General features: G+C 53.6%; 111 protein-coding genes and 1 pseudogene (2 of these 112 running past the window's edge). 71 read left to right on the forward strand and 41 right to left on the reverse strand.

Annotation, left to right across the window (positions count from 1 at the left end):
• The 4 genes in view from F7R27_RS12360 to arsC are tightly spaced (at most 56 nt apart) and all read right to left on the reverse strand, a layout consistent with a single transcriptional unit that may run on beyond the window.
• Positions 1-552, reverse strand: the 5' portion of a protein-coding gene (locus F7R27_RS12360; protein ID WP_151704581.1) for a nucleoid-associated protein. Its footprint begins 441 nt before the window's first position; the window shows 552 of its 993 coding nt (coding positions 1-552); the start codon lies at positions 550-552; its stop codon lies off the left edge, out of view.
• Positions 553-608: 56 nt separating this feature from the next.
• The gene (locus F7R27_RS12365) at positions 609-992 is read right to left on the reverse strand and encodes a DUF2069 domain-containing protein (RefSeq protein ID WP_151704582.1); all 384 of its coding nucleotides are present in this window, start codon (positions 990-992) and stop codon (positions 609-611) included.
• A complete protein-coding gene (wrbA, locus tag F7R27_RS12370; protein WP_151704583.1) occupies positions 989-1,594 on the reverse strand; it encodes an NAD(P)H:quinone oxidoreductase in 606 nt (201 codons plus the stop codon). Before wrbA ends, F7R27_RS12365 begins: the two co-directional genes overlap by 4 nt.
• The gene (gene arsC / locus F7R27_RS12375) at positions 1,591-1,935 is read right to left on the reverse strand and encodes an arsenate reductase (glutaredoxin) (protein WP_151704584.1); all 345 of its coding nucleotides are present in this window, start codon (positions 1,933-1,935) and stop codon (positions 1,591-1,593) included. The genes wrbA and arsC overlap by 4 nt, the downstream gene beginning before the upstream one ends.
• A 129-nt stretch (positions 1,936-2,064) precedes the next feature.
• On the opposite strand from arsC, the gene F7R27_RS12380 reads away from it, so the two are divergent.
• From F7R27_RS12380 to F7R27_RS12395, 4 genes are all read left to right on the forward strand, one after another.
• A complete protein-coding gene (locus F7R27_RS12380; RefSeq protein WP_240776362.1) occupies positions 2,065-3,489 on the forward strand; it encodes a YihY family inner membrane protein in 1,425 nt (474 codons plus the stop codon).
• Positions 3,490-3,540: 51 nt separating this feature from the next.
• Positions 3,541-5,220, forward strand: a complete 1,680-nt coding sequence (locus F7R27_RS12385; protein ID WP_151704585.1) for a formate--tetrahydrofolate ligase — start codon at positions 3,541-3,543, stop codon at positions 5,218-5,220.
• A gap of 119 nt (positions 5,221-5,339) precedes the next feature.
• Complete coding sequence (locus tag F7R27_RS12390; RefSeq protein ID WP_151704586.1) at positions 5,340-5,627, forward strand: acylphosphatase; 288 nt, start codon at positions 5,340-5,342, stop codon at positions 5,625-5,627.
• 37 nt (positions 5,628-5,664) lie between these two features.
• Complete coding sequence (locus F7R27_RS12395) at positions 5,665-6,585, forward strand: universal stress protein (RefSeq protein ID WP_151704587.1); 921 nt, start codon at positions 5,665-5,667, stop codon at positions 6,583-6,585.
• Between the two features lie 35 nt (positions 6,586-6,620).
• Here F7R27_RS12395 and xthA read toward each other — a convergent pair whose 3' ends face one another.
• On the reverse strand, positions 6,621-7,436 hold the full coding sequence (gene xthA, locus F7R27_RS12400; protein ID WP_151704588.1) for an exodeoxyribonuclease III: 816 nt from the start codon (positions 7,434-7,436) through the stop codon (positions 6,621-6,623).
• 362 nt (positions 7,437-7,798) lie between these two features.
• On the opposite strand from xthA, the gene F7R27_RS12405 reads away from it, so the two are divergent.
• The 5 genes from F7R27_RS12405 (at position 7,799) to F7R27_RS12435 (ending at position 12,483) form a co-directional block, all read left to right on the forward strand.
• Positions 7,799-8,401, forward strand: a complete 603-nt coding sequence (locus tag F7R27_RS12405) for a DJ-1/PfpI family protein (protein WP_151704589.1) — start codon at positions 7,799-7,801, stop codon at positions 8,399-8,401.
• A gap of 128 nt (positions 8,402-8,529) precedes the next feature.
• Positions 8,530-8,949, forward strand: coding sequence for a GNAT family acetyltransferase (locus F7R27_RS12410; RefSeq protein ID WP_151704590.1), 420 nt, complete (start codon positions 8,530-8,532; stop codon positions 8,947-8,949).
• A 72-nt stretch (positions 8,950-9,021) separates the two neighbouring features.
• Positions 9,022-10,002, forward strand: coding sequence for an NAD(P)-dependent alcohol dehydrogenase (locus F7R27_RS12415; protein ID WP_151704591.1), 981 nt, complete (start codon positions 9,022-9,024; stop codon positions 10,000-10,002).
• A gap of 13 nt (positions 10,003-10,015) precedes the next feature.
• Positions 10,016-11,023, forward strand: coding sequence for a serine hydrolase domain-containing protein (locus F7R27_RS12420; protein ID WP_151704592.1), 1,008 nt, complete (start codon positions 10,016-10,018; stop codon positions 11,021-11,023).
• Positions 11,024-11,826: 803 nt separating this feature from the next.
• A complete protein-coding gene (locus F7R27_RS12435; RefSeq protein WP_151704593.1) occupies positions 11,827-12,483 on the forward strand; it encodes a YiaD family glycine zipper/OmpA-like lipoprotein in 657 nt (218 codons plus the stop codon).
• Positions 12,484-12,587: 104 nt separating this feature from the next.
• Here F7R27_RS12435 and F7R27_RS12440 read toward each other — a convergent pair whose 3' ends face one another.
• Both F7R27_RS12440 and F7R27_RS12445 read right to left on the reverse strand, forming a co-directional pair.
• Entirely contained in the window at positions 12,588-16,424 is a 3,837-nt protein-coding gene (locus F7R27_RS12440) for a response regulator (protein ID WP_151704594.1), read from the reverse strand.
• Positions 16,421-17,404, reverse strand: coding sequence for a diguanylate cyclase (locus F7R27_RS12445; RefSeq protein WP_240776363.1), 984 nt, complete (start codon positions 17,402-17,404; stop codon positions 16,421-16,423). The genes F7R27_RS12440 and F7R27_RS12445 overlap by 4 nt, the downstream gene beginning before the upstream one ends.
• Positions 17,405-17,594: 190 nt before the next feature.
• Between F7R27_RS12445 and F7R27_RS12450 the strand changes: the two genes are divergently transcribed.
• Positions 17,595-18,086 carry a type 1 glutamine amidotransferase family protein gene (locus F7R27_RS12450; RefSeq protein WP_206060499.1) on the forward strand — a complete coding sequence of 164 codons (492 nt, stop codon included), beginning with the start codon at positions 17,595-17,597 and terminating at the stop codon, positions 18,084-18,086.
• 192 nt (positions 18,087-18,278) lie between these two features.
• Positions 18,279-18,713 carry a hypothetical protein gene (locus F7R27_RS12455; RefSeq protein ID WP_168927501.1) on the forward strand — a complete coding sequence of 145 codons (435 nt, stop codon included), beginning with the start codon at positions 18,279-18,281 and terminating at the stop codon, positions 18,711-18,713.
• Positions 18,714-18,730: 17 nt separating this feature from the next.
• Here the strand turns inward: F7R27_RS12455 and F7R27_RS12460 are convergent, their stop codons facing one another.
• The gene (locus tag F7R27_RS12460; RefSeq protein ID WP_338088402.1) at positions 18,731-19,204 is read right to left on the reverse strand and encodes a DUF2231 domain-containing protein; all 474 of its coding nucleotides are present in this window, start codon (positions 19,202-19,204) and stop codon (positions 18,731-18,733) included.
• Between the two features lie 66 nt (positions 19,205-19,270).
• Between F7R27_RS12460 and coxB the strand changes: the two genes are divergently transcribed.
• The 5 genes from coxB to arsN2 all read left to right on the forward strand — a co-directional run bounded on the left by coxB (position 19,271) and on the right by arsN2 (position 24,656).
• Entirely contained in the window at positions 19,271-20,014 is a 744-nt protein-coding gene (coxB, locus tag F7R27_RS12465) for a cytochrome c oxidase subunit II (RefSeq protein WP_206060500.1), read from the forward strand.
• A complete protein-coding gene (gene ctaD / locus F7R27_RS12470; RefSeq protein ID WP_151704598.1) occupies positions 20,007-22,604 on the forward strand; it encodes a cytochrome c oxidase subunit I in 2,598 nt (865 codons plus the stop codon). Before coxB ends, ctaD begins: the two co-directional genes overlap by 8 nt.
• Positions 22,604-22,978, forward strand: coding sequence for a hypothetical protein (locus tag F7R27_RS12475; RefSeq protein WP_151704599.1), 375 nt, complete (start codon positions 22,604-22,606; stop codon positions 22,976-22,978). The genes ctaD and F7R27_RS12475 overlap by 1 nt, the downstream gene beginning before the upstream one ends.
• The gene (locus tag F7R27_RS12480; RefSeq protein ID WP_151704600.1) at positions 22,969-23,805 is read left to right on the forward strand and encodes a cytochrome c oxidase assembly protein; all 837 of its coding nucleotides are present in this window, start codon (positions 22,969-22,971) and stop codon (positions 23,803-23,805) included. Before F7R27_RS12475 ends, F7R27_RS12480 begins: the two co-directional genes overlap by 10 nt.
• Positions 23,806-24,173: 368 nt before the next feature.
• Entirely contained in the window at positions 24,174-24,656 is a 483-nt protein-coding gene (gene arsN2 / locus F7R27_RS12490) for an arsenic resistance N-acetyltransferase ArsN2 (RefSeq protein ID WP_151704601.1), read from the forward strand.
• Between the two features lie 252 nt (positions 24,657-24,908).
• Here arsN2 and F7R27_RS12495 read toward each other — a convergent pair whose 3' ends face one another.
• A complete protein-coding gene (locus tag F7R27_RS12495; RefSeq protein ID WP_151704602.1) occupies positions 24,909-25,550 on the reverse strand; it encodes a YbhB/YbcL family Raf kinase inhibitor-like protein in 642 nt (213 codons plus the stop codon).
• Between the two features lie 275 nt (positions 25,551-25,825).
• Between F7R27_RS12495 and F7R27_RS12500 the strand changes: the two genes are divergently transcribed.
• From F7R27_RS12500 to F7R27_RS12515, 4 genes are all read left to right on the forward strand, one after another.
• Entirely contained in the window at positions 25,826-26,440 is a 615-nt protein-coding gene (locus F7R27_RS12500; RefSeq protein ID WP_151704603.1) for a trimeric intracellular cation channel family protein, read from the forward strand.
• Positions 26,441-26,609: 169 nt separating this feature from the next.
• Positions 26,610-26,975, forward strand: coding sequence for a dihydroneopterin triphosphate 2'-epimerase (gene folX / locus F7R27_RS12505; RefSeq protein WP_151704604.1), 366 nt, complete (start codon positions 26,610-26,612; stop codon positions 26,973-26,975).
• Positions 26,976-27,006: 31 nt separating this feature from the next.
• Entirely contained in the window at positions 27,007-27,645 is a 639-nt protein-coding gene (folE, locus tag F7R27_RS12510; protein WP_151704605.1) for a GTP cyclohydrolase I FolE, read from the forward strand.
• A 28-nt stretch (positions 27,646-27,673) separates the two neighbouring features.
• Positions 27,674-28,399 (forward strand): SDR family NAD(P)-dependent oxidoreductase, encoded by a 726-nt coding sequence (locus tag F7R27_RS12515; RefSeq protein WP_151704741.1) that lies wholly within the window; start codon positions 27,674-27,676, stop codon positions 28,397-28,399.
• A 4-nt stretch (positions 28,400-28,403) separates the two neighbouring features.
• Here the strand turns inward: F7R27_RS12515 and F7R27_RS12520 are convergent, their stop codons facing one another.
• Positions 28,404-29,315 (reverse strand): LysR substrate-binding domain-containing protein, encoded by a 912-nt coding sequence (locus F7R27_RS12520; protein WP_151704606.1) that lies wholly within the window; start codon positions 29,313-29,315, stop codon positions 28,404-28,406.
• A 123-nt stretch (positions 29,316-29,438) separates the two neighbouring features.
• Here F7R27_RS12520 and F7R27_RS12525 point away from each other — a divergent pair, with 123 nt between their 5' ends.
• The 3 genes from F7R27_RS12525 (at position 29,439) to F7R27_RS12535 (ending at position 35,195) form a co-directional block, all read left to right on the forward strand.
• Positions 29,439-30,320 carry a PhzF family phenazine biosynthesis protein gene (locus F7R27_RS12525; protein ID WP_240776364.1) on the forward strand — a complete coding sequence of 294 codons (882 nt, stop codon included), beginning with the start codon at positions 29,439-29,441 and terminating at the stop codon, positions 30,318-30,320.
• Positions 30,321-30,617: 297 nt separating this feature from the next.
• On the forward strand, positions 30,618-34,199 hold the full coding sequence (gene nifJ, locus F7R27_RS12530) for a pyruvate:ferredoxin (flavodoxin) oxidoreductase (RefSeq protein WP_151704607.1): 3,582 nt from the start codon (positions 30,618-30,620) through the stop codon (positions 34,197-34,199).
• 3 nt (positions 34,200-34,202) lie between these two features.
• On the forward strand, positions 34,203-35,195 hold the full coding sequence (locus F7R27_RS12535) for a dihydroorotate dehydrogenase-like protein (RefSeq protein WP_151704608.1): 993 nt from the start codon (positions 34,203-34,205) through the stop codon (positions 35,193-35,195).
• Between the two features lie 17 nt (positions 35,196-35,212).
• On the opposite strand, the gene msrB is transcribed toward F7R27_RS12535, so the two are convergent.
• Positions 35,213-36,367, reverse strand: coding sequence for a peptide-methionine (R)-S-oxide reductase MsrB (msrB, locus tag F7R27_RS12540; protein WP_151704609.1), 1,155 nt, complete (start codon positions 36,365-36,367; stop codon positions 35,213-35,215).
• 152 nt (positions 36,368-36,519) lie between these two features.
• On the opposite strand from msrB, the gene F7R27_RS12545 reads away from it, so the two are divergent.
• The gene (locus tag F7R27_RS12545) at positions 36,520-36,915 is read left to right on the forward strand and encodes a VOC family protein (RefSeq protein WP_151704610.1); all 396 of its coding nucleotides are present in this window, start codon (positions 36,520-36,522) and stop codon (positions 36,913-36,915) included.
• A gap of 36 nt (positions 36,916-36,951) precedes the next feature.
• Here the strand turns inward: F7R27_RS12545 and F7R27_RS12550 are convergent, their stop codons facing one another.
• Positions 36,952-38,241: a nucleoside recognition domain-containing protein gene (locus F7R27_RS12550; RefSeq protein WP_151704611.1), complete on the reverse strand. Its 1,290-nt coding sequence runs from the start codon at positions 38,239-38,241 to the stop codon at positions 36,952-36,954.
• Positions 38,242-38,476: 235 nt separating this feature from the next.
• Here F7R27_RS12550 and F7R27_RS12555 point away from each other — a divergent pair, with 235 nt between their 5' ends.
• From F7R27_RS12555 to F7R27_RS12565, 3 genes are all read left to right on the forward strand, one after another.
• Entirely contained in the window at positions 38,477-38,956 is a 480-nt protein-coding gene (locus tag F7R27_RS12555; protein WP_151704612.1) for a GNAT family N-acetyltransferase, read from the forward strand.
• Between the two features lie 87 nt (positions 38,957-39,043).
• Positions 39,044-40,417 (forward strand): glutathione-disulfide reductase, encoded by a 1,374-nt coding sequence (gorA, locus tag F7R27_RS12560; protein WP_151704613.1) that lies wholly within the window; start codon positions 39,044-39,046, stop codon positions 40,415-40,417.
• Positions 40,418-40,561: 144 nt separating this feature from the next.
• Positions 40,562-41,383 (forward strand): urea transporter, encoded by an 822-nt coding sequence (locus F7R27_RS12565; RefSeq protein ID WP_168927502.1) that lies wholly within the window; start codon positions 40,562-40,564, stop codon positions 41,381-41,383.
• Between the two features lie 13 nt (positions 41,384-41,396).
• Here F7R27_RS12565 and F7R27_RS12570 read toward each other — a convergent pair whose 3' ends face one another.
• Complete coding sequence (locus tag F7R27_RS12570) at positions 41,397-42,572, reverse strand: cation diffusion facilitator family transporter (RefSeq protein ID WP_151704615.1); 1,176 nt, start codon at positions 42,570-42,572, stop codon at positions 41,397-41,399.
• Between the two features lie 510 nt (positions 42,573-43,082).
• Between F7R27_RS12570 and F7R27_RS12575 the strand changes: the two genes are divergently transcribed.
• A complete protein-coding gene (locus F7R27_RS12575; RefSeq protein WP_151704616.1) occupies positions 43,083-43,970 on the forward strand; it encodes a bile acid:sodium symporter family protein in 888 nt (295 codons plus the stop codon).
• Between the two features lie 23 nt (positions 43,971-43,993).
• Here F7R27_RS12575 and queE read toward each other — a convergent pair whose 3' ends face one another.
• From queE to ccoN, 14 genes are all read right to left on the reverse strand, one after another.
• Positions 43,994-44,626, reverse strand: coding sequence for a 7-carboxy-7-deazaguanine synthase (queE, locus tag F7R27_RS12580; RefSeq protein WP_151704617.1), 633 nt, complete (start codon positions 44,624-44,626; stop codon positions 43,994-43,996).
• A 74-nt stretch (positions 44,627-44,700) separates the two neighbouring features.
• Positions 44,701-45,615: a recombination-associated protein RdgC gene (gene rdgC / locus F7R27_RS12585; protein ID WP_151704618.1), complete on the reverse strand. Its 915-nt coding sequence runs from the start codon at positions 45,613-45,615 to the stop codon at positions 44,701-44,703.
• A 1-nt stretch (position 45,616) separates the two neighbouring features.
• Complete coding sequence (locus F7R27_RS12590) at positions 45,617-46,159, reverse strand: adenine phosphoribosyltransferase (protein WP_151704619.1); 543 nt, start codon at positions 46,157-46,159, stop codon at positions 45,617-45,619.
• A 194-nt stretch (positions 46,160-46,353) separates the two neighbouring features.
• Positions 46,354-47,127: a fumarate/nitrate reduction transcriptional regulator Fnr gene (fnr, locus tag F7R27_RS12595; protein ID WP_151704620.1), complete on the reverse strand. Its 774-nt coding sequence runs from the start codon at positions 47,125-47,127 to the stop codon at positions 46,354-46,356.
• A 165-nt stretch (positions 47,128-47,292) separates the two neighbouring features.
• The gene (gene hemN, locus F7R27_RS12600; protein ID WP_151704621.1) at positions 47,293-48,684 is read right to left on the reverse strand and encodes an oxygen-independent coproporphyrinogen III oxidase; all 1,392 of its coding nucleotides are present in this window, start codon (positions 48,682-48,684) and stop codon (positions 47,293-47,295) included.
• An 83-nt stretch (positions 48,685-48,767) separates the two neighbouring features.
• The gene (locus F7R27_RS12605) at positions 48,768-49,442 is read right to left on the reverse strand and encodes a sulfite exporter TauE/SafE family protein (protein ID WP_151704622.1); all 675 of its coding nucleotides are present in this window, start codon (positions 49,440-49,442) and stop codon (positions 48,768-48,770) included.
• The gene (gene ccoS / locus F7R27_RS12610) at positions 49,435-49,668 is read right to left on the reverse strand and encodes a cbb3-type cytochrome oxidase assembly protein CcoS (protein ID WP_151704623.1); all 234 of its coding nucleotides are present in this window, start codon (positions 49,666-49,668) and stop codon (positions 49,435-49,437) included. Before ccoS ends, F7R27_RS12605 begins: the two co-directional genes overlap by 8 nt.
• 1 nt (position 49,669) lies before the next feature.
• A complete protein-coding gene (locus F7R27_RS12615) occupies positions 49,670-52,192 on the reverse strand; it encodes a heavy metal translocating P-type ATPase (protein WP_151704624.1) in 2,523 nt (840 codons plus the stop codon).
• A 20-nt stretch (positions 52,193-52,212) separates the two neighbouring features.
• Positions 52,213-52,725, reverse strand: a complete 513-nt coding sequence (locus tag F7R27_RS12620; RefSeq protein ID WP_168927503.1) for a FixH family protein — start codon at positions 52,723-52,725, stop codon at positions 52,213-52,215.
• Between the two features lie 72 nt (positions 52,726-52,797).
• A complete protein-coding gene (ccoG, locus tag F7R27_RS12625) occupies positions 52,798-54,219 on the reverse strand; it encodes a cytochrome c oxidase accessory protein CcoG (protein ID WP_151704626.1) in 1,422 nt (473 codons plus the stop codon).
• A 127-nt stretch (positions 54,220-54,346) separates the two neighbouring features.
• On the reverse strand, positions 54,347-55,240 hold the full coding sequence (gene ccoP, locus F7R27_RS12630) for a cytochrome-c oxidase, cbb3-type subunit III (RefSeq protein WP_151704627.1): 894 nt from the start codon (positions 55,238-55,240) through the stop codon (positions 54,347-54,349).
• A complete protein-coding gene (locus tag F7R27_RS12635) occupies positions 55,237-55,434 on the reverse strand; it encodes a cbb3-type cytochrome oxidase subunit 3 (RefSeq protein ID WP_206060501.1) in 198 nt (65 codons plus the stop codon). The genes ccoP and F7R27_RS12635 overlap by 4 nt, the downstream gene beginning before the upstream one ends.
• Before the next feature lie 6 nt (positions 55,435-55,440).
• Positions 55,441-56,061 carry a cytochrome-c oxidase, cbb3-type subunit II gene (ccoO, locus tag F7R27_RS12640; protein ID WP_151704628.1) on the reverse strand — a complete coding sequence of 207 codons (621 nt, stop codon included), beginning with the start codon at positions 56,059-56,061 and terminating at the stop codon, positions 55,441-55,443.
• A 22-nt stretch (positions 56,062-56,083) separates the two neighbouring features.
• Positions 56,084-57,520, reverse strand: coding sequence for a cytochrome-c oxidase, cbb3-type subunit I (gene ccoN / locus F7R27_RS12645; protein ID WP_151704629.1), 1,437 nt, complete (start codon positions 57,518-57,520; stop codon positions 56,084-56,086).
• Between the two features lie 395 nt (positions 57,521-57,915).
• Here ccoN and rlmM point away from each other — a divergent pair, with 395 nt between their 5' ends.
• Positions 57,916-58,992 carry a 23S rRNA (cytidine(2498)-2'-O)-methyltransferase RlmM gene (gene rlmM, locus F7R27_RS12650; protein WP_151704630.1) on the forward strand — a complete coding sequence of 359 codons (1,077 nt, stop codon included), beginning with the start codon at positions 57,916-57,918 and terminating at the stop codon, positions 58,990-58,992.
• On the opposite strand, the gene F7R27_RS12655 is transcribed toward rlmM, so the two are convergent.
• The gene (locus F7R27_RS12655; RefSeq protein WP_151704631.1) at positions 58,993-59,274 is read right to left on the reverse strand and encodes an antibiotic biosynthesis monooxygenase family protein; all 282 of its coding nucleotides are present in this window, start codon (positions 59,272-59,274) and stop codon (positions 58,993-58,995) included.
• A 168-nt stretch (positions 59,275-59,442) separates the two neighbouring features.
• On the opposite strand from F7R27_RS12655, the gene tusA reads away from it, so the two are divergent.
• Together tusA and F7R27_RS12665 are read left to right on the forward strand one after the other, a co-directional pair.
• Entirely contained in the window at positions 59,443-59,685 is a 243-nt protein-coding gene (gene tusA, locus F7R27_RS12660; protein WP_151704632.1) for a sulfurtransferase TusA, read from the forward strand.
• Entirely contained in the window at positions 59,654-60,259 is a 606-nt protein-coding gene (locus F7R27_RS12665; protein ID WP_240776365.1) for a ProQ/FINO family protein, read from the forward strand. Before tusA ends, F7R27_RS12665 begins: the two co-directional genes overlap by 32 nt.
• 3 nt (positions 60,260-60,262) lie before the next feature.
• On the opposite strand, the gene F7R27_RS12670 is transcribed toward F7R27_RS12665, so the two are convergent.
• The 3 genes from F7R27_RS12670 to F7R27_RS12680 all read right to left on the reverse strand — a co-directional run bounded on the left by F7R27_RS12670 (position 60,263) and on the right by F7R27_RS12680 (position 64,610).
• Complete coding sequence (locus F7R27_RS12670) at positions 60,263-61,381, reverse strand: DUF3080 family protein (RefSeq protein ID WP_151704633.1); 1,119 nt, start codon at positions 61,379-61,381, stop codon at positions 60,263-60,265.
• Positions 61,365-62,735 (reverse strand): MATE family efflux transporter, encoded by a 1,371-nt coding sequence (locus tag F7R27_RS12675; protein ID WP_151704634.1) that lies wholly within the window; start codon positions 62,733-62,735, stop codon positions 61,365-61,367. Before F7R27_RS12675 ends, F7R27_RS12670 begins: the two co-directional genes overlap by 17 nt.
• A gap of 138 nt (positions 62,736-62,873) precedes the next feature.
• The gene (locus tag F7R27_RS12680) at positions 62,874-64,610 is read right to left on the reverse strand and encodes a PHA/PHB synthase family protein (RefSeq protein ID WP_151704635.1); all 1,737 of its coding nucleotides are present in this window, start codon (positions 64,608-64,610) and stop codon (positions 62,874-62,876) included.
• A gap of 175 nt (positions 64,611-64,785) precedes the next feature.
• On the opposite strand from F7R27_RS12680, the gene F7R27_RS12685 reads away from it, so the two are divergent.
• A complete protein-coding gene (locus F7R27_RS12685; protein ID WP_240776366.1) occupies positions 64,786-65,040 on the forward strand; it encodes a glutaredoxin family protein in 255 nt (84 codons plus the stop codon).
• Positions 65,041-65,090: 50 nt separating this feature from the next.
• On the opposite strand, the gene F7R27_RS12690 is transcribed toward F7R27_RS12685, so the two are convergent.
• Positions 65,091-67,037, reverse strand: a complete 1,947-nt coding sequence (locus tag F7R27_RS12690; RefSeq protein ID WP_151704636.1) for a transglycosylase SLT domain-containing protein — start codon at positions 67,035-67,037, stop codon at positions 65,091-65,093.
• Positions 67,038-67,181: 144 nt separating this feature from the next.
• Here F7R27_RS12690 and F7R27_RS12695 point away from each other — a divergent pair, with 144 nt between their 5' ends.
• Positions 67,182-69,113 (forward strand): ATP-binding cassette domain-containing protein, encoded by a 1,932-nt coding sequence (locus F7R27_RS12695; protein ID WP_151704637.1) that lies wholly within the window; start codon positions 67,182-67,184, stop codon positions 69,111-69,113.
• Here F7R27_RS12695 and F7R27_RS12700 read toward each other — a convergent pair.
• Positions 69,110-69,553: a universal stress protein gene (locus F7R27_RS12700; RefSeq protein WP_151704638.1), complete on the reverse strand. Its 444-nt coding sequence runs from the start codon at positions 69,551-69,553 to the stop codon at positions 69,110-69,112. The two genes, F7R27_RS12695 and F7R27_RS12700, sit on opposite strands and share 4 nt — an antisense overlap.
• A 63-nt stretch (positions 69,554-69,616) precedes the next feature.
• On the opposite strand from F7R27_RS12700, the gene F7R27_RS12705 reads away from it, so the two are divergent.
• Together F7R27_RS12705 and F7R27_RS12710 are read left to right on the forward strand one after the other, a co-directional pair.
• The gene (locus F7R27_RS12705) at positions 69,617-70,123 is read left to right on the forward strand and encodes a hypothetical protein (protein WP_151704639.1); all 507 of its coding nucleotides are present in this window, start codon (positions 69,617-69,619) and stop codon (positions 70,121-70,123) included.
• 55 nt (positions 70,124-70,178) lie between these two features.
• Complete coding sequence (locus F7R27_RS12710) at positions 70,179-70,397, forward strand: DUF1653 domain-containing protein (RefSeq protein WP_206060508.1); 219 nt, start codon at positions 70,179-70,181, stop codon at positions 70,395-70,397.
• Between the two features lie 23 nt (positions 70,398-70,420).
• Here the strand turns inward: F7R27_RS12710 and F7R27_RS12715 are convergent, their stop codons facing one another.
• Positions 70,421-71,131, reverse strand: coding sequence for a DNA topoisomerase I (locus F7R27_RS12715; protein ID WP_151704640.1), 711 nt, complete (start codon positions 71,129-71,131; stop codon positions 70,421-70,423).
• A 192-nt stretch (positions 71,132-71,323) separates the two neighbouring features.
• On the opposite strand from F7R27_RS12715, the gene topA reads away from it, so the two are divergent.
• Entirely contained in the window at positions 71,324-73,978 is a 2,655-nt protein-coding gene (gene topA, locus F7R27_RS12720) for a type I DNA topoisomerase (protein WP_151704641.1), read from the forward strand.
• 17 nt (positions 73,979-73,995) lie between these two features.
• Positions 73,996-74,523, forward strand: a complete 528-nt coding sequence (locus F7R27_RS12725; RefSeq protein WP_151704642.1) for a DUF6586 family protein — start codon at positions 73,996-73,998, stop codon at positions 74,521-74,523.
• Between the two features lie 61 nt (positions 74,524-74,584).
• Here F7R27_RS12725 and F7R27_RS12730 read toward each other — a convergent pair whose 3' ends face one another.
• A complete protein-coding gene (locus tag F7R27_RS12730) occupies positions 74,585-75,136 on the reverse strand; it encodes a SulA-like leucine-rich domain-containing protein (RefSeq protein WP_151704643.1) in 552 nt (183 codons plus the stop codon).
• A 20-nt stretch (positions 75,137-75,156) separates the two neighbouring features.
• Positions 75,157-75,759 carry a transcriptional repressor LexA gene (lexA, locus tag F7R27_RS12735; RefSeq protein ID WP_151704644.1) on the reverse strand — a complete coding sequence of 201 codons (603 nt, stop codon included), beginning with the start codon at positions 75,757-75,759 and terminating at the stop codon, positions 75,157-75,159.
• A gap of 129 nt (positions 75,760-75,888) precedes the next feature.
• Here lexA and dinG point away from each other — a divergent pair, with 129 nt between their 5' ends.
• From dinG to F7R27_RS12770, 7 genes and pseudogenes are all read left to right on the forward strand, one after another.
• The gene (dinG, locus tag F7R27_RS12740) at positions 75,889-78,003 is read left to right on the forward strand and encodes an ATP-dependent DNA helicase DinG (RefSeq protein ID WP_151704645.1); all 2,115 of its coding nucleotides are present in this window, start codon (positions 75,889-75,891) and stop codon (positions 78,001-78,003) included.
• 174 nt (positions 78,004-78,177) lie between these two features.
• A pseudogene (gene rhlB / locus F7R27_RS12745) lies at positions 78,178-79,353 on the forward strand (ATP-dependent RNA helicase RhlB); the annotation flags it as partial.
• 347 nt (positions 79,354-79,700) lie between these two features.
• Positions 79,701-79,922 (forward strand): hypothetical protein, encoded by a 222-nt coding sequence (locus tag F7R27_RS12750; protein ID WP_151704647.1) that lies wholly within the window; start codon positions 79,701-79,703, stop codon positions 79,920-79,922.
• 135 nt (positions 79,923-80,057) lie between these two features.
• Positions 80,058-81,089, forward strand: a complete 1,032-nt coding sequence (locus tag F7R27_RS12755) for an NAD(P)H-dependent glycerol-3-phosphate dehydrogenase (protein WP_151704648.1) — start codon at positions 80,058-80,060, stop codon at positions 81,087-81,089.
• Positions 81,086-81,547 (forward strand): phosphohistidine phosphatase SixA, encoded by a 462-nt coding sequence (sixA, locus tag F7R27_RS12760; RefSeq protein ID WP_151704649.1) that lies wholly within the window; start codon positions 81,086-81,088, stop codon positions 81,545-81,547. The genes F7R27_RS12755 and sixA overlap by 4 nt, the downstream gene beginning before the upstream one ends.
• A gap of 83 nt (positions 81,548-81,630) precedes the next feature.
• The gene (locus F7R27_RS12765; protein WP_240776367.1) at positions 81,631-82,533 is read left to right on the forward strand and encodes an alpha/beta fold hydrolase; all 903 of its coding nucleotides are present in this window, start codon (positions 81,631-81,633) and stop codon (positions 82,531-82,533) included.
• A 50-nt stretch (positions 82,534-82,583) separates the two neighbouring features.
• Positions 82,584-83,456: a DUF4892 domain-containing protein gene (locus tag F7R27_RS12770; protein ID WP_151704650.1), complete on the forward strand. Its 873-nt coding sequence runs from the start codon at positions 82,584-82,586 to the stop codon at positions 83,454-83,456.
• Here F7R27_RS12770 and F7R27_RS12775 read toward each other — a convergent pair.
• Complete coding sequence (locus F7R27_RS12775) at positions 83,446-84,015, reverse strand: Smr/MutS family protein (RefSeq protein WP_151704748.1); 570 nt, start codon at positions 84,013-84,015, stop codon at positions 83,446-83,448. The genes F7R27_RS12770 and F7R27_RS12775 overlap by 11 nt on opposite strands.
• Positions 84,016-84,077: 62 nt before the next feature.
• Between F7R27_RS12775 and prmB the strand changes: the two genes are divergently transcribed.
• The 4 genes from prmB to speE all read left to right on the forward strand — a co-directional run bounded on the left by prmB (position 84,078) and on the right by speE (position 87,706).
• Positions 84,078-84,989, forward strand: coding sequence for a 50S ribosomal protein L3 N(5)-glutamine methyltransferase (gene prmB, locus F7R27_RS12780; RefSeq protein ID WP_151704651.1), 912 nt, complete (start codon positions 84,078-84,080; stop codon positions 84,987-84,989).
• A 50-nt stretch (positions 84,990-85,039) separates the two neighbouring features.
• Positions 85,040-86,131 (forward strand): chorismate synthase, encoded by a 1,092-nt coding sequence (gene aroC, locus F7R27_RS12785; protein WP_151704652.1) that lies wholly within the window; start codon positions 85,040-85,042, stop codon positions 86,129-86,131.
• A 245-nt stretch (positions 86,132-86,376) separates the two neighbouring features.
• The gene (gene speD / locus F7R27_RS12790) at positions 86,377-86,871 is read left to right on the forward strand and encodes an adenosylmethionine decarboxylase (RefSeq protein WP_151704653.1); all 495 of its coding nucleotides are present in this window, start codon (positions 86,377-86,379) and stop codon (positions 86,869-86,871) included.
• Positions 86,855-87,706: a polyamine aminopropyltransferase gene (gene speE / locus F7R27_RS12795; protein WP_151704654.1), complete on the forward strand. Its 852-nt coding sequence runs from the start codon at positions 86,855-86,857 to the stop codon at positions 87,704-87,706. Before speD ends, speE begins: the two co-directional genes overlap by 17 nt.
• 7 nt (positions 87,707-87,713) lie before the next feature.
• On the opposite strand, the gene F7R27_RS12800 is transcribed toward speE, so the two are convergent.
• Positions 87,714-87,926, reverse strand: a complete 213-nt coding sequence (locus F7R27_RS12800; protein ID WP_151704655.1) for a heavy-metal-associated domain-containing protein — start codon at positions 87,924-87,926, stop codon at positions 87,714-87,716.
• A 150-nt stretch (positions 87,927-88,076) separates the two neighbouring features.
• On the opposite strand from F7R27_RS12800, the gene F7R27_RS12805 reads away from it, so the two are divergent.
• The 4 genes from F7R27_RS12805 to phaR all read left to right on the forward strand — a co-directional run bounded on the left by F7R27_RS12805 (position 88,077) and on the right by phaR (position 91,755).
• Positions 88,077-90,413, forward strand: coding sequence for a heavy metal translocating P-type ATPase (locus F7R27_RS12805; protein WP_151704656.1), 2,337 nt, complete (start codon positions 88,077-88,079; stop codon positions 90,411-90,413).
• A gap of 5 nt (positions 90,414-90,418) precedes the next feature.
• Positions 90,419-90,817: a Cu(I)-responsive transcriptional regulator gene (cueR, locus tag F7R27_RS12810; protein ID WP_240776368.1), complete on the forward strand. Its 399-nt coding sequence runs from the start codon at positions 90,419-90,421 to the stop codon at positions 90,815-90,817.
• 125 nt (positions 90,818-90,942) lie between these two features.
• Complete coding sequence (locus tag F7R27_RS12815; RefSeq protein ID WP_151704657.1) at positions 90,943-91,206, forward strand: DUF6489 family protein; 264 nt, start codon at positions 90,943-90,945, stop codon at positions 91,204-91,206.
• 6 nt (positions 91,207-91,212) lie between these two features.
• Positions 91,213-91,755, forward strand: a complete 543-nt coding sequence (gene phaR, locus F7R27_RS12820; protein ID WP_240776369.1) for a polyhydroxyalkanoate synthesis repressor PhaR — start codon at positions 91,213-91,215, stop codon at positions 91,753-91,755.
• Positions 91,756-91,792: 37 nt separating this feature from the next.
• Here the strand turns inward: phaR and phaC are convergent, their stop codons facing one another.
• From phaC to F7R27_RS12835, 3 genes are read right to left on the reverse strand one after another with little or no spacing between them, the layout of a single operon-like run.
• Positions 91,793-92,890, reverse strand: a complete 1,098-nt coding sequence (gene phaC, locus F7R27_RS12825; RefSeq protein ID WP_151704658.1) for a class III poly(R)-hydroxyalkanoic acid synthase subunit PhaC — start codon at positions 92,888-92,890, stop codon at positions 91,793-91,795.
• On the reverse strand, positions 92,887-93,867 hold the full coding sequence (locus tag F7R27_RS12830; RefSeq protein ID WP_151704659.1) for a poly(R)-hydroxyalkanoic acid synthase subunit PhaE: 981 nt from the start codon (positions 93,865-93,867) through the stop codon (positions 92,887-92,889). The genes phaC and F7R27_RS12830 overlap by 4 nt, the downstream gene beginning before the upstream one ends.
• 54 nt (positions 93,868-93,921) lie before the next feature.
• Positions 93,922-94,806, reverse strand: coding sequence for a LysR family transcriptional regulator (locus tag F7R27_RS12835; protein ID WP_151704660.1), 885 nt, complete (start codon positions 94,804-94,806; stop codon positions 93,922-93,924).
• Between the two features lie 156 nt (positions 94,807-94,962).
• Between F7R27_RS12835 and leuC the strand changes: the two genes are divergently transcribed.
• The 19 genes from leuC to F7R27_RS12930 form a co-directional block, all read left to right on the forward strand.
• A complete protein-coding gene (gene leuC, locus F7R27_RS12840) occupies positions 94,963-96,384 on the forward strand; it encodes a 3-isopropylmalate dehydratase large subunit (RefSeq protein ID WP_151704661.1) in 1,422 nt (473 codons plus the stop codon).
• Between the two features lie 15 nt (positions 96,385-96,399).
• Complete coding sequence (leuD, locus tag F7R27_RS12845; protein WP_151704662.1) at positions 96,400-97,047, forward strand: 3-isopropylmalate dehydratase small subunit; 648 nt, start codon at positions 96,400-96,402, stop codon at positions 97,045-97,047.
• A gap of 77 nt (positions 97,048-97,124) precedes the next feature.
• Positions 97,125-98,210, forward strand: coding sequence for a 3-isopropylmalate dehydrogenase (leuB, locus tag F7R27_RS12850; RefSeq protein WP_151704663.1), 1,086 nt, complete (start codon positions 97,125-97,127; stop codon positions 98,208-98,210).
• A 91-nt stretch (positions 98,211-98,301) separates the two neighbouring features.
• Complete coding sequence (asd, locus tag F7R27_RS12855; RefSeq protein ID WP_151704664.1) at positions 98,302-99,417, forward strand: aspartate-semialdehyde dehydrogenase; 1,116 nt, start codon at positions 98,302-98,304, stop codon at positions 99,415-99,417.
• An 84-nt stretch (positions 99,418-99,501) separates the two neighbouring features.
• Positions 99,502-100,509, forward strand: a complete 1,008-nt coding sequence (locus F7R27_RS12860; RefSeq protein WP_151704665.1) for an aspartate-semialdehyde dehydrogenase — start codon at positions 99,502-99,504, stop codon at positions 100,507-100,509.
• A 171-nt stretch (positions 100,510-100,680) separates the two neighbouring features.
• Entirely contained in the window at positions 100,681-103,698 is a 3,018-nt protein-coding gene (locus F7R27_RS12865) for a FimV/HubP family polar landmark protein (protein ID WP_151704666.1), read from the forward strand.
• Positions 103,699-103,704: 6 nt separating this feature from the next.
• Positions 103,705-104,544, forward strand: a complete 840-nt coding sequence (gene truA / locus F7R27_RS12870; RefSeq protein ID WP_151704667.1) for a tRNA pseudouridine(38-40) synthase TruA — start codon at positions 103,705-103,707, stop codon at positions 104,542-104,544.
• Between the two features lie 56 nt (positions 104,545-104,600).
• The gene (locus tag F7R27_RS12875) at positions 104,601-105,224 is read left to right on the forward strand and encodes a phosphoribosylanthranilate isomerase (protein ID WP_151704668.1); all 624 of its coding nucleotides are present in this window, start codon (positions 104,601-104,603) and stop codon (positions 105,222-105,224) included.
• A complete protein-coding gene (gene trpB / locus F7R27_RS12880) occupies positions 105,211-106,428 on the forward strand; it encodes a tryptophan synthase subunit beta (protein WP_151704669.1) in 1,218 nt (405 codons plus the stop codon). Before F7R27_RS12875 ends, trpB begins: the two co-directional genes overlap by 14 nt.
• Before the next feature lie 17 nt (positions 106,429-106,445).
• The gene (gene trpA / locus F7R27_RS12885; protein ID WP_151704670.1) at positions 106,446-107,249 is read left to right on the forward strand and encodes a tryptophan synthase subunit alpha; all 804 of its coding nucleotides are present in this window, start codon (positions 106,446-106,448) and stop codon (positions 107,247-107,249) included.
• Between the two features lie 33 nt (positions 107,250-107,282).
• Positions 107,283-108,200: an acetyl-CoA carboxylase, carboxyltransferase subunit beta gene (gene accD / locus F7R27_RS12890; protein ID WP_151704671.1), complete on the forward strand. Its 918-nt coding sequence runs from the start codon at positions 107,283-107,285 to the stop codon at positions 108,198-108,200.
• A gap of 15 nt (positions 108,201-108,215) precedes the next feature.
• Complete coding sequence (folC, locus tag F7R27_RS12895) at positions 108,216-109,514, forward strand: bifunctional tetrahydrofolate synthase/dihydrofolate synthase (RefSeq protein WP_151704672.1); 1,299 nt, start codon at positions 108,216-108,218, stop codon at positions 109,512-109,514.
• Positions 109,515-109,518: 4 nt separating this feature from the next.
• The gene (locus tag F7R27_RS12900; protein WP_151704673.1) at positions 109,519-110,070 is read left to right on the forward strand and encodes an SPOR domain-containing protein; all 552 of its coding nucleotides are present in this window, start codon (positions 109,519-109,521) and stop codon (positions 110,068-110,070) included.
• A gap of 57 nt (positions 110,071-110,127) precedes the next feature.
• Complete coding sequence (locus F7R27_RS12905) at positions 110,128-110,625, forward strand: CvpA family protein (RefSeq protein ID WP_151704674.1); 498 nt, start codon at positions 110,128-110,130, stop codon at positions 110,623-110,625.
• Between the two features lie 47 nt (positions 110,626-110,672).
• Positions 110,673-112,202 (forward strand): amidophosphoribosyltransferase, encoded by a 1,530-nt coding sequence (gene purF / locus F7R27_RS12910; RefSeq protein ID WP_151704675.1) that lies wholly within the window; start codon positions 110,673-110,675, stop codon positions 112,200-112,202.
• Between the two features lie 18 nt (positions 112,203-112,220).
• Positions 112,221-113,438: an O-succinylhomoserine sulfhydrylase gene (locus F7R27_RS12915; RefSeq protein WP_151704676.1), complete on the forward strand. Its 1,218-nt coding sequence runs from the start codon at positions 112,221-112,223 to the stop codon at positions 113,436-113,438.
• 3 nt (positions 113,439-113,441) lie between these two features.
• Entirely contained in the window at positions 113,442-114,416 is a 975-nt protein-coding gene (locus F7R27_RS12920; protein ID WP_151704677.1) for a tRNA dihydrouridine synthase, read from the forward strand.
• Positions 114,417-114,537: 121 nt separating this feature from the next.
• Positions 114,538-115,317: a hypothetical protein gene (locus F7R27_RS12925; protein WP_151704678.1), complete on the forward strand. Its 780-nt coding sequence runs from the start codon at positions 114,538-114,540 to the stop codon at positions 115,315-115,317.
• 14 nt (positions 115,318-115,331) lie between these two features.
• Positions 115,332-115,343 carry the start of an amidohydrolase family protein gene (locus tag F7R27_RS12930; RefSeq protein WP_151704679.1) on the forward strand. The gene runs 1,236 nt beyond the window's last position, so only the first 12 of its 1,248 coding nucleotides appear in the window; its start codon is at positions 115,332-115,334; the stop codon falls past the right edge of the window.

Consider the following 115,343-nt stretch of genomic DNA (forward strand, 5'->3'; position numbering starts at 1 on the left):
CCACTCCATCAGCACTGGCTGCAGGCCGCGATCGCCACGTCCGAAACTGACGGTCAGGTATTTGGGGGCATCCGCCTCCATTTCGGTCAGATCGATACAGACTCCAAAGCCGACTTCGCTGAAATCAAGATACTCGATGCGGCTCAGCTCCAGCGCATTGTTCAGGGTCAGAGCGCCGGTCTGGCGCAGAATGAAGATGAACAGGCGATCACCACGATCCAGCTTCTCGAGCAGGAAGAAGAGGTTGCCGCTGACCAGTTGCTCCTGATTATCCAGCAGCAGGCCCAACTGGCGGCTGACGCGTTCGGCAAAACCGTTGAACGGGATCTGACCCTCGCGCCACTGCAGCACCAGCGCCTTGAAAGCATTAGACTCATCGTTGAAAGCGCCATACTGACGATTGGCACGGCCAGACTGAATACGCTTGAACTCGCTCAGAATCGACAGGCCATAGGGCTCTGTCGGGTTCTCTTCCGTGCGACAGATCACCTCAGCGGCGCGGGTGATATCGGTCTTGTCGATGTTGTGAACAATAAACTGGCTGACGGACATTAAGTGTAACTCCTGAATAACGCTGGGTTCTGGCGCTGGGTTCTGGCGAGAGGGTGTCAGTCGGCGGCTGGCTGATTCAGGCTGCGCTGCCACTGGCTATACCAGCGTGCATAGAGCATGGCGCTGATAAACAGCGTTGTTACCAGCACGACATACAGAATACCGAAGATCTGCGTATGGGGTGTCAGTGCCGCAAGCACCGCTTCCATAAAGTAAACCAGTATGACAAAGCAGAGCCAGGCGTGCCCGCGAGGTGTGCCCTTGATGATCACACCGGCAAAGGCCGCGATAGGCAGCACATGAATCAGCCAGATCACCCAGGGGTTATCGCTGGCTGCCGGGCTGATCCACATGAACCAGAGCGTGAACAGCAATAGCAAACCCCAGTAACTGATCTGAGTGAGTGCGCGGCTGAGGGTGGTTTTCTGTGCCAGTGTCATGTTCTGTCCTTTAACAGTTTCAGTGCCAGTGTGCCGATTCGCTTACCTTGAGCCTGACACAGCGCTATTTCGCGCGAGTCCAGTTCACGATTGCTATCCTCACCGGCCAGATGGCTGGCACCGTAAGGCGTACCGCCTGCGGTGGTCTGGAACAATTCATCCTGGCTGTAGGGAATGCCTGCAATCACCATGCCGTGGTGCAATAACGGCAGCAGCATCGTCATCAGCGTGGTTTCCTGTCCACCATGCAGGCTGGAGCTGGACGTAAAAGCCCCGGCCGGTTTGTCGATCATCGCGCCGGAGAGCCACAGGCTGCTGGTGGAATCGATAAAGTATTTCAGCGGCGCCGCCATATTGCCAAAACGGGTAGGGCTGCCGAGTAACAGACCGGCGCAGTGTTTCAGATCATCGTGGGTGCAATAAGGCGCGCCGGATTCAGGAATGGCTGGAGCCGTCGCCTCGCAAGTGGCTGATACAGGCGGCACCGTGCGCAGACGTGCCTCAATCCCTGCCATTTCGACCCCGCGTGCCATCTGTTGCGCCATGCTGCGCGTTGCACCATGGCGGCTGTAATAGAGAATCAGCAGATAGGGATCACTCACGCGAGGATCTCCAGTACTGCTTCAGGTGGGCGGCCGATACGTGCTTTGTCACCGTTGATCAGAATCGGGCGCTCAATCAGCTTGGGATAGCGCGTCATCGCTTCGATCACATCCTCATCACTCAGGCTCATATCCTCAAGACCTGCTATCTTGTACTCATCCTCTTTGCGACGCAGCAGATCTCGTGGGGCGATCTCCAGAGCTTTCAATACCTGCTTGAGCTCATCAACACTGGGAACATCTTTCAGATATTCACGCACCTCTGGCTCAACGCCCTTGCTCTGCAACAGTTCAAGGGTCTGACGGGATTTGGAACAGCGTGGATTGTGATACAGGATCATGTCAGACGGATGCCTCTTTCGTTGAGTTTCAAAGCGGCCTATTGTATACCTCAGAGGAAGCGTTGATAAAGGAACCTCACTCACATCAATACTACTGAGTTAAGGGTGAGTGGCAGACAGGAGAGATATGTGAGTTTTAAAGACTGGTCGGTAGCTGTTAAAAACTGGTCGATACCGCCGGCCCTGCAATTTCTGATCGATCTGGCACGGCAGTTTCGTGACAACCAGGGGGTGCTCAACGCAGCCGCGCTGACCTATACCACGCTGTTTGCAGTGGTGCCGCTGCTCACTGTGTCCTATGCGATGTTGTCTGCGATTCCGACCTTTCAGGGCGTCGGCGATACGATGCAGCAGTGGGTATTCAATAATTTCGTGCCGGCGACCGGCGAGGTGGTGTATGACTATATGCGCGATTTCACCACGCATGCGCGGGCGCTGACCTCAATCGGGGTCGTGTTTCTGGTCGTTACCTCGATCATGATGATGAAAAATATCGAGGCTGCGTTCAATCGCATCTGGCGTGTGACCGAACCGCGCAAGGGCGTATCCAGCTTTCTCCTCTACTGGGCGGTATTGAGCCTGGGGCCACTGCTGCTGGGGCTGGGTATTCTGTTGACCTCCTATATCACGGCACTGCCGTTTTACACCAGTGCCACCGAAGTGGTGGGCAGGGGGCGCGTGCTGTCGGTTGTTCCCATGCTGCTGTCTGCCGTTGCCTTCACTCTGTTGTATGCGGCTGTTCCCAATTGTCGGGTACCTGTCCTGAATGCATTGATCGGAGGGGTTTTAGCGGCGATCTCCTTCGAACTGGCCAAGCGCGGGTTTGCCTTTTTTGTTACACAGTTCCCCTCCTATCAGCTGATCTATGGCGCCTTTGCCGCCGTGCCGCTGTTTCTGGCCTGGATATTCATCTGCTGGGTAATCATTCTGCTCGGAGCCGAACTCACGCGCTATCTGACCATCTATCACAAAGCCAGCAACGAGAAGCGTGAGCCACATCTGTATACCGTGCTGTCTGTTTTATACCAGCTCTGGCAGGCGCAACAACGTGGGGTGCCACTGCAAGACAGCACACTGCTCAAACGTACCGAAAGCCTGGATCAAGGGCGCTGGGATCGTTATGTACAACTGCTGACCGAAGGCGGCGTGATCAGACGTACAGAGGAGGGGAGTTATTTACTCTCGCGCGATCTGAGCAGCTTCACGATTGATCAGTTACAGACGCTGCTGCCCTGGCCACTGCCGGATCAGATGGCGTCACCTGCACCGGGTTGGTGTACAGATGTCAGCGAGCGTCTGAGTCGTGTGCGTGATACGCGCACCAATATGCTGGACCTGCCGCTGCAGAAGCTTTTTTCCTGCGAGTCTGAGCCAGATCATTTATCAGATCATTCTGAACTCGATGAGTCTGCGCAGGAAGAGTCAAAACAGGTAGAAACAGAGCAGGAAGAAACAGAGCAGGAGGAATCCATGCTCAAAGAAGCCGAACAGGCCGATTCAGCCTCCATCAAAACAGGCTTCGCCAAGCAGGATGATCCGCTTAAAACCGAATAATAAAACCTAATAAAAAACAACAATCAGGCACGACCTGAAGGGAGTCTATCCATGCCTCAAGTCCCCTCCGATCTTGAGATCGCCCGTGCGGCGAAGATGCAACCGATCAACCAGGTTGCCGACAGTCTGACGATACCGGCTGAAGCACTGCTGCAGTATGGCCCCTACAAAGCCAAACTGAGTAATGCCTTCATCCGTGATCTGCACAACCGGGAAGATGGCAAACTGATACTGGTCACTGCCATGACCCCGACCCCCGCTGGTGAGGGCAAAACCACCACGACTGTGGGGCTGGGTGACGCACTGAAGCGGCTGGGCCACAAAACCGTGATCTGCCTGCGCGAGCCAAGCCTCGGACCCTGTTTCGGTATCAAGGGTGGTGCGGCCGGTGGTGGCTATGCCCAGGTAGTGCCGATGGAGGATATCAACCTGCATTTCACCGGTGATTTTCATGCCATCACCAGCGCCAACAACCTGCTGGCCGCGATGCTGGACAACCATATTCATTGGGGCAATGAGCTCGGCATCGATCAGCGGCGCGTGGCGATCCGCCGTGTCATGGATATGAATGACCGTGCTCTGCGCCATATCGTCAACGGAATGGGTGGCGTGGGTAATGGCTTTGTGCGCGAGGATGGTTTTGATATCACAGTCGCATCCGAAGTGATGGCGATCTTCTGCCTGTCGCGGGATCTGATCGAGTTGAATGAGCGGCTGGGTAAAATCATCGTCGCGCGCAACCGCGAGGGCGACGCGATCACGGCTGCGGACCTTAAAGCCAATGGTGCCATGACCGTGCTGCTCAAGGATGCCTTCTCACCCAACCTGGTACAGACGCTGGAGAACACGCCTGCCTTTGTGCATGGCGGCCCGTTTGCGAATATCGCGCATGGCTGCAACTCTGTGGTGGCAACCACCACCGCGCTCAAGCTTGGTGAATATGTGGTCACGGAGGCCGGTTTCGGGGCAGATCTCGGTGCTGAGAAGTTCTTCAATATCAAATGCCGCAAAGCCGGGCTCAAACCTTCGGTAGCTGTTGTGGTGGCCACCGTGCGGGCGCTGAAGATGCACGGCGGCGTGGCACTGGCAGACCTGGCTGCAGAAAACGTCGAAGCGGTCGCTAAGGGCTGTGCCAACCTCACCCGGCATATCCGCAACGTAAAAGCCTTTGGTGTGCCGGTTGTGGTGGCGATCAACCGCTTTACCGGCGACACGCAGGCGGAGCTGGATGCTGTGCTGGCGGAGGTGCAGGAGCACGGAGCCGAAGTATCGATCTGCAACCATTGGGCCGAGGGTGGTGCAGGTGCAGAGGAGTTGGCACAGAAAGTAGTGCATATCGCCGAAAGCGGCACCAGCCAGTTTGCGCCCCTATACGACAGCAACCTGCCGTTGTGGGACAAGATCAAAGTGATCGCCACCACGCTCTACGGCGCACACGACATCATGGCCGACAAAAAGGTACGCCAGCAGATCACCGACTACCAGCAGGCCGGCTATGGACACTTCCCGATCTGCATGGCCAAAACGCAGTACAGCTTCTCCACCGATCCCAACCTCAAGGGCGCGCCCTATGGCCACGAGGTGCCGATTCGGGAAGTGCGCCTGTCGGGTGGGGCAGAGTTTTTAGTGGTGGTGTGCGGCGATATCATGACCATGCCGGGGCTGCCACGTAAGCCCTCAGCAGAGCAGATCAGTCTGGATGAAGAGGGGAATATTCTGGGGCTCTCCTGATGAGCCGCTTGACTACCCGCCAGCATGGGTTGGACTAAGCTAAATGATAATATCTTTTTAATCAGCAGGGGCTAATATCAGTTGAGGATAGCCGGGGGCTTATATCAGAGGGCTAATAGATGGCTAAGATCTGTTTGCATGCCATAGTGACGGGCCGCGTTCAGGGCGTCTGGTTCCGTCGTTTCACACAGGAGCAGGCCGAGGCCAATCAGGTGACTGGCTGGGTACGCAACCGACCGGATGGCAGCGTAGAAGCGCTGCTCTGTGGCGAGGAGAAAAGTGTTCGCCATGTCGAGGCCTGGCTCAACAAAGGGCCAGAACTGGCCAATGTAGCCGAAGTGGTCTCGACACTGCAGGAGTGGGATGACCAATATACAGCCTTCACTATTTTGCGAGAGCGAGAATAGAACCATCAGACAGCTTCCAGGCTGATAGAGGTGCACCATGGACACGATTACCCGGCTGCTGGTCAACCTCAGCGACGAGGCAGACCATGATGTGCTGCTGCATAAGTCGAAAATCCTGGCAGCAATGACCGGCTCACATATCGAACTGTTTCAGTGCTGCTATAACGCCGCGCTGAGCTCGCTCAACCTGCTGAAAAGTGAAGCGCGCGAGAGTGTGCAGCACCAACAGATGCAACGTACCGAAGCGCATCTGGATCTACTGGCCAAGCGGCTCAATCGCAGCGGCATCGCGACAGATACCGACGTGACCTGGTCGCGCCATCAGGCCGAAGGGGTGATCACCAAGGTGGAGCGCTACGCACCGGATCTGGTGCTGCACCAACTCGCACAGCATCCCTACCTTTTACATTACCTGCTGGCCCCTCAGGACTGGCAGATCCTGCGTGAATGCCCCTTACCACTGCTGCTGACCAAAGATAACCCCTGGCCTGAACATCTGCGCATTGCTGCCGCGATAGACCCCTTCCATCTGCATGATGAAGAGGGCTCGCTGGATAACCAGATACTGGATACCGCCGAGATGCTGGCAACCCTGCTGGGTGGTGAGCTGCACGTTGTGCATGCATTCAATGTGCTGCCGCAATCGGCGATTATCGAAGAGGGAGGAGTAGCGGACTACCGCGGCTTGCAGGAGAAGGTCAGCGAGCGCCATAAGGATCGCCTGCATCAGATCATCACCGAGTTCGATCCCGATCTGGAACCGAGCTGTATCCACCTGCTGGAAGGGGAAACACACAAGGTACTGCCACGTTTTGCCGAAGAGGAGCGGATAGACATTATGGTGATGGGATTCTTCGCACGCGGCTTTATCGACCGCTTGCTGATCGGCAGCAGCGTCGAGCGGATGCTGGACTCACTGCCATGCGACATCATGGTCGTAAAAAAGCCGGTGTCTTGACCGGCTTGTGTGTCGGTAGTGTCAGCAGCTAAGTATCAGAAGTCGAACTCAGTCCACACAGGCGCATGGTCCGACGGTTTCTCCATTCCTCTTACCGCATAATCGATACCACTATCGACACAGCACTCAATCAGCGGTGCAGTTGCCATTATTGCATCGATCCGCAGGCCACGCTTCGGCTCCGCCTCAAACCCCTTGCTGCGATAATCAAACCAGCTGAACAGGTCATCACGCCCAGGATAAAGCGCCCGATAGCTGTCCTGCAGCCCCCAGTCCTTCATCCGCTGCAGCCACTCACGCTCCTCCGGCTGGAAACTGGTCTTGCCGGTCTTGAGCCAGCGAAGGCGGTTCGCCTCACCAATACCGATATCGCAATCCTCACCGGAAATGTTCAGGTCCCCCATCACCACAATCGCCTGATCCGGGCTGAAACGTGTCTCCAGCATCTGCTGCAGATCCGCATAGAACTTGCGCTTGGCCGGGAATTTGATTTCGTGCGTAATGCTCTCACCCTGTGGGAAGTAACCGTTGATCAGAATATAAGGATTGCCCTTGGGGCTGACAAACTCACCCAGAATCAGGCGGCGCTGTGCATCATCAGCATCGGTTACAAACCCTTTCTCAACCTTGACAGGCGGCTGTTTAGACAGCAGACAAACGCCGTAATGGGTTTTTTGGCCATGAAAGTGCGCGTGGTAGCCAAGCGCCTCGATATCCGCAAGCGGGAAATCTTCATCGGTCACCTTGGTTTCCTGAATACCGATCACATCCGGTTGGTGAGTATTGATCAGCGCTTCCAGCTGGTGCATCCGCATGCGGATACTGTTGGTATTGAATGAAACCAGTCTCATGGTGACGTCTGCCTTTAAAAGTTCGTGTGCAAGGCGGTCTATTCTAGTCAGCGATGGGGGCTGGAGCAAATTCAGCGGAGCATGCATTGATCACACAGACTGTATGGGCTAAGTTCAGTTGAACAATCTGGATGTGTCGACCTGCTGTGATGGAGCATAGGTGGGGGGGCGGCATAATGTCAGCGAGCAATGGACTGTGGTCATCACGCAAAATGTGTATCATCACAATTACAGCTTCGGTGATTTTTCACCAGACCATCATTTCTATGATCCGTTCCCTGATGTGGAGCATTACCAACGCGTGTATAGCAATGCCTTGTAACAAGGCACGTCATTTTGCCCCCTCATAAGGTGTACCGACCATGCATATAGCGATTCTTACTTTTCAGGGGTTCAACGAGCTCGACTCACTGATTGCGCTGGGGGTGTTGAACCGTATCAAGAAACCAGACTGGCGAGTGACGCTCTGTTGCCCCGATGCAGAGGTGATGTCGATGAACGGTGTCACCGTACACGCGCAGTCGATGCTTGAGGAGGCGGCCACGGCAGATGCTGTGATTGTCGGCAGCGGTATGCAAACTCGTGACATCGTCAGTAATCCTGATTTAATGGGTCGTCTGTCACTTGATCCCACCAAACAACTGATTGCCGCACAATGCTCGGGTACGCTGATTCTGGCCAAGCTTGAATTGTTAGGCGCTGTACCGGCATGTACCGATCTGATTACAAAACCATGGGTGCAGGAAGCAGGCGTAGAGGTTCTGAATCAGCCGTTTTTTGCCAAGGGTAATATCGCAACTGCAGGCGGGTGCCTGGCTTCATCCTATCTGGCCGCGTGGGTTATCGCCAGACTGGAAGGGCTGGACGCCGCAGCTGCCGCGCTGGATTACGTTGCACCTGTTGGTGAAAAGGAGTCATTTGTGGCCAATGCGCTGAAGAACATTCAGCCTTATTTGGGTGAGTGATCGCGTCTGCTTGATCTGTGAGTAATCATTTGAATCAAGGGCGGGCTGTTGATACCGGGGATTTTGATATTCACAGTATTAGATCCGACAGGCTTGTTAACACTCTATATAGGGACAACTGACACAGAATGGAAATAAAAGCATTTGAAGATAGATACAAGGATGATGTGATTGAGCTTTGGAGGGAGTGTGGTCTGGTTGCCCCTCAGAATGATCCAGCCAAGGATATTGAGAGAAAGCTGAAAGTGGATCCTGATCTTTTTCTTATTGGGCTTGTCGATGAAACGGTCATAGCGACAGTAATGGGTGGCTACGATGGACATCGAGGCTGGATTAATTATTTGGCAGTGAAACCTTCGCAGCAACGCAAGGGCTATGGTCAATCCATCATGCAGGCTGTTGAAACGCTCATCAGGCAGAAAGGCTGCCCAAAAATAAATCTGCAAGTTCGCTCGTCTAACAAGGCTGTCATTGAGTTCTATTCTGCTATCGGGTACGGCAATGATAATGTCGTTGGGTTGGGTAAGCGGCTTGAACATGATTCGTAACCAAGCGTAGTATTCGTCTGATAACCCCTTGACTCAGTATCATAGATGAAGAGCCGTGCTGGAAAAAACACAATGAAAGCAATTATCTATGAGAGATATGGTCCGCCAGAAGTGCTTCAGTTGAGGGATATCGAAAAACCGATTCCAAAAGACAACGAAGTCCTGATAAAGACTTATGCCACAACGATCACATCAGGCGACTGGAGGGTGCGGAGCCTGAATGTTCCTACCGGCTTCGGGCTCATCATTCGACTCGCATTTGGTATCTCGAAACCCAGGCAACCTGTACTTGGTACGGAGCTGGCCGGGGTCGTTGAGTCGGTCGGCAAAGCGGTCAGGAATTTCAAAATCGGCGATCAGGTTTTCGTGTTCAATGATACCGGCATGGGTTGTCATGTTGAATACAAGTGCATGCCGGAAGATGGCATGGTGTCGCTTAAACCGTCCAGTTTGTCCTTTGATGAAGCTGCAGCGCTGTCCTTCGGCGGGACTACCGCGTTGGATTTCTTGAGAAGAGGGAAGCTGCAAAGCGGTGAAAAGATACTGATCAATGGCGCTTCCGGTGGAGTTGGTACTGCCGCTGTGCAGCTCGCTAAGCACTTTGGGGCAGATGTAACGGGGGTGTGCAGTACGGCGAATCAGGATCTGGTCGCGTCTCTGGGCGCCGATCATCTCATTGACTACACAAAAGAGGACTTCACGAAAAACGGTAAAACCTATGATGTCATTGTAGATACTGTGGGTAACGCACCGTTTTCGCGTACCAAAAACTCTCTGGCCAATAAGGGACGCCTTTTGATGGTTTTGGCAGATTTGCCCGACATGCTGCAAGTTCCGTGGGTGTTGATCACGAGTAGCAAAAAGATCATCGCTGGGCCTGCAACCGTGCGGTTAGAGGATTTGCATTTTCTGGCAGAGCTGGCTGAGGCAGGGCAATTCAAACCAGTCATGGATCGACGCTATCCATTTGAACAGTTTGTCGAGGCGCACCGTTACGTCGATACAGGGCGCAAGAAAGGCAATGTCAGCCTGATTCTGGAGCAGGGTGTGTAAATACAGAGTTCGAATGAATACAGATAGTGCTGTTACTGTGATGCATGAGTTCCTTAACCGTTCACCTCGAACGTCAGTTGAGGTTCAGCTCGTACTTAACGATGAGACATGGCTCTGGCGACATGGTAACGCCGAGCATGTGCAATCCCCGGTGTTCGAGATTGGCTCGATCGGCAAGACCTTTACTTCAACACTGCTGGCACTTTTACTTGAGCGCCAGCAGGTAAGTCTCTCAGACACGGTGGAGCGCTTCTATCCGAAACTGCCATGGGGTAGACAGGTTACTTTGCAACAGCTTGCCAGCCATACATCGGGTCTTCCGGCCAATCCTTTCAGTCAGTGGCAGATGATGAGGCGAGGGCGCCAGTTAGCTGAAGCATTTCAGGCGGATGACCTGATGGTTTTTCTCCAGCAGTTGCCGGCAACGCTAAAGGCGGGTGGCAATGCGCGCTATTCCAACGTCGGTATGGCTCTGCTGGGTCGTATTCTCGGTGATGTATATGGGAAGTCGTATGGCGAGGCTGTGCAGGATTTGATTTTACAGCCACTGGGAATGTATGACACGCATCTTGACCCATCGCACTATGATCCAGAGCGTTTGATCGATGGGCATGATGCAAGTGGCAGACCGGTGCCGCCCTTTAGGTGGAAAGGCATGGAGGCGGCTGGTGTATGGCGATCGACCGGCAATGACATGATGACTTTTCTAGGCGCTCAAATGGGCTTCTACGGTAGCCCGTGGGATTCATTGGCCAAAACGACCACGCAGCCATATGCGAAAATCAGCCAAGACACGCAGGTTGGTCTGGGTTGGTTGCTGAGCCCGATTAAGCCGCACGGCATGGCCGCTTGGCACAGCGGAGGTACTTTTGGCCAACACAGCATAGCGGCTTGGTCAGTGGAACAATCCGCTGCCGTTGTGGTGCTCACTGATCGAATTCCACCCTGGTGGCACCACCTGATGCCTGGCCGCCAGCTTGAGTTGGTTCCACAGCGGTTGGTTTTGGCTATTCGAGGTTAAACACAAGGAGTAGTCACTGAACATGGCAAGGAATAGCAACCAAAGCGGGCCAATTGAATCAAGGTTGATCGGCCGCTCGCATCTCTGTTTTTTTCTGTTCCCACAGCGGCTTTAATTTGGCTCGGGATCAACAAAGAGTTGGCATACTGGGGTTATCTGGCGGGGCCTCATAAAGGTCGAGACGTGGTGGTAGTCTTGTGCCTCATCAGGAGGCACAGCGACGGTTTCAGTTGGCCACAAGCAAGAAGAGGGGGATCAAAGGATCCCGGAAGGTGTATAGCAGTTACTAATGTAGCTATGGAAGAGATTTGGCGTGCTGTGCCTAACGGAACACCAATCCGCATTGAGCAGTAAGCGCATCGTAATTTACCGACAACGCGTAAAACAAGCTGCTTCAATCTGTAAAAGAAATGAAAGCGGGCAAAGTCGCACTAGTCAGCCGTGTGGAGCCTGTTGAGAGATCAAAATCGAAACTCTGATAGGTAAGCTGAAAGCAAGTCAGAATCAGCCAGAGAGGAATCGGGCCGGTGTCAAAGCCGGTCCGGAGGCCGGAGAAGGAGCGCAGTACCGTGATATGGCCTAGTTCATCAGCTAACCAGTGGCTGTTGTCGTACGGTTTATCCGTTGGTTCGCTCCTCCAAAACCGCCGCAAAGAACTGTGTTGAGGCAATATGAAAGTAGTGCATTACGCATCTGATGCGCCTTGGGTAGGCAAGATGAGAGTCCATAAAACTTATCTTTCGGCATGGTGTCTAATTATTAGATAAATTTCTGTTTTAACAACAAAAAATATAGGCACGAGCATGACTAAATGGCGCAATCTCGCATTTGCTGCAATTGGCATTACTCTTCTGGCGGGTTGTACCACTAACCCCTACACTGGCGAGCGTGAAGCCAGTAAAGCAGGGGTATATGGTGGTGTTGGTGCAGTGGCTGGCGCTGTGATCGGGGCGGCTACTTCGAGTAAGGAGGACCGAGCCAAAGGAGCAGCAATCGGTGCTGCAGTGGGTGCCGCAGCAGGTGGTGGTTATGGTTACTACGTTGACACCCAGGAGGCAAAATTGCGCGAGACCCTGCAGGGTACTGGCGTGGATGTACAACGCAATGGTGATGACCTGAGGCTGATCATGCCCGGTAACATCACTTTCGCAACCAACTCGTCAGATATTTCCAGCAGCTTCTACCAGACCCTCAACTCTATGGTCTCGGTGTTCAATGAGTTTGATCAGAACGGGATCGACATTGTCGGGCATACCGATAGCACAGGTTCGATGGAGCTTAATCAGAACCTGTCGAATCGCCGTGCGCAGAGTGTCGCCTCTTATCTGGCTTCCAATGGTGTAGCTGCGTCGAGGATATCCTCTTACGGAGTTGGGCCTAATCAACCTATCGCCAGCAACGCCAACGAGGCGGGTCGTGCGCAGAATCGTCGGGTCGAGATCAACCTGCGTCCTATGTGAAGCGACGGATTACCATCAGTATCGAGATCAGATAGTGAAAGGCCCCTGTAAAATGGGGCTTTTTTGTATGTGGTATCAGCTGATTCCCTCTGTGCCGGTCAGGTTCAGGTGGCGTCTTTTGCGACATCAAGGATCCGGCTGGCTAGAGGGAAGTCGAGGCGTGCCATGGCTGCATCAAGCTGGATCAGCTGCATAGCGTTGAGCCGACTGGCCAGCGCCGGGCGTTGGCTGCTGAACAGATCAACGGCTGCAAAGTCGTTTTCCGCCAGCAGTTCCTGAAGCCTGGTAATCTCCTGCTGCGAAATATCGGGAGCAAGGCCTTCCTTCTCAGGCATCTCATCCAGATGAGCTCGGATGGTGGAGAAGGTGGCTTCGAGCGCTTCTTTGAGCGTTGCAAGTTGTGTCATTAAGGCCTCCAGAGGTGCATCCTTTATGGCAGCTTCCAGAGTAGCAGCCGCCTCGGCTATATCCTGAGCACCGAGGTTGGCGGCGGCACCACGCAGGGCGTGAAGTCGATGTGCGGCCTGCTCGCGCTGGCCGGCATTCAGGTCGTCTGCGAGCTCCCGGTCCACTTCAGCAAACTCAGTCGTCAGGTTCCCGAGCAGCCTCCACAGCAGCGGCATCTTGCCGTCAAGTCGCTTGAGCGCTGCCCGGGTGTCAATGCCGGGCAGTACCGGGAATGCGCTGATATCGATATCATCTCTGTCAGCTTTTACCAACCTCTCTGCCTGCTCGACCCCTTTGGTCAGCCGCAACAGCTTTGAGATCATTTCATCCACGTCGAGTGGCTTGGCAATATGATCGTTCATTCCCGCTCGCAGGCAGTCGTCACGATCAGACTTCAATACGTTGGCGGTCATGGCGACAATGGGGAGTTCACTGAAACGCGGATCCTGCCGCAATCTGCGCGTAGCTTCCAGACCGTCCATCTCCGGCATCTGTACATCCATCAGCACCAGATCCGGCAGGTTTGTCTGAGTGGTGAGAATATCCAGAGCCTCTCGGCCGGTGGAGGCAAGTATCACATCTGCTCCTTTCTGCTTCAGAATATCCCGAGCGACCTCCTGATTGATTGGATTATCCTCGGTTACCAGCAGTCTCATGCCCGCCAGCGGCTGTGACGAGGTCTCTCTGCTACTAGCGATGGACGGCAGGCGAGTGGCCAGGGCAGCGCGCAGAAGCGAGGGGGTGGCAGGCTTGGAGATGATGCCGTCAAAGATACTTTCATCGGCCTGGGAAAGAATCATCTCGCGGCTGAAGGCTGTCACTACCAACACGATCATCGGTTCCTCAGTGGATTGATTTGAGCGCAGGCGTGTTGCGGCCTCAAGGCCGTCGATTCCCGGCATGCGCCAATCCATGAGCACAAGCTCGAAGGGCTTGCCGGCTTCATAAGCGGCTTTGTGCAGGGTAAGGGCCTCTTCACCGGAGGCAGCAGTGGTGACTTCCCAGCCCAGGTGCTGGCACATTTCTGCCAGTGTCTGGCGCGCTACCTCGTTGTCGTCCACCACCAGTGTCCGGTAGTTATCCACCAGCGGTGAATGAGCTGGCTTCTCTCCCTCCTTGAAGGGCAGCGTGAAGGTGAAGCAGGAGCCCTTGCCTTCTTCGCTCTTTACCTGAATATCACCGCCCAGCAGGTGCACCAGACGATGGCTGATGGTCAGTCCCAGGCCGGTGCCACCATATCGGCGGGTGGTAGAGGTGTCGGCTTGCTGGAAGGCCTGAAACAGTCGGCTCTGATGCTCTTCGCTCATACCGATACCTGTATCGGTGACCCGAAACTCAAGCGCTAGATCCTGCTCTTTGCTCGCCGTGCGGTTAACTTCAAGCACGACCTGGCCTTTCTCGGTGAACTTGATGGCATTACCGAGCAGATTGATCAATACCTGTTGCAGGCGCAGGTCATCTCCCCAGAGATAGTCGGGTACATCGGGTGCAATACGGAACAGCACTTCAATGTCGTTGGCTTCGGCCTTTACCGAGATCATGGTGGCCAGGGTACTGAGCAGCTCATCGAGGTTGAAGTCCTGAGGGGATAGCTCCATCTTGCCGGCTTCCACCTTGGAGTAGTCAAGAATATCGTTGAGAATCGCCAGCAGTGAGCGTGCTGCCGTGTTGATCTTCTGCACGTAGTCATGCTGTTTGGGCGTCATTTCGGTCTGTTCGAGTAGATGGGCAACGCCCATGACTGCGGTCATCGGGGTCCGGATTTCGTGACTCATATTGGCAACGAATTCGCTTTTCATCCTGCTGGCGGCTTCTGCAGCCTCACGCGCTTCCCTCAGTGTGTCTTCAAGACGCTTCTGCTCGGTGATGTCCCAGTTCATGCCGATGATCAAACGTTTTTCGCGGTGAGCGTCATACTCCACGGTGGCAACAGCCCGCATATGGCGAATTTCACCATCGGGCCAGATAATTCGAAAGTTGGTATCGAACTCGGCTTTTCCCGCCAGCATCGCTTCGAGCATTGCCTGGGTGCGAGGGTAGTCTTCGGGATGGACACGCTGTTTCCATGTATCCAGGTGGTACCAGCCAGCCCCTTTTTCCTGATAGAGCTCGGCCATTCTGTCGTCCCACCAGAGATTATTGGATGGAATCTCCCACTGCCATACGCCCATGCCTGCAGAACGGTTGACTAGTTTCAGACGTTCGGACACTCTCTCAAGCTGGATCTCTGCGGCAACACGATCAGTAATGTCCATGCCGAAGGAGACCAGGACCAGTGGATGCTCCAGATTGTCAGCACCTTCCACCAGACTGTTGCGCCAGGAGATGATGCGCTGTTGCTTATCCCTCGTTTGCAAAGTGCTTTGTTCGCTCCGTGGAGCGGCTTCAGGCTGGTGGGTAGTGGCAGCATCTTCACTGGGTACCAGCGTATTCCAGTTTTTTCCCAGTACCTCCTTGCGCGAGTAGCCGGTCAGTTGCTCCGCTGCTTCGTTGAAAATGCCTATCCGCCCCTGAGCATCCTGGCCCACTATCAGCACATTGGCACCTTCGATCAGGTTTTCTGCGAAGTCCCTGGCCTTGAGGAGTTGCCGCTCCCGGCGCCGCAGCCGTGAGATGATAAACAGCATCAGCGAGATAAAGGCCATGCCGGTCAGCGCCTTGACGATCGACTTACCACGCCATTCGACGAATACATCGTCGGTGCTCCAACTGACGTTTACGAACATCTTCTCAGCCCCGATATCACGCATGACCATCAGGCGCTCCTTACCATCCAGGGAGGAGGCCTCGTGGCGGCGAGTGACGAGATCTGATGTGGCCTGATACTGGATAATGCTGGAGCGCTGACTGATGTCCCTTCCTGTCAGTGTTTCATCATGTGGTGCACGAGCCAGCAGATGTCCCTGAGGCCCGATCAGGGCAGCAAAGGCAGTTGGTCGGTTTCGCAGTGCCTCAAGGTATCCGGAGAAGTGTTCTGGTGACAGGGAAGCCACCACGACGCCTTTCCAGAGATCACTTTCTGTTGAACGGGGGCGAGCAGCAAAGATTACCAACTGATCCGTGAGAGAGCGCACCGGGGGGGTGGTGATCATCCGGTCGACCCCAACTTCCAGCGCGCGCTGATAATAGGGGCGGTCGGAAGCATCATAGCCTACGAGATCGGGCGATGAGCTGAACTGGATGACGCCCTTTTCGTCGGTGATCGAGAGGTAATTGATCTCAGGAAATGCTTCGGCACGAGCGCGCAGAAAGGTCGACAGTTCTCTATCCAGCTCAGGCGTGAGCGCTTGATTAGCTTCGCGCACCATATCCTGCAGATTAAGATCCACTGCCCGCAGACTGCCGCTGATCTGGCTGCTGGCGATGCGTGCCAGGTTTTCAAGCTCCTGGTAGGCTGCCTCCAGGGTGTTAACCCGATCTCTCCAGATATCAGCCCCGATCAAACCGGTTACAGAGAGAATCATCACCAGGCTCAACAGCGTAAAACGATTCATGAAGTGACGCTTCCTGCAGGTAGAATGGCTGTTCGAACCTGATTGCGGCCAGCCTTTTTGGCAGTATAGAGCTGCTCATCGGCCAGTTTCAGCAGGGCCTCGGCGGATGTCGTGACGGGTTCCAGCGCCGTCGCTACACCCAGGCTCAAGGTGACATGGGGAGCAATGGCTGAGGCTGCATGGGGTAAGGCCAGCGCCTCTACTGCCTCACGAATGCGCTCGGCAACCTCTTCAGCACCCTCTGTCGGGGTATCAGGCAGCATGCAGATAAACTCTTCGCCACCGAAACGGGCGGCCAGATCGGCGGGACGGTGTATCTGTTCACACACCCCCCGGGCCACATTACGCAGACAAGCGTCTCCGGCCTGGTGTCCATAATGGTCATTATATCCCTTGAAGAAATCGATATCGGCCAGCACCAGTGACAGAGAAGTGCCCTGGCGCTGTGCTCGGCGCCATTCACGTTCGTAAACATCATCAAAGTGGCGCCGATTGGCTATACCGGTAAGTCCATCAAGCAGGGCGATACGGCGCAACAGGTCACGCTGATATTTGAGTTGCAGGTGGTTGCGTACCCGGGCCCTGACGATGGGCGGGCTCACTGGCTTGGTGATGTAGTCTACTGCACCCAGATCAAGGCCTTTCGTCTCGTCCTCCACTTCGCTCAGAGCGGTGACAAAAATCACTGGAATATCCTGCAGACGTGGATCTTCCTTAAGCTGCTTGCAGACGGCGAAGCCGTCAATGTCGGGCATCATCACATCCAGCAGGATCAGGTCGGGTTCGTGCCTGGCGGCCATCTTCAGCGCCTCACTTCCAGAGGTGGCAAAGATGATGTGGTGCTTATCCTTGAGTGTGTCAGCCAGAATCTGGATGTTAGTGGCTACGTCATCAACGATCAGCACTAGGGTGTCCTGAGGCTCGTGAGCAGTCATCATCTCCGTGATCATCTGCTTATTAGAGCCCTCGGGATTTGTCATTATACTGCTTCTCCAAATCGCCTTTGTACTTTGGCCCCTCTTCCGTGAGGCTACGGAAGAGATGGCTACTAAACGTTCACCATAGCATTTATTGTTATATTGAACGAGCAGCATTTGATTCCAAGAAGCAAGCTGGAGATGGAGCAGTGCAAGGAGCGTCAGTCATCAGGTAAAGAGGGGTTAGCAGAATATGCGCTGTTGTAAATTCACTCTGAATGGCGTGACAGTGCACGCGCAGTCGATGCTGGAGGACGTTGCCACGGCCGATGCTGTGATTGTCGGCAGCGGTATGCTAACCCATGAGATTGTCAGCAGCCCTGTCTTGATGACTCAGCTATCACTTGATCCAGCCAGGCAGCATATTGCTGCACAGTGCTCAGGTACGTTGATTCTGGCCAGGCTTGAATTATTAGGCGCTGTTCCGGCATGTACCGATCTGATTACAAAACCCTGGGTGCAGGAAGCTGGCGTAGAGGTTCTGAATCAACCTTTCTTTGCTCAGAACAACATCGCCACCGCTGGCGGGTGCCTGGCCTCATCCTGTCTGGCTGCGTGGATCATTGCCCGGTTCGAAGGGGTGGATGCAGCGGCTAAAGCCCTTTATTACGTAGCACCTGTCGGGGAGAAAGAAACGTTTGTTGCCAATGCACTAGAGAACATTCGGCCCTATCTGCCTGCATGATAATGTCTTACTAGCCCTCCGCTGTTCTCCACGAACTCTCTACTAATCCGTCAGCGGGCAGCTTTTTTTGCCCGCGAGGCGCCCGCTTCTGCTTTTGCCTGCTACAGTTAACATCAATGTTTAGAATGTTTAGTGGATGAACATTTTACCTACGGTTCTGCTGACTTTGCCTGTAACTAATGGAATATGTTAATGGTCTGGTTGCTGTTTCTGCATATATGTAGCCTGGTGATCTGGGCTGCGTCCTTATGTATTTTATTACTGCTTATCTCGCGTGTTGCCTCTGTTGGCCTGCATATCCCCAGCAAAGGCGATAGTCTGGAGCGGCTGTGGTTTACCCGCCTGGCGAGTCCCGCGGGCTTGATGACGATTGTCTCCGGCACGGCTGTTTTTGCCCTTGACGGTAACCTCAACAGTTGGCTGTTGCTTAAGCTGACTCTGGTGACCTGTCTGGTGATCTGCCATGTGGCAGCTGGGCTGCTGATCCTGTATGGCAGCCGGCCAAAGGTCAGTGGTGTGGCGGGTAAATGTACTGTATTGCTCAGCGTCATCCTGTTATTGCTGCTGAGCATTATCGTATTGGTATTGCTGAAGCCTGAGCAGGAGGCCTTGCTGTGGTTTTTGTAAACAGCCGTGCTGCCAGCTCAGGATTTGGCGTCGTCCTGCAGCATATCGTCGATGTTGACGCCGACCGCATATTCATAGACCAGCCGACCACCCAGATAACCGGTAGCAATAATCAACAAGCCGCTGAGCAGCGACAGATAAAGACCTTGAGGCATGATCTGAGCGGCAGCATCAGGCAGGCGGAGCAACCAGTTGAAGGTCGCCAGCGACAGCAGCATCACCGCGAGCATCGCATGGCACCAGCCCGTGATCAGGCGTCTTATCTGGCTTACCAGCAGCATATCCATCAATCCTGCGACACTGGCAATCCAACCACCGATAGCACCAACCCCGACCAGCCACAAGCTGGCTCTGGCCCAGAAGGGGTCGGATGTGTACAAAAATGCGAGATCGGATGCGATCAGAGCAATCAGAGCGGCCACCGGGAAATGGATAAGCCCAGGGTGGATAGGGTGGCCAAACACCTGGATTTGGCTCGCAATCGGTTCCATCGACATATCACACCTCTAAGACGGTTTACGGCTGCTGTAAAGAAGCCACTTCGCCAGAGTGTAGCAGTGATCTGGTCTTGTGGCCTGCTGTTGAGCCAAACAGGTTGTACTGGCCCCTATTCAGCACTCGATCCCCAGGGGCCTGCAGCATCCGAGGTGGCGCTGTTATGGTGGGGCATGTTCGGTTTTGCAACGCTGGTACTGCTGGCGGTTGTGGTGCTGTGGCATTACGCGATAAAGCGTCGGGCTGAGCATGTTCCCGCAACAGGTACCAGTCGATGGATTATCTGGGGTGGGCTGGCGCTACCGACAGTGAGTATCATCGTTTTACTCATCGTGGGCGTGCCGGTGGGGCACCGTATGATGCCGCTGCCTGATGAAAGCGCATTGCAAATTCAGGTGACGGGGCATCAATGGTACTGGCAGGTCGCTTATCCTGAACATGGCCTGCAGATGATTGATGAGCTGCATATACCGATCAATACCCCTGTGCACCTGCACCTGACCAGCGCCGATGTGATCCATTCCTTCTGGGTGCCAAGGCTTGGCGTCAAGCTGGATATGTTACCCGGTCGCACCAATGTGTTGCGTCTGGAAGCCTCGGCAGCGGGCGTTTATCGTGGTCAGTGCGCTGAATATTGCGGGCTGGGCCATGCGCATATGCAATTTACGGTAACAGCACATGACGAACCGGCCTTTGCCAACTGGCTAAACGAGCACAATACCACGGAGCAGGAACGACATGAGCCAGACTTACTTAAACCAGACGTGCATGAGCCAGCCGCGCATGAGGCAACCCTAGATGAGTGACGCCAAGCCAGCATCATCGCAGTCTGAGGCTGTCAGCCATCTGGCCCGGGTGTGGGGCAATTTACCGGGCTGGGGCAGTTTAGCGGCGGTAAATCATGGCACTATTGGTCTGCGTTTTATGGTTACCGGGATGGTTTTTTTCCTGGTAGGTGGCGTGCTGGCGATGCTGTTGCGCACTCAGTTGGCGCTGCCGGAGCAGAATATTGTCAGTGCCGAGACCTACGGTCAGCTATTTACCATGCACGGCAGCGTGATGATGTTTCTGTTTGCTATTCCGGTGCTTGAAGGGCTGGCGATCTACCTGATCCCGAAGATGATTGGTGCCCGTGATTTAGTCTTTCCGCGGATCAGCTCGCTGGGTTATTACTGCTACTTATTTGGCGGCATTATCATTATGTCCAGCCTGTTGCTGGGTATAGCGCCAGACTCCGGCTGGTTTATGTATACGCCACTGAGCAGCAGCGAGTTTTCACCCGGGCCGGGCTCCGATTTCTGGCTGCTGGGTATCACTTTTGTTGAGATTTCGGCGATGGCTGCCGGTATAGAGCTGACGGTGTCCATCCTGTGTAGCCGTGCCAAGGGGATGACGCTCAGCCGGATGCCGCTGTTTTGCTGGTACATTCTGGTGATGGCGCTGATGATCGTGTTTGGTTTTCCGCCATTAATTCTTGCCAGTATTCTGTTGGAGCTGGAACGTGCTGCCGGTATGCCGTTTTTTACTGTGGCGGCGGGTGGCGATCCTCTGTTGTGGCAGCATCTGTTCTGGTTATTTGGCCACCCTGAGGTCTATATTATTTTTCTGCCTGCTGCCGGTATCGTCTCGACCCTTATTCCGGTGTTCAGTGGTCGGCCTATTGTCGGTTATCGCTGGATCGTTATCGCGGTCATTCTCACCGGCTTTATCAGCTTCGGGCTGTGGGTGCACCATATGTTCACCGTGGGCATTCCTCAACTGGCGCAGGCCTTCTTTTCAGTGGCCAGCATGCTGGTGGCGATACCGACTGCCATTCAGGTATTTGCCTGGCTGGCGACCTTGTGGCGCGGCAAGGTGGACTTTCAATTGCCGATGCTCTGGGTCAGTGGTTTTCTGGTCATCTTTGTCTGCGGCGGCCTGACCGGGGTGATGCTGGCATTGGTGCCCTTTAACTGGCAGGTGCACGATACCCACTTTGTGGTCGCTCATATGCATTATGTGCTGGTAGGGGGGATGTTTTTTCCACTGATCGCCGGACTGTATTACTGGTTGCCTTTAGCCTCTGGCCGGATGCCCTCGCCAGTGATCGGGCGCTGGGGTTTCTGGCTGACCTTTGGTGGATTCAACCTGACCTTTTTATTGATGCATCTAACCGGTTTGCTCGGTATGCCGCGGCGAGTTTACACCTATGAAGCCGGATTAGGCTGGGATAGCTTAAATCTGTTGTCGTCGATTGGCAGCTTTGTCATGGCGATCGGTATTGGGCTGGTGTTGCTGGATCTATTACTGCATTTCTGGTTTGGCCAGCGAGCCAGCGCTAATCCGTGGAAGGCCGATACGCTGGAGTGGACGCTGGATATGCCACCGGCCCAGTATAACTTTGCCAGCTTGCCCACTGTCAGCAGCCGCCATCCGCTCTGGGATGATCCGCAACTGGCTGAACGGATTGCTGCCGGGCAAGAGGGCTTGACCGAGGCCAACAGTGGTCTGCGCGAAACCTATGGCACCTCTGCGATCTCTGCTCAGCGGGAGAGGCTTTTCCATCTGCCCGGAAACTCCTGGCTGCCACTATACAGTGCTATGACTCTGGCGGTGGTGTGCATCAGTTTGCTGAGCCGTTGGTATATATTGGCCCTGCTGGTCGTTGTGCTGACAATTGGCTTGTTGCTGCGCTGGAGCTGGGAAAATGGAGGCCATCCATCAGCGGCTCCCTTGCAACCCTCGGATCCAGGGCAGAGGGTTCCCGTACAGAAGGAGCCAGTACAGAAGGGTTCAGTGCAGAAGGGGCCAGTGCAGAAGGGTACCGGGCATGAGTTGCCGCTGGAGTCCAGGACCCTCGATGGCCCCGGGCGCTGGGGCATGATCGTCACAATGCTGGCCAATGGCGCTTTGTATATGTCGCTGCTGTTCGGTTGGTTTTATCTATGGACCGCCGCGCCGCAATGGTCAGCACCCGACAACGGCCCCTTGCCGCTTTGGCTGTTGCTGCTGTGTGGGGTGCCCGCCAGTATCGCCTTGTGGCTGTTCCATCGTCTGTGCCAGCGTCTGGCAGTGGGCGACGCTCTGCAGTTGCAACGTCAGTTGTGGTTGAGCGCCGGTTTTGGGTTGCTGCATTTTTTGATGTTGCTGGTGCTGTTTATGATGGCGCCGCTGGATTATACCAAAAGCGCTCATGATGCCGTGCTGATGGTTATTTTGCTGTATCTGCTGGGCCACGCTGGGCTGGCAACAGTGTTAACCGCCATGCAGGCGCTCAGAGTTGCGCGCGGCTACGTCAGTGCCAGCTTGCCCTATGAGCCGCAGGTGATAAAGCCGCTGTGGTTCTATTACCTGGCGGTGTACTGGATCAGTGTCGCGCTATTCTTTATGTTGCCACTGGGGTGGGGGACAACGTAATGAGCAAGCTCACCTGGTTTGCGCCGGGCCATCCAGCTCAGATTGTGATTGGTTTTGTTATCTGGAGCATCTGGTTTATTGCCATGTATGGCGGCTTATCCGTGGCTTGCCAGTTGGCACCTCCTGAGGTGGAGAAGGGCGCGTTCACCTGGTTGAATGGCGGTTTAATTGCGTTTACTCTGCTGGTGTTTGCGCTGCTGTTGTTTCTGGCATGGCGCAGTGGTCGTTACTGTGCATCGAAGCACAAGGAAAGCGATGATGCTGTCGGGTTTGAGCGCTTTGTCGGCTACGTCAGCACTGTGTTGTATCTGATCGCCGCAGTCGCCACTTTGGCTGGGGGCTTGCCGGTGTTGGTTTTATCACCATGCAGCTAAAGCATCGGCAATGGCTAAACCTGCTACCAGGCTTGCTGGTGTTGGCCAGTATCAGTCTGCCGGTACAGGCGCATAACCCCTTACAAAGCGAAGGCGCCAGCTTCTGGGCCGCTCTGCTGGCGGCAATGATGCTGGCGCTATTCTGGCTGTTGTATGCACTTGGCAGCATTAAGCGGCCGCCGCGGTTATGGCGTGCGCTGATGTTTCATGCGGGCTGTCTGATCTGTGCGTTTGCTGTAATCGGGCCGCTGGATGCCTGGGCTGAAACCAGCGCCAGTGCGCATATGGTGCAGCATATGTTGTTAATGGTTGTGATCGGCCCTTTGTGGGCATTAAGCCTGCCCTTGCCGCAGTTTGCAGCTGTTACCGGTCGCTGGGGGCGTGTTGCCTGGCAACCACTGCTGAAGCTGGCAACCTATCCGCTCAGCCTGGCCTACCTGCATGCGGCTGTCGTCTGGTTCTGGCATACCCCGCGCTTTTACGTGCTGGCACTGGAACATCCCTGGTGGCACTTGGTAGAGCATATCTGCTTTGCGTTCACCGCAGCCATGTTGTGGTGGGCCGTATTACACTGTACCGAGCGGACACGTAGCTGGGCGCTGCTCGCCTTATTGTTTACCCTGATGCACACCGGTTTTCTGGGTGCTATTCTGACCTTCGCCGACACCCTGTTGTATTACCCCAGCCATCAGCTCGATGATCAGCAACTGGCTGGTTTGCTCATGTGGGTGCCGGGGGGATTGCCATATATGCTGGCTGCTGCCTGGCTGGGGTATCGCTGGCTACGTGGTATCGCAGCGGATAGTGAAGAGGGTAAATATCAATAGCAAGTCTTTTGATCTTGAGAGTTCTTGCTGATCGGAAAAATTGGGCCAAATTACTGGATGGCTGTCGTCACATACAGGGTAGGGTGTATTCGTCTGATTTCAGTCAGACTCTTCCGAAAGAAGGAGGTTGATCGCGATCACAACCATATACCTGCTGCGTGGAATCGTGGGGTTTTTCTTTGCTTTTGTCGCGACAGGTGGAAATAGTCCTACCTTCTGGGTGGTGAGTTCCACCATCTGCCTATTCTTTGGTGCAGTACACGCAATAGGGCTAGTAAGATCCTGGGCTATTCTCAGTGGTGCATAGGCTCGGAGTAATAGAACAAAGCCAATGCATTCACCGGGTTTCATGTTAACGGGCGAAGATTATGAACATTGAACCACTTGAAGTGACTGATGAGGTTGAAAGCCTACTGAGCAGCGCGGGGCTCCCTGTTGCTGACCTTCGCAATAGTGGCCAATTGCAGCTATTTGGAGTGCGCTCGGACGACCAAATCATTGGCCTGATCGGTATAGAGTCGCATGGAGCTGTCGGCTTGTTACGCTCACTGGTAGTGATCGATACCCATCGAAAGGGTGGCTACGGTCAGGCATTGGTCACTCAGGCAGAAGCTTGGGCGTGCAGGAATGGCATGAAAACCCTATATCTCCTCACCACGACCGCTTCTGATTTCTTTGCACGGCATGGTTATGTGGAGGTATCGCGATCGCAAGCACCAGATTCCATATTGGGTACTGCTCAGTTTGCGGGCCTATGCCCGGCGTCGGCTTCATTTATGTGTAAGGAGCTGGATGGCTATCGTGAATTTGAGGAAGTGCTCCGGGCAGATGGGGTTGATTTTGAAATATAACTTGGCCAATTCATCTCCCGTAACTTCAAGGAATGTTTCTCTGGAGTTCAGCGAGGGTGCAACTCTCCCGGATAAGTTCAGCGTACTGGAGGGAGAAGGGAAGTTTCGCCGACACATCAAGCTCTTTTCGGAGCAGGATATTTCAGATAAGCACTTTCGCGAGTACCTCGCTCTGGCACTCGCGGCGTCGGCAAAGTCGTGAGAATAAACATACTGGCAGGGTGAGTACCCCTGCCAGATGAAGCCTGGTCCTCAGAGCTCCGGATTAAGCGTATAAGTTGTGTTGATGCTAGCGCTGGCCAGAATGTGACCCTCCAGTGCCGCCACTATATTGCCACCGGTCAGCTCACCCTGAACTTGAAGTGTCTGAATATCCAGCGCGTAGAGCGTGAAAATATAGTGATGCAACCGCTCATCATTCCAGGGCGGGCAGGGGCCATCATATCCGAAATAGTTACCCTTCATGTTCTCATCGCCAGCGAACCTCTCATCGCCAGCGAACCAGGCGGTGTAGTCGTTGATGCCGTGGCGCATGCCATCCGGCGCTACAGGACCGGATTTGCCATTGGGGGTTACGCCCCGACAGTGGCTACCCTCGGCAATCTCAGTCGTGGTTGCCGGGATATCCAGAAGTAGCCAGTGGTAAAAATCCACTCGGGGCAGTGACGCCGGCACTGTGCGCCCTTCCTGATTCACATCATCACCCTTGCTCGGTACATCAGGATCATGGCAGATCAGCACAAAGGACTGAGTGCCCTCTGGTGCCTCGCTCCAGGCCAGATGAGGGTTGATGTTATCCGACAGCGTAATATGATTCTCTGTTGCTATTCGGGCAAAGGCGTACTGCTCAGAAATCGGCTGGTCTGGTATCAGGCTATTACTGACGAGTTTCATGTTCATTCCCTGTAGAGTGATTATGGTTTCAAGGGTATCGTTTGAAATACAAATAATAGGCAAGTATGACCATGATTGTCATTGAGCGTTCACAGGCACTGGCGCGTTTACGCCGCCTTGCCTTGTCTGCACAGGGCTTCGGTATCCGCTTCATACCCGCCAGCGGTGATCAACTGTGCCTGTTTGCATAACCCGGCTTTCTGGTTCTGCTTTCACTTTTATGTCACAGACAAAGCATATAAGCTGATGCCATCGTTGGCAGAGAAGCATCTATCATGTTGGATTGGTTTTATATTTCAGATCTGCTGGGTGTGGCGGTATTCGCTATCTCCGGAACATTGCTGGCGTTTCGCAAGCAGATGGATGGCTTCGGCGTTGTTGTATTGGCATCCGTTACGGCTGTCGGTGGTGGTACGACACGGGATGTGATTCTCGATGTGCCGGTGTTCTGGCTTCATGATCCGACCTATTTCTACGTGATTCTGGCATCAGCCGTGGCCTGCATTATCCTGCTCAGATTTCGGCCCCATAGTCAGTTGCGCTATCTGCTGATTGCGGATGCCTTTGGTATCGCGTTCTTCACTGTTCTGGGTGCCGGTAAAGCCCTGGATATGGGTGTCAGCGCTTTTACGGCGATCATTCTGGGTACCATGACGGCAGTATTCGGCGGGCTGATCCGAGACGTAATGGCACGTGATGTACCCCTGGTGCTGAAAAGTGATTTGTATGCCACCACCTGTATCGCTGGTGCGATTGTGTTTGTGCTGCTCTATGAATGGCACCAGATGATTGCGATGTCAGCGGCGATGCTCACTACACTGTTGTTGCGTCTGGGAGCGATCCGTTATCACTGGTCAATTCATGTATTCAAGGACGTTCAAAAGCCCTGATCCCCTTGCACGGTCGCTACCTTAGAACCTTCGATGATGCTGAGAAACGAAGCATTGCATTGAGGTAAATAAATACTGTAGTAAAATGCTAGGTTTTTTGTTGCCTGTAGTGCTCCATTATCGAGCTTTAGTGCGTAAGTTCACTGAACACAGGCCGGAGACTGATTAAATGCCTTTAAGCAATGCCATCATCAAGATTACAAATCTGCGACTCAGAACCTTTATCGGATTCAACCCCGAGGAGCGTGAAAAAAAACAAGATGTAGTGATTAATGTGGAGATCCATTATCCGATTAATCGTGGGTGTTTATCTGATCATGTGGACGCTGCGCTGGATTATAAGGGTATTACGAAACAGATCATTGCACATGTTGAAGACGGGCAGTTTCTCTTACTGGAGAAGCTGGTATCTGATGTGCTCAATATCTGTGCAGAGCCGGATGTAGTGACCCATGCCCAGGTACGAATCGACAAGCCTCATGCATTGAGGTTTGCAGACTCTGTCTCCTTAACCCTTCATTACGATAAGTGCTGAATCACAACTAAAGCACGCAGGAGCACTCAGGATGATATCAACGGAAGCCGCACGCGTTCGTCAGGTTCTTATTGATCGTGGGCTGGAAACACCCCTTACAGCGGATAGCTTAACTGCAAACGAAAAGTATGAAAAAATCAAGAAATCCATGACTGATGTGGTTGCGACCCTCGGCCTGGATCTGGGTGATGATAGCCTGGCCGAAACGCCTCATCGTATTGCCAAAATGTATGTGTATGAGATTTTCTCTGGCCTTGACTATGCCAACTTTCCTACCATGTCGCTGATCGAAAACAAGATGCAAGTGGATGAAATGGTCAAGGTTTCTGAGATAAATCTGACCAGCACATGCGAACACCATTTTATTACTATCGACGGCTCAGCCAGAGTAGCCTATATACCGGGTGACAAGATTATTGGATTGTCCAAGATCAATAGGTTAGTCAGATTTTTTTCACAAAGACCTCAAGTTCAAGAGCGTCTTACACAGCAGATCCTGATAGCACTGCAAACCTTGCTCGAGACTGATAATGTCGCCGTTTCAATAGAAGCTACACATTATTGCGTGAAGTCGAGAGGGGTCATGGATGTCAACTCGCGAACCTCCACGACGGCACTGGGTGGTGTATTCAAGAGTAATATTCATACCCGAGCTGAGTTTTTAAAGTAATAAAGGCAAATTCCATGTGGATAAATTAATGATTAAGCATTGGGTGATTGTCGGTGCCAGTGGCGGCATCGGCTTGGCATTGGTGAAAACCTTGTTAGCTCAAGGGCATCATGTCTCTGCTATCAGCAGGCAAGAAGCTCACACTTCTATTGCAAACATGCCTGATGGAGCTCTTAGTTGGTACAAGTTGTCTTCTGCAGAACAACCCGAAGCCGCCAACATATTCTCTGCCATTTTTGCAACTGAAGTGGATGCAGTGATTTTGTGTCAGGGCTGGTTACATGGAGGTGGTATGTTACCAGAAAAAAACCTGCGTCAACTCAGCCGTGCAGCACTCACACAAAGCTTGGAAATCAACTTGATTAATCCGTCTTTGTATCTGCAATGCATGCTACCGTTTTTACAAAAACAGGCTGGCGTTAAGGTTGCGCTGTTGAGTGCCAAGGTTGGTAGTATTACCGATAATCAGTTAGGTGGCTGGTATAGTTACCGTATGGCAAAAGCTGCGCTGAATATGCTGGTCAAATGTGCGAGTATTGAATTGGCACGTGTTAACAAAACGGCCAGCCTGATTAGTCTGCACCCTGGCACTACCGCAACAGAGTTGTCGGCGCCCTTTCAAAAAAATGTACCCTCAGGGCAGCTGCAAACTGCTACAGATACTGCACTGCGCCTGATCAATGTCATGAATACACTAACGCAGGAGCAAACTGGCTGCCTGATCAACTGGGATGGCCATAAGTTACCCTACTAGCACCTCAAGGCTGCTCAAAAGCTTGGGCCTCCTCCCGAAACCACTCTTTGAAAGCCCTGATACGCGGGTTATTCACCTCCGACGGATGTGATACCAGATAGTAGGCGAACTCATGGCTGCGCCAGGGGAGGATCGCCTGCACTTTTCTTTCCTGCAAAAGTCTCCAGGCTATGGAGTGTCGACAGAGGCAAAGTCCCAGACCATCGGCACAGGCCTTCAGTACCAGGCCACTGTCTGAAAACTTCATCATATGTCGGGATGACTCCAGTGTCAGGCCTGCTTCGCGAAACCATGGCTGCCAGGTGTTCCAGGGCTCGCTGGTGTGGATGCTGCTGTCTTCCAGCAGGACCTGTGTATGCAGCAGGCTGGCAGGGCGGGTGTCGCTGAGGGTGTTGATCAGGGCTGATGGGGCAAGTATTGAGACGTAATCTCCCATTAATGGCTCTACATGCAGATCAGGGTAGCGTCCTGTGCCAAAGCGTATGCCGATATCGGCCAGATTGTCACGAAAGCTCAGCATCTGGCTTTCAGCACGTAGCTTCAGCTGCAGCCCTGGATAACGGCTTTGTAAACGGTTCAGTCGCGGAATCAGCCAGTGATGAATAAAGGAGTGGGGCGCCGACAGTGTCAGAGGACCATCGATGCCCTGTTGCCTGAGCGCCTTGGTTGCCTGTTCTATCTGAGTGAAAATGTCAGACAGGCGTTCATGGTAGCGACGGCCAGCTTCCGTAAGCAGTACACCGCGTGGCTGGCGTACAAATAACAGGATATCGAGCCGGCCTTCAAGCTCTTTGATACGGTGGCTGATGGCGGCAGCGGTCAGGTTGAGCTCCTGGGCGGCTGAGGCAAAGCTGCCCAGCCGTGCGGCGGCCTCGAAAGCGCGAAGGGTATTCAGCGGTGGCATGGTGGGTGGCATGGTGGTGTACTCAATGGCTAAATATCAGTAAGTCTATGGGTGATTATAAAGCAGTTTTCATTATTTTTATTAATGCCAGAATGGTGTTTGTATTCAGTTGAAGCATCACGGGAGTAGAACATCATGAGTGGTTATTTATCGATGGGCCATAAACCAAAAGATCAGAAGGCAGGCGGTCACTTATACCGTCTGGCAGCATTTTCAGCCGATCCGGCTGGCGGCAACCCGGCAGGTGTCTGGGTTGGTGAGGCGCTGCCGGATGTAGCGACCATGCAGCGTATCGCTGCAGAGGTGGGGTATTCAGAAACAGCCTTTGTCGCACCAGCCAGTGGCGAAGTCAGAACCATCCGCTATTACAGTCCCTTGGCGGAGGTCAGCTTCTGTGGGCATGCCACGATAGCCAGCGCTGTGGTGCTGGGTCGATTGAGTGGTGTTGGCACCTATCAGTTGGATACGGCCGTAGGGCGCGTACCGGTAACGGTTCAGTCGGTTGATGGTCAGTTGCAGGCGGCATTAACCTCGGTTGAACCCGCGCAGAAACCCGCTTCAGCCGATCTGGTGAACGAGGTGCTGGATCTGCTGCAGTGGTCAGCAGATGAACTGGACGCATCTATTCCTCCGGCCCTGGCCTATGCTGGTGCCTGGCATCTGGTGTTGGCGGCCAATTCGCTGCAACGCTTGAGCAAACTTGAGTATGATTTCGACAGATTGAAGTCGCTGATGCTGAGAGAAAATCTCACCACCGTACAACTGGTGTATCGTGAGCGTGATGATCTGTTTCACTCGCGCAATCCTTTCCCGGTGGGTGGTGTGGTGGAAGATCCGGCAACAGGGGCCTCCGCCGCTGCTTTGGGTGGCTATCTGCGCAGCGCCGGGCTGATCAATAGGCCGAGTCAGTTTCTGATAAGGCAGGGTGAAGCGATGGGGCGAGCGAGCCGGTTACAGATAACGGTACCAGGTGAGGGCGGCATAGTGGTCGCCGGTACTGCAGTGGATATCGATTGATTATCCGAGCTGCGCGGTGATTCCAGAGGTAACAAGGCTTGATACCTGGCCCATGCTTACAGGGATGTTTTTTCAGTTGATCTTTGATAGCTGCAGAACTTTCCCTGAACAGGATAACTGAGGTGCAAGGCTGATGGCTTCTCTGGTCAAGCAGATTAGATAAGCCTGACGGGTAGTTGGTTTATGTTTCTTATACCCCGGTTCGGAAGTCAGCAGATAGTTTAATCCACTGGATAATCAAGTCTTTTCAGACTAGCTTGAAGATTATGAAAAAGGCTTGATTGACAGGAGTTTACAATGGGCCGGAAACAGCTGACTCTGGATGGCAATGAAGCGGTGGCACGCATTGCGCACGCCACCAATGAGGTGATTGCAATTTACCCCATCACACCAGCCTCGGTGATGGGTGAGGTTGCAGATGCCCTGTCGGCCGAAGGCCACACCAACCTCTGGGGCTGCGTCCCCAGAATTGTTGAGATGCAAAGTGAAGCGGGCGCAGCCGGAGCAATTCACGGCGCACTGCAAGCGGGTTCACTCTGCACTACCTTCACTGCATCGCAGGGCTTACTGCTGATGTTACCAAACATGTACAAAATTGCTGGTGAACTGACCCCAACGGTATTCCACATAGCGTCACGCTCACTTGCGGCTCAGGCCCTGTCTATTTTTTGTGATCACAGTGATGTCATGGCTGCTCGTGGTACCGGATTTGCTCTGCTGGCTTCAAATTCAGTTCAGGAAGTACAGGATATGGCGCTGATCACGCAGGCCGTATCACTCAGGAGCCGCTTACCTGTACTGCATTTTTTTGATGGCTTTCGTACTTCACATGAAATTGCCAAAATAGACCCACTCAGTGATGAACAGATGCGCTCACTGCTGGATGAGGCCTGTATTCACAATCACAGAGTTCGAGCCATGAGTCCTGATCATCCGGTGATTCGCGGCACCTCACAGAATCCGGATGTGTACTTTCAGGCACGAGAATCCGTTAATCCCTACTATCAGGCGTTCTGTCAGCATCTGACCGAGGTGATGCAGGCATTTGGTAACCTCACCGGACGACGTTATCAACCCTATGAATACTATGGGGCAGACGATGCCCGGCAGCTGATTATTCTGATGGGATCGGCAGTACAAACCCTGCAGGAAACCGTAGATCATCTGAATGCGGAGGGTGAGAGAACGGCTGTGTTGGCCGTACGCCTTTACCGGCCCCTGAATGCCGAACTGCTGCTTGCGTGTCTGCCAGCAAGCATTCAGTCCATTGCAGTACTGGATCGCTGCAAAGAGCCGGGTAGCGATGGTGAGCCACTGTATAAGGATGTGGTGACACTGATTGCTCAAGCCGTGAGCCAAGGGAATGCGCCTTTCTCCCAACTGCCAAAAATCTGTGGCGGGCGCTATGGCTTATCATCCAAAGAGTTTACCCCGGGCATGGTCAAAGCGATCTTTGAGATGCTTAAATCCCCTCAGTTAAAACAGGGGTTCACCATTGGTATAGATGATGATCTGTGCCATACCTCACTCGATTGGGATAGCGATTTCCGTACTCAGGCAAGCCAGACGGCTACCAGCGCACTGTTTTATGGACTGGGTGCAGACGGCACAGTGAGCGCCAATAAAAATGCTATTAAAATCATTGGTGAACAGACCGAACTGCATGTACAGGGTTATTTTGTATATGACTCAAAAAAATCCGGTGCCATGACCATTTCACATCTGCGCTTCAGCCCCGAGCCTATCCGTTCAGCCTATCTTATTCAGGAAAATGAAGCAGCATTCGTCGCCTGTCACCAGAGCGTTTTCCTGCAACGCCACGACCTGTTAAAAGCTGCAGCCCCCAAGGCCGTGTTCCTGCTGAATACTTCAACGCCAGCCGAACAGGTCTGGGACAGCTTGCCCTTGGCTATTCAGCAGAGCCTCATTAATAAGCAACTGAGCTTCTATGTGATCGATGCCTACGCACTCGCTGAACAGTTGCAGATGGGACGACGCATCAACACCATCATGCAAAGCTGCTTCTTTGCCATCTCCCGGTTATTACCACTTGAGATAGCCTTGCAAGCGATGAAGGCAGCCGTAGAGGAAACCTACGGCAGCAAAGGAGGGCAGATTACCGAAATCAACTGTCGAGCGATCGATCTGGCTCCTGCTCACTTGCATCAGGTTTCGATTCCGAACAAGGTGAATCAAACAGTCGAAGTCGCCAGCAAAATTCCGGATAGCGCGCCTGAGTTTGTTCGTAAGATCACTGCTCGACTGATTGCGGGAGAGGGTGATCGTATTCCTGTCAGTCAGCTACCTGACGATGGCACCTGGCCAACCGCTACAGCACAGTGGGAAAAGCGCAATATCGCGCTGGAAATACCTGTCTGGGATACCGAGCTGTGCATTCACTGCGGCAAGTGCCCGTTGGTGTGTCCGCACAGTGCCATTCGCAGTAAAATATTTGAACCGGAACTGACCGAAGATGCTCCTGAAAGCTTTCTGCATGTTCCGGTCAAGGGTAAAGAGTTTCCTGAGGGCTATCACATCAGCTACCAGGTTGCCCCGGAAGACTGTACCGGCTGCGGACTGTGTGTGGATATCTGTCCAATCAAGGACAAAACTCAGCCCGGTCGCCGCGCCCTTAACATGCAACCTCTTGCACCTTTACTGCAACAGGAGCAGCGCAACTGGGCATTCTTTCTGGAATTGCCTGAGTATGATCGCAGCAAACTGCGCACCGGGGTGATTAAAGAGGCCATGCTGACACAGCCTCTGTTTGAGTTCTCTGGTGCCTGTGCCGGATGTGGCGAAACCCCTTACTTGCGCCTGGCCAGCCAACTGTTTGGTGATCGTATGTTGATAGCCAACGCCACCGGCTGCTCCTCCATCTATGGGGGTAACCTGCCCACAACCCCCTGGTGTAAAAATGCTGACGGGCGTGGTCCTGCCTGGAACAACTCCCTGTTTGAAGATAATGCGGAGTTTGGCCTGGGCATGCGCCTGGCCGTAGACCACCAGGCCCGTTATGCTCAGCAGTTGTTGCAGCAACTGCGTCCTGAGCTGAATAGCTCATTGGTTGATGCACTGCTGCAGGCTGATCAAAGCGATGAGGCGGGGATACATGAGCAGCGTCAGCGCGTCTCTGAGTTGAGGCAGCAGCTGTCCCAATCTTTGTCACCCCTGGCTCGTGAACTTGAAACCCTGGCCGACCAGTTGGTTAGAAAGAGTGTCTGGATTATCGGCGGGGATGGTTGGGCGTATGATATCGGTTTTGGTGGTTTGGACCATGTGCTGGCATCCGGTGAAAACGTGAATATCCTGGTGTTGGATACCGAGGTGTATTCCAATACAGGTGGACAAACCTCCAAAGCGACACCCCGTGGTGCTGTTGCCAAGTTCTCCGCAGGCGGCAAGGCGACAGCGAAAAAAGACCTCGCCATGATCGCCATGAGTTATGAAAATGTCTATGTTGCGCAGGTCGCCTACGGTGCCAAAGATCAGCAAACGCTGAAAGCCTTTCTGGAAGCCGAGTCCTTTGATGGTCCCTCACTCATCATTGCTTACTCGCCTTGTATAGCCTGGGGTAATGACCTGAAACACAATCATCAGATGCAGGATCTGGCTATTCGCAGCGGTCACTGGCCGCTGCTGCGCTATGATCCCAGACGCCTGGAGGCCGGTAATAATCCGCTGCAGCTTGATAGCAAGCCACCCTCGGTGGACTATCGAGAGTTTACCGGTAGCGAAACCCGTTTCAGTATGCTCTGGCGCAGCCATGAAGCCGATGCGGAGCGTTTTCTGAATGCCTCGCAGCAGGAATCCCGGCGCCGCTATCAACACTATGCACAACTGGCTGCAATCAAGCCCTCCAGTGATGAAAAGGAGTAAGCCATGGATCTGCAAACCAACTATCTCGGGATGACCCTGGACAACCCGCTGGTGCCCTCAGCCTCTCCTCTCAGTCGTGATATCAGCCTATGCTGCCAACTGGAGGATGCCGGTGCCAGTGCACTGGTATTGTACTCACTGTTTGAAGAAGAGCTGGATAGCCAGTATGCGCGGCGGATACATCTGTTGGAATCCAGAGAGATAGGCCATAGCGAAGCGTCGCACTTTCTACCCCTGCAAACTGAATCTTCACATGCGTTGGAGCAATACCTGGATCAGATTCAGACGCTTAAACAGCGCCTTGCTATTCCGATCATTGCGAGCCTTAATGGTACGTCGCGCGATGGCTGGATCAATAACGCCAAACTCCTTGCCGATGCTGGCGCCGATGCACTTGAATTGAATATCTACACAGTTGCAGCTGATCCGATGCAAAGCGCCAGCGCTATGGAGAGGGCATATATTGAACTGATCAGTGAATTACGCAAGGCCGTCAGCTGTCCGGTTGTGGTTAAACTCTCACCCTACTTCAGTGCATTAGGGCATTTTGTGCGGCAACTCGAAGACACCGGTATTAACGGAGTGTCCTTATTTAATCGCTTCTACCAGCCGGATATAGACCCGGATACATTGCGTGTCCAGGCAAATATCCACCTGTCCCGTTCTGAGGATGCGCTGCTGAGCATGCGCTGGCTAGGCATACTCTTCGGTAAAACCCGGCTTACACTCGCCGCGACCGGGGGCATTCATAATGCGGAAGATGCCATCAAAATGTTACTGGCAGGTGCGGATGTAACGCATTTGTGCAGCGTATTACTCCAACAAGGGCCTGGTGCACTTAGCCAAATATTAACTGGCATAAGTGGCTGGCTGGATGATAGTCCCTATGAATCACTTGAGCAGGCCAGAGGAGTGTTATCTCACCTGCACACGGGCGATCCGACCCTGTATGAACGTGCCAGTTATGTACAATTATTGAAAACGGGCCACTATTAACCTATAGCTTGGCGCTGTCATGAAACAGGCGGCCCGACAAGGTCCAGATATTCACCATAGCCCTCGGCTTCCATCTCCTCTTTTGGAATAAAGCGCATGGCCGCTGAGTTCATGCAGTAGCGCAGGCCGGTGGGCGCTGGGCCGTCATTGAACACATGGCCGAGATGTGAGTCTGCGAAGCGGCTGCGTATCTCGGTGCGGACAGCAAACAGTTTTCTATCCTCTTTTTCAACCAGAATATCCGGCTTGATTGGCTGAGTGAAGCTGGGCCAGCCGGTTCTGGAGTCATATTTGTCGCGCGAGGAGAAAAGTGGCTCGCCGGATACGATATCCACATAGATCCCTTCACGCTGCTCATCCCAGTAAACATTGCTGTAGGCCCGTTCTGTGCCATCTTCCTGGGTGACTTTGTACTGGATCGGCGTCAGACGCTGTTTCAGCGTTTCAGCATCTGGTTTTATGAAGCTGTCTGGATCAAAACCCTTACTGCTGTTCATGCCGGCAGGGCGGAACAGAGCAAAGTCAATCTGGCGTTCTTCACCCCAGATGGCATCGATAAACTGGTAGCGCCCTGAATTGCGGGTGTAAACGTTATAACGGATAGGATTGGTCTTGTAGAAATCCTGATGGTAGTCCTCGGCCTCGTAAAACACCTCGAAGGGCTCTATTTCGATGATGACCGGGTTTGGATAGCGATTCTCTGCGATCAGCGCCTGTTTTGCTGCTTCAGCCATCGCCTGCTGCTCAGGTGAGTGATAGAAGATGCCAGGGCGATACTGACGGCCACGATCCACAAACTGGCCATCGGCATCGGTTGGGTCCATCATGCGCCACAAGCCCTGCAACAAACCCTCATAAGTGATCACCGCTGGGTCGTAATATACCTGAACCGCCTCGGTATGCCCTGTCCGTCCACCGGCGACCTGCTGATAGGTAGGGTTGACTTCCGGGCCGCCCGTGTAGCCTGAAACCGCCTCTATGACACCAGGAATCACTTCGAATCCGGCCTCCACACACCAGAAACATCCACCGGCAAAGGTGGCCACCTCCAGCGAGGGGTCATTCGGCGCATACTGGCTGGTCTGGTCTGAAGGGCTGCTGGCTCCCACCTGCACGCCGATCAGTGCTACTGCGAGCAGCAGTCCACCGGCAAATATAATTGAACGCTTCATACTCTGTACCTCGTTTGCCTTAGACACGTCGACCTGCGTTTTACTTCATGGTTGGTTACGTACGGAGTCGCTGAACAGCCCACATCCTTACACTTGAATGAGTGTTACACTGACTGAAAGTTTAAAAAATGATTCAGAAACAGGATAAAACGATGGCTAGAAAGATCTACGTTAACCTGCCTGTCCGCGATCTGGATACATCGCGACAGTTTTTCACCGCACTGGGATTCGGCTTTGACCCCAAGTTCTCCAATGAAAATGCTGCCTGCATGCTGGTGGGTGAGAATATCTTCGTGATGCTGTTGGTGGAGCACTATTTTAAAACCTTCATCAACAAGACGATCTGCGATGCCCGGCAATGCACTGAGGTGCTGGTTTGTCTCTCTTGTGAATCACGAGAGGAGGTTGATGAGCTGGTGGCTAAGGCCGTGGCTGCCGGTGGTAGTGTGCCGCGTGATCCGCAGGACTTCGGCTTCATGTATGGCCATGCCTTTGAGGACCTGGAGGGTCATATCTGGGAGCTGGTGTATATGGATATCGAAACCTGAGGAGCTGTCTTATATAGACAGCCCTCAGGAAAAGACTTACAGGAACAGGTAGGAACAGATCGCGACAGCCGCGATAACGGCAACCACATCGGCCGTCAGAGCAGCTGCCAGGGTATGGCGCATTCTGCGAATCTGCACGGCACCGAAGTAGACCGCCAGCACATAAAAAGTGGTCTCTGTTGAACCCTGCAAGGTGGTTACCAGATACCCGACATAGCTGTCTGGCCCGATGGCCGGATCATTGATGATCGAGGCCATAATGCCATAAGCACCGGAGCCGGACAGCGGTCGCAGCAGTGCCATCGGCAGGGCCTCGGCGGGTAGGCCAAAGCGTGCAGTGATACCACCTATCATATTGACCATAACATCCATTGCCCCACTGGCGCGGAACATACCGACGGCTACCAGTATCGCCACCAGATAGGGGATGATACGCAGCGCCACCTGGAACCCCTCCTTGGCACCCTCGACAAATACCTCATAGATGCGTACCCCGCGCAGTGCACCAAACAGCAGGAATCCGACCATCAACCCCGGCATGATCCAGGGCGATACGGCACGACCGTACACGACCATCAGCGGAATCATCGCCACGATACTGCCCAGCGCCAGCACTGATACCCAGACCGGATAGGCAGAGGTATCGGAGGTGCGGGCATCGGCGTCGTTTTCATTCACCCAGGGACGCTCAATCTTCATCGCAGCAGGGTCGGGCACCACCGGAAAGAAGCGCCGGAACAGCATCGCGGCAGAAATGGCGGCAATAGTGGCACAGATGGTGGCAAAGAGGGTGGTGGGCAGGATGGCGGCCGGGTCAGCAGAGCCTGCGGCGGCACGTATCGCAATCACGCCGGTGGGCAGCAGGGTGACGCTAGAGGTGTTGATCGCCAGAAACAGGGCCATGGAGTTGGTGGCGGTGCCCGGTTGCTGGTTGAGCTTATCCAACTCCTGCATGGCACGAATGCCGAAAGGGGTGGCGGCGTTGCCCAACCCCAGTGCATTGGCTGACATATTCAGGATCATCGCCCCCATGGCGGGGTGATCTGGCGGCACTTCCGGAAACAGGCGGGTCATCAGCGGGCGAATCAGTTTGGCGATGATGGTCAGTAGGCCACCGGCTTCGGCGACCTTCATCAGGCCCAGAAACAGCGTCATCACCCCGACCAGACCAATCGCCAACTCGACGGCACCACCGGCCGAACTCACCATGCCGGATGAGAGGGCTTCCATCGGGGAGGGCTCACCGTCCACTGGGATATGAAACAGTTCACGCCAGCCTGCCACCGCTGCAGCAATCACGACAATGCCCAGAAATATCCAGTTCATAATGCTTAAAGACCCTTTCAATGCGATATGAGTGTGAACGCGTCCTGGGCATGCCGGGCATCCTGATATGCCGGCACCGGTGCGTTGGGATGATCATACACCAGGGATGTGTGGCTCGACACAGGGTGTAAAGATATTTTACCGCCACTTTTACACACCTGCCAAAGGCATTAACATGCGTGCATAAGCTTGAAAACCAGATACTTGCCATCCAATCCGTCTGGAGAAAATGACGATGCAACAGGCAGACACTCACCGAATTGAAAAAATTGATCCAAACCTGCCAGAGGTGGCGAGGTTGATATCCCTGTCGGATGCCTATCTGGCCGAACTCTACCCGGCTGAAAGCAACCATCTGGCAAGTATCGAGGATCTGCAGAAACCCAATGCCGCATTATTCGGCTGCTACATCGGTGATGAACTGGTAGGGTGTGGTGCGGTCAGAGTGATGAGCGATGATGGACTTTATGGCGAGGTGAAACGCCTGTTTGTGGATGAGCGTCAGCGCGGTAAAGGCTTGTCATCGGCGATTCTGCAAAGGCTTGAAGCGCATCTGCAGGAGCAGGGTGTTGCGCTTGCGCGGCTTGAGGTGGGGATCAGTCAGCCAGAGGCGCTGGGACTCTACACCCGCTATGGCTATCAAACCAGACCACCTTTTGGCTATTATCGTGAAGATCCTTACAGCATCTTTATGCAGAAGCAGCTGGTCGATTGAGCAGAATCCTACGATAAATAGTGCGAGCGATAGTTTTGTTAATCAGCAGTTTTGTTAATCAGCAGTTTAGTTAATCAGGAGTCGGCCGTGAGTCAGGAGAACCAGGTAAGTCAGTACGACTATGATCTGTTCGTCATAGGGGCAGGTTCGGGCGGCGTCAGGGCAGCGCGTATGGCCGCCGGTATGGGGGTGCGAGTTGCGGTGGCAGAGGAGCGCTATCTCGGTGGTACCTGTGTGAATGTCGGTTGTGTACCCAAGAAACTCTATGTGTATGCCTCCCACTATGCTGAAACCTTTCATGAAGCAGCGGGCTTTGGCCTCCATGCCAGCGGCGTGACGTTTGACTGGCCGACTCTGCGCGACAACAAGACGACCGAGATAACCCGGTTAAATGGCATCTATCGTAACCTGCTGATCAACAGTGGTTGTGAACTGTTCGAGGCGCGGGCCACGGTAACGGGTCCGAATGAGGTCAGTGTCGATGGGCGGCGTATTACAGCCGAACGAATCCTGATCGCAACTGGTGGCTGGCCGCATGTGCCGGATATTCCGGGTCGTGAGCATGTCATCAGCTCCAATGAGGTGTTTGATCTGGAGACCTTTCCCCGTCGTGTCATAGTTCTTGGCGGGGGTTATATCGCGGTTGAGTTTGCCGGTATCTTTGCCGGACTCGGGGCCAGAACCGATCTGGTTTATCGAGGCGATCTGTTCCTGCGTGGTTTTGATCAGGAGGTGCGGGAGTTCACCGCACAGGAAGTGGCGAAGAAGGGCGTGAAGCTGCGCTTCAACACCAATATCCGCTCGATCAAAAAGGCCGACGATGGCGTATTGATTGCGGAGTTTGAAGATGGCTCCACACAGGAAGCCGATCAGATCATGTATGCAACCGGGCGGGTACCCAACACAGCCGGGCTTGGTCTTGAAGAGGTCGGTGTTGCCACTGATAAGTCGGGCGCTGTTGTTGTGTCGGACCAGTTCCAGACATCCATCCCCTCTATATATGCTATCGGCGATGTGATTGATCGGGTACAGCTGACGCCGGTTGCGCTGGCCGAAGGCATGGCGCTTGTTCGAGCCCTTTATGGCAAGGGTGAGAAAACGGTTGATTATGACTTGATACCGACCGCGGTTTTCTGCCAGCCGAATATCGGTACGGTAGGACTGACGGAAGAACAGGCGCGTGAGCGTTTCGCCAAGGTGGATGTGTATCGCTCGGAATTTCGCGCCATGAAGCATACCCTCAGTGGTTCACAGGAGCGCACACTGATGAAGATGCTGGTGGATCAGGAAACCGATCGCGTGCTGGGAGTTCATATGGTCGGGGCTGAAGCCGGAGAGATTATTCAGGGCATTGCCGTGGCACTCAAGGCGGGTGCAACCAAGGCGGTATTCGACAGCACCATCGGTATTCACCCAACTGCGGCGGAAGAGTTCGTGACAATGCGGGAGCCGGTTCGATAAGCATCTTCAGCAGTAAAGGATCACCGTTTAAAGCGAAACACTAAACTGTACAATCCAGTTGATCAGGCTGCTCACTTCTGATCTAATGCGGTTTCAAACTGACTTGTAAGTCAGCTTTTAAATCCCATCTGTAGGTGTCAGTCTGTGAACTGGTTACGTGCAACGCTGGCGGGTATCAGCCAGATTTTCTTTCTGAGTAATCCCTGGAGCGGCCTGGTATTTCTGCTGGCTGTGCTCTGGGCTTCACCGCTGATGGCGGCAGGCTTGTTGCTCGGTGTTATCAGTGCGAACCTGGCAGCCAGGCTGGCAGGTTTTTCCACTGCCGATATTCAGCAGGGGCTGTTTGGTTTCAATGCTGGTCTGGTTGGCTTGCTGTTGAGCCTGTGCTATTCGCCAAGCCTGCTGTTGGTGCTGGGTATTCTATCAGGGGCCGTTGCGAGCGCGCTGCTGTTTCAGTTGCTCCGCTCCCTGTGGGCCATACCGCTGTTCACAGCTCCCTTCAATCTAATCATGCTGCCCTGGCTCTACCTGACCCAGACCAGTCCGCTGGATCTGCCAGTTGATCCTATCCCGTTGCTGTCAGGTGTCAGCCAGGTACTCTTTGTATCAGATCCAGTGGCTGCGATTCTGGTGGCACTGGTTCTGCTTTTTCATGGTGCTCCATTGCTGCTCTGGGCACTTGGCGGGAGTCTTGCCGGTATTGTGGCGGGCATCCTGTTCGGGCTGGATCCCAGCTCTCTCGCGTTTGGAATTGCCGGATTCAATCCGGTACTGGCGGCCATTGGATTGTATCACCATCGCCTTGGCTGGGGCTGGATACTGGCCGGGATGCTCCTTGCTGCAACAGCTGGAGCGGGGTTGATGGCTGCAGGTTTGCCTGCACTGACGGCACCTTTCGTAATCAGTTGCTGGTTGATACTACTGCTGGATTATTTTCGCCGTGCAGCGATCAGGGGAGAGCACTGATCAGTTGCGAAGCTCAGATGCGAAACTCAGGCGCCAGCCAGATATTGATCTGACGGAACCAGTTCAGGCCTTTCAGCTCTTCAGCGAGTTGTGCTTCCAGCTCATGCGCTTCGATACCCGTGTTACTCAGTAACTGATGGATATCGCTGCTGAACTTGATGTCCAGATCGATGCAGCGTGGCTCGTAGTAGATGATCAGTTCATAATCCGCTGTATCCCCCAGAATACGACTGATCGATGCGTCCAGATGCTGCTGTATCTCGGATCGTGGTGGCATGACCGGGCAGGTCTCTTCAGACATGTCGTGATCATCATAGGTGTCGATGTGGTAGATGATATGGCCAATATCATCGAACCTGTCCCGCAGCAGGCAAGTGACCGAGTCTCCAATAAAATGCCCCTCGGCTGAACTCAGGTGAGGGCCGACCTGAAGATGCATCTCCAGCAGGCTCTGGCTGCCCATTGAGCGGCTTTTGAAGCTGTGAACACTTATCACCCCATCAACTGAAAGGGCTGCTTCACGGAGTTTTTTGACCCGTTCTGCCGGTAACGCCGTATCGACCAGTTCGGAAATGCTTTTGGCGACCAGATCCCAGCCGATCTTGCCGACCAGCAGAGCAACGAGTACAGCGGCCAGGGCATCCAGCCACCAGACACCGGTCATGGCACCGGCAATGGCGACGAAAACGACAATGGAAGATAACGAGTCGGTACGATGGTGCCAGGCGTTGGCGATGATCAGGTTCGAGTTCAGTGCTTTTCCGACCCGGTGGGTGTAGTGATAAAGGATCTCTTTTGACAATATGGATACGCCCGCTACGATAAGCGCGGGCCAGGCTGGCAGGGGAGGGACATCCGTGCCAAACAGCAGCTTGAGGCTTTCATAGGCCATCAAGGCACCGACCAGCATGAGAATGGCGCCAAGCACAACGGTGCCGACGGTTTCAAAGCGTGCATGCCCCCAGGGGTGGTTGGCGTCGGGCTTTTCATGCGAGAACTTGAGAAGAAACACGACCATGAAGTCGGTCAAGACATCCGACAGCGAGTGCAGGCCATCGGCAATCAACGCGGCTGAGTTGGCCAATATACCCACAATAATCTTGGCTGCGCTCAACAGGCTGTCGACCAACGCGCCAATCAGTGTGATGCGCTGTCCTGCCCTGCGTCGTTGATCCAGTTCTTCCTGCATTGTCAGTTCCGATACCCCATTTTCAGCATCGGTATACTAACCGCCTGAGTCGTTCGAGACCAGTGTTGTCATGGTTCTGTAGTTTGATTTTGGCATAAACATTAAAAGGGTTGTGTGTAACCTTGACTCCGTGTTAAGCGACCAGCACAGAAAACTGGATTGCTTTTGTACATTGATTAACCACTCGTGCAACTTAAAAACTGTTATTTGGCTAATTAAGATATTGATTATAATGGATAAAAATATCTGTATATTTTTTGATCAATCTGTAGGGAGGCATGTAGCCTTGGGAGGATGACGGGTTTTTATAACGACTACACACAATGTTATCCACAGAGAATGTGGGTAGGCTTTCCAAGCCCACGGAGTGTGTGGGGTTTGCCCTGAGTGGATAAAATTTTTATCTGCTGTTCTGGCAGCATAGCCCAGAAATGCTGCAGTTGCGTTAAGATTGTATGAACTCATGCGGGTCGATATGATGTTGCCTGCTGAGTCAGGTAGGAACAAAAAATGCAAGCCTCAATCGTTTCTCAGATTTTTTTGCCCACAGCGCTGGCGATCATTATGCTGGCGGTGGGCCTTTCGCTGAGCATGAGGGATTTTGCTCAGGTCCTCAGAGAGCCCAGAACATTGTTGCTGGGTATCGGCGCTCAGATGCTGCTGTTGCCCCTGCTGGGGCTGATAGTGGTTACCCTGTTTCAGTTGCCACCTGTGTTGGCGGTGGGGATCATGATTCTCACCTTTGCACCCGGCGGAGCAACATCCAATGCGATCACGCTGCTGGCTCGAGGTGATGCAGCACTCTCTGTTTCACTCACGGCGCTGGTGACCCTGCTGACACCTTTCACTATACCCTTGCTGACCGCATTGGCTTTACAGCATTGGTTTCAAACAACGGCCGTGATTGATTTTCCAATTATTGAATCGATCATGAAAATGGTGATGATTACACTGCTACCGGTGCTGGTAGGAGTTGGATTCAGTGCACGCTTTCCTGTTCTGGCGGCACGTATCAGAGTGCCTTTCAGGCGTTTTTCACTCTGCCTGCTGCTGCTGATGGTGGTGTTACTGGTGCGCGGCAACTGGCATCTGCTGCCTGCCTTATTGGTGCAGTTGGCACCTGCAGTGTTTTGTCTGGTGCTGGCGGCCATGCTGCTGGGATTTTTGCTGGCGAAGATGGCTGGGCTGAATGATCCACAGCGGATATCAATCATGGTTGAAGTGGGGTTGCAGAATGCTGGTACTGCGCTGCTGGTGACCAGCACGATTCTGCAGAATGCTGAGATGTCCGCGAGTGCTCTGGTTTATGGGGTGTTGATGCAGATTCCTGCGTTTGCACTTATCGGATGGCGTAATCGTCGAGCCCTGCTGCTGTTTCGGCGCAGTCGGGCTGCTTGACTCTGACCAGACTGACCGTATGCCTAGTCAATACCAATAATCTTGTGTGTCTGCAGGCTTAATTTCCACTGTGGGTGATCCATGCAGTAGCGGATGCAGGCGACAGTATTGGTTGCCTGCTCCGGGCTATCGAGTGGTTGCAGGTAAAAGTGCTCAAAATCGAGTGACTGAAACTGTTCGGGGCGGTTTTCGCGTTGCGGATAGACCAGTTTCAGCTCATGACCTTGTGTAATCAGCAGCTCTGCATCAGCCTTGGGGCTGACACAGATCCAGTCAATGCCAGTCGGTAGGGGGCGGGTGCCATTTGTTTCAATTGCTATTTCGAACCCTTCCTGATGCAGGGCTTCAACCAGCTCGTCATCCAGCTGCAGTGCAGGCTCTCCCCCGGTACAGACGACATAAGGCTGACCTTTTTCATCGGCTGGCCAGAAGCTGCGAATGCGACTGGCCAGGGCCTTGGCTGTTTCAAACTTGCCGCCGTTCTGGCCATCAGTGCCGATGAAGTCCGTATCGCAGAACTTGCACACGGAGCTATCCCTGTCCTGCTCACGACCGGACCAGAGATTGCAACCGGTGAAGCGGCAGAAAACTGCCGCTCGACCGCTTTGAGCGCCTTCACCCTGCAGGGTGTAGAACATCTCTTTGACACTGTACATGTAAACTCCGGATCAGGTTAAAAACAGTAAGGGCTATTCAGTAAAGGCTATTCAGTAAAAAGTATGACGCTGCCTCAGCGGACGGGTTCCCCGCCAAAGGCTTCCACCAGTGCCGGTACAAAGCGGCTGAACTCCAGCCCCATCTGCGTCAATTGGGCATCAAAATAGGCCAGCTCATCTTCAGGGCTGTCATTATCCATCTGCTCGCGGAACTGATCGGTCAGTTTCAGGCGATGCAGACTCATGTCGGCATGTAACACCAGGCGAATCTGCTCCTCCCAGTTGACTGCCAATCGCGTGATCTGCATGCCATTGTCCAGATGGGCGCGGATCTCATCGCTGAACAGATCCTGCCCCTTGACGCGAATGACGCCACCCTCTGCGCTGAGATCTCGCAGCTCGCTCTCATCTTCAACCTCTATAACGGAGGGAATAGGGCGTTTGTCCTGTAGCCACTCGGTCATGACGCTGCTGGGGGCCTGGTTGACCTCCAATGGTCTTACAATCAGCGATCCCAAAGCTTCACGCAGGGCACTGAGCAGGTCTTCGGCGCGCTTAAAGCTGCCAACATCGACCAGAATCCAGCCTTGCTGAGGCATCAACAGAGCACGGGTACGATGACGCCGCGTGAAGGCGCGTGGCAGAAGCTCAAGCGTGATGTCGTCTTTCATCTGCTGGCGTTCCTTGCGGTACACCTTGCGTGCTTCGTTCTCTTCGATGACACGAATACGCTCATCCATTTCGTCACGGATCACGCTGGTTGGCAGAATTTTTTCCTCAACCAGATAGCTGATCAGGATATAGCCATTGCTGCTGAATATCGGGGAGTCAGACAACGGACCGGTCGGCGAGGTCCAGCCACTGCGACTGACTTCATGGCGGCCACAGGGTACAAAGGGTTTTTCCTGCAGGACTTTTTCGAGGTGCTCTTCCGTGCAGTCTTCAGAGGGTTCAAAGCGATAGCAGATAGCGTTTTTAAACCAATTCATTTCAGTGTCCGGCGTAGGCAAGCAAAGAGTAAACAGGAATTCCACTTTCCTGGAGGCGGGCAGATCCCTGCAGATCCGGCAGATCGATCAGTGCGGCAACCTCGGTGACATCCGCACCCAGTTGTTTGATCAGGCTGCAGCTGGCCAGCAGGGTACCACCTGTGGCGATCAGATCATCAAGCAGCAGTACACGATCTCCGGCCGACACGGCATCTGTCTGCAACTCAACCGCAGCGGTGCCATACTCCAGTTTGTATTCCTGGCTGATGGTCTCGCCCGGCAGTTTGCCTTTTTTTCGCACCAGAATCAGTGGAAGATTCAGTTGATAGGCAATAACAGACCCCAGCAGGAAGCCACGCGCGTCAATCCCTGCGATATGTGTGATATCACTGCCGATATAACGCTGAATAAAGGCATCGCACACCATGCGCATCGCTTTCGGGTCTTTGAAAACCGGAGTGATATCCCGAAATACAACGCCTGGATCAGGCCAGTCCGGCAAGGATCGGATCACCGATTTTATGTAATATTCGTCAAAAGACATCAGAAACTCCTTAATAGGAAGCAAACTTGATACAGCTCAATGTTTTCAGGTATCAGGCGGTGTTTAATAAGCTCGTTGGGTTACACAATGAACTGATGACGTCATTGTGGGACATTCGGGCGCCTCAGATGGAAATCTGAGGCGTTTTTTTTATTTGTGGCACGGCTTTTCTCAGTGGGTAGTAACAGTCTGTATCAGCTACTCTTTTTCTGTGCAGCAGAGGAATCTTCGACGGAGCATTCGCCAGACAGCAGATAGATCTCATCCAGATCCATCAATCTGATCTCTTTGCCATCCACCTGAATCAGGTTCTGATTCTGAAAGCGGGTAAAGATTCGGCTGATGGTTTCAACAGCCAGGCCCAGATAGTTACCGATCTCATTACGTGACATGGATAGGCGGAAAGACATGGCTGAGTAGCGTCGCTCCTGAAAACGCTGTGACAGTTTGATGAGGAAGGTGGCGACGCGCTGTTCGGCATTTTTTTTCGACAGCAGCAGCATCATCTGTTGCTCATCCCGAATCTCCTTGCTCATGGTGCGAACAATCTGCCGACGCAGCTCTGGGAGTTGGCCAGACAGATCATCCAGCCGTTCAAATGGGATTTCGCAGACAGTTGTGGTTTCCAGAATCTTGACCGAGACAGGATAGTGGTTGGCGTCATAGCCGCTGAGACCGACCAGCTCCCCGGGAAGATAGAAGCCGGTGATCTGCTCTTCGCCATCATTAGTGATGGTGTAGCTTTTTACTGAGCCAGCTCGGATTGCGTAGATGCTGCCAAAAGGGTCGCCCTGCCTGAACAGATGCTCACCCTTTTTCAGTGGTCGACTCTTGTCGATGATTTTATCAAGCCGATCCATTTCGGTCATGTCGAGCGAAACGGGCAGGCACAGGCTGCTCAGACTGCAGGTGTTGCAGTGTGATGGCTTGATGCTGTGAAGCTTTCCAGCTGAGGTTTTATCGTCCATCCGATCTGTCACCCATTCAAGTCCTGCAATGTCAGTTACGTCATGCCCAATCTAGTTATAGGACATTATGTATCATTTAGCGCCCGGGGTGAAGTTCAGCAAGCGCTTATAGACTGACATCCAGACCTGCTGCCAGATTGGCAGCACAGATCTGGCTGGGGCGGATCAGATGATGCGTGAATAACCTCGGGTGGGTTGCAGCTTGGGAATGTAGGCGTCAAAAGCCATGCAGATGCGTCTGATCAGCAGACGACCGGCAGGTGTCACAGTGATGATGCCGGCATTGAGATGAATCAGACCATCCTGCTCAAACTGGCGTAACTCCTGCATCTCTGCAGCAAAATAGCTGTCGAAATCCAGGCTGTACAGAGATGCGATCGCTTGGGTATCCAATCTGAAATGGCAGATCAGTTGCTCGATCACAGCGGCACGTATCAGGTCATCCTGGCTCAGGGTAATGCCGCGGCGAACAGCATTCTGCTTCTCTTCGATAGATTGGGTATAGAGTCCCAGGTCATGCTCATTCTGATAATAAACATTGCCTATCTTGCTGATGGATGACACACCCATGGCTACCAGATCGCAGTCTGCATGGGTCGTATAACCCTGAAAATTACGATGCAGCTGACCATTGAGCTGAGCCTGTGCCAGAGAGTCATCGGGTTTGGCGAAGTGATCCATGCCGATATAGCGATAGCCCGCCTCCATCAGTTTGCTGATGGTATTTTGCAGGATGATCAGCTTGGCCTCAGCGCTGGGCAGGTGTTCGCTCTGGATATGGCGCTGCGAGCGAAAGCGCTCGGGCATATGGGCATAGTTGAACACTGACAGGCGATCGGGGCTCATCTCAATCACTTTGTCCAGAGTGCGATCAAAGCTGTCTGGCGTCTGATGGGGCAGGCCATAGATCAGATCCATATTCAGCGAAGTGAACCCCAGTTCGCGCGCCTGCTCCAGTACCGCGAGGGTTTGTTCTATCGGCTGTACGCGATTCACGGCCTCCTGAACCTGATGTTCCAGATCCTGTACGCCCAGGCTGATGCGATTGAATCCGGTTTCGCGCAGAACCTCCATGGTTGAGCGACTGGCTTCACGCGGGTCAATCTCGATGGAGTAGTCGCCCTGATCATCATCACGCAGATTAAAGTGCTGACGCAGATTGCCCATCAACTCATGCATCTGCTCATCGCTGATGAAAGTGGGTGTGCCGCCGCCCCAGTGCAACTGATTGACCTGACGATCTTTGCCATACCAGTCAGACAGGGTTTTCATTTCACGATAGACACTGTCCAGATATGGCTGAGCACGATCTCGATTGCGCGTGATCACCTTGTTGCAGGCACAGTAATAGCAGACATGAGCGCAGAAGGGGATGTGCACATACAGAGACAGGGGGCTCTGGCTGTCTGTGCTGGCACGGGCCGCAGCGATCAACTGCTCCGGTGTGGTTTCACCCTGAAACTGCAGGGCCGTCGGATAGGAGGTATAGCGCGGACCCGACAGGTCATAGCGGCTGATCAGATCAAGGTTCCATTCGATGGAGTTATGTTGGTTCACGCTGTAACGTCCCCCTGAGGTGCGGTATCCGGATTAATCAGAGAGAGTATAGTGAAGTTCGCGGTGAGAAGTGTTGATGACTATCAATGAAAAGTGTGAAAAAAGCCCATCAGTGGCAGTGTAAAGATACCAAAGGCTATTACCAGTAATCCTGCTACCTGACGCGTCCAACGCTTTTGCATGAACTGTCTGATCTGCTGGGCAAGCAGGCCGGTTGCCAGCATTGCTGGCAGTGTGCCCAGTCCAAAGCCCAGCATCAGCAGGCTGCTCTGCTGCCAGCTGCCTGCCGCAGAGGCCCAGAGCAGGGTACTGTAGACCAGACCGCAGGGCAGCCAGCCCCAGGCCATGCCGAGCATGAGTGATTGGGGGAGAGTCTTGACCGGCATCAGGCGGCTGGCCAGTGGTTGAATATGGCGCCACAGATGACCACCGAGTTTTTCAAGGCGCGTCAGGCCAGTCCACCACTGGCTGATGTACAGCCCCATGGCGATCAACAGAAGGCCGGCAAAGGTGCGCATGATCAGTCCGGAAATCCCTGTGGCTACCGCGGAGCCAATCAGGCCAAGCAGTGCTCCAGCCAGCATGTAGCTGCTGATACGACCGATGTTGTAGCCCGCCAGCAGCATTATCGGGCGTGAGCCGTCGGTACGGGTATTGATAGCGACAGCGGCGGCAATACCGCCACACATGCCGATGCAGTGAGTGCTGCCCAGCAGTCCGATAATAAAGGCGGTGGAGATGACCAGTGGGTCAGTCATCTTTCGGCGCTTGCTTGGTGAGGCTGTTGTCGTCGGCAGTCGGAGTGTCTTCGGGCGTGATCCGGGACTCAGGTGGAATCATATCGTCATCATCATCGAAGAGAATGCTGTGAGCTGGAGCATCCATATCATCATACTGGCCGTTGTTGACGCTCCAGAAAAACGCCCACATGGCTACGCCGGCCAGCAGAACCCCAAGCGGGATCAGTAGCAGCATGCTGTTCATCTTATACCTCCTGTCCGGCCGATGAAGCTGGTTGAGCTGTTGTTGCAGTCGTTGCTGCTGTTGCGTGGGCATTGGCATGAGAACGGCGACGCTCACGCATGCTCAGTCGCAGAGCGTTGCATACTACAACGATAGAGCTGGCGGTCATACCCAGTGCCGCTATATAGGGAGGTATAAGCCCCATCGATGCCGCAGGCAGTGCCAGCACATTGTAAGCCAGTGACAGGCCAAGGTTCTGGCGAATAATCTGGCGGGTTTTACGCGACAGTTGAATACCGTCGGCCAGGGTCTGCAATTGATTATTGATCAGTACGGCATCGGCATTGGTTTTGGCCAGGTCGGTTGCCGCCCCCATGGAGATAGATGTCTGTGCGCCTGCCATGACGGGTATGTCGTTGATGCCATCACCCACCATGATAACATTGGCGCCGGTTTCCTGAAGTGCTGAAATTCGTGCCAGTTTATCCTCGGGCGATACACCACTGTAAACTGTCTCAATACCTACTGACTCGGCCACGCGATGAGCGGCAGGTGAGCTGTCTCCTGTCAGCATCTCTATCTCCAGGCCCATCGCCTTGAGCTGGCTGATGACAGACTGGCTCTCGCGCCGTACCTGATCATCCAGTGCAAACCAGCCCAGTGCCTGATCAGAATCGCAGAGTAACAGCCAATGACGAGAGCTGTCAGGCAGAGGGGGTGGGCTGGACATGCACAGTACACTGCTGTACTCGGGTTTTCCGATACGATAACAGCGCCCATCTACCCAGCCCTCGACACCCTTGCCGACGGAGATGTCTACGCGCTCAGCATCCTGCTCAAACCAGGGTGCAAACGCACGCGCTACAGGGTGTTCCGACTGGCTTTCCAGTGCCGCTGCAATCCGGCGCAGTTGCAAGGGAGAGATCGAGGTCAGAGCCTGGGTGTCCTGAAGGACCAGCCGCCCTTCGGTCAGGGTGCCGGTTTTATCAAATACAACATGGGTAGCCTTGGACAGACTCTCCAGAACATGGCCGCGTGTGATCAGCAAGCCACGCTGGCGCAGGGTGCCGGTTGCCGTGGTCAGTGCGGTGGGTGTGGCCAGTGACAAAGCGCAGGGGCAGGTGACGACAAGAACTGACAGCGTAATCCAGAAGGCACTGGATGGCTCGATAAAGTGCCACACTGTATAAACTGTCGCAGCTGTTACCAACACGGCGCTGACAAAATAGCTGGCGACTCTGTCGGCCAGGCGCGCCATGTAGGGCTTCTCGCTCTGTGCGCGATCAAGGAGTCTGACGATGGTGGAGAGGCGGCTGTTCTCGCCCACCTGCGTCACTTTTACCTCTATCGGATTTTCGACATTGATGGTGCCGCCGACAACGACGGAACCTGTCTGTTTGCTGATCGGCAGATACTCACCTGTCAGAGCTGATTCGTCGACTGAGGAGTGGCCACCGAGCAGCACACCGTCGGCCGGTATGGTCTGGCCGGGACGGATGCGGATACGATCACCTGGCTGCAGTTCGGATGCAGGTACCAGCTCTTCGGTTCCGTCCTGGAGCACCCGGGTTGCGCTGCTGGGGATCAGGTTGAGCAGAGCATTGCCGGCAGCTCCGGTACGCTGGCGGGCACGCATCTCGAGATAGCGGCCGATCAGCAGGAAAAAGGTAAACATGGTGACGGAGTCAAAATAGACATCACCGGTGTTGAATACTGTGGCCCAGACGCTGGCTACATAAGCCAGCCCTATCGCAAGCGCTACCGGAACATCCATGGTCAGATGACCGATACGCAGGTCTCGAATCGCATTGGCGAAGAAGGGGTAGGCAGAATAGAACAGCACTGGAGTGGCAATCAGCATACTGGCCCAGCGCAGCATCATCATGTGCGGTTCATCCATGCCGCCCTGAATATAACCGGCAAACAGGGCTGCCGACATCATCATCTCCTGCATCATGCCGATGCCAGCCACGCCCATGCGTGTCAGAGACTTGCGATTTTCTTTTTGCAGGCGCTGTTCTTCACGATCAGGGTGGTAGGGGTGTGCCTGATAGCCGATGCGAATGATCTCTTTGAGAATAGTGCTGAGTTTGACCTCATCCGATTTCCAGCTCAGGCGCGCTCGATGACTGGTCAGGTTGACTTTGATATCGCTGATACCGGGCTGGCGTGACAGGTGTTGCTCGATGAGCCAGACACAGGCTGCGCAACTGATCCCTTCGATGACCAGCATCGCTTCGAGAGTCTCATCCTGTACTTGTCGGACAAATGTTTTCTGCACTTCCGGACGGTCGTAAAGGGCCAGTTCTGCGCTGAGTTCATCCAGGCGCTCGGCATCAACCACTTCCGGTGAAAGATCATTACCGCGGTGCTGGTAAAAGTTATCCAGACCGCCATCGACAATGGTCTGTGCGACAGCCTGACAGCCGGGGCAGCACATTCTCTGCGCCTCACCCTTGATCTCGGTGTAAAAGTGGCTGTCTGACGGAACAGGAAGCCCGCAGTGATAACAACCTGTCACAGGGCTTCCGTGTGCTGCATTCATATAGCGCTAATCCCCACCGATCAGAGTGCGGAGAAGATCAGAGAGCGAGCTTCGTAAGGAGGGTAGGCCTCGGTGCGCAGACGCCACTCAACGTTTTCCGGTTCCAGAATGAAATAGCGCTTGCCCTGCAGTGCGCTGCTCAAGGTGCCCTCAAAAAGGTTGGGCTGGTTGGCCGCCGTTAAAGTGATCTGTTGATCAAATTTCTGGTGAGTCGGATGAATGATACTCAGGCTCAACTGCTCAGTTCCCTCTGGCAGCAGTCCACCGAGATCCAGTTCAATACGACCACTGTCGTTATCCAGTACCATCTCGCCCTTGAGATCCAGCTCGACGGCTCGCATCTCCTTGCTGGTATCTACATAGGTACCACGGGCATAGCGGAAGTGATCTTCACGCACGATACCATCACTGGTCTTGACGGCGATGACGGCAAAACTGGTGGCATAGATCATCACGCAGAAAATCGGAGTCAGAACAAACCAGAGCCAGAACTGTTTATACCAGGGGGCTACTGGGGCTGTATCTTGAGTCATTGGTGCTCCTGAAAAGTTGGACGGCATGCATGGCACGCCGCAGATTATACCTTAACAGGGCTGTCTCCGCCATTAACGGCGCGGAGCAGGCCCTATGAAACGACTTTCAACCTGTGCCTGGCTGGACGGGTTATCAGTCGATTGGATCAGAAAAACCACCGGATAGTTCGATTGAGACAGCTGACTGCGTTTTGTCTGCAGCCTGACCGGGTAATCAATCATATCGCCTGCAGCAATGCTGATAGTCGGTTCACTCAGCAATTCAAGGCCCTCCAGTCCGGATACAGTAAGCAGATAAGTCTGATCCACATGATCCTTGTTGGTGATCTTCAGGGTATAGACATTCTGAACGAGGCCACCCTGTACTTCGGTGTAGAGTTCGCCACGATCCCTGATGACATCGAACTGAATGGGGACACGATTGGCCAGCACATAACCGAAGCTGAGCACCATGATCATCATGGCGGCAAAATACCCGATCAGCCTTGGGCGCAATATCTTGGTTTTCTTCCCCTTGAGGGCGTGTTCAGTGGTGTAGCGCACCAGACCGCGGTCATAACCCATCTTGTCCATGATCTCGTCGCAGGCATCAATACAGGCGCCACAGGCTATGCACTCGTATTGCAGGCCATCGCGGATATCGATTCCGACCGGGCAGACATGCACGCAGTTGTCGCAGTCGATGCAGTCGCCAAGCCCCTCGGCTTTGTAATCAGCACCTTTTTTGCGCTTGCCGCGCTTTTCGCCACGCTTTTCATCATAGGAGATGACCAGCGTGTCCTCGTCGAACATCACCGCCTGGAAGCGGGCATAGGGACACATGTAGATGCAGACCTGCTCACGCAGCCAGCCGGCATTGCCATAGGTGGCAACCGTAAAGAATGCCAGCCACCACATCTCCCAGGGGCCGAGTTCGAAGGTGATGATACTGGGCAGCAGCTCTCGGATAGGGGAGAAGTAGCCCACGAAAGCGATAGCGGTTGCAACAGATATAATCAGCCAGAGAGAGTGCTTGGCAGTTTTGCGTAATGTTCTTTCTGTGCTGCCTGGGCCTTTGTCACGGCGCATACGTTTGTTGCGATCCCCTTCGGTGATTCGCTCGGCCCAGATGAAAAACCAGGTCCAGACAAACTGTGGGCAGGAGTAGCCACACCAGAGTCGACCGGCAAATACAGTGACGAAAAAAAGCACGAAGGCCAGAATGATCAGCAACCAGGAAAGCAGAATAAAGTCCTGTGGCCAGAAGGTCATATCGAAGATATGGAACTGACGATTGGGCAGATCAAAAAGTACTGCCTGGCGTCCATCCCACTGTATCCAGGAGACACCAAAGAAAAGAGCCAGCATGATAAAGCTGGAACCGGTACGCAGGTTCTTGAAGAAGCCGCGGTAATACTTGACGTAGATATGCTCTCGCTTGGCATAAAGATCGTAGGTTTGCTGATCCTCTTTCTTTCTGGCGGGAGTGATGTCTTTAACCGGTATCTGGTTCATATGTACCTGCCACCTGGTCTGGATGGGTTGTAGAGTAAGACCTGAAGGGTGTTTCTGAGCTGATTCTAATATACCAAAAAAAAAGCGACATGATGCAGATCATGTCGCTGTCACTTATCTAGGGAGATCAGTCCCGAGACAGGCTTGTCACATAGGCAGTGATCAGGTGGATCTGATCATCCGTCAGCAGGTGGCGGAAAGAGGGCATCACGCCGCTGCGTCCAACGCGCAGAGTATGTGCGATCTGTCCGAACTCACCGCCATATAGCCAGATATCGTTGGTCAGGTTAGGTGCGCCGAGTGCGTACATGCCTGTGCCGTCTGGCATATGGCAGGCGGCACACAGTGCCTGATACTGAGGTTCTGCACGATCAGCAGAGCCCGCATCATGCTCACGACCGCTGAGCTTCAGCACGTAGTGAGTCATATCACGTATACCCTCTTCACCCAGCACCGGCAACCAGCCCGGCATCGCACCCATACGCCCCTGAGTAATGCTGTGCTTGATGGCGGTCTCATCGCCGCCATACAGCCAGTCATTATTGGTCAGGTTGGGAAAGCCATAAGCCCCGGTGCCTGCTGTGCCGTGGCACAGAGAGCAGTTGTTGGCATAAAGACGCTGACCGATACGCAAGCCTGCAGCATTCTCAGACAGCTGCAACTCATCAATCGAGAGGGATGCATACTGAGCAAAGATAGGTGCATAGTTCTCTTCAGCGTAGGCCATCTCCTCCTGCCACTGCTTGGTTGATGTCCACCCCAGAAGTCCTGCAAAGTTGCCAAGACCGGGATAGAGCAGCAGATAGCCAAGTCCGAAAATTACAGTAGCCACGAACATCTGGAACCACCATTTGGGCATGGGGTTGTCCAGCTCTTCGATTCCATCAAAGGAGTGACCGACGGTTTCTTCGGTCAATTCCTGATGAGGCTGGCTTCTGCGGGTTGCAAACAGCAGCCAGGTACAACCAAAAATCACTGCCAGGGTAATGACAGTTACCCACGCGCTCCAGAAAGCACTCATTTTTCTTCTCTCCTGTCATGGGCTGGTTCGTTGCTCTTGTTGTTGTCTGCTTCCTGCTCATCATCCGCAAAGGGAAGATTTGCGGCATCATCGAAGCTTTTCTTGTTCTGAGGCAAGAGCACCCAGATGAAAAGCCCCAGGAAGGTGATCAACATCACCAGTGGCAAGAACGGGCCATAAACATCATAACTCACTGAGGATTACCGTGTTTGGGTGTAGTTGTCATGAGTTCTGCCAAGCGCCTGCAGGTAAGCAACGATGGCATCAATCTCGTATCTGCCTTCAACTTCGGCACGAGCACCAGCAATCTGTTCATCCGTGTAAGGTACTCCCAGTGTGCGCATCACTTCCATTTTACGTGCAGTCAGCCTTCCATCCATCTGGTTGTCAAACAGCCAGGGGTAGGATGGCATGATAGACTCAGGTACTACGTCGCGCGGGTTGTACAGGTGAGCACGCTGCCAGTCGTCAGAGTAACGACCGCCAACACGGGCGAGGTCCGGGCCTGTGCGCTTGGAGCCCCACAGGAAGGGGTGCTCCCATACATGCTCATTGGCTGTCGAGTAGTGCCCATAACGCTCAGTTTCTGCGCGGAAGGGGCGAATCATCTGTGTGTGGCAGACATGGCAGCCTTCACGGATGTAGATATCCCGACCTTCCAGTTCCAGTGCAGTATAGGTACGCATGTTTTCAATCGGTTTGGTGGTTGAGTCCTTGAAAAACAGGGGCACAATCTCGGCCAGACCACCGGCGCTGATCACGATCATGATCAGAATTGCCATCAGGCCGGTATTTTTCTCGATAGTTTCGTGTTTGATCATTGCTCTATGCTCCTCGTCTCAATCACGCAGTCTGGGCCGCTGGCTCAGGTTCTGCCTTGGCGACACTGCTGCCAGAGCGGACGGTCTGCCAAACGTTGTAGGCCATGAAGAACATACCGGACAGGAAGATCAGGCCGCCGATGAAGCGGACGAAGTAACCCGGATGGCTGGCTTCCAGTGCTTCAACGAAGCTATAGGTCAGTGTTCCATCTTCGTTTACTGCGCGCCACATCAGGCCCTGCAGAATACCGTTGACCCACATGGAGACGATGTAAAGCACGGTTCCGACGGTGGCCAGCCAGAAGTGAACGTTGATCAGTTTGGTGCTGTACATGTCGGCTTTACCGAAGAGCTTCGGAATCATGTGGTAAACAGCGCCGATGGAGATCATGGCTACCCAGCCCAATGCGCCAGAGTGAACGTGACCGACAGTCCAGTCAGTGTTGTGCGACAGGGCGTTGACGGTCTTGATCGACATCATCGGGCCTTCAAAGGTGGACATACCGTAGAAGGAGAGAGACACGACCAGGAAGCGCAGAATTGGGTCGGTACGCAGCTTATGCCAGGCACCTGACAGCGTCATCATACCGTTGATCATACCGCCCCAGGAGGGTGCCAGCAGGATCAGAGACATCACCATCCCCAGTGACTGTGTCCAGTCAGGCAGGGCTGAGTAGTGCAGGTGGTGGCCGCCGGCCCACATGTAGGTGGCGATCAGTGCCCAGAAGTGAACGATCGACAGACGATAGGAGTAAACCGGACGATTCGCCTGCTTCGGAACGAAGTAGTACATCATGCCCAGGAAGCCTGCAGTCAGGAAGAAGCCGACCGCGTTATGGCCATACCACCACTGTATCATCGCATCGATGGTACCGGCATAGGCAGAGTAGGATTTGAATGGAGATACCGGCAGGGCTGCACTATTAACGACATGCAGTACAGCGATAACCAGAATGAAGGCCATGTAGAACCAGTTAGCCACATAGATGTGCTTGGTTTTGCGCTTCATGATGGTGCCGATGAACACAACGGCATAGGTGACCCATACCAGGGTGATCAGAATGTCGATGGGCCATTCCAGCTCAGCGTACTCCTTGGCAGAAGTCAGGCCGAGTGGCAGTGTAATGGCTGCTGCAACGATTACCAACTGCCATCCCCAGAAGGTGAAGGCGGCGAGTCCGTCAGAAATCAGGCGAGCCTGACAGGTCCGTTGCACAACATAGTAAGAGGTTGCGAAAAGGGCGCAGCCACCAAACGCAAAAATAACTGCGTTGGTGTGTAACGGACGGATGCGTCCGTAGGATAACCAGGGAAGATCGAAGTTTAGCGCCGGCCAGACCAGCTGGGCCGCGATAAGGACACCCACGCCCATACCGACAATACCCCAGACAACAGTCATGATGGCGAATTGACGCACCACCTTGTAGTTGTATGTCGGGTGATCAGTTGCAATGCTCATGTCAGGCTCTCATCAACAAGCTGTTAGAGTTAAATACAGTACCAGCGCGGATTATCAGTGAATTACCCCCGTATTTCAATGTAATGAAAAGGTTTGTTGCATTGCATCAAGACGATGCAGGGCGTCATGTTCAGCCAGACTGGAGTGTTATATGGTGTCGTGATTTTTGTAATTAAGTTGCTGATTGTAAAGAAAAAAATACTTGCATTTCAGATCAGAAGCATCTTGTGAAAAGCAGTGTTAGATAGTCTTGGTAGTTATAATAGATACTTTGGTATTGGTCCAAATGACATGATAAATGATGTTTATTTGATATGGATCAAGATTGCGACTCAGGTATGATGGGCGCCGAAGTACCTGAATTAAAGCCAGCAGGCAGGAGAGAAATACCTCAGATGCAGACTCTAGACACACTGATACTCTATTGCCGTTCCGGATTTGAGCGTGAATGTGCAGCAGAGTTCACGGAGCGCGCAGCGATGGCTGGCTTCTCAGGACATCCTTCTTACAAAGGGGATGAAGCCTATGTGATCTTCAACCTTCATCAGCCGGGAGCTGCTCTACAGGTCATGGAGGAGATAGAGTTTCGTTCTCTCATTTTTGTGCGCCAGTGGGTGGCCTGCCTGCCGATGATGGATGATCTGCCAGGGCATGATCGTGTGACACCTGTTTTGGAGCAGGCTGCCGCACTGCCCTTATGCAATGAGCTATTCGCCGAAACGCCGGATACAACATCCGGGCGTGAGCTTCAGGGCTTTGCACGCAAATTCAGTTCGGCACTGGTTCAGCAGATGCGTAAGCAGAATCGACTGTTGCCGCGAAAGCAGAAAGCCGACTGGCGGATGCATCTGTTCGTGCTGTCGGGAAAGTGCTTGTGGCTGGGTGTTTCGCCACGGCGTAACAGTTCACCCTGGGAGATGGGTATTCTGCGCCTGAAGTTTCCGTCATCAGCCCCCAGCCGTTCCACACTCAAGCTTGAGGAGGCCTGGCACTGGTTTCTGTCCAGGCAGGAGCAGGAGCAGCGCCTTGGCGGTGGCAAGACAGCTGTTGATCTGGGCGCTGCGCCCGGTGGCTGGACCTGGCAGTTGGTGCAGCAGGGGATGTTCGTAACCGCTGTAGATAATGGCCCGATGGGAGAAGAGTTAATGGAGAGTGGTCAGGTTACCCACCTGCGTGAAGATGCCTTCTCCTTTGCGCCCTCCAAACCGGTTTACTGGATGGTGTGCGATGTGGTCGAAAAACCCTCACGAATCGCTGATCTTGTGGTTCTCTGGGCGAAAAGGGGGTGGTGCCGCGAAGCCGTGTTCAACCTCAAGCTTCCCATGAAGCAGCGCTATCGTGAAGTGGTCAGCTGTCTTGATACTATCCGCAGCGAGCTGGATGCCGCGGGTGTGACGCACCGAATAGAGGCGCGGCATCTGTATCATGATCGTGAAGAGATTACCTGCTTTCTTGATCTGCGCCGTGAATGATCAGTACTCGTAGAGTGTGATCTTTTCCTCCCGATCCAGCAGCAGACTCATCTCTTTCATCATCTCTTTGCGAGCGTCCGACTGGGCCCAGATCTGCCAGTCGTGAGCATTTCTGAAATTGGCGATGACCAGGCGATGCATGGGGTCATCGATATCCTTGAGGGCTTCGCCCGATATGAAGCCGTGTGCAGACATGGCTTTCTGTAGTGTCTCAGTGGCCACGCGGTCATAATGCTCGTCCAGATCCAGTGCAATATGGCGCTCTATCAGTACTCGAATCATGGCATCTTTCCTCTGCTGATATTGGTGTGCTTAATGGTTTGCAAAAAGTGTTCTGAGCATGATTCAAGCATAGTCGCTCCTCAGAGGCATGTTAACTGCGTATATGCAGTTTCTCTGAGGTAGGATATTTGCGACAATAGTGGCCCTTACAGAGAAGAGTGGCAGGTAATGGATAAGATCGACGCAGATGTCTTGCTGGATACATCCGGTCTGTTGTGCCCTGAACCGGTCATGCTGCTGCATAACAAAATACAGGAGATGGCGGTCGATCAGGTGCTGCATGTGATCGCCACAGACCCTTCCACTCAGCGTGATATACCCAGATTCTGCAGGTTTCTGGGGCATGAGCTGCTGAGTGAGAAGCAACAGGAAATGATTTATGAGTATTTCATCCGCAAAGGCGATGTCTGAGCTGGAGCAGTTAAGGCACACAACCGAGCGATTGCTGGTTGAGTGTGAGCAACGACTGGAGTACGCTGAGCGGCGTTTGAACAGTTCAATTGAGCGAGTTGAGAGTAAAGCAGTGAATGATTCAGTGAAAGTGGACAGCGAAAAGAGCGGCTCCCGTAATCGGACTAAAAATCGTGCCGCCAATCTGGCCGCACTGCAGGAGCTGACACAAGCCTATCCGGCAGTGTTCAGTCGGGAGAATGTAAGACCGCTGAAAATCGGCATACAGGAAGATCTGATTGCGGATGATAAACTGTCCAAAACCCGTATCAAGCGTGCGCTAGCCTCATATGTGCGCTCCCCCAACTATCTGCGCAGCATTCAGGAAGGTGCGCCACGCATCGGGCTGGATGGAGAGCCGGCGGGGCAGGTGACTGCCTCCGAAGCCGAACATGCCAAAGCGCAGCTAAAGGCCTACCATCAACTGCGCAAGGAACGTATCCGTGAGCAGGAGAAGCAGGCCAAGCTGAAAGAGAAAGAGGAGCGTCTCAACGATAAATTGAGTCAGTTGCTGAATCTGAATCAGAACCGCTGATCCTCAGTCAGCGGATTGTTGATCCAGTCCGGGCATCATGCCGCATTGGCCCAGAAGCTGTTGCCAGGCCGATGTGTGTCGGTCTCTGGCTGCTGTATAGGCTTGCCAGAGGCTGTTCGGTGAATCGGTACTGACCACTTGCCGGTAGTAGGGTGCAGTGCTGTCCGGTATCGGTAGGGGTGCCATGATCTGCTGCTGTAACTCCAGCCAGCGAATACCCTGCTGATGCACAGTGGCAAGATAGCCTTGTATCTCCTGGGCATAGAAGCGTGTGAACACATTGCGCAGGATCTCTGCCTGTGGATTGGGTCGGCCGTTATAGCAGACCGGCAGGCGCTCCAGCCGACTTTCAATTGCATCTGCCGCCGCATCCAGCAGATGTGTCAGATGCAGAAGACTCTTCAGCAATTGTGCGCCGAAATCACTTCGATAAAGGCGTTCATAATCCTGCTCCAGCGCCTTGACTGCACCAGCCTCAATGAAGTCGGTGCCTGGTTGTGTCTGGCTACTGATTCTGGCAAACATCTCCAGACTGGGCTCAATGGTGGCGAAAAGTCCGGCGTTATTCAGAGGCAGGGGTGGTTGGTTGATGGCAAACTGCTTTTCCATTTCGGGTGCCGTATAAAGGCTGTTCCAGATCACGGCTGGCAGATTATCACGTTTAATGCGATGAATTTCACTGATCTGCTGCAGAACCCCTTTAAACTCCTCTTCCAGATCCAAGTCCTTTGTTATCAGGGCGTGCAGCAGATCCTCGCACTCAGCGATTGCCTGCAGAAACTGCAACTCATAGATCAGTTGCTGAGAAGGGGGCATGACACGTCCGAGCGAACTGTTGCGTTGAGCAACCAGAGGCAGCAGGTTGCAATGGCGCAGGTTTAGCACATCAAACAGTCCTTCTCTGATCTCCGTTACCGGTAGCAGACGTTGGCGTCTTGGGGGTTGGCTAGGGAGTGGCTGCAAAGTGGATGCAGAGTATTCAACGGGTTGATCCAGCGCATTGCCGAGGCGTTGTGCATAGGTTTGCATCATCTTTTCGGGCGTGGGTTCTGAGCATCCCGATATCGTTCCTGCTGTTAAGACTGCCAGTAATATCAGGCAGGCCTCATGGACTTTGATCATGGCGTGACACCAGATGTAACCTTGTCATCAGCAATACGGCACCAGCACTCAAGCCGATCACCAGTCCATACCAGAAGCCGGCAGGCCCCATGGCTGGAACCAGTATGTCGGTCAGGCTCAGCAGATAGCCGACTGGCAGTCCTATCACCCAGAAGGAGATGAACACCAGTATTAAAGGTATAGAAGTATCCTTGTAGCCACGCAAGGCTCCGGCTGCACTGACCTGTATCGCATCGGATAGCTGGAACAGAGCGGCAATCACGAGCAGTGAGGCAGCCAGATCGAGAATTTCTATATCCGGGGTATACAGGCGTGCGATGCCTCTTGCAAAGAGTAGCGTCAAAGTGGTGGAGATCAGTGCAAAAAGGAGGGTGATCTGTATCCCTGTAAAGGCTGCATATCTGGCTGCTGCAGCCTGTCCGGCACCCGACAGTTGTCCGACACGGATGGTCAGTGAGATGGCAATACTCAGAGGCAGCATGAAGACCATGCCGGTGAAGCTGATGGTGATCTGATGCGCCGCGAGTACTATATCGCCAAGCTTTGCCAGCAGCAGGGCTATCACGCAAAACATGCTGGCCTCTATCAGTAGCGCAAAGCCGATGGGGGTTCCGAGCCTGAGAAAACTCAGTACAGCGCCGAATTGAGGCTTCTGCCAGCGCTGCCAGAGCTTGAGAGGGGCAAATGACGGACTCTTATGCAGGTAGCCCGAGCCGCAGAGCAGGATGATCCACATGACGATAGCGCTGGCCCAGCCACAACCGACACCGCCGAGTTCCGGGAAGCCGAACTTGCCGAATATCAGGACATAGTTGAGCGGGATATTGCATAGCAGGCCGATGATGGCGATCTTCATCACCGGGCGGGTTTTACCGAAGCCTTCACAATAGCTGCGGATGACCTGAAAAAGCAGCAGGGCCGGAAAACCCAGGGATATCGCTTCAAGATAGCGTCGGGTTTTGTCCTGAAGGCTGGGTTCCAGCGACAACAGTGCGAGCAGTGGGTCTGTATTGTTGAGGATCAGCAGGGCAATCAAACCCAGTACCAGAGCTATCCATAGCCCCTGATGAAGAGTGTTGGGTGTGTCTTGCGTCTTGTTGGCGCCAACCAGATGGGCAACCAGAGGCGTGGTGGCCATCAGGATACCACTCAATGCCAGAAAAACCGGGATCCAGATGCTGGTGCCAAGAGCGATGGCAGCCAGATCTTCGGCACCGGCGCGAGCCGCCATCAGCGTATCCACAAAGCCGATGGAGTGCTGAGCGAGCTGTGCAATCACAATAGGCCATGCCAGATGAAGAATAGCCAGTGTCTCCTCTCGCTTTCTGCTCAGGGAGTTTTTAATAAGATGCATCGAGGGTCAGTCCGGTCAGCGAGGGTATACAACTCTTCCATGATTGAAAAAGGGGCACCTGAGTGCCCCCTGTAGTATCAACATTAGTGTCAATACATAGCGCCTATGTCAGCGTCTATTAATCAATAACTGCGAGAATCAGTCAAGACGTGCTTTTACATAGCTGCCCGGCGCGGCTTCGATGGCCTTGTGGGTAGCATTGCCATAGTCGGCTGGTGCATCGACCTTTTTACCACCGCGACGCTTGATCCACTCAGACCAGTGACTCCACCAGGAGCCTTCCTGCTGCTCGGCAGTTTCAAGCCAATGATCAGGCCCTTTACCGAGTTCGCCCTTGATCCAGTAGTGACGACGATTCTTGGACGCCGGGTTGATGACACCTGCAACATGTCCACTGGCGCCAAGTACAAACTCCATGCTGCCGGTGAACTTCTCGGTGGCTGCAAAGGTGCTTTTCCACGGAGCGATATGATCCTCAATGGTGGAGAGGAAATAGCAAGGTGTCTTGATTTTGCTCAGATCAATCGGCTCACCACAGATAGTCAGCCCATTCGGCTCGACCAGCTTGTTTTCCAGATACATCTTGTTGATGTAGAAGGTGTACATGGCTGCAGGCAGATTGGTTGGATCACTGTTCCAGTAGAGAATGTCGAACGGTGGAGGTGTCTGGCCTTTCAGGTAGTTGTTGACCACATAAGACCAGATCAGGTCATTGGCTCTGAGCATGTTGAATGAGGTTGACAGCTCGCGCCCGTGCAGGAAACCTTCCTTGTTGACCTTGCTCTCCAGTTGCTTGACCTGATACTCATCGATGAATACGCGCAGATCGCCCGGATCGCTGAAGTCGGTCAGTGTGGTCAGGAAGGTGGCTGACGCGATGCTGGTGTCCTTGCGGTTAGTCATGATTGCCAGTGCGGAGGCCATCATGGTGCCGCCGACGCACCAGGCGACAGCGTTAACCTTGTCACTTCCGGTGATCTCTTTGGTCACGGCGGTGGCTTTCAGGATGCCATCTTCTATGTAGTCATCCCAGGTCAGGTCACGCATCTCCTTGCTGGGGTTGACCCAGGCGATAAGGAATACATTGTGGCCTTGCTCCAGGCAGTAGCGTACATAGGAGTTATGGGGTTGCAGATCGAGAATATAAAATTTATTGATGCTGGGTGGTACGATCAGCAATGGCTTTTCATGAACCTGCTCAGTCAGCGGCTTGTAGTGCAGCAGCTGGAAAATATCGTTCTGAAAAACCACAGCGCCTTCTGTGGTGGCCAGGTCTTTGCCCAGTTCGAAGGCTGATTCATCGGTCATGGAGATATGACCTTTATCGATGTCGCCAAGCAGGTTCTTCAAACCATCAATCAGGCTCTGGCCTTTAGACTCGATCGCCTGGTTCAGCACTTCAGGGTTGGTCACGGCAAAGTTTGTCGGTGACATGGCATCAATGAACTGCTGGGTATAAAAGTCGAGCTTCTGTTGCTCGGCATCCGACAGCTTCGCATTCGCTGACATCTCGGTCAGCATCTTGGAGCTGAGCAGGTAAGACTGCTTGATATAATCAAAGACAGGGTTCTTTGACCACTCTTCATTCTGAAAGCGGCGATCGCCTGGCTTGGGCGCTACAACCGGGTTGCCTGCACCGGTAAACATGTTCTGCCACAGGCTCATTTGCGCCTGCTGAAACTCGGTAATCGCCTTGATCCATAAGGTAGGATCTTCCATTGAGCGTGTCGCCAGCTCGGTCCAGGAGGTGGTGAATTGCTTGAAAATATCATCACCGCCGGTGGCAGAGTACATCTCAAGAATCTTATTCGTTTCCCGATTCACATAATTGATGAATTCTTGTGGATCAGTTGCCATTTTGCTGTTCTTATCCATAAATATCTGCCTGCTGCTAGTGCGTTGCTTTCCTGACCCTATCTTATACCATGTGCTTGTTGATCACATAATATGGTCTTGAACTCAATTCATGCGTCTTTGGTTTGAGGATCAGTCATCCAGATTAATATTGCCCTGTTAAAGTAACAGATTAAACCGTTTTATGGAGATGTATGTGCGTAGTTTTGAATTAATGACCACGCTGGGGTGTCATCTGTGTGATGATGCTGCCCAGATTCTGGTTGTTGCAATGAGCGAAGATCTGCATGAGGTGGATCTGGTGGATATCGCTTATGACGACCAGCTGATGGCTCGCTATGCCACGCGTATCCCTGTCCTGCGTGATGTGATGAGTGGGCAGGAGCTGGACTGGCCTTTCGACCAGCATCTGCTCATGGAGTTCATCAACTCCTGCCCTGAGGAGGATTAGAGCCTTCCGCGTTTAACCTTGAGAGCCTCCCGCAACAATCTTGAGAGTCTTCATCGACTATCATTCAGTGCCAGCAACTGACGCTCAGACTGGCTCATCATGCTGGGTCTCTGGCCTGTCAGGTGGTCATAGATGACCCCATAGGACAACACGTTCTGCACATACAGGCGCGTCTCGTCAAAGGGGATGGTCTCTATCCAGATATCCAGGGGCAGGTGGCCGCGGGCATTCAGCCACTGTTGCACGCGTCCGGGGCCGGCATTATAGGCCGCTGTGGCATAGACACGATTACCATTGAAGCGCTGCTGCATCTGCGACAGGTAGGCTGAGCCGAGTTCGATATTCACCGCCGGTTGCGACAGGCGACTGAGATCAGGGAGGTCGATGCGGTTGCGCTGCGCCACCTCTCTGGCTGTTGCCGGCATCAGTTGCATCAGCCCCATGGCTCCGGCACCAGAGCGGGCATCTTCCAGAAATGCACTCTCCTGTCGAGTGACAGCCATCGCCCAGGCGCGCTCTATCGAGTATTTACCCGACGCGTGATGGAACAGGTCTGTATAGGGGGTCGGGAAACGCAGCTCAAGGTCGTCCCAGCGGTCACTGCCTATCGCGCCTCGAATGCCCTGGAAGTACCAGCCCCAGCTCTTCACAAGGTGTGCAGCAGCATGCTGTTGATCCTGGGTCAGGTATGTGGTGGCGTGGTTCCACTCGGAGCGCGCATTGTTGATCTGGTTGATCTGATACAGCTCATGCATTCTTCTGAATGCCGGCAACTGTGCTATCTCATTGAGTGCGGCGGCATCGAAGGGTGCTGGTGTGTTTTTCAACTCAAAGGGTAGATTGTTATGCTCGGCAGCGATAAAGCTGTAGAAGCTCCGGTCGCTGACCAGCTGCTCAAGGGCATCCTGAGTGTAAGGAATTCCGAGGCGCTTGTGTGATACATGTGTCCAGTATTGCCAGCGGGGGTTCTGTCTGAGCTCATCTGGCAGCTTCTCAATCATCGAAGCTACCTGAGGCCATGCCTGATCCACCAGGGCAAGACGGATACGCCATTCGGTCAGTTCTCCGAAGTTGAAGTCGGGATCAAGCCTTGCCAGCAGCTCTTCGGTGCCCGGCAGGAAGCGTTTGGCATAGCGAACGCCGAGGCGGGTCGCCAGTGGTTCCTGCTCGGGTGCCGGTATATCCAGATGTCGTACCAGACCGATCCAGGTGTTCAATGCCAGTTCAAGGTCACTGCCGGCCAGGCGATTGACCGCCATCATGGCGAGGCGTCGATGCTGTGGCGTTTGCTTGCTCAGGATGCCGGGGTTCTGGCGCAGTTGCTCCGGATTGTTATAGACCCGCCAGACGGTGGCAGCATGCTGCTTGGTGGTATCATCCTTGATGAAGCGTTCGGCGTAACGCGCGAGTCGGGTATTACCTGATTCCAGCGACAGCAGCATGCGCTCAAGAGCGTGGTTTGATTGCAGGCCGCCGGAGGCAATCCAGCGCTCAAACAGAGGGTCACAGGCATCATGTTGTGATGCACCGACCTGCCAGAGTTGGGCAGCCTGCTGATAGGCACCTTCGCGATCCCCCAGCGCCAGGCTGGCAAGTCCGGCAAAGCATTGCTGCTGAGCATTGGGTCGCTGCAGTCTGTTGTAATAGGTCTGAAAACGGCCCCAGTCCTTCTTCAGACCCAGTTGGGTCGTGTAGGCAAACAACATGCGACCAGCCAGCGGAGAATCGGCATGGGTCGTCAGAAAGTGGTCTACCTCATCCTGGCTGGCATGGGCAATGCGCCCGCGAAGCTCTGCAAAGACTATGTAGGGTGTCAGAGGGTAGTTGTGAAGCTGCTCCAGCCCCTTGTAAACGTCATTTTTTCGCCCGGCTTCTGCTGCCTGAAGGGTGTCCAGAAATAACTGCTGTTGCTTGTTCAATGCCTGTGCAGAGGACTGCACGGGCAGGGCTATTACAAAACCGATCGATAGACCCATGAGGGCTCTGGTAATGCTCACGACCTTCCCCTTCTCTTTGTAGCGCGTTTCTAGGCTGTTGCCTCTTCAGTTTATCTGTTCCTGATATGTTTTGAGAAGAGATTAAAAAGATTTCCGCTTTTTCAGGTAGAATGACGCGCTGAATAAACGAGGTAATTGGGATTTATGACACTGATCAAGCTTGATGCGGTATCACTGGCGTTTGGTAACCAGATTATTCTTGATGTTGCTGATCTGCAGATAGAGGCAGGTGAGCGGGTTGCGCTGGTGGGGATGAACGGGGCAGGGAAGTCTACCCTGATGAAGCTGATCAATGGCACTCAGCATCAGGATAGCGGCGTGATCTGGAAAGCGCCTTCTGCCCGCATTGCGGATCTGCCGCAGATGCTGCCTGCTGCGGATGATCGTAAAGTGTGGGATGTGGTGACGGCGGGCCTGTCGGACGTGCTGGCGCTGCGGAATCAGTACGATCAACTGACGCAACGCCATGATGATGCGGCCATGCGTGAACTTGAAGAGCTGCAGCAGCGCCTGGAGGCGGTTGATGGCTGGCATCTTGAACAGCAGGTTCAATCCGTGATTGATCGCCTGGGGTTGCCGGCCGATAAAACCATGGCCGAGCTTTCTGGAGGCTGGCGTCGACGCGCAGCACTCGGTGCTGCACTGGTACAGAAGCCAGATATGTTGCTGCTGGATGAGCCTACCAACCATCTTGATATTGAAACCATCGAGTGGATGGAGCAGATGCTGATGGATTTTCGCGGTGGTCTGCTGTTTATCTCGCATGACCGTGCGCTGGTTGAGAAGCTGGCAACGGTGATAGTTGAGCTGGATCGGGGTCGCCTGACCCGTTTCCCAGGCAGTTACAGTCGCTACCTTGAGCAGAAGCAGTTGTTGCTGGAGGAGGAGGCGCGGCATCAGGCCGAGTTTGATAAGAAATTGGCTCAGGAGGAGCGTTGGATACGTCAGGGCATCAAGGCACGACGTACCCGCAACGAAGGTCGTGTCAGAGCACTTGAGAGCATGCGTCGTGAGCGTGCAGCGCGTCGTGAGCGTCAGGGCTCTGCCAAGTTTGGCCTTGAGCAGGCCAATCAGTCAGGGAAGCTGGTGGCTGAACTGGAAGCTGTTTCTTTGTCTCTGGGCGGTGCAGCTTTGATTCGTGATCTGGACCTGCGTGTGCAAAGAGGAGACAGAATCGGCCTGATCGGTCCTAACGGTATCGGAAAGAGTACATTGTTGAAGGTGCTGCTTGGTGATCTTCAGCCAGATACAGGGCAGGTCAGGCAGGGTACCAAGATCGAAGTGGCCTACTTTGATCAGATGCGTGACCAGTTGGATCTGGAGCGCAGCGTGATTGATAACGTCTCAGGAGGGCGTGAGTTCATCGAGATCAATGGGCGCAATCGACATATCATCAGTTACCTGGGTGATTTCCTGTTCAGTGCAGAGCGCGCAAGAACACCGGTCAAGGCGCTTTCGGGTGGTGAGTGTAATCGCGTATTGCTGGCGCGCCTGTTCAGTAAACCAGCCAATATGCTGGTGCTCGATGAGCCGACCAATGATCTGGATATCGAAACTCTGGAGCTGCTGGAAGATATCCTGCTGGAGTATGACGGTACACTGCTGCTGGTAAGCCATGACCGAGCCTTCCTGGATAATGTCGTGACCAGCACGCTGGTATTCGAGGGTGATGGCAGAATCAGTGAATATGTGGGTGGCTATCAGGATTGGCTGAGGCAGCGTCCATCAGAGCCAGTAGTTAATAAGAGATCTCAGAATGCTCCTGCAAGTGGTTCATCTGTAATCGATTCATCAGCGGTTGCTGCTGTGCAAAGTGATGAAGGGCGCAAAAACAAGGCGCCAAAAAAACTCAGCTACAAGTTGCAGCGTGAGCTGGATGCCTTGCCGGCAGAGCTGGAAGCCGCAGAAGCAGAGCTTGAGGCACTCGCTGCTGAAACTGCGGCTGCTGATTTTTATCAGCAGGACCACACTCATGTTACGGCGCGACTTGCGCTGCTGCACGAGCAGGAGCGCAAGCTTGAGGCGCTGATGGAGCGCTGGGTCGAGCTGGAAGCGATGCAGGCAGGGGAGGATTAATCCTCTTTCTGCCTCACACGTACCGCTAGTACGTCACACTGAGCGCCATGTAGCACGCCATTGGCTGTTGAGCCCAGCAGCAGGGCAAGCCCATGCCGGCCATGACTGCCGACGATGATCAAATCAGTTTCCGTCTCGTTGGCAATGCGATGAATTTCAGATTCGGTATGTCCGGTGACGATATACTGCTGATTCACCGGCTGGGAGATGGCCGCACACAGCGTATCCATCTTGCGTTTGGCATGATCATCCAGTTGTTCCTGAATGGTGGACAGGTCCATTGGTACGTCTCCACCATAGGCAAAAGTCAAAGGCTCAACTACATGAATGATGTTCAGCTCTGCTCCATAGAGGCGAGCCATCTCATCAGCCTTGGAGATCAACTGAGAGGATTCATCGGTCAGATCAATCGCTAACAAAATACGGGAATATGTACTCATGGGATTACCTGTTTATCAGTCTTGGTTTGAGAAATCCATTTATCCTGACTTAAGGATAGCATCATGCAATGGGTAATCATCACTCTTGTGATGCTTTCTTTACTGGGTTCGTTGATGTGGATCAAGCCCACGCCGCGCCAGAGGATGCAGGCTGCGATGCGTCTGCACGCCAAACAAATTGGATTCATGGTTCAGATCGCCAGAATAGAAACCACGCGTGGAAAGGGTGAGATGGAAGCTGAGAAAATATCGGTCCCGGCTTATCGCATTCTTCGCGCCGACCTTCCACAGGAGTTACGTGATCGCTGGGTTTCCTGGCAGATTTTCAGGGTGGACAATGTCGCTGACTCGGGGTTGCCGGTCGGTTGGTCATGGAAAAAGGGTGAGGGGAAGCTGTCAGCAGCAGCACTTACCCTGATACGAGAGTTGATTGATCAGCTTCCGGCAGATGTGATCGCACTGGAATCATCACCCGTACACTTTACGGTTTACTGGCGTGAGCGTGGCGATCTCGCTACCCTTGATCGTATGCGCGAGCAGATCCAGCCGATTCTGGATGCGCGGATCTGATTGAGGCGCCTATTCAACAAGATAAGAACAACACAGGTGAAAGCTGATGAAAACACTGATACAGCCTCTGCCAGGTCGCTACAGACATTACAAGGGGCTTGAGTATGAGGTGTTTGGAACTGCCAGGCACTCCGAAACGGAGGAGTGGCTGGTGATTTACCGCGCACTTTATGGTGACTTCGGGCTCTGGGTTCGGCCGCTGGAAATGTTTACTGAGCAGGTGGTGCTGAAAGATGGCACACAGTGCCCAAGGTTTGCACTCATAGAGTCCTGAGGGTTGATGCTCGCCTTGAGGGGTTACTCCTTGAGATAGTCATCAAGTGCTGCGGCCAGCTTGCCTGGGCCAAAGTCCTTTGGTGGCTGAATACGATCGATGATCTCCTGCACCTGATCAAGCTTGGGTTGTTTCTGGCGCTGTGTCACTTTCGCGCGTACCAGAATCGCCTTCGCATGCTTGAGATGAGATAAGGCTCCTATCTTGTCTCCGCTCTGCTCCAGCTTGGCCGAGTGAGCCAGGTGGGCATCTGCAACCAGTGAGATGTTCAACCAGTAGAGATCCTGTTGATAGTTGATGGCCAGCTGAGGTGTCATCTTGCCTCTGTTGGCCATATCGATCAGCAGTTTTTCGGCGAAGGTAATGTAGATCTGAGCACGCTTGACGGCGCGATCGCTGTCAAAGGCCCCCTGAGTCGGACGGGCTCTGTCGCTGGTTTCCTTCATGCGGCTGACATCCGTCATCAACTCGGAATCGGGTGCGAGAACGCCAATCTCTTCGATCAGGGCCAGTGCGTGCTGATTGAGTTTGTCGGTAATATCTTCACGGCAACCAGCCTCCTTGAGGATGGCCAGGGCGTTAAGGGTGTGCTCAGCCTGCTCCTTGAGCCAGCGCAGGCGGGAGCTGCGAGACTCCTGCTGGCTTTCTCGCATATTGATGAAATAGTTGATCAGCAGAGCGGCAACGCCCACTACAGCGATCAAAATTATAAAAACCAGGTTGTCTCTGAGCATTCTGTTTGGCACTCTGGTATAACAGATAACATTATAGATTTTATTGTAAACATTGCATCAGGACCTATTTTAGGACCAGTGCCCTTCAAAGATAAACAGATTATTTTCTGTATGTTGCTTGACCCTTCAGGTGTCAGCACTTATATATGCACGCATGTTTTTGGCTGCTTGCAGGATTAAGGACTTAGTTTAATGGGAAAAACCCTGGTCATTGTCGAGTCGCCGGCTAAGGCGAAGACAATCAATAAGTATCTCGGCAGTCAGTATGTCGTCAAGTCGAGTGTCGGCCATATTCGTGACCTGCCGACAGGTGGGGCCAGTAAGTCTGATCCCAAGGAGCGTGCAAAGCAGGCTGCGTTGACGCGCAAGATGTCACCCGAAGACAAGCTGGAGTATCAGCGCAAGAAGGGGCGACAGCAGCTGATCCGACGTATGGGTGTCGATCCGGAGCATGGCTGGGAAGCGAATTACGAGATACTGCCTGGTAAGGAGAAGGTGGTTGATGAGCTGAAGAAGTTGGCAAAATCGGCTGACGAGATTTATCTGGCAACGGATCTTGACCGCGAGGGAGAGGCTATCGCCTGGCATCTGCGTGAGGCGATTGGCGGCGACAGCAGTCGCTACAAACGTGTCGTGTTCAACGAAATCACCAAAAAAGCGATCAAACAGGCGTTTGAAAAGCCGGGTGAGCTGGATATGAGCCGTGTTAATGCTCAGCAGGCGAGGCGCTTTCTGGACCGAGTGGTCGGTTATATGGTTTCGCCACTGCTCTGGGAAAAAGTCGCTCGGGGGCTTTCGGCAGGTCGTGTGCAGTCGGTTGCGGTCAAGCTCATAGTGGAGCGCGAACGTGAAATTCGTGCCTTTATTCCCGAAGAGTATTGGGAAGTGTTTGCTGATGCTCGCAGCAGCGCAGATGATCAGGTAAAGCTGCAGGTGATGCGCTATGGCGCAGATAACTTCAGGCCGACTTCGAGCGAGCAGACGGAAGAGCTGACTGCACAGCTGCGTCAGGAAAAGCTCACGGTTGTCAGCCGTGAAGATAGGGCTACCAGCAGCAAGCCATCTGCACCTTTCATTACCTCTACGCTGCAGCAGGCAGCCAGTACACGCCTGAGTTATGGCGTGAAGAAAACCATGATGATGGCCCAGCGACTTTATGAAGCGGGTTACATCACCTATATGCGTACCGACTCAACCAATCTCAGTGCAGATGCGGTGGCAGCCTGTCGTGACTATATTCAGTCAAAATTCGGTGAAAAATACCTGCCCGCAGATCCGGTACGCTACAGCAGTAAAGAGGGTGCTCAGGAAGCGCATGAGGCGATCAGGCCGTCAGATGTTTCAGTTGCACCGGATGATCTGGTGGGTATGGAAACGGATGCCGTGCGCCTCTATGACCTGATTCGCCGTCAGTTTATCGCCTGCCAGATGCTGCCTGCACAATACACCAGCACACGTCTTACCGTGGCAGGTGGTGACTTTGAACTGGCGACCAAAGGGCGCATTCTGCGCTTTGATGGTTATACGCGTATTCTGCCAAGTCGTGGCAAAGGGGATGAGGATATTATCCTGCCCGACCTGAAGAAGGGTGAAGTGCTGTCATTGATTGATCTTGAATCCAAACAGCACTTTACAAAACCGGCACCGCGCTATTCTGAAGCGAGTCTGGTCAAGGAGCTGGAAAAGCGGGGTATCGGCCGTCCTTCCACTTATGCTGCGATTATCTCGACGATTCAGGAACGTGGCTATGTCGAGGTTCAGGGGCGTCGCTTCTATGCCCAGAAAATGGGTGACATCGTCAGCGAGCGACTGAGTGAAAACTTCTCTGACCTGATGGATTACGGTTTTACCGCCCGGATGGAGGAGTACCTAGACGAAATAGCTCAGGGCAAGATGGACTGGCGAGAGCTTCTGGACAAATTCTATAAAAACTTTGTCACATCTCTGGAGGCAGCGCAGAACCCAGAAAACGGCATGCGTCCGAATACGCCGACACCGACTGATATCGAGTGTCCCGACTGCGGCCGTCATATGATGATTCGCACCGGCAGTACCGGCGTGTTTCTGGGCTGCTCCGGCTACAATCTGCCACCCAAAGAGCGTTGCAAGTGCACGATCAACCTGATCCCGGGTGATGAGGTGGTCAGTGTTGACGGAGATGATGAGGAGGAGTCCCGCATTCTTCGCAACAAGCACCGCTGTAAACTCTGTGGTACGGCGATGGATTCGTACCTGGTGGATGAAGAGCGCAAACTGCATATCTGTGGTAACAACCCGGACTGCCCAGGCTATGAGGTGGAGAAGGGTGCCTTTCGCATCAAGGGTTATGACGGCCCTGTACTCGAGTGTGACAAATGCGGCTCTGAGATGCAGTTAAAGACGGGTCGCTTTGGCAAGTTTTTTGGCTGTACCAACAGTGAGTGCAAGAATACACGCAAGCTCTTGCGAAGTGGTGAGGCTGCTCCGCCAAAAATGGACCCGGTACCCATGCCTGAGCTGAAGTGTGAAAAAGTCGACGACACATACATCCTGCGTGATGGTGCCAGTGGCTTGTTCCTGGCCGCCAGTCAGTTTCCCAAGAATCGTGAAACAAGAGCACCTCTGGTCAGTGAGCTGATTCCGCATAAGGATGCACTGGATCCCAAGTATCATTTCCTGCTTTCGGCACCACAGCAGGACGATGAGGGTAATCCCAGCGTGATTCGCTACAGCCGTAAAACTCAGGAGCAGTACGTAATGTCTGAATCTGAAGGCAAGGCAACCGGCTGGAGAGCTTTTTACACCAATGGTAAATGGCAGGTGGAAGCGGCCAAAAAGAAACCGGCCAAAGCCACCAAAACCAAGTGAGCAGATAGGGGTAGAGCATGAGTGATGTTTATCTGATACGCACCAACCAGAAACTGAACTTTGCTCGTTTGCATCTGGATGCCTTGAAGTCGGCCCATGAATCGACCAGTTGGAGCAAGCATGCGCTGATTGAGTCGTATCAGGAGTCGATCCTGTTTCATCTGAGTGCTGCTTATGTCGCGTTTTTGCGTGAGATTGCAGAGCGTTACAGTTTTGATGCGGCATCAGTCAATACGCTTGAGGATCTGTGCCGCTGTTTTGAGCAGTCGGGTCAGGAGTCACCTGAAGTATCGGAACTGGAGTCCTTGCAAAGCCGTGAGCAGAGTTGGCTTTGTCAGTTGCAGGCAGCTTATGAGGCCTGTTGGCAAGCCACTGATCACAGGAGCGAGCGTGCGGATCCGACAAAAAGCCACTCAGAGATACAGGTGATGCAGATCAATCCGGATCATGCAGAGGATCCTGAAGTGATGGCCGAGTATCAGACCTGGCTCAGTTCACTGCGTGATATGGTGGAGCGCCAGCGCAGCGGTATGCAGGAGTGGTAGTATCGGACCGTTACAGGTGGTTGCTAAGGTTTGGTTGCAGTGGTTTGGTTGCCATAACCTGTTACCAGGAATGTCCATGAATCGCCAGGCAGTGGCTGCCTCCAGCCAGTGCGGCATTCTCAAGTCGTTGTAACTCCTGCTGTGTCAGCTCCGGGTGCCAGAGAATCACGGTATGGCAGGTGCCGGCACAGAGCGCCTTGGCTGCCAGTTCAACGGCGTTATCCGTTTCACAGCGAAGCGTCAGTGTTCGGCTCAAATCGGTGGCGGCCTGCAGCAGGTGATTGCGGGTCAGTTCTGATGGAGGGGCAACCAGCGCCAGCCAGCGCTCACCATGGCTGAGCTGTGACAGCATCGGCAGAATCATGGGTTGTAATGAGACCAGGTCGCTGTGAAGGACTATCTCGGTGATCTTACCGCTCAGAGGGTCGCTGGGTTTTTTCTGGATGAGGTTCTGATCGCTGGGCTGAGTGCTGTTTTTCAATCTACTCTGAGTACAGCTCATCAACTTGCGCTGAGGGCGCGTCTCGACAGTGATATCGGCGCTGGCTTCTATAGTCAGCGGGAGCTGTCCTGTGATATGCGAATCATCTCTTTCTGCGGCAATTGCAAACATTACGTCTCTCCTGCGTCTGGCTAACTGCTCTGACGAATAACGCCTACACCGAGTCCTTCGATCACCAGATCCTGCTCCTTCAGGTCCACTTCGATGGCGGGAAAATCTTCATTTTCAGCAATCAGACTGACTTTATGTCCGTTGCGCTGAAAACGTTTCACTGTTACCTCTTCTCCGATACGGGCAACAACTATCTGACCATTCTTGACCTCTCGGGTCTGATGCACAGCCAGGAGATCTCCGTCCAGAATACCGACGTCCTTCATGCTCATTCCACGCACACGCAGCAGATAATGTGCCGGCGGATGGAAAAAATCCGAGGAGATAGTACAGTGCTGCTCAATATGCTCCTGAGCCAGTATGGGCGACCCTGCCGCTACCATCCCGACGACAGGGAGTCCTTGATCCTGCTCGAAATCCGGCAATCGGATACCACGAGAGGTGCCTTTGATCATTTCAATGGCGCCTTTGTTGGCGAGTGCACGAAGATGTTCTTCGGCGGCATTCGCTGACTTGAACCCCAGATCACGAGCAATTTCGGCCCTTGTCGGTGGGTAGCCGGTGGTTTCCATATGCCGTCTGATGCAGGCGAGTACTTCACTTTGGCGCTTTGTCAGTTTCATAATAATATGTCTTTTTATACAGTCACTGCATTTTTATACAGTATTCTGTATTCGTCAAGTAAAAATCTGTCTGTATATCCAGTATTTTGTTAATATCCACATCCAATCGACTCTGATGGAGTTCTGCTGTTGCTCGAAAGTGATCTCAAAAAAGAGATTCAGACCGCTTACACACGCTTTCTCGAAAGCAGGGAGCTGCGTGCCCGTCCTGCTCAGAAGCAGATGATCGGTGCTGTCGCTCGTGTGCTGGGTGCAATTCGTCAGGGAGACAAGGGCGAGCGTCTGGGTGAAAATCATGTCACTCTGGTAGAGGCCGGAACAGGGACTGGGAAAACGGTAGCCTATCTGATGGCTGCGTTGCCGATTGCGCGTCGGCGGGAGCTCAAGCTGGTGATCTCAACCGCTACGGTTGCCCTGCAGGAGCAGCTGATCAGTAAGGATCTGCCTGAGCTTGCCCAGCACTCAGGACTTGTTTTCAGCTTTGCGCTTGCCAAGGGGCGAGGGCGTTATCTGTGCCTGAACAAGGTTGAGCACTGCCTGGAGCGCCAGGAAAATCTTGGCCAGATTGCACTGTACGAAGATGAGATTGAAGAGCGTCTGCCTGAGTCCTCGCTGCAACTCTATCGTACGCTGATGGAGCGTTATGCTGCAGGGGAGTGGGATGGCGATCGTGATCGTCTGGAACTGGAGGTGGCAGATGACCTCTGGCAGCCATTGACCAGTGATCATATGCAGTGCAGCAACCGTCGCTGCAGTAATTTCAGTGTCTGCCCCTTCTATCGCTCGCGTGATCGTATCGCCGAAGCAGATCTGATTGTGGCCAACCATGATCTGGTGCTGGCTGATCTGGCGCTGGGCGGTGGTGCGATTCTGCCTGAACCTGCTGAAACCCTCTATATATTTGATGAGGGGCATCACCTTTCCGACAAGGCTTCCAATCACTTTGCCTACTCCATGCGCATCGGTGCCAGTCAGAAACTGATCGGCATACTCGAGAAAAAACTCAATCAATTGGCTCAGGAAACCGGCTCCACTCAGCTTGCTGATTACGTCGGTCGCATGCAGCAACCCGGTGCTGATCTGTATCGTGCTCTGGGGCAGTTTGAGGTGCTGGCATCGCTGCTTGAGTTCAGCGATGAGCGTAATCAATCAGCGCGCTATCGCTTTCCAGGTGGTGTCTTGCCGGAAGGCTGGTATGCTCCGGCACAGGAGATTGCGTTTTGCTGCGATAGAGTGGGCCAACTGCTTGAGCAGATATCCGATCTGCTCAAGGAGGGGATGGAGGGCGCGAGCAGCGAAGTGGCGCGTGCCGATGCCGAGTTGTGGTATCCTCAGATAGGTGTTTTCTGGAGTCGAATCCAGCACCTGGGCTGGCTGGCTGGCAGTTACGCACGGCCCGACCCCGAGGGATCGACCCCTGTTGCGCGATGGATTATCAGAGTTGAAGCCGGTCATGCACAGGATTTTGAGTGTCGCAGCAGCCCCGTGTCAGTCGCGGATACCTTGCGTGAACATCTTTGGCAGTCATGTTTTGGTGCGCTTGTGACCTCTGCAACCCTGACTTCACTTGGGCGCTTTGATCGTATCTGCAGCAGTCTGGGGCTGGCTGCAGATACCACCTGTGAGCGGCTGTTCAGCCCTTTTGATCACTATAATGCAGCTGTGCTGGAGGTGCCTCAGATGCGCACAGATCCGAGCCAAGCGCAGGAGCATACCGAGGAGGTGGCTGAGTATCTGAATCGGGAACTGGCCCAACTCAAGGCAGTACTGGTATTGTTCAGCTCCTGGAAACAGATGCTGACAGTGCTTGATCGGCTTGATGATTCCGTGAAAAATAATGTACTGGCTCAGGGGCAGTTGGCCAAGGGGGAGATTCTCCGGCAGCATCGCCAGCGGCTTGATGAGGGGCAGCCGAGTATCATTTTCGGGCTGGCGTCCTTTGCAGAGGGAGTGGATCTGCCGGGACACTATTTAACGGATGTGATCATTGCCAAGCTGCCATTCAGCGTGCCGGATGACCCGGTCGATGCGACTATGGCAGAATGGATAGAACAACAGGGTGGCAATCCTTTCAATGACTGGATGGTGCCCGCAACAGCAATGAAGCTGACCCAGGCGGTTGGCAGATTGCTGAGAACCGAAAAGGATCATGGCCGTATCGTTATTCTGGATCGGCGCATCGTCAATAAACGCTATGGGCGCCAGATGCTGGACTCCCTGCCGCCTTTTCGCCGTCAATTTTAATGCTTAAGTCAGGAAGGCAATATTTTGAATTCAAAAGCTGATAACAAACCTGCAGATGCTGTTGCAAATACAGCAGGCTCTACCGGCGACTCTTCCAGTAACGACAGAAAACCAAGACGCAAGCGTCGTGACAGCCGTCGTGATACCAAAAAGGTCTCCTGGTCACCTCTTGAGATTACAGTGCCAGCCGTGGCCGACAAAACCCGGTTTCAGGACCTCAATCTGCCGGATGACCTGATGCATGCCATACATGATCTCGGATTTGAGTACTGCACGCCGATTCAGTCTGTGACGTTGGCGCAGGCCCTGGAAGGCAAGGACCTGATAGCCAAGGCACAGACCGGAACAGGCAAGACAGCGGCTTTTCTGATCAGTGTCATCACCGATCTGCTGGACTTTCCTCTTGAGGGTAAACGCAAGCTGGCCGAGCCGCGCGTACTGATTCTGGCTCCGACCCGTGAACTTGCGTTGCAGATAGCTTCCGATGCCGAAGGGCTGATCAAATACAGTGATCTCAAGGTCGTATCGCTGGTGGGCGGTATGGATTTCGACAAGCAGCGTAAGGACCTGGCCAGCGGGCCGGTTGACCTGCTGGTTGCGACCCCGGGTCGACTGATCGATTTTGTCAGATCCAAGGATGTCGATCTCTACAATGTCGAAGTGCTTATCCTTGATGAGGCTGACAGAATGCTGAGCATGGGATTCATTCCTGATGTCAGAACCATCATTCGGCAGACCCCGCGTAAGGGGCCTGAGCGCCAGACGATGCTTTACAGTGCTACCTTCTCGGATGAGATCATGAACCTGGCGCGTCAGTGGACGGTTGATCCGGTTCAGTTTGAGATGGAATCAGAGGGTGCCACGACCGACAATATCAGCCAGAAGGTTTTTCTGGTGGCAGCATCTGATAAATACCGCCTGTTGCGCAACTACCTCAGGGTCAATGGTGTTGATCGCGCGATTGTGTTCTGTAACCGTCGCAGTGAAACTCGCAAACTGGCCGAGCGTCTCCAGCGCGATGGCCTCAAGGCATCGCTGATGTCGGGTGAAATCCCCCAGCACAAGCGCGTCAAGACACTGGATGATTTTCGCAACGGCAGGATTCAGGTGCTGGTCGCAACCGATGTGGCAGGGCGTGGTATTCATATTGATGGTGTCACTCACGTGATCAACTATCAGTTACCGGAAGATGCTGATGACTATGTGCATCGTATCGGTCGTACCGGACGTGCCGGTGCCAGTGGGACTTCGATCTGTTTCGCCTGTGAGAATGACTCTTTCCTGATTCCCGAAATAGAAGCGGAAACCGGCGTGAAGCTTGAGTGCATTCATCCGGACGCCGAGCTGCTGAGCGATCTGCCTCAGCCGGTATCCGAGCCAGAGACAGCCCCTGCTGAGCTGGATCTCTCTGAAGCGGCGCAGGAGGTAACCGAGCGGACTGAAGCAGCTGAGGAAAGCTCACCTGTGATAGATGAAACTGTCGTGAATGAGCCTGCCGTTAATGAACCTGCCGTTAATGAACTAGAGTCGAATGAGTCTGCTGCGGATGAGTCTGCAAAGTCTGACGAATCTGCTGCGAAGGATGAGGCCAGTGATTTGCCAAAGGATGAGTCTGCCGAAAAGAGTGTCGTCACATCAACCGAAGAGTCCGAAGCCGAGGCTTCAGACGAATCAGAGAGTAAACCAGTCAATCAGTCATGAGTGATCGACATAATACCCGTCGCATTCGCAATCTGCTTGCGATAGCCATCAGCGCATTTTTTGCGGTAGTAGGGGTTGCCGGATATCAGCGTACCGGCGACCCCATGCAACTGTTGTTGTTTCTGGCGCTGGCTGTAGTCAGCCTGGGCTTTGTTCTCATTGTTTTCAAAGGGATAGATAAACTGCTGGATAGTATGGATACTGAAAGGCGTGATTAGGCATGCCGGTGTGGTGGGTTCCGACCTGGGCTGATCACTGGTTTGAAATTGTTCGACAGGCTGTTGGATCATGCATAGAGGCAGCGAAAGCGCAGATGGTTTTTCAACAACCTGTCAGTTCCGGAGTGGAAAGTTGTGAGTAAAACAGTCAAACACGTCGCAGTGCTGGGTGGCGGCAGCTTTGGCACAGTAATAGCCAATATGATGGCTGAAAAAGGGGTTCCGGTGCATTTCTGGATGCGTGACGCCAAGCGTGCCGCCGAGGTGAACAGCAGCCGTCTCAATACGCGCTATATCCCCGATTATCCGCTATCTCCATCGCTGCATGCCACCGCTGATCTCGAAGAGGCGATCACCGGTGCTGAAGTTGTATTCGTGTCGGTGCCCAGTAATGCGTTTCGCAGTGTGATGCTGAAGGCGGAGCCTTTTCTGAAGCCGGATCAGTTGCTGATCAGTACCACCAAGGGGATCGAGGCGGGCACCTTCAGCCTGATGAGCGAGATTATCTGTGATGTGTGCCCGGCATCGGCTGTGGGTGTGCTCAGTGGACCCAATCTTGCCAAGGAGATTGCACAGCGTCAATTAACGGCCAGTGTCGTGGCCAGTACTGATGCTGCACTTCGCAACCGGATTCAGGACCTGCTGGGCAGTGCCTATTTCCGTGTTTATGCCAGCAGTGATACCTATGGTGTGGAGCTGGGTGGTACGCTGAAGAATATCTATGCCATTGCGGCCGGTTTGAGTGTGGCACTGGGTATGGGTGAAAACACCAAAAGCATGCTGATTACGCGCAGCCTTGCCGAAATGAGCCGCTTTGCTGTGTCCATGGGGGCTAATCCCATGACCTTCCTCGGCCTGGCCGGTGTCGGTGATCTGATCGTGACCTGTACGTCCCCTCTGAGTCGTAACTTCCGCGTCGGTTATGCGCTGGGTTCGGGTAAAACGCTGGATCAGGCAGTTGCTGAGCTGGGTGAAGTGGCTGAGGGCGTCAATACTCTGCACCAGGTGCGAGACAAGGCGCTGGAGAAGGAGATCTATATGCCTCTGGTGTCGGGTCTGTATGAAGTGGTGTTCAATGGAGCGCCGGTCACAGCCGTGGTCAAGGGTATGATGCTCAATGTTCAGAATTCTGACGTTGAGTTCGTACTGCCCAGGGACGAAGGATGAGGCTGCTGCTGATACGTCATGGTGAGGCGATGCCCTGGTCTCCCTCCGGCGATGCCGGGCGCGAGCTGTCAGCTAATGGGCGTCAGGAGGTGATCAGTGTTCGGGAGCAGATACCTGAGTTATTGAGTAGCGTCTCTCTGGTGCTGCATAGTCCTTATGTCAGAGCTATGCAGACAGCAGAGCTGCTGGCTGAGGGGCTGCAGGTGCCGTCAGTAGCGCTGGATGCTCTGGTTCCTGATTCCACGCCGATTCTGGCCTGTGAGGCGCTGGAGGCATATGTCCCCAACGAACCCCTGTTGATCGTGACGCATCAGCCGTTGATCGGCTGCTGGGTCAACTGGCTATGTGATGGCAACAGGTCGCAGTTATCCTGGGCCACAGCGCAACTGGCTGTTGTCGAGACTGACTGGCCGGCAGGCAATATGGGTCGTTTGCTGGCCAGCTACTATCCGGCTTGATGTTTATATTGATCATTTACTGTCACAAGCGGTTGAATCTGTGTTGTCTATGCTAGAGTGAGCTGAGTCAGGGAGTGTGCTCCATGCAGAATAATGAGCAGAATAAAGAGCAGAATAAAGCGTCGCACAATCCAATGCGACAAGAGCTGCGGTTTGAGGTGCAGGGGCAGGAGATGGCGGCAATCGCGTGGGGGCCATCAGATGGCCTGCCAGTGCTGGCTTTGCATGGCTGGCTGGATAATGCCGAAACCTTTTATCAGCTCGCGCCGCTTCTCAAGGGTGTGAGATTGATTGCCCTGGATATGATGGGTCATGGCCTGACCTCTCACCGTCCCAGCAGTATGCCCTATTATATCTGGGATAATGTCTCTGATCTGCTGACCGTTGCCGATGAGCTCGAGCTGGATCAGATCCATCTGCTCGGCCACTCCATGGGCGCTGCTGTTTCATCGCTTGTGGCTGGCACCTTTCCGGATCGTGTGGCCAGCCTGGTTTTGCTTGAAGGCCTTGCACCATTGGTTTATGACGCACTTGAGTTGCCGGAAAAAATGGCTGATGCGCTGCGTAAACGTACACGCCTGAGGCATCGCTCTCCGCGGTATTACAGCACAATGCAAGAGGCGGTTACCGCACGTATCAATGGGCGTTTTCCTGTTCCGGAAGAAGCTGCCGAGCGCCTTGTCGGGCGCGCGATCATCAAGACCGAGCATGGCTATCACTGGCGTACGGATGCCAGTGTGACATTACCTTCGGTGGTCAGGCTGACTGAGCAACAGGTCTGCGCCTTTCTTGAGCGTATCCGCTGCCCATCACTTTTATGTCTGGCCGAACAGGGGATTTATCCGGAATTGACCGGAACGCTCGCAACGCGCGTACAAGGGATACAAACCGATCTGTTTCCGGGAACGCACCATTTTCATCTTGAGCCGGAACCTGTGGTGCCTCTGGCGGATCGTATAAACAGGTTCTATCTTTCAATAGGGTAGGCAACATACTGTCGTGTCATGATGACGCTGGCCGGCAAACAGGAGTATGCATGCAAAGATATATCATGAGAGCGCTGCTGATCACCGCTCTGGCTATCAATCCGTTGGGTGTGGTTGCACAGGCAGCGCTGCCTGAGTGGTTGAGCCCCGTACCTCTGTCGACACTGGTTGACCGCAAAGAGGTGTATTCCGAGGATTATGTTATACCACTATCGCAGGTCACCCGTATCCAGGGGCTCTTGCGCATGGACAGGGAGCTGCGTCTGAGTGGTAATGTCACACGCCACACCTATGAGCTGCTGGGGGGTAACACACCTGAGCAGGGGTTTGACATGATTCGCAGCCAATTGATTGAAAACAGTGCTGAAATACTCTTTGAGTGTAATGCCAGAAGCTGCGGTGCCAGCAATCTGTGGGCCAATGATGTATTCGGCTATGCAACACTTTTTGGTGCTGACAGAAGTCAATCCTACCTGGCTGCCAGGCATCCTGATGCGCATATTGCCCTTTATACCATTCGCCGGGGTAATGGCCGTGTCTATATGCAGCTTGATGTCGTTCACAGCGACCGCGCTGAATCGGCCGATGTGACTGAAGATGAAGCGCTGGAGTGGAGTGAGCTGTTGTATACAAGGGGCTATGCCGAGCTGACCGACTGGCCGGGGCAGGAGTCCCTTGCGATAAGAGCCTTGCAGAATCTGCTGGAAGCAGATGCTGACCTCAATCTGAGGCTGGTGGTGCATCTGGCTGATACTGATGTCGAGCAGTCACTGACTGCCGCTCAGACGATGGCGGAGCGTGTGCGTGATCAGGTAGTGCTGGGTAATGGTTTATCTGATCGGCTGCAGGCCTATGGTGTCGGAGCCCTTGTACCTTCCGTTCTGGCCGGTCGTGAGCAGGTGCTGGTGGTGATCAGCTACTAGCCAGCAAAACATAAACGGCACCTGTACCGCCATCCTTGGGTTGTGCTGAGCTGAAGGCCAGCACACCGGGGATCTGGCGCAACCAGTCGTTCACGGAAGACTTCAGTCGTGCCGGCTGGCCCGGCTGACTGTAAGCCTTGCCGTGAACGATCAGCACACAGCGTGCATTATCCCTGCGGGCGGATCGAATGAATCGACTGAGCTGATCACGTGCCTCTTCAACCGTATAGCCATGCAGGTCCAGTCCCTGCTCCCAGGGGATATGGCCTTTACGCAGGCGTTTCAGCTGGCGTATCTGCACGCCCGGCACGGCAAACAGCAGGTCATCTTCCGACTCCACAATCTCTGCCGCTTCCGATGATAGCCCGTCAATGAACCGCTCAGGTTCAATGGATGCTGCTTCACGTCTGTAGTTGAGGCCGGGGTCAAGGTTGAGTTCCTTGCGGGAGCGGCGGCGCGTCAGGTCGGCACGATCATGCTGGATAGGTTTGACATCACCAATTGCCTTGGCAAAGTCGATATCCTCATCACTGCTTGGTATTTCCGGGTCATCAATCATGGCATTCAAGGTGTTATTTCTTTAAGATTGGCGCAACTTAATTTCAGTTTATCAGGCTATTGATGAAGATAGATCAGGCATCCGTTTGCGATGAGTTGCATACCCTGCGCGATTATATCCGCTGGGCCCTCAGTGCATTCCATGAACATGAGGTTTTTTTCGGTCACGGCACTGATAATGCCTGGGACGAAGCGGTCCAACTGGTATTCAATGCCGTACACCTTCCATGGGACAGTCATCGTGAATTGCTTGATGCGCGGCTGACCATGACTGAAAAGCGGCGTATTCTACACTATCTTCGTCAGCGCGTCGTTGATCGCAAGCCTTTGCCTTATATCACGGGCGAAGCCTGGTTCATGGGGCTGCCATTTCATGTTGACGAGCGAGTGATCATTCCCCGCTCGCCGACGGCTGAGCTGATCAGCAGCGAGTTTTCCCCTTGGCTGTCTGATACGCCGATCGAGCATATCCTGGATCTCTGCACCGGTAGCGGCTGTATCGGTATAGCCAGTGCACTGGTGTTTGAGGAGGCTGAGGTGGATCTGGTAGATATCTCTCCCGATGCGCTTGAGGTGGCCGAGAAGAACATTGCCCGGCATGGGCTGCAGGATCGTGTTACGGCGATTCAGAGTGATCTGTTTAACGAACTGACAGGACGACAGTATAATCTGATCATCAGCAACCCGCCCTATGTTGATGCTGCAGATCTCGCGGCGATGCCTGCCGAGTACCGGCATGAGCCTGAGCTTGCTCTGGGTTCAGGGGATGATGGGCTCGATATTACCCGTCGTATTCTGAGTGAGGCAGCCGATTATCTCACAGAGGATGGGCTTCTGGTGGTTGAGGTCGGTAACAGTGAAGTTCATCTGATGGAACAGTTCCCTGAAGTACCATTGATCTGGGTTGAGCTGGAGCAGGGGGGTAATGGTGTTTTCGTCATCACCGCCGCCGAACTGCGTCAGTATGCAAAGTAAATTCAAGGCTGACATCCTTGTCAGTGTCGTTTTGAAAACAGGATTCAACTATGTCCGGTAACAGCATCGGAAAACTATTTGTAGTCACCAGTTTTGGTGAGAGTCACGGTCCGGCAATCGGGTGTATCGTAGATGGTTGCCCACCGGGAATCGAGATCAGTGAAGCTGATCTGCAGATCGATCTTGATCGACGCAAACCCGGCACGTCACGTCACACGACTCAAAGACGTGAGGCGGATGAGGTGAAAATTCTGTCAGGTGTGTTCGAGGGGCGTACCACCGGAACACCCATCGGCATGATCATCGAAAACACGGATCAGCGCTCGAAGGATTATTCCGATATTCAGGATACCTTCAGGCCCGCGCACGCTGACTATGTTTATAACCACAAATATGGCTTCCGTGATTATCGTGGTGGTGGACGCTCATCAGCACGTGAAACTGCGATGCGGGTGGCCGCAGGGGCACTGGCAAAGAAGGTGCTGGCTGCTCAGGGTGTTGAGATACGCGGCTTTTTGTCACAACTGGGCCCTATTGTCATAGATCAGGACCGTTTCAACTGGGATGAAGTGGGCAACAATCCATTCTTCTCACCGGATGCTCAGGCCGCAGAGGCGATGGCTGAATATATGGATCAGCTGCGTAAAGAGGGCAACTCTGTCGGGGCGCGCATCTCGGTGGTGGCCTCTGGTGTGCCGGTCGGACTCGGTGAACCGGTCTTTGATCGACTGGATGCTGATCTTGCGCATGCACTGATGAGCATTAATGCGGTCAAAGGAGTAGAGATAGGTGATGGCTTTGCCGCTGTTAGCCAGAAAGGGACGGAGCACCGTGATGAGATGACGCCGGACGGCTTTCTGTCCAACCACGCAGGCGGCATTCTTGGCGGGATATCGACCGGTCAGGAGATAGTGGCGCATATCGCTCTTAAACCAACATCTAGTATTCGCTTACCGGGTCGAAGTATAAACTCGAAGGGTGAAGCTGTGGATCTGATCACCAAAGGCAGGCACGACCCCTGTGTTGGAATACGTGCTACACCGATTGCCGAAGCGATGATGGCGATAGTGCTGCTGGATCATCTGCTCAGGCACAGAGGGCAGAATGCCGATGTCAGATCAGATCTACCGGTTTTGAGATAATGTATTGATTCAAATGGACTTGATAGATTTTGGTCAGTGATTTGTACAGGCATTCCTTAAGGGAATACTTGTACAAAACTTGTATTTGTTACACAAGACTGTATAAAGGTCACTGATTTTGTATCGAGCCAGTCTATAGAAGTTAATAAGCGAGTTTCGGCTTTGCCGGATATTCTGCACTGATCAGGCTGGATTTTTTTGTTTAGGATGCGCACACAACAGCGCGCTTGTCTGGAGCAAACACCATGCAAGAAGCTATTGGCGTAATGTCCGAGGCTGAAGAAAACCTTACAACCCCGGTTGCACGCTGGCCTGCCTTCAAGAAGGAAGACGGCGAGCAACGTCTGGACTTTTTCATCGAACGTGATGGCCAGCGTTATGCCGGCACTCATCTGATCATCGATCTGAAGGGTGCTTCGCATCTGGATAATCTGGAAGTGATGGAAAATGCACTCAGAGATGCCGTAGTGGCCGCCAAGGCGACGCTGTTGCATATCCACCTGCACCATTTTACCCCCAATGGAGGTATCTCCGGTGTGGCTGTGCTCGCTGAGTCTCATATCAGTGTTCACACCTGGCCGGAGCGCAACTTTGCTGCATTCGATGTGTTCATGTGCGGTGATGCGGAGCCTGCAAATACGCTTCCAGTTCTGGAAGCTGCCTTCTCTCCGAAAGAGATTCTAGTGAGTGAGATTCTGCGTGGAAAGGTAACGGTCGAGAGTGATGACGCAGTACGCTGAGCAGATCTACCCCGGCTACGCTCAGCAGTTCTCGGTTGACGAGGTGCTGTTCGAGATGAATACTGGACATCAGCAACTGCTGATTTTCCGAAATCGCCACTTTGGTCGTGTCATGGCGCTCGATGGGATCATTCAAACCACCGAGCGTGATGAATTCATTTATCACGAAATGATGGTTCATGTGCCCCTGTTTGCGCATGGCAAAGCCAAGCGTGTGTTGATCATTGGCGGTGGCGACGGCGGTATACTGCGGGAGGTGTTGCGCCACCAGTCAGTTGAGCAGGTCACCCAGGTGGAGATAGATCAGGCGGTGATTGATCTGTGTCGACAGCATCTGCCGGAGCACTCTCAGGGGGCTTTTGACGATCCCCGTGCCCGCATAGTGATAGCCGATGGTATCGATTTTGTTGCGCGCTGTTCTGAACGCTTCGATATTATTATCTCAGACTGTACCGACCCGGTGGGACCGGGTGAGGTGCTGTTCAGCAGTGAATTTTATGCCGGATGCAAGCGCTGCCTGAATCCTGAAGGGGTATTTGTGGCGCAAAATGGTGTGCCCTTCATGCAGTCTGAAGAGCTGCAGACCACTTGCAGGCGTCTGGGCCCCTATTTTATCGACCAGACCTTCTACTGTGCTGCCGTACCGACCTATATTGGTGGCGTCATGGCATTTGCGTGGGGGAGTGATAATAGCAGTCTGCGCAAGCTTTCTGTGTCTGTTCTGCAGGAGCGCTTCAGCCAGAGCGGTATCACCACACGCTACTACACCCCGGAACTTCACCAGGGTGCATTTGCATTACCTCAGTATATACAGGACTCGATAGCCTCTGTCTGAGCCTGTTTCAGGCCCCGGTCGCATTGATCCCTGTCACCTCAAACCCGGCTTCTTCAATGGCGTGAGATACTGCCGCCATATCACTCACGCCAGTGATATTGACCTTGCCGCTGCTCAGATCAATATCGACCACTGCCTCGCTGTTCAGCTCCTGAACGGCTTGAGTGACCGCTTTAACACAGTGTCCGCAACTCATTCCACTTACATTGACTTCCAGCATTTCGGTTTCTCCTGTCAGATGTGAACCTGTACATGCTAAAGCTTTCCATGATGGTAAGGTCAAGATAAAAATGATAGCACTCAACGCTTGACCTTGACATGATGGAAAGGTTTATAACATCCAGATGAGTTAACGTTGCAGGGGTATAGCATGAACATCAGCACTGAGCATTCATCCGACCAGCACAGAATTGATCTGGATATTGCTATAGAGGGGATGACCTGCGCGTCCTGTGTCGGCCGGGTTGAGCGAGTACTGCTAAAAGTCCCGTCGATAGATTCGGCTAACGTGAATCTGGCTACCGCCCGCGCCCATATCAGCAGTACGACCGAGGATCTGGATATTCAGGCAGTACTGGGTGCCGTGAAAAAGGCTGGCTACGAAGCGCATCTGATCACACAAGAGAGTGCTGAGCAGGAAAGTACGGCAGACCGTCAGGAGCTGGAGCAATCCCGGTTGCATCGCAGTACCCTGCTTGCAGCAGCACTGACACTGCCGATCTTCATACTGGATATGGGAGGGCACCTGATTCCGGCCTTCCATCACTGGCTGCATGGGTTGATAGGGCAGCAGAATCTGTTCTATCTGTTATTCGTACTGGCCACTCTGGTGCAGTTTGGCCCCGGCTTGCAGTTCTATATCAAGGGCTGGCCTGCACTGATGCGTGCCGCACCTGATATGAACTCGCTGGTGATGCTTGGTACCACGGCCGCTTATGGCTATTCGGTGGTGGCGACTTTCCTCCCGACGCTGCTGCCGGCGGGAGCGGTGCATGTGTATTTTGAAGCTTCTGCAGTGATTATCACGCTGATCCTGCTGGGGCGCTTTCTGGAAGCCAAGGCGCGCGGCAGGACCAGTCAGGCGATCAGTCGTCTGCTCAATATGCAGGCCAGAACCGCGCGCGTCGTGCGTCAGGATCAGGAGCTTGAACTCCCGGTTGAGCAACTGCAACTGGGCGATATCATCAGAGTCCGGCCGGGCGAAAAGATAGCCGTTGATGGTGAGCTGGTAGACGGTCACTCCTATGTTGATGAGGCGATGATCTCCGGTGAGCCGGTGCCTGTTGCCAAGCAGGTGGGCGATGAGGTGATCGGTGGCACCATCAACAAGACCGGCAGCTTCACCTTCAAGGCGACACGCATAGGTCGCGATACGCTGCTGGCGCAGATCGTACGCATGGTGGAGGAGGCGCAGTCAGACAAGTTGCCGATTCAGGCGCTGGTCGATAAGGTGACTCTTTATTTTGTACCTGCCGTCATGGCGGCAGCACTTGTGACTTTTCTGGTCTGGCTGATCTTCGGTCCTGAGCCTGCTCTGCCACTGGCGCTGGTCAATGCGGTGGCGGTTCTGATTATCGCCTGCCCCTGTGCGATGGGGTTGGCCACGCCAACGTCCATCATGGTGGGTACCGGCAAGGCTGCTGAGCTGGGTATTCTGTTCCGACGTGGCGAGGCGTTGCAGTCTTTACGTGATGCCAGGGTGATCGCTCTGGATAAGACCGGCACACTGACCAAGGGGCATCCTGAGCTGACTGATCTTGTGGTGTTGCCGGGCTTTGATGAGCAGCAGGTGCTGGCATCTGTAGCCAGCGTGGAGTCCTCGTCCGAACATCCCATCGCTGAGGCCATTGTGGAGGAAGCCCGCGCTCGTGGTCTGGAACTGATGGATGTGTCGGCTTTTGATGCTCAACCCGGGTTTGGTGTGCTGGCAGATGTGTCTGGGCAGCGTATAGCCGTGGGGGCGGATCGTCTGATGCACAAGTTGGGATTGGATACGCAACCTTTTGAAGAGGTGGCTATGCGTCTGGCGAGTGAGGGGAAAACCCCCTTGTATGCTGCTGTGGATGGAGAGCTTGCAGCCATAGTGGCTGTTGCAGATCCCATCAAGGAAAGTACACCAGAGGCTATCCGAGCCTTGCAGGCGCTGGGGCTCGATGTGGTGATGATCACGGGTGATAATCGACGCACCGCTCAGGCGATAGCCGATTCATTGGGTATCACTCATGTGGTTGCCGAAGTGTTGCCGGATGGTAAAGTCGATGCGATTAAAGAGCTGCAGTCGAGTGGGCAACGCGTGGCATTTGTCGGTGACGGAATTAATGATGCTCCTGCACTGGCACAGGCAGATATCGGTATCGCCATCGGTACCGGAACCGATATTGCGATGGAGTCGGCAGAGGTGGTGTTGATGTCGGGCGATCTGCGTAATGTGCCGAATGCCATCGGGCTTTCGCATGCCACGCTGAATAATATCCGTCAGAATCTGTTCTGGGCATTTGCCTACAACACCAGTCTGATTCCTGTTGCGGCAGGGGTGCTTTATCCTGCCTTTGGCCTGCTGCTGTCGCCGGTGTTTGCTGCGATGGCGATGGCGGCGTCAAGTATCTGCGTGTTGGCTAATGCGCTGCGCCTGAGGCGTTTTCGTGCGCAGATGGCGGCAGATATCACACAAGGAACGGCTGCAGATAAGCTGGCAGAGGTGAGGTGAGCGACATGATGAACATCGGCGAAGCGTCCAGTGCATCAGGTGTGTCCCCCAAGATGGTGCGCTACTATGAAAGTATCGGTTTACTGCAGCAGGTGCGACGGAGCGATAACGGCTATCGCCTCTATTCCGGTGATAATGTTCAAACGCTGATTTTTATCCGCCGGGCAAGGCGTCTGGGTTTCTCTGTGCCGCAGATCGAACATCTTGTTCAGCTGTGGCAGAACCCCGAGCGTACCAGCGCAGAGGTCAGAGAGGTGGCGCAGCATCATATTCAGGAGCTGCAGGATAAGATCCTTGAACTGGAGAAGATGAAGCAGCTGCTGGAGGGGCTGATCAGCCAATGCCACGGTGATGATAAACCGGATTGCCCGATACTGGAGGACTTGTCTCGCCGTGATCTGTAAAAGCCAATGCCCCTATCATGCAGCCATAAAACCTCTTACATCCGGAAAAAGCGCAGCAACTGGATCATAAGCGCTTTTTTAAGGTATGCTTGAGTCAAGCAGGTTAAACTACGGGCGGGTCCGATATGAAGTTCAAGATCGATATAGAGATGACACCGGATGAGCTGCGACAAAGCCTGGGGCTGCCGGATGTAACAGGCCTGCATGAGGAGATGATCAATCAGATTCGTGAACGCATGCAGGCAGGCGCAGAAGGCTACGACCCTCTGACCCTGTTCAAGCCTTTCATGGCGACCGGACTGGGCTCAATGGAAGGTTTTCAGAAGATGATGATGGGTATGCTGAGCCAATATGGGCGCTCAGGCTCTGCATCCGACAGCAAGGATTAATTTCTGATGAGTGTAAAGCCTAAGGAGTCTGATGTGCGGATTCTTCGTAAGTACACCAACCGGCGCTTGTATGATACTTCACGTAGCTGTTATGTCACCCTGGAGGATGTAAAACTGCTTGTTTTGAAAGGTGAGGCGTTTCAGGTTCAGGATTCCAAGACCGGAAATGATCTGACCCGGAATATACTGATGCAGATCATCAGTGAACAGGAAGCCGAAGGCCATGGTACTCTGCTGACAAATCAGGTGTTACAGCAGTTGATACGCTTTTACGGCGACAGTATGCAGGGCATGATGAGCCAGTATCTGGAACAGAGTATTGCGGCCTTTCTGGAGCATCAGGACAGGATTCGCGATCAGATGCAGAACATGATCGGCGCGACGAACCCTCTGACCATGATGAACCGCCTGGCGGATCAGAATATGGCTGTGTGGAATATGTTTGCGCCTGTAGGTGGTAAAGAGGCTGGTGATAAGGCAGCTTCAGGTGCCACGACTCAGGGGCGTGACAAGGCAGACGAGGCTGAACCAGCCACCAAGAAGAAGTGAGTATCAGAGTAAGTGAGAAATAATCTCGCCGGACATCTCAGCTCCGGCGAGAAGGTTTTTTGCGCTCAGCGCTGTCACGTTCTATCAGCCACTGTGCTAGCGTTCCGGGTACGACCTTCTGTGCCGAACCACTGACAAACAGGCCGATATGGCCGGCTCTGACTTCCAGCTCCTGATAGTCCACACTTTCGGTCAGCCCCTTGAGGGCCTTGGATGAGGAGGGGGGGACGAGATGATCCTGACTGCCATAAATATTCAACAACGGCTGAGTGATCGTCTTGAGTTTGACTGAGCGTCCACCGATACAGACCTCACCCTTTATCAGCAGGTTCTGCTGAAAAAAATCCTTGATAAACTGTCTGAAGGCTTCGCCGGCCTGGTCTGGACTGTCGTAGATCCACTTCTCCATGCGCAGAAAATTCAGGGCAGACTCGCGGTTTTCGAGCTGCCGCGGCATGCCGAGATTTTTCTGCATACTCAGTCGCATAGGCATCAGCGAGTTGTAGCTGTCATTCAGCATCTCACCGGGGATATTGCCATAGGTATCGACGGCCAGGTCTGCATCAACATGGCGCGCCAGATTACTCAGTGTGAAGTCATCGGTACCGAAGTCAACCGGTGTCACTACCGTGATCAGATTACGAATTTTTTCAGGATGCAGCGCTGTATAGCAGAGGCTGAAAGTACCGCCCTGACAGATGCCCAGCAGGTTGACCTGTTCAGTGCCGGCATGCTGACAGACCTGATCGACACACTCATTCATGTAGCTATTGATATAGTCATCCAGGTCCAGGTAGCGATCCGCCGGATCCGGGTAGCCCCAATCGATCAGATACACAGGTATACCCAGCTCCAGTAATCGCAGCAGCAGTGAGCGGTCAGGCTGCAGGTCGATCATGTAGGGGCGATTGACCAGGGCATAGCAGATCAGCAACGGGGTCTTGCAGCTGGGCTTGCCGATCGGGGCGTAGTAGTTCAGCTTCATCTTGTCTTCGCGGTAGATCTCGATACAGGGTGTCTGGCCCGTGTCGATCTCATGAATCTTGTTCAGTGTGATATAGCTGTCTATCAGGCGACGGTTAAACGTCGTCAGTTCGTCTGCCACTTTGAGTGGGTCAAGCTTGAGTCCGCTCATGCGCTGGTATCCCGGTCTGTCGAAGGTTTACTGCTCTTATCCTTGCGCAATTGCTGCACCTCCTTCCTGAGTAGTGCAACCTCTTCTCGCAGAACAGCCAGTTCGTTAAGCTCTTTCCTGACCTGTTTCATCTGCTTGCGCATCTTATGCTGCCTCTCGAGCGCGGTATTCAACCCCTGACGGGTTGCCAGTCCAACTGCATTGAGCTGCACATCTCGCTGGTCCTGCATGAATTTTCGCAACTGCATGACGGCATTGCTGATACGTCCGTGGGCACGCTGATACTGATCGGCAGAGATCGCCTTGGCATAGACGCTTTCATAGCAGTTGACCCAGAGCGTGTGCAGCTCGTGAAGAGTGCTGATTTCACTGTCGCTCTGATTGACCTCATGCATCATCTGCTCAAGTGCTTCGGTATTGATGCGGCTGTAATGCTGACTGTAATCAGACAGCGCATGCTGATATTCCAGCAGCAGGGCAACGCCTTTCTTGATCGCACTTTGCTGCTGGTGCGTGGTGCCGACTACCGGGTTTTCCAGCAGGCTTTTCAAGCCATTGATAAAGGGGTTGTCAAACAGCAGATCATCCTGAAAGCTATGGGTTCTGAGCAGGCTGCCCAGTTGCTCGGGCAGCTGCCATCGCTGAACCAGCCACTCATTGGTCAGGCGTCTGATATGGTCATGGAACTGAGTGAAGAAAGGCGCAAAACTTAATTCAGCACTTTTTTCGTTGAGACTGGCCAGCAGTTGCTCGGCAAATCGCGTGAACTCACTCGACTGTCGGGTCAGTAAGGAGAGTACCTCCGCCTGCTGCTGAGGTAGCTGACTCCATCCCTGTGACTGCAGCTTCTGCAGCAGGGTTTGCCAGTCAGCATCACCTTCTGGCTCTGCTTTCCGGTCTGGATCATCAGTTGCAGCTGTAACGTCGGCTGGACGGTTGAGCCAGCGTCGCATCAGCTCAAGCAGGTCATTGTCCACAATACTCTCCAAATGTTCTGATCAGTTGATCTTAATATACCCCGAACGGGTTGACTATCGGTCATTGGTGTTGCTTTGCTGTTGCAGCAGAGTGACCAACTCTCTGGCGGCATTCGACAGTGTGCGGTCACGATGGTGAATAAACCCCAGGTCGCGATAAACCGGTGCTGACTGCACATCCAGGCACACGAGTCCTTCATCTATCATGGTTTCCGGTAGCAGGCTCCAGCCCAGGCCGATGCGCACCATCATGCGTAGCGTATCGAGGTAGTTGGTGCTCATGCCTGTCTGAGGCTCCAGTCCATGCTCAGCCAGTTGCTGACGGACCAGTGCATGAGTAAAGGTGCTGCTGCGGGGCAGGATGGCAGGGTGGCAGTTGAGCTGTTGCAGCGAAATGGCTGCGCTGTTGGCCAGAGGGTGTTGGGATGAAACAACATATTGCAGCCTGTCTTTCCATATCACCTCGGCGCAGATCCGTTCATCCTGATGTGGCGACAGAGTGATCAAAGCCAGCTCCAGATCTCCGCGCAACACGCTTTCATAAGCCAGCTCTGACTCATCAAACTTCAGATCGAGCTCAACTTCTGGAAAGCGTTGAATATAGTCTTTCAGGACAGGAGGGAGTCGGTGCAGGCTGATGTGGTGGCTGGCAGCCACGGATAATTTTCCACTTACTCTGCCGGAGAGGTTGCTGACCATTCGCTGAGCATCTTCCAGTGATTGCAGAATCTCTCGTGCCTTGGGCAATAGTTGCACGCCTGCTTCTGTGAGTGACACATGGCGCCCGATGCGGTCAAATAATCTGCAGGCGAGCTGGCTTTCGAGCTGGGCAACCCGCTTGCTGATGGCTGACTGAGTCAGAAACAGTCGGTTAGCCGCTTCTGAAAATGAGTGGCAATCGGCAACAGAAACAAAAGCAGTCAGTGTGGCGCTATCCATACCTGGAGGCTCCTGGAGGTTTGATATTCAAAAGATCAGTATACTGATTCCGTTTTGGAATGAATATGATAAAAATTATGAATTTGTGTATTGAGACCTGCTGAATTAGGATAAGTCACCTGTTAATGAAAAAAATAGTTTCCCGGGAGAAAACCAATGGCCGGCAAGACACTTTACGATAAGTTATGGGATACCCATCTGGTGCGCGCCAATGAGGATGGCAGTGCACTGATCTATATTGATCGGCACCTGCTGCACGAGGTGACGTCACCTCAGGCATTTGAGGGGCTGCGTCTTGCAGGCCGTAAGCCCTGGCGTCTGGATACCAACCTGGCAACACCGGATCACAACGTACCGACCACGGATCGCTCTTCCGGAGTTGAGGGTATTGTTGATCCTGTTTCACGGATTCAGGTGAAGACACTGGATGATAACTGTGATGCTTTTGGCATTGTCGAGTTCAAAATGAACGATCTGCGCCAGGGTATCGTGCATGTCGTAGGTCCTGAGCAGGGCGCTACTCTACCGGGTATGACAGTTGTCTGCGGTGATTCCCATACGGCAACACATGGCGCTTTCGGTGCGCTGGCGCATGGTATCGGCACCTCGGAAGTGGAGCATGTTCTGGCTACACAGTGCCTGATCACGAAAAAGATGAAAAACATGCTGGTGCGTGTTGATGGCAAGCTTGGTGCAGGCGTTACAGCCAAGGATGTCGTGCTGCATGTGATCGGTGTGATCGGAACGGCCGGCGGTACGGGCTGTGCGATTGAGTTTGGTGGTGAGGTGATTCGCAACCTGTCTATGGAAGGTCGCATGACCATCTGTAATATGGCGATCGAGGCCGGTGCGCGTGTGGGCCTGGTTGCGGTGGATCAGACCACCATTGATTACGTCAAGGGTCGCCCCTATGCGCCCAAGGCTGATCTGTGGGAGCAGGCTGTGACATCCTGGCGGGAGCTGGTATCCGATGAGGATGCCTACTTTGATCAGGTGGTTGTGATCAAGGGTGAGGAGATAGAGCCTCAGGTGACCTGGGGTACATCACCTGAAATGGTTGTTGCCATAGGTGGGCAGGTGCCCGATCCGGCTCAGGCTGATGATGCCGGCAAGCGTGAAGGGATTGAGCGTGCACTCAAGTATATGGGGCTGCAGCCAAATCAATCTATCCAGAGCATCAAACTGGATCGAGTGTTCATCGGTTCCTGCACCAATTCGCGCATCGAAGATCTTCGTGAAGCGGCTGCCGTGGTGAAAGGGCGTAAGGTGGCTTCCAGCGTCAAGCAGGCGATGGTGGTACCGGGTTCTGGTCTGGTCAAGGCTCAGGCCGAAGCGGAAGGGCTGGACAAGGTGTTTATTGAGGCGGGCCTGGAATGGCGTGAACCCGGTTGCTCCATGTGTCTGGCGATGAATCCGGACAAGCTGGAGGCGGGTGAACACTGTGCCTCCACATCCAACCGCAACTTCGAGGGACGACAGGGCTTTGGTGGGCGTACCCATCTGGTGAGTCCTGCGATGGCGGCTGCAGCAGCGGTTGCTGGTCACTTTGTCGATGTGCGCGAATTTGCAGCCCAGTAAGCGGAGGAGAAACAGATGAAAAAATTTACAGAGCATCAGGGTATCGTGGCTCCTCTTGATCGTGCCAATGTTGATACCGACATGATCATCCCCAAACAGTTCTTGAAGTCGATCAAGCGTTCCGGTTTTGGACCCAACCTGTTTGATGAGCTGCGCTATCTGGATGAGGGTCAACCTGACCAGGACAGCAGTAAACGCCCTCTGAATCCGGACTTTGTTCTTAACATACCGCGATATAAAGGCTGCAGCATTCTGCTGGCGCGTCGCAATTTCGGTTGTGGTTCCAGCCGAGAGCATGCACCCTGGGCGTTGGAAGATTTCGGCATACGGGCCGTGATTGCACCGAGTTTTGCCGATATTTTTTACAACAACTGTTTCAAGAATGGTCTGTTGCCGATTGTGCTGGATGAAGCCAGTGTTGATCAGCTGTTTGCTGAAGTAGAGGCGAATGAGGGCTATCAACTGACGATCGACCTGCCGGGTCAGGCGGTTGTAAAAGCCGATGGTACACGCTTGCCGTTCGAGGTGGATGAGTTCCGCAAGCACTGCCTGTTAAATGGTCTGGATGATATTGGCCTGACGCTGCAGTTTGCCGACGATATCAGTGTTTATGAGCAGCGCCGCCGACAGGAAGCTCCCTGGCTTTTTGCGCAGAACAGTTGATCGACCATGCAGTCATCAAAACAAAGCAGTCATCAAAACAAAGCAGTAATCAACAGTTATCATAAGGTTTGAAACTGATGTCAAAGAATATTCTGATCCTTCCTGGCGATGGTATTGGCCCGGAGATAGTCAACGAAGCACGTCGTGTGCTGGAACTGGTTAATGAGCAGCATGGCCTGGCGCTGAACCTGAGCGAAGCACTGGTCGGTGGTGCTGCCATCGACGCCACGGGTGTGCCTCTGCCCGAAGAAACTCTGCAGGCGGCAAAAGATGCTGATGCCATTCTGCTGGGAGCGGTGGGTGGTCCGAAGTGGGATACGATCCCCGATTTCCAGATCCGTCCGGAAAAAGGCCTGCTGGGCATCCGCTCTGCACTGGGCTTGTTTGGCAACCTGCGCCCGGCGATTCTCTATCCGCAGCTGGCGCACGCCTCAACGCTCAAGCCTGAGGTGGTATCCGGGCTGGATATCCTGATTGTGCGTGAGCTGACTGGCGGCATCTATTTTGGCCAGCCACGTGGCTATCGCACTAAAGAGGGTGGTGTACGCGAAGGCTACAACACCTATGTTTATGATGAAAATGAGATACGTCGTATCGGGCGTGTGGCATTTGAGGCAGCCCGTGCACGCAATCGCAAGCTTTGCTCTGTCGACAAGGCTAACGTGCTCGAAGTGACGGTGCTCTGGCGCGAGGTGATGAATGAGCTGTCTGCCGAGTATCCGGATGTCGAGCTGAGCCATATGTACGTCGATAATGCGGCGATGCAGCTGGTGCGTGCACCCAAGCAGTTTGACGTCATTGTGACCGGCAACATGTTTGGCGATATTCTGTCGGATGCAGCAGCTATGCTGACCGGTTCGATCGGAATGCTGCCATCGGCGTCACTGGATGTGAATAACAAGGGAATGTATGAGCCATGTCATGGTTCTGCGCCCGATATCGCAGGAAAGGGTATCGCCAACCCGTTGGCAACGATCCTCTCAGCCGCTATGATGCTACGTTACTCTTTGAGTTGTGGCGAAGTGGCCGACAGGATCGAACAGGCTGTCAGTCAGGTGCTGGATCAGGGGTTGCGTACCGCAGACATCATGTCTGAGGGGATGCAGCAGGTCAGTACCTCCGTCATGGGTGATGCAGTCATGGAAGCGCTGCGTAACCGCTGAGAGGTTGAGCTCTGCTGCATGAGCGCTAGAGCGCGTCATGTAGCAGAGCTGGCCTCAGAAGTTTTGCAATCTAATTGATATGGGGGCACGAATGAGACGTGTAGGGTTTGTAGGCTGGCGTGGTATGGTCGGCTCAGTACTGATGCAGAGGATGTTGGAAGAGGGTGATTTCGATCATATTGCGGAACCGATCTTCTTCACGACCTCACAGGCGGGTGCGTCTGGCCCCGATATCGGTAAGGAAACCCCTCCCCTGAAAGATGCTCGTAATATTGATGAGCTGAAGCAGATGGATGCAATCATCTCCTGTCAGGGCGGTGATTACACCAGCGAGGTGTATGACAAACTGCGTGCATCCGGATGGGATGGCTACTGGATTGATGCGGCGTCCTCTCTGCGTATGGCGGATGATAGCATCATCATTCTGGATCCGGTCAATCTGGATGTTATTCGCGATGGCTTGAGCAAGGGTGTGAAAACCTATGTTGGTGGCAACTGTACCGTTTCCCTGATGTTGATGGCGCTGGGTGGTCTGTTCAAGGCTGATCTGGTTGAGTGGGTCAGCTCCATGACCTATCAGGCTGCATCGGGTGCCGGTGCGCAGAACATGCGTGAGCTGATCAGTCAGATGGGTGCGATCAATGCGGCTGTGAAGCCCGAGCTCGACGATCCGGCATCCGCGATCCTGGATATCGATCGCAAAGTAGCTGAAGCGATGCGCAGTGGCGACTTCCCGGCGGATAAATTCGGTGTTCCTCTGGCAGGCTCCTTGATACCCTGGATCGATAAGGCTGTAGAGGATGGGCAGAGCAAAGAGGAGTGGAAGGGTTTTGTTGAAACCAACAAAATTCTCGGTCAGTCCTCAAGCCCTGTGCCAATAGATGGTACCTGTGTGCGTATCGGTGCGATGCGTTGCCACAGCCAGGCGTTCACCATCAAGCTCAAGCGTGATCTGCCGCTGAGCGAAATTGAGGCGCTGATCGCAGGCGCCAATGACTGGGTCAAGGTGATTCCGAATGAGCGTGAGATCACCATGGCTGAGCTGTCGCCCACCAAGGTGACCGGTACCCTCAGTATCCCGGTCGGTCGTTTGCGCAAAATGAAGATGGGGCCTGAATATCTCAATGCGTTCAGTGTTGGCGATCAGTTGCTCTGGGGGGCGGCCGAGCCGCTGCGCAGAATGCTGCGTATCCTGCTGCAAGGCTGATCAAGCCCACTATCATCTGTGCTAGAATACAGCCCGGCCTTGTCCGGGCTGTTTTTTTATATATTTCCTATAAAGGTTAAAAGCATGTCGATTGTAATTGCTGTTCTGGGCGCCACATCTCTTCTGGGTGAAAATCTGCTGGAAATCCTGGGGGATCGAAAGTTTCCCGTCAGCAGTGTCCGGCTGGCCGACAGCGATGACAAAGAAGCGCGTGGCGTGATGTTTAATGGGCATGCCGTGCGCATCACAACACTCAGCAAGCTTGATCTGGCGGGCGTGGGTATGCTCTTCAACTGTATGCCGGGTGGATTGAATGCCGACCTGCTGGCGCAGATGTCGGCGCAGGGTGGCTTTGTGATAGATCTGACCTCCTCGGCCGAGAGCTCACAGGCATACTGTGCCGTTCCCGAGGTCAATCCCGAACTGCTGGAGTCTGTTGTATCAGGAGCCGTGATCTGTTCACCCTCTGCGGCGGTTGTTGCAGCGTCGGTGGCGCTGGCAACCCTGCATCGTCGTTTTCAGATTCTACGCTTGAATATAACCAGTCTCAGCTCTGTTGCCAGTGTTGGCCATGATGGCATCAAGGCGCTTGCAGGTGAAACAGCCAGGCTGCTGAATGGTCGTGACGCCGAGCCCGAATTTTTTTCGCGCCAGGTAGCGTTCAACCTGCTGCCTCAGACCGGAGAAATTCAGGAGAGTGGGTATACTCATAATGAGTGGCTGTTGGCAGACCAGCTTCGAGAACTGTTGGCTGATGATCAGCTTGAAATAGCAGTCAGTGAGCTGCAGGTGCCACTGTTTTATGGTCAGGCGGTGGTTGTACACGCAGAAACCCAGCACCGTGTTGAGCTGGATGAGATGCGCAAATTGTTGGGGGAGGCCGCCGGGGTCTATCTGGCCAGGTTGGATGAAGAGCCCCTGACGCCTGTTTCGACTGCAGCGGGTAAGGATGAGGTGTTTATCAGCCGACTCCGTGTAGACCGCGACAGTGCTAATGGATTTTCCCTGTGCGCCCTGACCGATAACCTGCGCAAGGGCGGGGCGTTGAACGCAGTACAGATAGCTGAAGGTCTTATCGGTCGTCTTGGATAATCACTTTATAATATAAAGCGATACTCTGATCTGATGCCGGTCGGTAATCATTCAAGGCTGACTTGACCGAACAGCAGTTTATAAATAATACTTGCGTTACAATTCGGATATGCAACTCTCTGTTTTATCCTGATTATTGTAACGAGAGCTGCTCCTCAAGAGGGAAAACTGATGCTGAGAAAACTTGCCTTAAGCCTTGCGATTGCCGGGGTGCTGGGTATACCGAATGCGAATGCATTGGGGCTTGGTGAGATTAACATCAGATCTGCGCTGAATGAGCCGCTCGAGGCCGAAATCCGGCTCTTGCAGGTGCGCGATCTGTCACCCATGCAGATTCAGCCCAGAATGGCCGATGTTGATGACTTCTCTCTGGCTGGCGTGACGCGCTCGCGTTTCATCAGTGATGTACGCTTTCAGGTGAATGTATTCCCTGACGGCACCGGGATCATCAGGATGACCTCGAGCGAACCTATTCGGGAGCCCTTCCTTAACTTTCTGGTTGAAGTGAACTGGCCCAGCGGGCGTCTCGTCAGAGAGTATACGCTGCTGCTTGATCCGCCGGTTTTCGACCCGGCACCAGTGTCTCGACCGGTTCAGCCAGCGGTTTCCAGCGCGCCCATGCCTGCTGTCGTGGTGCCTTCTCCTGTTCAGTCACCACCAGTACCCGCTCCCGCCCCTGCTCCTGTAGCGGCAGCACCAGCAGTCGCTGCCCCAAGTAATCTGCAGTCACGTGCAGATGCGCAGACCCAGATCTATGTCGATGTTCGCGATACCATGTGGGAGCTTGCTCTCAAACATCGGCCAGACTCCAGTATCACCCCGCAGCAGATGATGTTGGCGCTGCAGCGCAGGAATCCGGGTTCCTTTCCGACCGGCAATGTGAATATGCTCAAGGCCGGGACGGTCATGGATATTCCCAGCAGCAGCGAAATCAGAGCGTTAAGCGCTCAGCAGGCTAATGCAGAGTTTGCCCGGCAGACTGAACTCTGGCGTCAGGGGCGTGCAGCACCTCGTCAGGAAGTGGCAGCAGCTCCAGCAGTTGACGGGAGTCGTGAAGAGGGAAAGCCTGAGGCGCAGTCTGAAGCGGTGACTGAAGAGGTTCCCAGTGAGCTTAAGATAGTAACTCCACCCGCTCAGGAGGAAACGGCCACTGAGGAACGCGCTGTCAGTACCGAACAGTCTGCGCCAGATGTGATTGATCCGGGTGAGCAGTCGGTTGCCGATGGTGAAGCTCCTGCAGAGATGACAGAGCAGGTGGAGGTTCAGGAGCAGCGTATTGAGCAGATCGATACGCGTCTGATGATGACCGAAGAGACGATCGATATGCAGCGCCGTGATATTCAGGAGCTGCAATCAAACTTTAATGAGTTGCTGGAGCTGTTTCAGCAGCAGAGCCGATTGCTGGAACTCAAGGACCAGCAGATAGCAGAGCTTCAGGCTCAGTTGGCAGCGCGCGAGGCACCACCTCCTGCGGCTTCTGGCGGCGGCTTCATGGAAAGCGTTGAGCGTTTTATCAATTCGGTTTCCTCCATCCCCTATATCGGGCCAATACTGGGCGGTATTCTGGCCTTGCTACTGGCGCTGTTGTTCATCAGAAAGCGTAAGTCCTCCTCCAAAGAGGAAGATCCGGGCTTGATACGGGCGCCTAAGGATCTTGATGCAGGCGATACGGCTGCAAAAGTGGCGCCTGTTGCGGCAGTGGCTGCGACTGCCGCTGCGGCACAAGAAGAGCCAGAGGAGTCTCCTGCTCAGGAGGAGGAGCGAATAGTGCATCAGCCGCTGTCAGCAGCAGCGGATAGCGCCGATGACCTCTCCGACCTGGATCTGGATATGGATCTGGATATTCCTGAAACCCCAGACGTGGCTGAAATGGCTGAAGAAGAGGTAAGGGTTCTTGATGAGGAGTTTGATCTGTCGGCGGATGACTTTGATGATCTTGATGAGCTGGATCTGTCCAGCCCGGATGCGGTCAATGAAGAAGTGGCATCCGCTGAGTCTGAAACTGCTATTGAAGAGAGCGGTGAGGACAGTAATGAAGAGGATCTGATTTCAGGGCTTGGTCTTGAAGATAAGGACGATCTGGAAGATCTGGAGTTTACAGGTGGCGACACAGCTGATGCGGATCTGGATGATGAGGAGCCACTGAGTGATGATGTGGACTCGCTCTTCGATCTGGATTTCGATGAGGATGATAGCGCCACTGCAGATGCAGAAGATGAGTTTGAAGCTATTGAACTCTCTGATGACGAGCTATCTGATGACGAGCTATCTGATAGCGAACTCTCTGATGAAAATGAAATGCCTGATCTTGGTACGGCCGCAGCAGCAACTGCAGCTGCAGGCGCGTTGGCTGCTGATGATGACAGCGACGATGAGTTCGACTCCGACCTTGAAGGTCTGTTGGCAGGCATGGATGATGAAGATGCCGAATCTCTTCAGGAGACCTCAGAGGATGATGCTGATTCTGCGTCTGAATCAACCGCTGAAACTGAAACAGACTCATTGTCTCTGGATGAGGATTTTGATCTGGATGACCTTGAAAGTGAGCTGGATCAGGAGCTTGATGCTGAACCTGATACCCTTGAAGAAGATGAAGCTCTGCCGGCCTCCGGTGCTATGCAGCTGGATGATGTCGGCTCAGATCTGACTGACAGCAAGGATACGGAAGAGACCGATACAGAAGATGATTTCCTGACAGCCTTTGAGTTTGATGATATCGAAGACCAGGATGAAGCCTCACTGGCTGTGAGTGAAGCGCTTTCCAACGAGACAGAAGTGCCGGACGCAGATGATATCGATTCCCTGCTCAGCTCACTAAGTATTGAAGATGATGAGCCTGTACAGCGCAAGCCTAGACCGGGTGAGGTGGTTGAAGATGAGCTGACCGCCAATATTGCTCACGATCTGGAGTTGGAGCTGGATAGCGAGCTGGATGATCTGCTGAATAGCACAGATGATGAAATTGCAATTGAAGAGACCGATGCGTCCGATACCGGTTCAGATGATATTCTGGAAGGTCTGGGACTGCTGGATGGTGCTGATGAAAATGAAACGAAGCTTGATCTTGCCCGTGCCTATATCGAAATGGATGACGTTGAAGGGGCACGAGATATTCTGGGTGAGATTCTGCGTGAGGGGAATGATCAACAGCGTGAAGAAGCCGAAGAGTTGTTAAAATCATTGTCCTGACACATTATGAGTGAAACCGAAAATCAGGGGGCGATTTCGATCGCCCCTTATCGTTATGCATTGGCTGTTGAGTACAATGGTTCTGCCTATCGTGGCTGGCAGAAACAGAGTGATGACGACGTACCCAGCCTGCAGTCTGAAGTAGAGCGTGCTCTGTCCCGTGTTGCCAATCATCCCGTTCAGGTTGTCTGTGCGGGTCGTACAGACGCAGGCGTGCATGCGACCTGGCAGATCATCCATTTTGATTCCTGTGTCGAGCGTGATCTGCGCGCCTGGGTGCTGGGTACCAACACCTATCTGCCGGATGATATCTCCATTCAATGGGCAAGATCTGTCACGCATGAGTTTCATGCACGGTTTTCGGCTCGTGCCCGACGCTATCGCTATCTGATCTACAGCTCACCCGTTAAGCCGGCCTTGCTGAGCCGAGGTGTTACCTGGACACACAAATCGTTTGATCTGGAGTCGATGCAGCGTGCGGCTGAAAGTCTGGTGGGTGAGCATGACTTCACCTCTTATCGCGCTGTCGGATGCCAGGCCAAAAGCCCGGTACGCACAATACAGTCGCTGGAGGTGACGCAAAGAGGGCGGCTGATCATGATTGATGTGAGAGCAAATGCCTTTTTGCATCACATGGTCAGGAATATCGCTGGCGTCCTGATGAAAATCGGCAGCGGTGAGGCTTCGATCGGTTGGGCACGTGAGGTGCTGGAGGCGAGGGATCGTCGCATGGGTGGTGTCACGGCACCGCCTTTCGGACTATATTTCGTCGATGTTGACTATCCTGATCTGTTTGATTTGCCGGTATCGCCACTTGGGCCCTATTTTCTGTCAGGTGCAGACTGACGGCAGACGCTGGCTTTGCTATCATTCGCCCTGCTGTTGAATTTTCAGAGGCAAAGATGAGAACACGGATTAAAATCTGCGGCATTACGCGCCTGGAAGATGCCAGAGCTGCGATGGATGCTGGCGCGGATGCACTGGGTTTTGTCTTTTACCCGCCGAGTCCTCGTTATATTGCGCCTGAACAGGCAGCAGAGATTATTGCTGCCTTGCCGCCATTTGTGACCATGACAGGTCTTTTTGTGGACGCTTCGGCTGCAGAGGTGCAACGCACTATCGATTTAACGCGGATTGACCTGCTGCAGTTTCATGGCAATGAGTCACCGGCTTTCTGCGACAGCTTCGCAAGAGCCTGGATAAAGGCGTTGCGCGTGGCTCCGGGTATGGATCTGACCGCTATGGTGGATCAATACGCTGCAGCACGTGCCGTACTATTGGATACGTATGTTTCCGGAGTGCCGGGTGGCACCGGATCTGTTTTTGACTGGTCAGTGATTCCTGAGGCCCTGAGGCCCGGGATTATTCTGGCCGGAGGGTTGGATGCTGATAATGTCGCTGCAGCGATACAGCAGATCAGACCCTGGGCCGTTGATGTCAGTGGCGGAGTGGAAGCCCGTAAAGGCATCAAGGATATTCATGAAATCAAGCGCTTTGTAAATGAGGTGAAAAGTGTCAACGACTGAACAGACTGCGAAGCAGTCTCTACCCGATTCCAGAGGACATTTCGGCCCCTATGGCGGCCGTTTCGTTTCTGAGACACTCATTGCAGCCCTCGAAGAACTCGAAGCGGTGTATGACAAGCTGTCCAAAGATCCCGCTTTTCAGGAAGAGTTTGATCGCGACCTGGCACATTATGTAGGTCGCCCGTCGCCGCTCTATCTGGCTGAGCGCCTGACACGTGAACTGGGCGGTGCAAAGATCTATCTCAAGCGTGAGGATCTCAACCATACCGGTGCCCATAAGGTGAATAACACCATCGGGCAGGCGCTGCTGGCAAAATTCATGGGCAAGCCCCGTGTGATCGCCGAAACAGGTGCCGGTCAGCATGGCGTTGCTTCAGCAACGGTTGCTGCGCGTCTGGGTCTTGAGTGTAAAGTCTACATGGGGGCTGAAGATGTCCGTCGTCAGTCACTGAACGTCTATCGCATGCGCCTGCTCGGCGCCGAGGTGATACCGGTCACATCCGGTACGCGCACGTTGAAAGATGCGATGAACGAAGCGATGCGTGACTGGGTGACCAACGTTGACAATACCTACTACATCATCGGTACGGCGGCAGGCCCACACCCTTATCCCAAACTGGTGCGCGACTTCCAGTGCGTGATCGGTCGTGAAGCAAAAGCCCAGTGTCTGGAGCAGACAGGTCGCTTGCCGGATGTAATTATCGCCTGTGTCGGCGGTGGCTCCAATGCAATCGGCCTGTTCCATCCCTTTATTGAGGATGAGTCGGTCAGAATGATCGGTGTCGAGGCGGGTGGCTATGGTCTGGAGACCGGTCAGCATGCAGCGCCTCTGTCTGATGGTCGTCCTGGCGTGTTGCACGGCATGCGTACCTATCTGATGGAAGATGATGCCGGTCAGATTCTGGATACACACTCTGTCTCGGCGGGTCTTGATTACCCGGGCGTTGGCCCAGAACATGCCTGGCTCAAGGACTCAGGGCGCGCAGAGTATGTCGCTATCACCGATCATGAAGCTCTTGCGGCGTTCCGTACTCTGACCCAGGTTGAGGGGATCATGCCGGCACTTGAGAGCAGCCATGCCATAGCGCACGCGATCAAACTGGCTCCGCAGATGCGTCCGGATCAGAGCATTATCGTGAACCTGTCCGGTCGTGGCGACAAGGATATACACACCGTTGCAGCACTTGACGGCATTGAGATCTGAAGGGTAGATGCACAGATATGAGTCGAATTAAAAGCAGTTTCAGCAACCTCAAAGCCTCGGGCCGTGCCGCGTTGATCCCCTTTGTGACAGCAGGTGATCCGGCTCCGGGTATTACTGTCGGTCTGATGCACGCCATGGTACAGGCCGGTGCCGATATCATTGAGCTGGGGATACCTTTTTCTGATCCCATGGCGGATGGCCCGGTGATTCAGCTCGCATGCGAGCGTTCTCTGCTGCATGGTACCCGTCTGCTGGATGTTCTGGATATGGTGGCGGAGTTTCGTCAGAAGGATCAGACAACGCCAGTCGTACTGATGGGCTATCTGAACCCGGTGGAAGCGATCGGTTATGAAAACTTTGCCAAACGCGCAAAGGATGCCGGTGTTGATGGTGTTCTGACGGTCGATCTGCCACCCGAAGAGTCAGAAGAGATTGTCGCGATTCTAACGGCTCATGGTCTTGATACCATCTATCTGATTTCACCGACTACCTCCGAAGCCAGATTGCGTCATATCTGCGATCTGGGTACCGGATATCTTTACTATGTTTCACTGAAAGGTGTCACAGGCTCTGCAGCACTGAATGTGGATGAAGTGGCAGCCAAGCTGTCACAGGTTGCACAGATGACTGATCTTCCGCTGGCAGTTGGTTTTGGTATTCGTGATCCTGAATCTGCCCGCGCTATCGGTCAGATTGCAGATGGTGTGATAGTCGGCAGTGTGCTGGTCAGCAAAATTGCTGAGCTGGTGACGCAGCCGGATGCCATCGCTTCCAGCGTCTCGTCCCTGATTGCTGATATGCGCAAGGCGATGGACGCCTGATCGTTAACCTTTTCACTGGCAGGATTTTAAAACATGAGTAGCTGGCTGGATAAAATAGTTCCTTCACTGGTTAGAAGTGAAAAGAAACGCACCAACGTACCGGAAGGTCTCTGGGAGAAATGTCCGAAATGTGACTCGGTACTTTACCGCCCTGAGCTGGAAAAGAACCTGAATGTCTGCATCAAGTGCGATCATCATATGCGTATTGGTGCGCGTCAGCGCCTTGATCTGTTTCTGGATCGTGAAGGGCGCTCTGAGATAGGTGCCGACGTGGTGCCGGTTGATCGTCTCAAATTCCGTGACTCCAAGAAGTACAAGGATCGTCTGAGTGCGGCGCAGAAAGAGACTGGCGAAGAGGATGCGTTGGTTGCCATGCGTGGTAACCTCGAAGGTAATCCTGTTGTAGTGGTGGCGTTTGAGTTCCGCTTCATGGGTGGGTCTATGGGCGCGGTTGTTGGTGAACGTTTTGTTCGAGCTGCCAAAATCGCGTTGGAGGAGCGTATTCCGCTGATCTGTTTTTCCGCTTCTGGCGGTGCGCGTATGCAGGAAGCGCTTTTTTCACTGATGCAGATGGCAAAAACCAGTGCGGCGCTTGAAAAAATGAAGCGTGCCGGTGTGCCTTATATATCTGTGCTGACAGATCCTGTTTATGGTGGTGTTTCTGCCAGTCTGGCTATGTTGGGTGATCTTAATGTGGCTGAACCGAACGCACTTATCGGTTTTGCGGGTCCACGTGTTATTGAGCAGACCGTTCGTGAGAAGCTGCCGGAAGGTTTTCAGCGCAGTGAGTTTCTGCTGCAGCATGGTCAGATAGATATGATCATTGGCCGGAAGGAGATGCGTACCCGTCTGGCGTCGATCCTGAGCAAATTGAGCGGTCAGAAAACGCTTGTCGGCGAAGTAGAAACCGTTGATGAAGAGACCCTTGTCGACGAGACAGAACCCACCTGATCCGGTAGAGCCTTAATGTCGACTACATATCCAGCTACACTGGCTGACTGGCTTGCCAGGATTGAGGCCTGTCACCCGAACGAGATTGATCTTGGCCTTGAGCGTATCGGAAAGGTGGCGGCGCGGTTGCCAGCGGATCTTAACGGCAGTATCAAGATCGTTGTTGGTGGCACCAATGGCAAGGGTTCAACCACCACTATGCTTGATCAGATACTGCGTCAGGCGGGATTGAGCAGCGCCACGTTTACCTCGCCCCATTTTCTGCGCTACAACGAGCGCATCTGTATCAATGGCGAAGAGGTCAGTGATCAGGCGCTGTGTGATGCATTTAGCGCGATAGAGCAGGCCAGGGGTGATATCTCGCTGACCTATTTCGAGTATGGTGCACTGGCGGCGCTGGTATTGTTTACAGCAGCCAAACCGGATGTGGTGATTCTGGAGGTTGGGCTTGGCGGACGGCTGGATGCGGTCAATCTGGTGGATGCTGATATCTCGATAGTCACCACCATTGCGCTGGATCATACCGAATGGCTGGGACCGGATCGTGAATCGATCGGGCGTGAAAAAGCCGGTATTTTCCGCGCTGGCAAACCTGCACTTTGTGGTGATATCGATCCGCCAGCAAGCCTGTTGAAAGTGGCAGGTGATCTGGGGGCTGGTTTGTTGCTGCGCCAGAAGGACTATTCCGCTGAGCTCGACACAGTTCAGCCCGGTCATGTTCAGACCTGGCAGTGGCAGGGTCTGAGTTCACTGGGTGAGCAGTTGACACTGACCGACCTGCCCAGGCCAGTCCTGCCGCTTGTAAATGCTGCGACGGTGCTGCAGGCGATACAGTTTTTGCCTTTTACCATCTCCGAAGCAGCGATTCGCAACGGTCTTGAATCGGCACGGATGACTGGGCGTATGCAGCGTCTTGAGGTGCAGGGCAGGCATTTCATACTGGATGTCGCACATAATCCCGAGGCGGCTGCTTATCTGGCGCAAAGCCTCAGTACAGAGCCTGCACAGATAACCCATCTGATTATCGGCATGCTGGCCGATAAGGATATTGATCAGGTGCTGGCCCTGTTACAATCGTCTGTCTGTGACTGGTACCCCGTTACCTTGAATGTCGGCAGAGGCGCCCGGTCGGATGATCTGGTAAATCGACTGTCCAATCTGCAGGTTGATGCAGCCACCATACATGGACATGACAGTGTTGAGTCGGCTATCCGGCAGGTACTGGAGAGGACACAGGAGGGGGGTCGAGTGGTGATCGCCGGATCTTTCTTTACCGTAGCTGATGCACTCAAAACCCTGAAGCAGACGAGTTGAACGTATGACGGTTAATCTTAAGCGACGTCTGGCCGGTGCTGTGGCAGTTCTGATCATTGCGCTGGTTTTTTTCCCACTGGTATTTGATGGAGCTGGCTATCAGGAGCGTCAACTGGAGCCGGTCATTCCACCAGCCCCTGTTATCCCTGAGCTGGTACAGATTGAGCCGGTCAACCCGGTTATTATTGAAAGTGCAGCGCCGGCACCTCCTGCAGAAGCAGTTGTCGTGCCCGCGCCGGCTGTTGAAATTGCCGAACCACTTGAGCAACTGGCCCCGACATTGAACCCTGTTGAAGACACACCGGTACTGGATGCTGATCAGGTTCCTGCTGCCTGGACTTTGCAGTTGGCGAGCTTCAAACAGGAGGAGAATGCCCGTGGCCTCAGAAACAAACTCATCGAGGCTGGCTATAAGGTCTATATCCGCCAGGGGACTGATCTGGTGAGAGTTTATGTCGGGCCTGATATGCAGCGCTCAAGGCTCGAAGCGCTGCAGGCACAGTTAAAGCAGGAGTATGGCCTGGATGGCATTATCGTGCGTTTTACCACGCAATGATCACTGATGCTGATAAACCATGCCGAATAAACAGATGGTGACAGGGCTTTACAGAATATGAACTGGGTTGATTGGAGTATTCTTGGCATCATCGCCATCTCGTCGTTGCTGAGCCTGCGACGTGGTTTTGCGAGAGAAGCGATCTCCCTGTGTACCTGGGTGGCTGCGTTCATAGTCGGGCGCATCTTTTCGGTACCCTTGTCGACAGTGGTGGCGCAATATGTCGATACGCCGCCATCAATACATCTGTTGATTGCTTTTCTGATCCTGTTTATCGCAACGCTGATTGTTGGCCACCTGATAGGCCTCGTGATCGGGGCACTGATCAATGCAACAGGGCTGTCGGCCACGGATCGTGTTCTGGGTATAGGCTTCGGGGCGCTGCGTGGCGGGCTTGTGGTTGTTATACTGCTGGTACTGCTGGGTATGACACCCGCAGTGCAGGATCAGTGGTGGCGCGAATCCCAGTTGATTCCGCATTTTCTGGTACTGGAAACCTGGTCGAGGGATATGGCTCAGGATCTGGGGCATATGCTCTGGAACATCGGAAGCTGAGTGTGACACTGTTTTTTAGATTAACTATCTCCTTAGGGGTTGATTAGATGTGCGGTATTGTCGGCATAGTTGCCACTAGCTTTGTAAATCAGACCATTTATGATGCATTGACTGTTCTGCAGCACAGAGGACAGGATGCGGCCGGCATGGTGACCTGCGCCGGTGATCGCTTTTTCATGCGTAAGGATAATGGCCTGGTCAATGAGGTGTTCAGAACCCGTCATATGAAGCGTATGGAAGGCAACATGGGAATCGGACATGTGCGCTACCCAACGGCTGGCAGCTCAAGCTCCGCCGAGGCTCAGCCCTTTTATGTCAACTCCCCCTATGGGATAGCGCTGGCACATAATGGCAACCTGACCAATGCCGAGCAATTGGCAGATGATATCTTCAGGGCAGACCTGCGCCATATCAACACCACATCCGATTCTGAAGTGCTGCTGAACGTCTTTGCACATGAGTTGCAGCGTCTGGGTAAGTTGCAGCCGACAGCTGAGGATATCTTCCAGGCTGTCGAGCAGGTGCATGCGCGCTGTCAGGGTGGCTATGCTGTGGTGGCAATGATTACCGGTTATGGCATTCTGGCTTTCCGTGATCCGCATGGCATCCGTCCGCTGGTATACGGCAAGCGTGAGGTTGACGGCAGAGTCGAGTACATGGTGGCTTCCGAAAGTGTGGCACTGGACACCTCCGGATTCACACTGGAGGCAGACGTTCTGCCTGGCGAAGCGGTTTTCATCGATACCGATGGCGTGCTTCACAAGCGCCAGTGCGCACAGATAACCAAGCTGGCACCCTGTCTGTTCGAATATGTTTATCTGGCTCGTCCCGACTCCATCATGGATAAGATCTCAGTGCACCAGTCGCGCATGCTGATGGGGGTCAAACTGGCGGAAAAGGTACTCAAGGAGTGCCCGCAGCATGATATCGATGTTGTGATACCGATTCCGGATACCAGCCGCACTGCGGCTCTGGAGATGGCCAAGCGCCTTGATGTGACCTTCCGCGAAGGCTTCATCAAGAACCGCTATATCGGCCGTACCTTCATCATGCCGGGGCAGACTCAGCGCAAGAAGTCCGTGCGTCAGAAACTCAATCCGATCCAGGCCGAGTTCAAGGACAAGGTCGTGATGCTGGTGGATGACTCCATTGTGCGTGGCACGACATCCAAGCAGATCGTGCAGATGGCCCGTGAAGCAGGTGCGCGCAAGGTTTATTTTGCCTCGGCTGCACCGGAAGTACGTTTCCCCAATGTGTACGGTATCGATATGCCAACGGCGGGTGAGCTGATTGCCCATGGCCGTACTGCTGATGAAGTAGGTGAGTATATCGGCTGTGACTGGATGCTGTATCAGGATCTTGACGATCTCAAGGCGTCCATCACCGAGATCAATCCGGCGATCAAAGAGTTTGATACCTGCGTGTTCGATGGTGCCTATGTCACCGGTACAGTTGATAAAGCCTACCTGGACCGACTGGAAGCTCGTCGTAACGATGGCGCGAAATCGCGCAGTGATGATGCGGACGCAGATGCAGATGATTCAGCGGATCTTCATACCTGCATTGACGCGGACTGAATCAGGAGAAAAGACAGTATGACTCAGTCAAAATTTGATCGGGCCGAACGGATTCAGTTTCAGGATCAGGATTATGATCTTGAAACCCTGGCCGTTCGGGCTGGTCAGCAACGCACGGCAGAAGGAGAGCATGGCGACCCCATCTTCACAACGTCGAGCTTTGTGTTTTCAAGTGCCCGTGAGGCAGCAGCGCGCTTTGCCGGTGATGAACCGGGTAATATCTATGCGCGTTTCACTAATCCGACTGTACAGGCGTTTGAGTCTCGTATAGCAGCGCTGGAAGGTGGCGAAAGAGCTGTTGCAACAGCATCGGGAATGGCCGCGATCATGAGTATCGGTCTGGCACTGTTACAGCAGGGCGATCATATCGTGTGCTCACGCAGTGTGTTTGGCTCGACCGTATCGCTGTTTGATCGTTATCTGACGCGTGCCGGTATCACCAGTACCTTTGTTGATCCGACAGATGTGTCGGCCTGGCAGGCCGCGATTCAGCCCAATACGCGTATGCTGTTTCTTGAAACGCCGTCTAATCCATTATCAGAGCTGAGTGATATCAAGGCGTTAGCAGATCTTGCTCATGCGCATGATGCACTCCTGGTGGTCGACAACTGCTTCCTGACACCTATACTGCAGCGCCCGCTCGATCTCGGTGCTGATATCGTCATGCACTCTGCCACCAAGTATCTGGATGGTCAGGGGCGCTGTGTCGGTGGTGTACTGGTTGGTCGCGAGAAAGAGATGGAAGCGGTCTTCGGCTTTATCCGTACCGGTGGTGCCTGCCTGAGTCCTTTCAATGCCTGGGTGTTCCTTAAAGGGCTTGAGACGCTATCGCTGAGAATCAAGGCACAGAGTGAGCAAGCGCTGGAAGTGGCGCTCTGGTTGAAAGAGCAGTCGGGCATTGAGCGAGTATTCTATTCCGGTCTGCCGGAACATCCTCAGTACGAGCTTGCCTGTCGTCAGCAGAAGGGTTTTGGTGGCGTCCTCTCCTTCGAGGTCAAGGGTGGCAAAGAGGGTGCCTGGCGTTTTATAGATGCCACGCGCATGATCTCCATTACCGCAAATCTGGGAGATGTGAAAACAACCATTACCCACCCAGGTACAACCACGCATGGCCGGATGACCCCAGAGGAGCGCGCCAGTGCGGGTATTCATGACAACCTGATCAGACTCTCAGTCGGACTGGAGTCGGTTGAAGATCTCAAGCGAGATCTTCAACTGGGTCTTGCGGCACTTTAATCCATGAAAATCTTTCTGGCCCCCATGGAGGGCGTGGTGGATTTTACACTGCGCGAGCTGCTGACTGGCATTGGTGGTATTGATGTCTGTGTCAGTGAGTTTGTCAGAGTGTCGGGCTCGCTGTTACCGGCCTCAGTGTTTCATCGTCTGGTACCCGAACTGCAGCAGGGTGGACGGACTCTGTCCGGTACGCCAGTGTTGTTGCAGCTGTTGGGTAGTGAGCCAGGCCTGATGGCTGAAAATGCCGTGCGTGCGGTTGAGTTGGGAGCACCGGGCATAGATCTCAATTTCGGATGCCCTGCGAAAACAGTGAACAAGAGCCGAGGTGGTGCGGTTCTGCTGAATGAGCCTGAGGTGATTTATCAGATCGTATCAGCCGTCCGCAGTGCTGTGCCGGCAGAGGTGCCGGTCAGTGCCAAGATGCGCCTGGGTTATCTGGATAAATCTCTGGCGATCGAGAACGCCTGTGCCATTGAGTCTGCCGGTGCCGGCACACTGACCGTGCATGCCCGAACCAAAACCGAAGGCTATCGACCTCCGGCTCACTGGGAGTGGATTGCCCGTATTCGGGAAGCGGTCGGTATTAAGGTTATTGCAAATGGCGAAGTCTGGACGATTGATGACTATCGCCGCTGCCAGGAAGTCAGTCAGTGTGCCGATGTGATGATTGGACGAGGGCTGGTTGCCAGCCCGTTTCTGGCAAGGCAGATACACGCATCCTTCAGTGCAGATATGCCATTGGTACTGCCAGAGCAGACCTGGCCTGAGCTTCTGCCCTTACTGACTGATTTTCACTCAAGGGTGACGAGGGATCTGTCGATTCGTCATGTGCATGGCCGTCTCAAGCAATGGGTACAGATGCTGACTCGCTATTATCCTCAGGCAAAAGATCTTTTTCAGCTGATCAGGACAGAAACCTGTCCGGAGCAGTTGTTGAATCTGCTGCAAAGAGAGCAGGCAAGAATGAAAGCTGCCTGACTCTCGTATTTCATGTTTCAAGACCCTTCTGAAATCCTGCCCGATTATTGTTATAATGCTGTTCAGTAATTCAATCTGATGATTAGCATTGAGCTATAGGCAACAAAAAGGATAACCGCGCATGATTTCTGAAGTCGGTTTCAGGCTGAGCGAGACCAAACGCTTCCTTTCTGCGGTGGTGGGCAGCTCAGAGGGCAGATCCTTCCTGTTTTCATACTTTGTGAATATCCTCGTGCTTGCCTTTCTGGTGATGGCGGGAGTGTCGGCGGTGCTCTATGCCCTCTTTGAGGGGCTGGTATTTAATCGTCGTGAACTGGCTTTCAAGTATTCTCTGCTGGTGACCATGTTGATCACCATACCGCTGGCGACCATGCCCTTTTTCTCGTTCAAGGATGTGATTGACCGTTTCGTACAATTGGTAACACGCCGTCGGTTGTTCACCTACCTCAGTCCGCACGTGTTTTACCGGCCAACCATCAATGGCAATATCTCCTTACACCTTGCAAAAGCACATGAGATTCTGGCTGAAAAATATACCATCGTTGTCGCCAAGCCTCAGGCCGCGGACAAGATAAGTCGGCAACTCGCAATCTCTATCGGGCACTCTATTCGTGATGCCGTGAAATTTTCCAAGATACAGGTTGAAAAGGGGTTGATGAGGGCTGATCAGCAGATTGTCGGAGCAACCTACGGTTATCTGTTTGGTGCAGCGAAAAGCAAGCTGCGCCTGAGGCGCCATCAACCCTCTTTCCTGTCACGCATCTTCAGTGGCGTATTTTATCGCTTTGGTGCCTTGCATGCTGTGTATATGTATTTCATCATCAATGACCGGCTGCCACCTTCATTCGATCCTGTCTATTTCATTGCCAGTGTGGGTGACGTAGTCGGCAATCGCAAGTAAGGCGGGGGCAGGCTTTGGTTTCACAC

Source organism: Nitrincola alkalilacustris (assembly GCF_008973755.1).
Lineage (GTDB): Bacteria > Pseudomonadota > Gammaproteobacteria > Pseudomonadales > Balneatricaceae > Nitrincola > Nitrincola alkalilacustris.

Bases quoted from the DNA above. Each gene is read 5' to 3' on its own strand.
- F7R27_RS12365 (WP_151704582.1), bottom strand. From the start codon at position 992: ATGACACTGGCACAGAAAACCACCCTCAGCCGCGCACTCACTCAGATC.
- arsC (WP_151704584.1), bottom strand. From the start codon at position 1,935: ATGATCCTGTATCACAATCCACGCTGTTCCAAATCCCGTCAGACCCTT.
- F7R27_RS12385 (WP_151704585.1), top strand. From the start codon at position 3,541: ATGCCTCAAGTCCCCTCCGATCTTGAGATCGCCCGTGCGGCGAAGATG.
- F7R27_RS12390 (WP_151704586.1), top strand. From the start codon at position 5,340: ATGGCTAAGATCTGTTTGCATGCCATAGTGACGGGCCGCGTTCAGGGC.
- F7R27_RS12395 (WP_151704587.1), top strand. From the start codon at position 5,665: ATGGACACGATTACCCGGCTGCTGGTCAACCTCAGCGACGAGGCAGAC.
- xthA (WP_151704588.1), bottom strand. From the start codon at position 7,436: ATGAGACTGGTTTCATTCAATACCAACAGTATCCGCATGCGGATGCAC.
- F7R27_RS12405 (WP_151704589.1), top strand. From the start codon at position 7,799: ATGCATATAGCGATTCTTACTTTTCAGGGGTTCAACGAGCTCGACTCA.
- F7R27_RS12410 (WP_151704590.1), top strand. From the start codon at position 8,530: ATGGAAATAAAAGCATTTGAAGATAGATACAAGGATGATGTGATTGAG.
- F7R27_RS12415 (WP_151704591.1), top strand. From the start codon at position 9,022: ATGAAAGCAATTATCTATGAGAGATATGGTCCGCCAGAAGTGCTTCAG.
- F7R27_RS12420 (WP_151704592.1), top strand. From the start codon at position 10,016: ATGAATACAGATAGTGCTGTTACTGTGATGCATGAGTTCCTTAACCGT.
- F7R27_RS12435 (WP_151704593.1), top strand. From the start codon at position 11,827: ATGACTAAATGGCGCAATCTCGCATTTGCTGCAATTGGCATTACTCTT.
- F7R27_RS12440 (WP_151704594.1), bottom strand. From the start codon at position 16,424: ATGAATCGTTTTACGCTGTTGAGCCTGGTGATGATTCTCTCTGTAACC.
- F7R27_RS12445 (WP_240776363.1), bottom strand. From the start codon at position 17,404: ATGACAAATCCCGAGGGCTCTAATAAGCAGATGATCACGGAGATGATG.
- F7R27_RS12450 (WP_206060499.1), top strand. From the start codon at position 17,595: ATGCGCTGTTGTAAATTCACTCTGAATGGCGTGACAGTGCACGCGCAG.
- F7R27_RS12455 (WP_168927501.1), top strand. From the start codon at position 18,279: ATGGTCTGGTTGCTGTTTCTGCATATATGTAGCCTGGTGATCTGGGCT.
- F7R27_RS12460 (WP_338088402.1), bottom strand. From the start codon at position 19,204: ATGGAACCGATTGCGAGCCAAATCCAGGTGTTTGGCCACCCTATCCAC.
- ctaD (WP_151704598.1), top strand. From the start codon at position 20,007: ATGAGTGACGCCAAGCCAGCATCATCGCAGTCTGAGGCTGTCAGCCAT.
- F7R27_RS12475 (WP_151704599.1), top strand. From the start codon at position 22,604: ATGAGCAAGCTCACCTGGTTTGCGCCGGGCCATCCAGCTCAGATTGTG.
- F7R27_RS12480 (WP_151704600.1), top strand. From the start codon at position 22,969: ATGCAGCTAAAGCATCGGCAATGGCTAAACCTGCTACCAGGCTTGCTG.
- arsN2 (WP_151704601.1), top strand. From the start codon at position 24,174: ATGAACATTGAACCACTTGAAGTGACTGATGAGGTTGAAAGCCTACTG.
- F7R27_RS12495 (WP_151704602.1), bottom strand. From the start codon at position 25,550: ATGAAACTCGTCAGTAATAGCCTGATACCAGACCAGCCGATTTCTGAG.
- F7R27_RS12500 (WP_151704603.1), top strand. From the start codon at position 25,826: ATGTTGGATTGGTTTTATATTTCAGATCTGCTGGGTGTGGCGGTATTC.
- folX (WP_151704604.1), top strand. From the start codon at position 26,610: ATGCCTTTAAGCAATGCCATCATCAAGATTACAAATCTGCGACTCAGA.
- folE (WP_151704605.1), top strand. From the start codon at position 27,007: ATGATATCAACGGAAGCCGCACGCGTTCGTCAGGTTCTTATTGATCGT.
- F7R27_RS12515 (WP_151704741.1), top strand. From the start codon at position 27,674: ATGATTAAGCATTGGGTGATTGTCGGTGCCAGTGGCGGCATCGGCTTG.
- F7R27_RS12520 (WP_151704606.1), bottom strand. From the start codon at position 29,315: ATGCCACCCACCATGCCACCGCTGAATACCCTTCGCGCTTTCGAGGCC.
- F7R27_RS12525 (WP_240776364.1), top strand. From the start codon at position 29,439: ATGAGTGGTTATTTATCGATGGGCCATAAACCAAAAGATCAGAAGGCA.
- nifJ (WP_151704607.1), top strand. From the start codon at position 30,618: ATGGGCCGGAAACAGCTGACTCTGGATGGCAATGAAGCGGTGGCACGC.
- F7R27_RS12535 (WP_151704608.1), top strand. From the start codon at position 34,203: ATGGATCTGCAAACCAACTATCTCGGGATGACCCTGGACAACCCGCTG.
- msrB (WP_151704609.1), bottom strand. From the start codon at position 36,367: ATGAAGCGTTCAATTATATTTGCCGGTGGACTGCTGCTCGCAGTAGCA.
- F7R27_RS12545 (WP_151704610.1), top strand. From the start codon at position 36,520: ATGGCTAGAAAGATCTACGTTAACCTGCCTGTCCGCGATCTGGATACA.
- F7R27_RS12550 (WP_151704611.1), bottom strand. From the start codon at position 38,241: ATGAACTGGATATTTCTGGGCATTGTCGTGATTGCTGCAGCGGTGGCA.
- F7R27_RS12555 (WP_151704612.1), top strand. From the start codon at position 38,477: ATGCAACAGGCAGACACTCACCGAATTGAAAAAATTGATCCAAACCTG.
- F7R27_RS12570 (WP_151704615.1), bottom strand. From the start codon at position 42,572: ATGCAGGAAGAACTGGATCAACGACGCAGGGCAGGACAGCGCATCACA.
- F7R27_RS12575 (WP_151704616.1), top strand. From the start codon at position 43,083: ATGCAAGCCTCAATCGTTTCTCAGATTTTTTTGCCCACAGCGCTGGCG.
- queE (WP_151704617.1), bottom strand. From the start codon at position 44,626: ATGTACAGTGTCAAAGAGATGTTCTACACCCTGCAGGGTGAAGGCGCT.
- rdgC (WP_151704618.1), bottom strand. From the start codon at position 45,615: ATGAATTGGTTTAAAAACGCTATCTGCTATCGCTTTGAACCCTCTGAA.
- F7R27_RS12590 (WP_151704619.1), bottom strand. From the start codon at position 46,159: ATGTCTTTTGACGAATATTACATAAAATCGGTGATCCGATCCTTGCCG.
- fnr (WP_151704620.1), bottom strand. From the start codon at position 47,127: ATGGACGATAAAACCTCAGCTGGAAAGCTTCACAGCATCAAGCCATCA.
- F7R27_RS12605 (WP_151704622.1), bottom strand. From the start codon at position 49,442: ATGACTGACCCACTGGTCATCTCCACCGCCTTTATTATCGGACTGCTG.
- ccoS (WP_151704623.1), bottom strand. From the start codon at position 49,668: ATGAACAGCATGCTGCTACTGATCCCGCTTGGGGTTCTGCTGGCCGGC.
- F7R27_RS12615 (WP_151704624.1), bottom strand. From the start codon at position 52,192: ATGAATGCAGCACACGGAAGCCCTGTGACAGGTTGTTATCACTGCGGG.
- F7R27_RS12620 (WP_168927503.1), bottom strand. From the start codon at position 52,725: ATGACTCAAGATACAGCCCCAGTAGCCCCCTGGTATAAACAGTTCTGG.
- ccoG (WP_151704626.1), bottom strand. From the start codon at position 54,219: ATGAACCAGATACCGGTTAAAGACATCACTCCCGCCAGAAAGAAAGAG.
- ccoP (WP_151704627.1), bottom strand. From the start codon at position 55,240: ATGAGTGCTTTCTGGAGCGCGTGGGTAACTGTCATTACCCTGGCAGTG.
- ccoO (WP_151704628.1), bottom strand. From the start codon at position 56,061: ATGATCAAACACGAAACTATCGAGAAAAATACCGGCCTGATGGCAATT.
- ccoN (WP_151704629.1), bottom strand. From the start codon at position 57,520: ATGAGCATTGCAACTGATCACCCGACATACAACTACAAGGTGGTGCGT.
- rlmM (WP_151704630.1), top strand. From the start codon at position 57,916: ATGCAGACTCTAGACACACTGATACTCTATTGCCGTTCCGGATTTGAG.
- F7R27_RS12655 (WP_151704631.1), bottom strand. From the start codon at position 59,274: ATGATTCGAGTACTGATAGAGCGCCATATTGCACTGGATCTGGACGAG.
- tusA (WP_151704632.1), top strand. From the start codon at position 59,443: ATGGATAAGATCGACGCAGATGTCTTGCTGGATACATCCGGTCTGTTG.
- F7R27_RS12665 (WP_240776365.1), top strand. From the start codon at position 59,654: ATGAGTATTTCATCCGCAAAGGCGATGTCTGAGCTGGAGCAGTTAAGG.
- F7R27_RS12670 (WP_151704633.1), bottom strand. From the start codon at position 61,381: ATGATCAAAGTCCATGAGGCCTGCCTGATATTACTGGCAGTCTTAACA.
- F7R27_RS12675 (WP_151704634.1), bottom strand. From the start codon at position 62,735: ATGCATCTTATTAAAAACTCCCTGAGCAGAAAGCGAGAGGAGACACTG.
- F7R27_RS12680 (WP_151704635.1), bottom strand. From the start codon at position 64,610: ATGGATAAGAACAGCAAAATGGCAACTGATCCACAAGAATTCATCAAT.
- F7R27_RS12695 (WP_151704637.1), top strand. From the start codon at position 67,182: ATGACACTGATCAAGCTTGATGCGGTATCACTGGCGTTTGGTAACCAG.
- F7R27_RS12700 (WP_151704638.1), bottom strand. From the start codon at position 69,553: ATGAGTACATATTCCCGTATTTTGTTAGCGATTGATCTGACCGATGAA.
- F7R27_RS12705 (WP_151704639.1), top strand. From the start codon at position 69,617: ATGCAATGGGTAATCATCACTCTTGTGATGCTTTCTTTACTGGGTTCG.
- F7R27_RS12715 (WP_151704640.1), bottom strand. From the start codon at position 71,131: ATGCTCAGAGACAACCTGGTTTTTATAATTTTGATCGCTGTAGTGGGC.
- topA (WP_151704641.1), top strand. From the start codon at position 71,324: ATGGGAAAAACCCTGGTCATTGTCGAGTCGCCGGCTAAGGCGAAGACA.
- F7R27_RS12725 (WP_151704642.1), top strand. From the start codon at position 73,996: ATGAGTGATGTTTATCTGATACGCACCAACCAGAAACTGAACTTTGCT.
- F7R27_RS12730 (WP_151704643.1), bottom strand. From the start codon at position 75,136: ATGTTTGCAATTGCCGCAGAAAGAGATGATTCGCATATCACAGGACAG.
- lexA (WP_151704644.1), bottom strand. From the start codon at position 75,759: ATGAAACTGACAAAGCGCCAAAGTGAAGTACTCGCCTGCATCAGACGG.
- F7R27_RS12750 (WP_151704647.1), top strand. From the start codon at position 79,701: ATGAGTGATCGACATAATACCCGTCGCATTCGCAATCTGCTTGCGATA.
- sixA (WP_151704649.1), top strand. From the start codon at position 81,086: ATGAGGCTGCTGCTGATACGTCATGGTGAGGCGATGCCCTGGTCTCCC.
- F7R27_RS12765 (WP_240776367.1), top strand. From the start codon at position 81,631: ATGCAGAATAATGAGCAGAATAAAGAGCAGAATAAAGCGTCGCACAAT.
- F7R27_RS12770 (WP_151704650.1), top strand. From the start codon at position 82,584: ATGCAAAGATATATCATGAGAGCGCTGCTGATCACCGCTCTGGCTATC.
- F7R27_RS12775 (WP_151704748.1), bottom strand. From the start codon at position 84,015: ATGATTGATGACCCGGAAATACCAAGCAGTGATGAGGATATCGACTTT.
- prmB (WP_151704651.1), top strand. From the start codon at position 84,078: ATGAAGATAGATCAGGCATCCGTTTGCGATGAGTTGCATACCCTGCGC.
- aroC (WP_151704652.1), top strand. From the start codon at position 85,040: ATGTCCGGTAACAGCATCGGAAAACTATTTGTAGTCACCAGTTTTGGT.
- speD (WP_151704653.1), top strand. From the start codon at position 86,377: ATGCAAGAAGCTATTGGCGTAATGTCCGAGGCTGAAGAAAACCTTACA.
- speE (WP_151704654.1), top strand. From the start codon at position 86,855: ATGACGCAGTACGCTGAGCAGATCTACCCCGGCTACGCTCAGCAGTTC.
- F7R27_RS12800 (WP_151704655.1), bottom strand. From the start codon at position 87,926: ATGCTGGAAGTCAATGTAAGTGGAATGAGTTGCGGACACTGTGTTAAA.
- F7R27_RS12805 (WP_151704656.1), top strand. From the start codon at position 88,077: ATGAACATCAGCACTGAGCATTCATCCGACCAGCACAGAATTGATCTG.
- cueR (WP_240776368.1), top strand. From the start codon at position 90,419: ATGATGAACATCGGCGAAGCGTCCAGTGCATCAGGTGTGTCCCCCAAG.
- F7R27_RS12815 (WP_151704657.1), top strand. From the start codon at position 90,943: ATGAAGTTCAAGATCGATATAGAGATGACACCGGATGAGCTGCGACAA.
- phaR (WP_240776369.1), top strand. From the start codon at position 91,213: ATGAGTGTAAAGCCTAAGGAGTCTGATGTGCGGATTCTTCGTAAGTAC.
- phaC (WP_151704658.1), bottom strand. From the start codon at position 92,890: ATGAGCGGACTCAAGCTTGACCCACTCAAAGTGGCAGACGAACTGACG.
- F7R27_RS12835 (WP_151704660.1), bottom strand. From the start codon at position 94,806: ATGGATAGCGCCACACTGACTGCTTTTGTTTCTGTTGCCGATTGCCAC.
- leuC (WP_151704661.1), top strand. From the start codon at position 94,963: ATGGCCGGCAAGACACTTTACGATAAGTTATGGGATACCCATCTGGTG.
- leuD (WP_151704662.1), top strand. From the start codon at position 96,400: ATGAAAAAATTTACAGAGCATCAGGGTATCGTGGCTCCTCTTGATCGT.
- leuB (WP_151704663.1), top strand. From the start codon at position 97,125: ATGTCAAAGAATATTCTGATCCTTCCTGGCGATGGTATTGGCCCGGAG.
- asd (WP_151704664.1), top strand. From the start codon at position 98,302: ATGAGACGTGTAGGGTTTGTAGGCTGGCGTGGTATGGTCGGCTCAGTA.
- F7R27_RS12860 (WP_151704665.1), top strand. From the start codon at position 99,502: ATGTCGATTGTAATTGCTGTTCTGGGCGCCACATCTCTTCTGGGTGAA.
- F7R27_RS12865 (WP_151704666.1), top strand. From the start codon at position 100,681: ATGCTGAGAAAACTTGCCTTAAGCCTTGCGATTGCCGGGGTGCTGGGT.
- truA (WP_151704667.1), top strand. From the start codon at position 103,705: ATGAGTGAAACCGAAAATCAGGGGGCGATTTCGATCGCCCCTTATCGT.
- F7R27_RS12875 (WP_151704668.1), top strand. From the start codon at position 104,601: ATGAGAACACGGATTAAAATCTGCGGCATTACGCGCCTGGAAGATGCC.
- trpA (WP_151704670.1), top strand. From the start codon at position 106,446: ATGAGTCGAATTAAAAGCAGTTTCAGCAACCTCAAAGCCTCGGGCCGT.
- accD (WP_151704671.1), top strand. From the start codon at position 107,283: ATGAGTAGCTGGCTGGATAAAATAGTTCCTTCACTGGTTAGAAGTGAA.
- folC (WP_151704672.1), top strand. From the start codon at position 108,216: ATGTCGACTACATATCCAGCTACACTGGCTGACTGGCTTGCCAGGATT.
- F7R27_RS12900 (WP_151704673.1), top strand. From the start codon at position 109,519: ATGACGGTTAATCTTAAGCGACGTCTGGCCGGTGCTGTGGCAGTTCTG.
- F7R27_RS12905 (WP_151704674.1), top strand. From the start codon at position 110,128: ATGAACTGGGTTGATTGGAGTATTCTTGGCATCATCGCCATCTCGTCG.
- purF (WP_151704675.1), top strand. From the start codon at position 110,673: ATGTGCGGTATTGTCGGCATAGTTGCCACTAGCTTTGTAAATCAGACC.
- F7R27_RS12915 (WP_151704676.1), top strand. From the start codon at position 112,221: ATGACTCAGTCAAAATTTGATCGGGCCGAACGGATTCAGTTTCAGGAT.
- F7R27_RS12920 (WP_151704677.1), top strand. From the start codon at position 113,442: ATGAAAATCTTTCTGGCCCCCATGGAGGGCGTGGTGGATTTTACACTG.
- F7R27_RS12925 (WP_151704678.1), top strand. From the start codon at position 114,538: ATGATTTCTGAAGTCGGTTTCAGGCTGAGCGAGACCAAACGCTTCCTT.